Raw genomic sequence first — 115,343 nt, forward strand, 5'->3', positions numbered from 1 at the left:
ACATACTCTCTTAGAACGACTATTAGAAGACTTATCATTTGAAGCCCCCGATATTAATTTAGAAGAAATAGTAATAACACCAGAATACGTAGATGAAAAACTATCAACCATAGCCAAAAATCGCGACTTAAGCCAGTTTATATTATAGGCGGCACGGATGTGACGCCGGCAGCCGAACGTAGAGAGGCTCAAGGTTTAAAAAAGGCGGCACGGATGTGACGCCGGCAGCCGAACGTAGAGAGGCTCAAGGTTTAAAAAGGCGGCACGGATGTGATGCCGGCAGCCGAGCACAGGGAGGCTCATAATTGTATGCAGCAGCCTCCTATTACGCTTAAATGAGACTACATACAAAAGAGAATGATTTGAACATACGTACCATATTTATTAAGACTCAGGAGGAGACGAATGAAATGGATTTACTAACGAGATCAAGAAAAATTAATGAGATGCTTCAAAAGTCCGGAGGGCAACATGTTAGTTTTCGTGATATGGCGGAAACGTTAAGGGATGTAATAAGTGCAAATATTTTTGTTGTTAGTCGTAGAGGAAAATTATTAGGGTTTGCAATTAAGCAGGAAATTGAAAATGAACGAATGAAAAAAATGCTAGAAGATAGACAATTTCCTGAAGCATATACAGAGGGCCTTTTTAAAATTGAAGAAACTTCAGCAAATCTAGGAGTGGAAAGTGAGTTTACGGCGTTCCCAGTTGAGAACAAAGATTTATTTCCAAATGGGCTCACAACCATTGTTCCTATTATAGGAGGCGGACAACGCTTAGGGACATTAGTGTTAGCAAGATTAAATGATACATTTAATGACGATGATTTAATTTTGGCCGAATATGGTGCAACAGTTGTCGGAATGGAAATCCTCCATGAGAAAACGCAGGAAATTGAGGAAGAGGCTAGAAGTAAGGCAGTCGTACAAATGGCGATTAGTTCACTATCGTATAGTGAGCTCGAAGCTGTCGAACATATTTTTCAAGAACTCGATGGTAAAGAAGGTCTTCTAGTTGCGAGTAAAATAGCAGATAGAGTTGGTATTACTCGTTCGGTAATCGTAAATGCACTTAGAAAGTTAGAAAGTGCAGGTGTCATTGAATCTCGTTCTCTTGGTATGAAAGGAACGTACATAAAAGTATTAAATGATAAGTTCTTGCTTGAATTAGATAAACTTAAAGCGAAGTAGGAAAGAAAAAGGGTGCTGCTATTAAGTGGCGCTTTTTTTGTTGTTTTTAAATATGTCAAATAATATGCTTTTATGACAATCCATTATTTGGTAAAAAATTCGACAGTACCATGATTTACATAGCTTAATTTGTTAAAATGTGACGTAATGAATCGCGAAATGTATTATAATATGATTCAGGAACTGCAATGTTCGACATTACAAGGAAAAAAGTCTCGCATTAGACATAGTTCTTTTTGAGGGATTCTAGTTTTTTTAAAATAGATGTTAGACTTTTATAGGTATTTTGTTTAAAATTCTCATAGGTTCTTAGAGAATTATGTCGAAATATGGTCATTTATATAAAAGTATGTGAAGTGAATCAAGTAGGAAGGTGTGAGTTCTTTGGATTTATTCTCTAGCAATTCGTTTCGAGTCTTAGAGAGGGGTTTGGACGGTGCTCAAATAAAGCAGAAAGCAATTACTCAAAACATTGCGAACGTCGATACTCCGAATTATAAAGCAAAAACAGTAAGTTTTAGACATATGTTAAATGATGCAATGGGGGAGAATTCTTTTCGAGCACACCGAACAGATCAGCGTCATCTCGAATTTAGTACGCGTAAACAAGGTCCAATAATTGAATCATCGAACTCTACGATGTATAACCATAATCAAAATAATGTTGATATTGACCATGAAATGGCTGAACTTGCCAAAAATCAAATTTATTATAATGCGTTAATCGAGCGACTTAATGGACGCTTTTCGAGTATTAAAAATGTTATAGGAGGAAGGTAACGTGTCAATCTTTCATGGATTTAATACAAGTGCATCTGCCTTGACAGCTCAAAGGTTAAGGATGGATGTAGTAAGTTCAAATATGGCGAACGCTGATACGACGAGAGCTAGATTGGTAGATGGGGAATGGCAACCGTATCAGCGGAAAATGGTTGTTATGAAGCCAAATGAAAAACAACCATTTGCTAGTTTTCTCAATCAAGCAATGGGGAAGACGTCTAGTACAGTTGGCTCAGGTGTTAAAGTTTCTGGGATCATTGGCGACCAAACGCCATTTAAATTAGTTTATAATCCTGAACATCCGGATGCGAACGAAGAAGGGTATGTACAATTGCCGAATGTTGACCCGTTACGTGAAATGGTTGATTTAATGAGTGCTACTCGTTCATACGAAGCTAACGTTACGACGTTAAATGCTTCTAAGAATATGTTATTAAAAGCATTGGAAATTGGTCGATAAGGGGTGAATGCTAGATGGAAACAAATATGATTAAATCTCCATTTAATATAAATCAGCTAAAAGTTGCCACTGCTTCAAAGGTGACACCTGCAGAAGCGCAGCAAAGCTTTAAAACGGCTTTAAGCCAAGCTATTAAAGATGTTAATGAGCTTCAACAAGTTTCTGCCGAAAAAACGGAATTACTTGCTAAAGGTGAAATAGAGAATTTACATGATGTTATGATAACAGGCCAAAAAGCAAGCATTACTCTCCAAGCAACAGTAGAGGTTCGTAATAAGGTAATAGAAGCCTATCAGGAAATTATGAGAATGCAAGTTTAATAAATGAAAATGATAATTGTAGTTGTCGGACGTAGGAGGATATATGAACGAAAAACTATCACTATATAAACAGAGACTAAACGAATATTGGAGTGGTAGAACGTCAAAGCAGAAAGGGCTATTTGTCGGCTCGATTATTGCTGTGATTGCGTTATTTTCGCTCCTTGCATTTATGGGAACTAGAACAAACTATGTCCCTCTTTATCATAACCTAACGTTACAGGAAACAGGTCAAATAAAAGAAACACTTGATGCAAGAGGGATTGCTTCAACAATATCTGATAATGGAACAACAATACTGGTTCCTGAAACATTAGTAGATTCGCTAAAGGTTGAACTTGCGGCAGAAGGTATTCCGAATAGTGGTAGTATTGATTACGGTTTTTTCAAAGAACAAATGGGCTTTGGAATGACGGATAACGAGTTCTCTGTGATGGAACGTGCTGCGATGCAAACTGAACTTGGCAATTTAATTCGAAATATTAAAGGTGTTAATCAAGCTAACGTCATGATTACTCTACCGGAGGAAAGCGTTTGGATGTCTCAAACGCAAGAAGCTTCAACTGCTTCTGTTGTGGTTGATTTAGCGCCAGGATATCAGCTAGACGCAACTCAAGTAAAAGCTTTGTATCATTTAGTATCAAAGAGTGTGCCAAACCTTCCTATTGAAAATATCGTCATAATGAATCAAATGTTTGAGGATTATCGTTATGAAGATGAGAATCAATCAACATCTACACTCTCTGCTTTTGAGCAGCAGCGATCCATTCAACGTGAAATTGAGAGGGATTTAACGAGAAACATTCAACAAATGTTAGGGACAGTAGTAGGTAGAGACAAAGTCCTAGTGTCGGTTACTACTGACATTGATTTCACGCAAGAAAATCGGACAGAAGCATTAGTTGAACCGGTTGACCCGGATAAAATGGAAGGCGTTGCAGTCAGTATTGAACGGGTTTCTGAAGCGTACAGCGGTGAAGGAACCTTAAATGAAGGTGTTGTTGGTACTGGAGATGAAATAGCAAATTATCCAGGAATGGTAGGACAAGGACCTTCGGAGTGGGAGAAAACAGAAGAACGGATTAATAATGAAGTCAATCGTATTAACCGAGATATTGTTGAAAGTCCTTATAAAATCCGAGATTTAGGTATTCAAGTTATGGTAGAACCACCTGAGGGAATGGAAACACTTCCGCAAGAAAGAATGGATGATATTCAACAGATTTTAGGGACGATTGTTCGGACAAGCATTTCAGGAGTTTACGCAGAAGAATTAACCCAAGACGTAATTAATGAAAAGATTTATGTATCTTCTCAACCATTTGAAGGAAAGCTTGAATTTGAAAATACGCCTCAAACGGTTATTCCATTATGGATGTACATTGTTGGCGGTGTCTTAATTGCACTTATTCTTCTTTTATTATTCTTATTACTTCGTAAAAGAAAGCAGGAACCAGAAGAAGAGATGGTCGTTGAGAGTTTGCATGAAGAACTTCCGGATTTACCTGATGAATCAAATGGGGTATCTGGTACAAAGAAGAGACAGCTTGAAAAAATGGCAAAAGAGAAGCCAGAAGATTTCTCGAAATTATTACGTACTTGGCTAAGTGAAGACTAGGAGGGGAGACATTGGTGAAAATGACAAAAGAATTGACAGGAAAACAAAAAGCAGCAATTCTCCTTATCTCTCTTGGTCCAGATGTGTCGGCACAGGTTTATAAGCATTTATCTGAAGATGAGATTGAGCAATTGACGTTAGAGATTGCCAATGTTCGTAAAGTAGATAGTGGATTAAAAGAAGAAATTTTAGAGCAATTTCATTCTTTGGTACTAGCACAGGACTATATTGCTCAAGGCGGAATTGGTTATGCAAAAAGTGTTTTGGAAAAAGCATTAGGTGAAAATTCCGCTATGGACATTATTAATCGACTGACTTCAACTTTACAAGTTCGACCATTTGACTTTGCACGTAAGTCAGATCCGCATCAAATACTGAATTTTATACAAAACGAACATCCTCAGACAATTGCGTTGATTTTATCTTACTTGGAGTCCGTACAAGCTGGTCAAATCTTATCTGAACTGCCGCAAGAGGTCCAAGCAGATGTTGCAAAGAGAATTGCATTGATGGATAGTACCTCTCCAGAAATCGTTAATGAGGTCGAAGCAATCTTAGAGCAAAAGCTCTCCTCAACAGCGACGCAGGATTACACAGCAGCTGGTGGGATTGAGGCTGTGGTGGAAGTATTAAATAGTGTAGATAGAAGTACAGAACGTACGATACTTGATGCTCTTGAAATACAAGATCCTGAGCTTGCTGAAGAAATTAAAAAGCGGATGTTTGTATTTGAAGATATTGTTACTCTTGATAATCGTTCGATCCAACGCGTAATTCGCGATGTAGAAAATGAAGATTTACAGCTATCCTTAAAGGTGGCTAGTGAAGAAGTTAAAGAAATTGTCTTTAGTAATATGTCTCAACGCATGGCTGAAACGTTTAAAGACGAGATGGAATTTATGGGTCCTGTTAGATTACGAGATGTTGAAGAAGCACAATCTAGAATTGTTGCTGTTATCCGTCGATTAGAAGAAGCAGGAGAAATTGTCATCGCCCGTGGTGGAGGAGATGATATTATTGTCTAAACTCATTAAGTCTTTGTACACAGAATCAACGAATCTAAAGTCAAAAACAATTGCCATTCAAAAAGTATTTGACAGACAGTTGACTCCTGAAGTAGAAGATAGTAGCGATAATGTCAATATAGAAGAAATAATTTCTGAAACAGAAGAGAAAGCTCGATTGCTTTTACAAGAAGCAGAGGAAAAGGCAAGAGAAATAGTCGACAAAGCAGAAGCAAATGCCCAAGCGATACAAACTCAAATGAATGAACAACGAATGGACTTAGAGCTTGAGATTGAAAAAGCAGTTAATGAAGGTCGGCAGCATGGGTTTGATGAGGGTGTTTTACAAGGTAAGGAAGCTGGATATCAAGAGTACCTCTCTCTTATTAACGAAGCACAGGAAATGATCAAACGAGCGCAGGATGATTATAATCAAACAGTCGAACAAGCTGAGCCTGTTATTTTAGAACTAGCTGTAACTTTATGCCAAAGGGTCATTGGATCGAAATTAGAAACGGATGAGGAATTGTGGACATCCATGCTTCATCAAGTCATGTTGGAGGTTCGGGAACATGAGAATGTAAAAGTTTATGTCCATCCGATTTGGTATGAGCAAACCCTGCATCAAAAAGCTGAACTCCAACGCTTATTGAGTCATACTGAACATTTATATATCTACCCAGATGCAGGTTTAGAAGAGAACGGATGTATTATTGAAACAAAATTTGGTCGAATCGATGCTACGATTGATAATCAATTAAAGCATCTTAAAGCTCAGTTGATGGAGAAGATTAGGGAGGCTTAGCATGAAGGCAAAATCTCTCATCGAAAAAGTACCGATTATTTCTCCTTACAAATGGTACGGAAAAGTAGCGCGTGTTGTCGGATTAACAATTGAAGCAAAGGGGCCTCAAGCATCAATAGGTGAATTATGCCTTATCTATGTTGGAAAGGCTGACCAATCTCTTGTGAAAGCGGAAGTTGTTGGTTTCCGTGATGAACATATTCTACTTATGCCATTAGATGGTACATTAGACATTTCACCTGGGAGTTTAGTTGAAGCAACAGGAAAGCCACTTGAAGTAAAGGTAGGATTTGGATTAATTGGACAAATCATTGACGGTTGTGGTGAACCGCTAAATGGTAAGGAACTTCCGAAAGGCTTAACACCTTTCCCAACAGAAAATCGGCCGCCAAATCCTTTAGACCGTCCTAGAATAACTGATAAAATGAGCTTAGGTGTCCGCGCTATCGATAGTTTATTTACGGTCGGTAAGGGACAGAGGATTGGTATTTTTGCAGGAAGCGGTGTTGGAAAAAGTACACTTCTTGCGATGTTGGCTAAAAATTCAGCCGCTGATATAAATGTCATTGCTCTTATTGGGGAACGTGGTCGAGAAGTTAAGGATTTTATTGAGCGGGATTTAGGGGAAGATGGTTTAAAAAATACGGTTTTGGTCGTGGCAACATCGGATCAGCCAGCTTTAATGAGAATTAAAGGTGCCATGACAGCAACTGCTGTCGCTGAATATTTTCGAAAACAAGGATTAAATGTCAATTTAATGATGGATTCAGTTACTCGTTTTGCAATGGCCCAACGGGAAGTAGGCTTAGCTATTGGTGAACCACCTACAACTAAAGGTTATACACCGTCTGTTTTTGCCATGCTACCTAAGCTTCTTGAACGCTCTGGTACAGATGTACACGGCAGCATTACAGCCTTTTATACAGTATTAGTTGATGGTGATGATATGAATGAGCCGATTGCTGATGCAGTTAGAGGGATTTTAGATGGTCATTTAGTATTGGATCGGAAGCTTGCTAATAAGGGGCAATTTCCTGCGATAAACGTGTTAAGAAGTATTAGTCGTGTAATGACGGATATTACAAATGAAAGCCATAGGCAAGTAGCCGAAATAGTTAGAACCTTGTTATCAACATATTATGATTCTGAAGATTTAATTAATATTGGCGCCTATAAACGAGGGTCATCACGAGAAATAGATGAAGCTATTCAAGCTTACCCAAAAATAATTGCATTTTTAAAGCAATCAACCGATGAAAAAGTGACGTTAGAAGAGTCGGTAGAACAATTGATTCAAGAGTTTGGGAGAGGTGGGCAGTAAGGATGTCTTTTCAGTACACTCTTCAAAAGGTAATGGAAGTAAAAGAAAGAGAAAAGAATGATGCTCAAGCACAATATACTGAGTCTGTGGAGCAGTTCGAAAAAGTCGCGACACAGCTTTATGAGCTTCTTAAAAAAAAGGAAAACCTTGAACACGAGGCCCGGCAGCAAGTATCGAATGGGGTTTCAATTTTAAGACTTCAACAAACTGAGAATCAATTACTTCGTTTGCAGCAGGAAATAAACAGACAACAAAAAAATACACAATTTGCTCGCGAGAAAATGAACCGTAAGCAAAATGATCTAGTCAATGTTTCTGTCGAAGTGAAAAAATATCAAAAAATGAAAGAACGAAAATTCGATGACTATGTAAAAGAACAGGCTTTCATAGAAGTCCAACATATGGATGAAATTTCTGTCCAACTTTTTGCAAGACGCTGAAAATAGGTGAGTTTATGAGCGAAAATGAAAAAGCGTATAGTAAAATTCAATGGTTTTTCCTTGTTATTTTAATTCCTACAATTTTTGCTGTTATATTGTTTGCTGTCGTTTTATCTTTTATTGGTATTGACGTTGTAGAACGAGCGAAACAAGTAGGAAGCTCTCTCCCATTTGTATCAGAGTATTTTGTCGAAGAGGAAGAGGGAAAAGAGGATGTACAAGCAACAATTGCTAACTTAGAGGTAACGATAACGGAGCAAGAGGCTGAAATTGAACAATTGAAGCGTGAGTTAGAAGCAAGATTAGAAGAGAAAAGCACAATTGAAAATGAACGGAATCAACTAGAACAGCGATTAGCTGTGCAAACAGAATTAGCTAAAGAAACGCAACAAGAGTTGGATGAAATCGCTTTGACCTATGAATCTATGTCTGCTAAAAAAGCAGCAGCGATTATAACGGAGCTCGAACTGGAAGAAGCTTTATTGCATATTTCTCTTCTTTCGACTGAATCGAAGGCAGCTATATTGGAAAAGTTAGAAGGCGCAAAAGCTGCTGAAATTATGAGTCGACTAGCAAATCAATAAAGGTTGAAAGGAGGTGAAATTAGTGAACAGTATCGTACCACTAATTCAAGCAAATACGTTGTCAAATACAAAAAGCATTTCAAGTGGTACTAAAGCGAATCATTCAGCAGGTTCAGTACAAGGCGACAGTTCTTTTTTAAGCTTATTTAATGGATTAGTTGCTCAACAAGAAAGCTTGGTGGACGTAGAAAGTAGTTCGTCACAAAGCGAAGATCTTCTTTCGCTCCTTTTAGGCTTGGGTGATGAAAACCTGTTCTTTAATGAAAATCTCTTGTACTCCGAAGACGTTACAGCGTTGTTGGAATTATTACCACAGGATTGGGAGTCACTATTTACTCAATTCCTTTCTAACGAGCAGGGACTAAATGCTGAAGAATTAAATCAACTACCACTTGAGCAACAAGGAATTCTTGCTTTATTAACGCTTCGCCAACAAGATTCCATTGATTTACCTCCTAAACGCTTGGAGGCATTACAACAATTTGTGAATCGGATTTTCCCCTTTTTAAGTGAAGGGAAGTTCTTGCAAGATAATATAAAGCTTGAGAAGTTTGTTGAACATGTAAAGCTGAAACTCGAGAAGAATCCGAATGCTAATGGAAATAGCACTTCCTTTACCCAATTACTTCAGGAACGGGAAGAACCGCAAAAGCCACTCACGATTCAATTGGCAAATGAACCAACAAAGCTGCGTGGACTTCAACATCCAAATCAAGAATTCGGACAAGTGATGACAAAGGCTGAACAAGCAACGATTCACCTTGGAGAACAAGTATCACGTGAGGTTAGACAACAGCAATTTATCAAGCAATTCCAACAACTTCTGCAAAGAAGTATCTTTACACAGCAGCAAGATGGAACTAAAACATTATCTATTAAACTATATCCAGCTCACCTTGGTCGTTTAGATATTCAATTGACACAATTGAATGGGGCGATTGTTGCGAAAATATTGACTGGAACATCAACAACTAAGGAGTTAGTAGAGTCACAACTTACTCAATTGAGGCATGCCTTTGCACAACAACAGTTAAACGTTGATCGAATTGAGGTTGCAGAGCAACAATTACAAGACCAAAAAGAGGAGCATTCCCAAAAACGTGAGGACAGATATGAGGATAATAGCTCCGATAATAATGAGGAAATAGAAGAACGTGTTTCGTTCCAAGACGCTTTAGAAGACGCAACGTTTAATCAACAGGTGTAAGGAGGAAAGCATGACTACGATAAATGAAGGATTGTATTTGAATAGTAAACCAACAACAGATCAACAAAGCAGTAACAACATATTAGGGAAAGATGATTTTTTAAAAATCCTAATTACACAGTTGCAAAATCAAGACCCTTCTAACCCAATGGATGACCGTGAATTTATTGCTCAAATGGCAACATTTTCATCGTTAGAACAAATGACAAATATGAACCAATCGATTCAAAAATTTGTTAATTTCCAAATGAGTCAAAATCTTTTGCAACACAGTGAACTAATCGGTAAAAAAGTCCAATGGACGAGAGAGGTTCAAATTGATGAATTCCGTACTAAAACGGAAGAAGCTACAAACCATGTTACGTCAGTAAAACTTGAAAAAGACGGTACGTTACGTGTTTTACTTGATAATGGACGATGGATAACCAATAACCAAGTCGTCCAAATTAGCTTACCTGATAGTCCAAATAGTGAGGATACAGCTAATGGAGGGTCAGGAGCTACAGAATAGCGGGAGTGATTTCAATGGATCCAAGAATGAATATCACGCATTCTTTACAATCTCTTCCAAGACCTTTTAAAAAAGCAAATCACCAAACTGCTCTAAAAGCAGGGGAGTTTCAACGCTTGTTTACGAACGAGATCCAACAATTAAAGGTGAGTAAGCATGCCCAACAGCGAATGATAGCAAGAGGCATAGAGATTAGTGAAACGAAGTGGAGTCAGATTCACGAAAAAGTTGCTGAAGCAAAGCAAAAAGGTGTGAACGACTCATTAGTGTTAACAAAGAATGCGGCTTTAGTCGTAAGTGCTAAAAATGATACAGTCATTACTGTTCTTGACAGACAGGAAGCACAATCACAAATTTTTACGAATATTAATGGAACGATTTTAATTGATTAAATTTTATAAGCTGGACCTGACGGGAAGCTTAGGCTGCCGACCGATCGAAGCAGTCAAACTAAGGAGGAAATAGTTAATGTTACGTTCAATGTACTCTGGGATTTCTGGTATGAAAAACTTTCAAACAAAACTCGATGTTCTTGGTAACAATATAGCTAATGTAAACACGTTTGGATTTAAAAAAGGCCGTACGACGTTTAAGGATATGGTAAGTCAACAAATTGCAGGTGCTACTGGGCCAGGACAAGGCCAAGGTGGTGTGAACGCTCGTCAAGTAGGTTTAGGGATGCAGTTGTCATCGATCGATACGATTCATACTCAAGGAAGCCTTCAAAATACAAATCGAGAATTAGACTTAGGGATTTCAGGGGATGGCTATTTTGTTGTAGGACAAGCAACAGGAAATGAATGGAATGGAACTGATAAAAATATTGCCATCGATAACGTTAACTTAAACTATACTAGAGCAGGAAACTTTTACTTAGATAGTCAAGGCTTTATCGTTAATTCAGACGGCTTATACTTAATGGGGCAATCAACGAACAATGCAAATGGTGTTGATAGTGAGAATGATTTATTAGCAAACCAAATGGGACGTATTCAAATACCAACTTCTGCACAAAGTTTTAGTATTGGTGCAAACGGTGTGGTCAATTACATTGATACAAATGGTGAACTTCGAATTGGTGGAAGAGTAACCCTTGCGAAGTTTCCGAACCCAGAAGGATTACAAAAAGTAGGTGATAATCTTTATCAAACATCTGCGAACTCTGGTAATCCAAATGGGGAAGCTGTAGCGGCAAATGTTGGATGGGATGACTTTACTGCACCAGGAGCTAATGGAGCAGGATCTCTAGTTGCTGGTACGTTAGAAATGTCAAACGTAGACCTTTCTGAAGAGTTCACTGAAATGATTGTTGCACAACGTGGGTTCCAAGCGAATACTCGGATTATAACGACTTCAGATGAGATTCTTCAAGAACTTGTAAACTTAAAACGATAATTGATAGATTCATACACATGTGAAATATAGTTTAGATAAGGGGAGGTTTGGGCTAGGGTGCAAACACCTAGCCCTTCCATAATTATATGATTGAATTAATTCGTTTAAATGGTCAGCCGTTTTTATTAAATGTCCTCTTAATCGAACAAGTTGAGGCATTTCCTGATACGACAATCACGTTAGTTAGTGGGAAAAAAATCATCGTTCGTAATGATGTGAAAGAGGTCCTTAAATTGGTTAATCAACGATATCGCCAAATTGGACTAACTGCAATTCATAAAGATGTGGAGGGCTCATGATTGTTTAAAAATAAACTTGTTAATATTATGCTTATTATTATTGTCGCATTAACATTAGTAGGAGTGGTTACATTAGTCCTCGTCAATCATTTGACGAAGCAACCTGATGCAAATGCTGAACCGACTATTGATGAAATTATCGCACAGTCCATTGAAACGGAAGAGATTACAACAAATCTATTATCAAATGATTTTGTTCGAGCATCATTCCGTATTCATGTCGATAACAAAAAAGCTTTGGAAGAAATCCAAAAAAGAGATTTTCAAGTTGAAAATATCATTCTTCGGTCACTATCAGGAAAAGAATCCTCTGAACTTGCGGGGCCTGAAGGAATCGAAGCATTAGAAAAGCAATTAAAAGACCAAATAAATCATTTAATGCAGCAAGGCTCCGTTGTTCAAGTATATACAACGAGTTGGGTAATACAATAAGTCGGTTCTCATTTGACCCATTAGGAAAGCATTAAACTGAGAACAAGGCATTTAAAGAAGAGAAATGGCTCCTTGAACGTTTATGTACGAAAACATAATCGAAAGTACTGGACCCGTATATTGCTTCAAGAAAGACTGCTCTGCCGTTTTTCTTAAGAGAGATTGAGAGGTGAGGCTCATGGCTGATATTTTATCACAAGGGGAAATCGATGCGCTACTGTCGGCGCTTTCTACCGGGGAAATGAGCGCTGATGAACTCAAAAAAGAAGAGACAGAGAAAAAGGTAAAAGTATATGATTTTAAACGTGCATTACGTTTTTCAAAAGACCAAATTCGTAGTTTGTCACGTATTCATGAAAACTTTGCACGGTTAATTACTACTTTTTTCTCAGCACAACTCCGTACATTTGTTCAAATATCAGTAGCGTCAGTTGATCAATTACCCTATGAGGAGTTTATACGCTCCATTCCAAAAATGACAATTCTAAATGTTTTCGAACCGTACCCACTAGATGGTCGAATCATGATGGAAGTTAATCCGAATATTGCTTACGCTATGCTTGACCGATTGTTAGGGGGAAGAGGTACTAGCGTTAATAAAATCGATAATTTAACTGAAATTGAAACACGTATAATGTCTCAGTTGTTTCAAAGAACATTGGAAAGTTTTCAAGATGCATGGAGTTCCATTGTTGAACTAGATCCTGTTATGCAGGATATTGAGGTGAATCCACAGTTTGTGCAAATGGTTTCTCCTAATGAAACGGTTGTTGTTATTTCGCTGTCAACAACAATCGCAGAAACATCAGGTATGATAAATATTTGTTTACCGCATGTCGTCCTTGAAGAAGTATTGCCTAAGCTTTCCATCCATTATTGGATGCAAGAGAAGAAAAAGCAACGTCATCCAAAGGAACAAATTACGATAGAGAAGAGAGTGCATCAAGCACCTTTATTAATTCAAGCAGAGCTTGGTCGTTCAGAAATCACCATTCAAGAGTTTTTAATGTTAGGTAAAGGTGATGTAATTCAATTAAATCAAGCTATAAACAAACCACTGTTAATGAGTGTAGGCGGAGAACCAAAATACTACGCTCAACCAGGAAAAATGAAGAATCAAATCGCTGTCCAAGTGACAGATGTAATTGAGGAGGCAGCAGAAGATGATGAATGATGATATGCTTTCCCAAGATGAAATCAACGAATTGCTAAAAGGTGTAGGTTCATCTGATGATCAAGAAGAGCAAGTAGAAATGGAGAGTCATGAAGAAAAGGACAATTCATTACCAGTAAAAAATTATTTATCTGATATTGAGCAGGATGCTTTAGGGGAAATTGGGAATATTTCCTTTGGTAGCGCAGCTACGGCTCTGTCGACATTATTAAGTCAAAAGGTTGATATTACAACACCGACACTTTCGCTCATTAGCCGTGATAAGCTTGAGCAAGAATTTCCGCAGCCACATGTATCTGTTCTTGTCCAGTATACAGAAGGTTTTGAAGGAATGAACTTACTCGTTATTAAAACGACTGACGCAGCGATTATTGCCGATTTGATGCTTGGTGGGGATGGTACAAACCCATCAAATGATTTAAGTGAAATGCATATTAGTGCTGTACAAGAAGCAATGAATCAAATGATGGGGTCCGCTTCAACATCCATGTCCACTATTTTCAATAAAAAGGTTGATATTTCCCCGCCTGGTATAGATTTAATGGATGTGAAAAAAGAAGAGGGTATTAGTTATGTACCTGAGGATGATATACTTGTAAAGATCTCATTCCGCTTAAAAATTGGGGATTTGATTGATTCAAACATTATGCAACTAGTTACAGTTTCTTTTGCTAAACAGCTTGTCGAAGAGTTAATGAATCCAGGGGCATCTACGAGTGAGGAGCTTACAATGGACGAAACTCCTTCAGTACCAGCAGAAAGTCAACAACAGCAACATATTCAATACGAACAACCGCCAGTTCATTCTAATCAACAACAGGCTCAGCCACAGTATGAACAACGTGGTCAACAGCATTTAGGAACAACATTTCAACAACCAAATGTTGATGTACAACCAGCGGCTTTTTCAAACTTTGCTCCGCCTGAGTTATCACAAAATGAATCAAATAACTTGAATATGTTATTAGATATTCCTCTTCAAGTTACAGTTGAGCTTGGTCGAACAAAACGCTCTATCAAGGAAATTCTTGAATTTACACAGGGGTCGATTATCGAGCTTGATAAATTAGCAGGGGAACCAGTCGACATACTCGTTAATCAAAAGCTCATTGCAAAAGGTGAAGTTGTCGTCATTGACGAGAATTTCGGTGTGCGCGTAACGGACATTGTTAGTAAAGTTGAGCGTATAAACAATCTTAAATAATGGATAAGCACTTGAGAGGAAGGAAGGAATTTAATCATGTCACATAAAGTGTTAATTGTTGATGATGCGGCTTTTATGCGCATGATGATTAAGGATATTTTGTCGAAAAATGGCTTTGAAGTTGTTGGTGAAGCCAATGATGGAGCTCAAGCTGTTGAAAAATACCAGGAGCTTTCACCAGATTTAGTTACGATGGATATTACAATGCCTGAAAAAGACGGGATTACCGCTTTAAAAGAAATAAAATCGTTCGACCCAAATGCAAAAGTTATTATGTGTTCAGCAATGGGCCAACAAGCAATGGTTATCGATGCAATCCAAGCGGGGGCAAAAGATTTTATCGTTAAACCATTTCAAGCTGACCGTGTTCTTGAAGCAATTAAGAAAACGCTTGGGTAGGGAATGTACTTGCAGGAAAAGGAGTGTAGCTATCTATGCGTTTGATACAAACTATAACGTGCTTTGTCATCGTGTTTTCAGTTCTTTTTCAATCTCCTGTTGCGGCTAACCAACAAGGTGAAGATGCTTCAAAAACCGTTTTGGAGTCATTAAATCAGGAACAAGAAGCGAATCCAACTCAAGCGCCTAATGATAGTCAAGCTCCAGTTAATGATGAGAGCAAACCTGTGGAACAAGAAGAAATCGCAGAAGAACCTGGATTACCTGAACAAAGCACAGCTAAAATATTTGCACAGATGTTAGGTGCCTTGGCCTTTGTTATTTTTCTACTCTATGTGATTCTACGATTTATTAATAAACGAACGAGGGCTTTTCGTTCGACTCAATTGCTTCAAAATGTTGGAGGTGTCCCATTAGGAGCAAATCGTTCCGTTCAATTGGTCAAAGTGGGGAATCGAGTCCTTGTAGTTGGAGTCGGAGAGACGATTCAGTTACTAAAGGAAATTGAAGATGAGTCAGAGATAAAGCAACTAATGACGCAACAACAGGAACAATTTTCACAAATCGATATTCCAATTAATAAAATGACTTCTTGGATAAATCGTCGTTTGCGGGGCGAAGACTCAACTTATGTTGAAGCAAACTCATCTCCTAAAAATCAAGATGCGTTTAAAGCCCTGTTATCCAAGCAGCTTTCTGATGTTTCTAAGTCACAGAAACAAATTCATGACGCTGTGAGGGAGAGAGAAAAATAATGATATTAGAACATTTTATTATGCCAGCGATAACGACGATTCCAGGCTTCGATCCTGATTATTTGACGGACGAGCCTGCTAATGTAGCAACAACAATTCAATTATTATTAGTATTAACTGTATTGTCCCTTGCACCTAGTATTCTTATATTAATGACGAGTTTTACTAGAATAGTCATTGTACTATCTTTTGTAAGACAAGGACTAGCAACACAGTCGATGCCACCAAACCAAGTATTAATAGGACTTGCATTATTTCTTACCTTTTTCATTATGGCACCAATTTTGTCAGAAGTGAATGAACAAGCTTTGACGCCTTTTTTAGATGGGGAAATTGATCAAGATGAAGCGTTTGCTCGTGCTGCTGTACCGATGAAAGAGTTTATGGCAAAGCATACACGTGAGAAGGATTTAGCTTTGTTTATGGGCTATGCTGGATTAGAACGTCCAGAGTCTCTTGATGATATCCCCTTAACCGCTTTAGTACCTGCTTTTGCGATAAGTGAACTAAAAACGGCCTTTCAAATAGGTTTTTTAATATTTGTACCATTTCTTGTTATTGATATGATTGTGGCAAGTGTCCTGATGTCCATGGGGATGATGATGCTCCCTCCTGTCATGATTGCACTTCCATTTAAAATATTGCTATTCGTTTTAGTTGACGGTTGGTATTTAATCGTACAATCTTTGTTGTTAAGTTTTTCTTAAAAGGAAAGGGTGACTAGCGTGACGTCTGATTTTATTATAAACATCGCTGAAAATGGGATATGGACAGTTTTGTTAGTTGCCGGACCGTTACTAATTATTGCTCTTGGTTTAGGTTTGTTAGTAAGTATTTTCCAAGCGACAACGCAAATTCAAGAGCAGACTTTGGCGTTTATTCCGAAAATTGTTGGAGTATTTGTTGCACTTATTGTATTCGGACCATGGATGCTATCACATGTAACGAATTTTGCTTACCAAATATTTAGTAATGTTCACAGGTATATTGGCTAATGACAGATTATGTGAATATGTTACCTGCATTCATGCTTGTCTTTATTAGAGTGCTGGCCTTTTTTTCTGTCCTCCCAATTTATGGGCATCGTTCTATACCTGTATCACATAAGATTGGTTTGGCTGGGATACTAGCCTGGATTATGATTTTTACCCTAGACGCTCCTGAAATACAGGTAGATACAGGATTTCTATTGCTAATTATGAAGGAGATACTTGTTGGGTTAATGGTTGGATTAATTGCTATGATGTTACTTTATGCTATTCAAGTGGCAGGGGGATTCATCGATGCCATGATGGGATTTATGATCGCAAATGTCGTTGATCCTCAAACGGGAGCACAAAGCCCGCTTGTCGGGAGTTATTTATATACGTTTGCTCTGTTATTTCTTTTAGCCGTGAACGGACATCATATGCTGCTTGATGGTATTTATTATAGTTATCAATTTGTTCCGTTAGAACAACTCTTTTTGCCTTTTGGACAAGAAAATATTATTCAATTTGTAACGCAAACTTTCAATTCGATGTTTATTATTGCCTTTCAAATGGCTTTTCCGATTGTTGGTTCCTTATTTCTTGTTGATGTTGCACTCGGAATGGTGTCTCGTGCCGTACCACAGATGAATGTTTTTGTAGTCGGAATGCCACTTAAAATTATCGTTGGTCTTTTATTATTAACGGTTTTTCTCGGAGTGTTTTTTATGATTGTTCAGAAACTGTTCGATCAGATGCTACTTGCAATGAGGACATTACTCCAACTATTAGGAGGAGCGTAGCATGGCATATATACGTTTAAATTTACAATTCTTTGCGGAAGAAAAAACTGAAAAAGCAACACCGAAAAAGAGACAGGACAGTCGGAAAAAAGGACAAGTTCCTAAAAGTACGGATGTAAATACGGCAATTATACTTTTGTTAGTTTTTTTGTTTATGTGGCTTTTTGGTGGTGCCATACTCGGTACAACCATTATCGATCTTTTGAAGCATGTATATCAAACCTATTTACTAATGGACATTAATGAACAAAATATAAATTTTATTTTTTTTGAAATATTGGTGGAAGTTTCAAAGGTGTTACTACCTATCATGCTTGTAGCAATGGTTGCAGGAGCGTTTTCTAGCTATATGCAAGTAGGTGCACTTTTTACAACTGAACCGTTGAAATTTAAGCTTGATAAGCTAGATCCTATAAAAGGGGCGAAGCGGATTTTTTCGGCACGTGCCCTTGTTGAATTACTAAAATCGTTGTTGAAAATAGGTTTAGTAGGGACGGTAGTATATCTAATTATTTGGTTCAATTTGGAAAAAGTAATGTTACTTTCCCAAAAATCAGTGGAGACGGGGTTTCATGTTATTGCTCAATTAGCAGCTCTGATGGGAGTTGCTGTTGCAGTATTACTGTTATTTCTAGCAATCCCTGATTACCTATATCAGAAATATGACCATGAAAAACAAATCCGCATGTCAAAAAAAGACATTAAGGATGAACATAAAAATATGGATGGAGATCCAAAAATAAAAGCTAAGCGAAGACAGAAGCAAATGGAAATGGCGATGCAACGAATGATGGAGGAAGTTCCAAAAGCAGATGTTGTTATTACGAATCCAACTCACTTTGCTGTAGCTCTTCGCTATGACGAAGAAAAAGCTGATGCACCAATTGTTGTAGCAAAAGGTGTTGATTTTATCGCTCAGAAAATAAAAGGGATAGCAGCTGAACACGAGATCGTTACGGTTGAGAATAAGCCGTTGGCAAGGGCATTATATTCTCAAACAGACATCGGACAACAAGTTCCAGAAGAATTATTTAAAGCTGTTGCTGAAGTGTTAGCCTTTGTTTATCGTTTGAAAAACCAGCGAGTTAATTAATTAGTTCGAAGTTAGGGGAGAGAGTGCCTGTGAAAGTAAGAGAACTTTCGGTTTTACTCGGCGTGATTCTAATTGTTGTCATGCTTATTATTCCATTACCATCTTTTATGTTAGACTTTTTAATAATTATTAATATTTCTCTTGCTTTGATAATTATTCTTGTGGCAATGAACACACACGATCCTCTCCAATTTTCGATTTTTCCAACTCTATTACTCCTTGTTACACTTTTCCGTCTCGGGTTAAACGTGTCAACAACACGTTCAATTCTTGGAAAAGCCGAGGCAGGGAATGTCATTGATACTTTTGGGCAGTTTGTTGTTGGAGGGAATGCTTTAGTCGGTTTTGTTGTCTTTTTAATTTTAATCATTATTCAATTTGTTGTTATAACGAAAGGAGCGGAACGTGTATCTGAGGTTGGAGCGCGTTTTACCCTTGATGCAATGCCTGGGAAACAAATGAGTATTGATGCGGATTTAAATGCAGGGATGATTTCCGACGCTGAGGCTAAAGCTAGACGTGAGAAAATTGAAAAAGAAGCAGATTTTTATGGAGCTATGGATGGTGCGAGTAAATTCGTAAAAGGTGATGCAATTGCCGGGATCGTTATTGTCATTATTAATATGATCTTTGGTTTAGTCATCGGGATGATGCAAATGGGGATGGACCTATCAAATGCAGCATCAACCTATACGCTTTTAACAGTTGGGGATGGTCTAGTCAGTCAAATTCCAGCTCTATTAATTTCAACCGCAACAGGGATTATTGTTACTAGAGCAGCCTCTGATGGTAATTTGGGCGAGGACTTATCAAAGCAATTATTAGCTTATCCTAAAATGCTTTACGTTACAGCAGGGACGATATTTTTGTTAGGTGTCGTTACGCCAATTGATAAATTATTAACATTTTCGATCGCAGGTTTTCTCGTTTTTGGAGGCTTTCAATTGTCGAGGATGGAAAAACGGGTATTAGAAGAGGAAGAAGCTCAAGAAGAAGATGAACCTACTGATGATATGAAATCACCAGAAAGTGTCGTTAATCTTCTCCAAATCGATCCGATTGAATTTGAGTTTGGTTATGGGCTTATCCCTCTTGCAGATGCAAATCAGGGAGGAGATTTACTAGATCGGGTAGTTATGATTAGGCGTCAAATGGCACTCGAACTAGGGATGATTGTTCCTGTTATTCGGATTCGAGATAACATTCAGCTTCAACCAAATGAATACACTATCAAAATTAAAGGTAATGAAATAGCTAAAGGTGAGCTACTTCTTGACCACTATATGGCGATGAGTCCAGGGATTGAGGATGAAAGTATTGTCGGAGTAGACACAGTTGAACCTGCCTTTGGTTTACCTGCAATATGGATCGGGGAAGATATGAAAGAACAGGCTGAGTTATCCGGTTATACCGTTGTTGACCCACCATCTGTTGTATCGACCCATTTAACTGAAATTATAAAACGACATGCAAATGAGCTCCTAGGTCGCCAAGAAACGAAACAGCTAGTGGATCATTTAAAAGAAACTTATCCTGCTCTTGTAGAAGAGGTAACACCAAATGCATTATCAATCGGTGAGGTACAGAAGGTATTAACAAATTTATTGAAAGAAAATATCTCGATTCGTAATTTGCCTGTCATTTTTGAGACGTTAGCTGATTATGGACCGATGACAAAGGATATGGATTTGTTAACCGAGTATGTTCGTCAATCATTATCACGTCAAATTTCAAAACAAATGACAACTCCTGGAGAACCATTATATGTAATTACGTTAAGTGGTGGGGTTGAAAAGAAAATCGCTGAGTCTATTCAACAAACGGAGCATGGTAACTTTATTTCAATGGATCCAAATGATTCTCAAAGAATTATGGAGTCTGCTGCAGTAGAGACAGATCGACTTTCTCAAATGGGACAAGTACCGATTATCCTTTGTTCTCCAGCGGTAAGAATGTATGTTCGTCAAATGTTTGAGCGTTATTTGCCGCATGTGCCGATTCTTTCATATAACGAACTTGAAGCTGATGTTGAGGTGCAAAGTGTTGGGGTGGTGAATGTAGATTGAAGGTAAAAAAATATACGGCAAAATCAATGCACGAAGCAATGAAATTAATTCGAGCGGAACTAGGGGATGATGCGGTCATCCTGAACTCAAAGGAAGTAGATATTGGAGGCTTTCTTGGCTTTTTTACAAAAAAACAGTTAGAAGTTATTGCAGCAGTTGACCCATCAATTAATCGACCTTCAAGTCGAGGGATACAGCCACGACCAAGAGTTGAAACGAACTTACCAAACCGTAGAAAAATAAAGGATAATCCAGATACCGAGCAAACAAAAGAATTAATGAATGAACTCACGCAATTGAAGAAAATGATTCAAGGAATGAATGAAAAAGACGAAACAAATGTAAAGGATTATCCTGAGCCTTTTCAACAAATTGATGACCGCTTACGTCTTCAAGGTGTTTCAGAATCGATTCGTTTAGATATTATGAAACATTTGTTAAAAGCGTGGTACAATCAAGAGGGGCATGATAAAAATCTTGAAGAGATTGAAGAACAATTGCATGATTATTTGTTAAAACTATTGTCCCCGTATGAAATGGGCGGATTAACCTTTGACAAGAAAGTGGTTAATATTGTTGGTCCAACTGGTGTTGGAAAAACAACGACCATTGCCAAAATTGCGGCTCATTGTGTTTTAAAAAAGCATAAAAAAGTGGCGCTTATAACGACAGATACGTACCGAATCGCAGCAGTTGAACAGCTAAAAACGTATGCGAAAATCTTAAACATACCATTAGAAGTTGCTTATTCTATTGATGATTTTAAAAAAGCAGCAAAACAGTTTGAACATTATGATTTGATTCTTGTCGATTCGGCAGGAAGAAATTTTAGAAATCGTTTATATGTTGAAGAACTCTCTAAAGTGATTGATTTTGAAAATGAAGCAAACACTTATTTAGTTCTTTCGCTAACTTCGAAATATGAAGATATGAAAGAAATTCTCAATCAATTTTCTCTCATCCCGATAAGGAAAATCATTTTAACAAAAAAAGATGAGACTTCAACGTTTGGTGTTATGATTAATGTTCCGATTGAACTGGGGAAAGGGATTGCTTACGTAACAAATGGTCAAAATGTTCCAGATGATATCGTTGAAGCGACAGCGCCATATATTTTGAAGAGTGTATTAGAGGTGGACTAACATGAATGATCAAGCTGAAAGTTTACGCCGCCTCACTCAGCATGCTAATGAAAAACACGCAAAAGTGATTGCTGTTGTAAGTGGTAAGGGCGGTGTTGGTAAATCGAATGTCTGTTTAAATTTTGCGATTTCGTTGTCAAAACTAGGAAATAAGGTAGCGATTTTAGATTTAGACATTGGTATGGCCAATCTTGATATTTTAATGGGGCTTTCCGCTAAATATCATATTGTAGATATGCTCGAGAATCAATTGACGGTTTGGGATATCATTGAGCAAGGTCCTGCGAATATCTCATATCTTGCCGGTGGTTCTGGCTTTTCAACATTTATTCAGTTTAATGATGAACGAATGCAAAAATTCTTTCAACAGCTTGAGTTGATTGAACAGGCTTTCGATTATATCTTTCTAGATATGGGTGCAGGAGCTACAAGGGAGAGTATTCAATTTATCTTAGCTGCACACGAAGTCTTTGTTGTTACAACACCTGAGCCGACATCAATGACTGATGCCTATGCGATGGTTAAATATATTTATACGCATGATGCAGAAAAACCTTTGTATCTTATGGTAAATCGTGCTGAATCTGAGAAGGAAGGTAAGCGAACCATTGAAAGCTTTCAACGAGTAGCCAGCCAATTTCTTAAGAAAGATTTACTCGAATTAGGCTTTCTACCAAACGATAAACTTGTCATCAAGGCTGTGAAATCTCAAACACCTTTCGTGCTTTATGACCAGAAAGCGAAAGTGAGTTCTTCTTTGCAGTCAATTGTTAAGAGATATATAGGTGATGAGTTAAACCAAGAAGGTCCAGGTAGTTTTATAAAAAAAATGCGTTCGTTTTTCAAATAAGCTAGAAATAACATAGAAGGTTAGGGATTAACGTGGAAAAGAATATTCGTGTATTGGTCGTTGATGACTCTGCTTTTATGCGAAAGGTCATTAAAGATTTGCTTGAAAGAAATCCTCAACTCCACGTTGTTGGCACGGCTCGTAATGGGCAGGACGCTCTAATTAAGCAAAAGGAACTATGTCCTGATGTCATTACCCTTGATATAGAAATGCCTATAATGGATGGGTTGGAAACCTTGAAAAAAATCATGGATACCAACCCATGTCCGGTAATTATGGTTAGTAGTACAACAAAGAGCGGAGCTCACAATACTTTACTTGCAATGGAATATGGAGCGGTTGATTTTGTAACAAAGCCATCTGGACCGATTTCATTAGACCTTTACACTAAAGAGGAACTTATAGTTGAAAAAGTGTTACTTGCTGCGAAGGTAAAGGTGCCGAAAGAGCATAAAGTAGGGACAGAACGACGACCAATGTCGCAATTTATAAAACGGGATAGGAAGCAAAGTATGAAAAAAATTGTTGCTATCGGTACTTCAACAGGTGGACCTAAAGCCTTAAAGGAAGTATTGACCCAAATTCCAGCAACAATTGAAGCACCGATTGTCATTGTTCAGCATATGCCACCTGGGTTTACTCAATCTTTAGCGCTTCGGTTGGATTCGCTTTCAGCAATTTCAGTAAAAGAGGCGACGCATGGTGAAGTGTTAAAGAATGGTGTAGCTTATATTGCACCTGGTGGATATCATATGCAAATTCTAGAACAAGGAAACGTTTTAAAGATTGAAATAAATAAAAATGAGATTAGAAGAGGGCATCGTCCTTCAGTTGATGTTCTTTTTGAATCGTTGGCTAACATACCTAATACTCATAAAATCGCTGTAATTATGACGGGAATGGGTTCGGATGGTACAGAAGGTTTACTTCAATTAAAAAAAGGTTCTTGTTTTGCTATTGCAGAATCGCAGGAATCAGCAATTGTTTACGGGATGCCCAAAACAGCTATACAGACCGATTTAATTGATGAAATTTCTCACTTAAGTCGTATAGCGTCCCATATCATTCGCAATTGTTAAAGATGAAAAGGAGAGGATAGAATGGATTTTCTTCATAGGTTAAAACCTTACCATCTAGACGTTCTTAAGGAGATTGGAAATATTGGTGCAGGAAATGCCGCGACAGCGCTTTCAACATTGTTAAATCGAACAATTGATATGAGTGTTCCTGATGTCCGTCTTGTTTCGTTTCAAGAATTACCGAATCAAGTTGGGGGAGCTGATACAGAAGTTGCTGCTATTTTTTTAAGAATTGATGGGGAAGCACCAGGCAGTATGTTTTACATTTCCTCTCTTCATGAAACAGAGCAATTAATTAGGCAGTTAACCCATAATGAATCTTTTCAATTGGACACTCCTCCATTTGATGAATTAGGAATGTCAGCACTTCAAGAGGTTGGGAATATTTTAGCCGGATCCTATCTTTCTTCTTTTTCAGACTTTACAAAGTTAAACTTACAACCGACTGTACCAGGCTTAAGTATTGATATGGCAGGTGCGATTTTAAGTTATGGTTTATTGCCACTGTCTCAAGTTGGAGATTATGCGATTGTAATTGATACTCATATAAATGAAATTGGCGACTCTGCTACCCAAACGTCAGGGCATTTTTTCCTTTTACCAGATCCCGATTCATTTGATATTATCTTTTCAGCATTAGGGGTGGAAATGGATGAGTGAGGTCATAAAGGTGGGTATGGCCGATATTAATATTGTGACTCCACCTAATACCATTAGAACATCTGGATTAGGATCATGTGTTGGTGTAGTGATTTATGATGATATTACTTTTGTATCTGGAATGGCTCATGTCATGTTACCCGATTCTTCCCTAAGTAAACAAGATAATATGAATGTAGCAAAATATGCGGATACTGCAATAATCGAATTAATGAAACAGCTTGAAAGAAAAGGTGCAAAGGCTTATTCTTTAAAAGCAAAAATTGCAGGGGGGGCTCAAATGTTTGCTTTTTCAACAGGAAATGACATGATGCGTATTGGCCCACGAAACGTTGAAGCGGTTAGGTTAAAGTTAAAAGAGTTGAGGATTCCGATTTTAGCTGAGGATGTGGGAGGGAAAAGCGGTCGAACTATAGAGTTTAATCCCTCCACAAGGAAATTACATATTCGAACTGTCAATCAGGGAATGAAAGAAATATGAAGTTAATTGGAACAATGTTAGTAAATTTGCTGTTCGGTATTTTCTCAGCTTGTATCGTGTTTGTCTCTTCCCTGTCCGCCAATTTAGCCATGACCTCTTTCGTACGAAGTTTGATTGCGTTTGTTATTGGATGGTTAATTGCATATGTTTTTCGAGTAGTTTGGTCGTACGTTACAGTTGATTTAGAGACTGCAACTGAAACCAATACAATAACCAGCGATACACAAGAGGAAAATGAGCAACAAGTAAAAGAAATAGAAAATGAACTCAGTTTGGATAAAGAAATGTATAATCCGGAGCAGGTTTCCGATTACGTAAAGGACTTATTGAATTCGAAATCATGATAAGGAGGGAATAGAATGCCCCACTTAACGACGAGCGATGACAAAAAATTGTGGGATAGTTGGCTAGAAGAACGAGACAATGACGCGTGTGATGCACTGATTCGTTTGTATATGCCACTTGTTCATTATCATGTTCAACGAATATCAGTCGGTTTGCCAAAGAATGTAGTAAAGGATGACTTATTGAGTCATGGACTTTTAGGATTATTTGATGCTTTAGAAAAATTTGAGCCTGACCGTGATTTAAAATTTGATACGTATGCCTCGTTTCGTGTTAGAGGTGCCATTATCGATGGTCTTCGGAAAGAGGATTGGTTACCACGGTCCATGCGAGAAAAAATTAAAAAGGTTGAAGCTACTGTTGAGAGATTAGAACAAGTCATGGGAAGAAATGTGACCTGTGACGAGGTTGCAAAGGAGCTTAAAATGGATAGTAATGAAGTCGCTCAAGTCATGACTGAACATTTTGTTTCTAACATGCTTTCCATTGATGAACCGACGCAAGAGTCTGAACGAAATGAAACGTATGCTGCGACCATAGAGGACAAGCGTATGTTAAGTCCAGAGTCAAAACTTGTAGAAGATGCTACTAAAAAAGAACTTGCATCAATCATATCTCAGCTTTCTGAGAAGGAACAGCTAGTTATTAGTCTCTTTTATTATGAGGAAATGACTTTAACCGAAATAGGACAAATCCTTAACTTATCGACTTCTCGCATTTCTCAAATTCATTCAAAGGCTTTATTTCGTTTACAACAAGTAATGTTGAAAGTGAAGCAATAGACGGTATTTTTATACTCTGTTTTAACCTGTGCATAGGGAGAGGTGCGAATGATTGAGTTAGATCAATTTTTTTCGATTCAGGTTGCTACAAATAAAATGGAAGCCACGCTAGTCCAAAATGAGAAATGGAACGAAGAAGATGTGTTAACGAAAGCTGACCTCCTTCATTATATAAAGGAACAAGGTATTATTAACGGAATTGACGAAGGGGCTTTAGAACTGTTTTGTTCGGATGAGAATGATATAAAAGAACAACAAATTATTGCACGTGGAAAGCCACCTGTTAAAGGAAGGGACGCACGCTTACAGTCAATTCAATTTGAGGAAAAAGGAACGGACACGGATACGTTAGATAATATAAATTTAAAAGAATTTCTTGAGATTCCTTCTGTAAGGGAAGGGGATAAGGTTGGCGAAAAAGTCAAGGCTACAAATGGAACGGCTGGTATTAATATTTACGGCGAGGAAGTTCCGGCAAAGCCAGGGAAAGATTTTAAATTAAGACCAGGTAAAAATACTAGATTGGATGAGGAAGAACAAGCATTATATTCATTAATCAATGGCCAAATCAGTATTGAAAAGAAAGTGATTCATGTTTTTCCAATATATGAAGTAAAAGGTGATTTAGATTTAAAGACAGGAAATATCACCTTTGTTGGAAACGTCGTCATTCGAGGTAATGTCCCAACTGGTTATGAAGTGAAAGCAGACGGTGATATTCGAGTTACCGGGACAGTTGAAGGAGCTCACCTAGAATCTGGAGGATCCATTTTTGTAGGAGCTGGCATTGTTGGACAAAATAAAAGCCTTATAAAAGCGAAAGGCGATTTATTAACGACTTTTATAAATGAAGGTCATGTAGAAGCAGGCGGGGCTATTGAAGTTGTACAAGCCATTCTTCATAGTACTTGTTCAGCTGGAACCTCAATTATTTGTACACGTGGAAAAGGGAATATTGTCGGTGGAAGTCTTTCTGCAAATGAATGTATTCGCGCGAAGAATATTGGTAATGATATGCAAACAAAAACAAGCATTTTTGTCGGTTTATCTGAGCATATTGTCACAAGAGAAAGAACACTAAAGCAGGATTTACTGAAATCACAAGAAGAACTTACAAAACTAAGTCAGCTCCTAAAGGTATATGTAGCAAAAGAACAGCAACAAGGCCCTTTGCAAGGTAGAGAAAAAATTTTAAAGCTAAGAGTTCAGCATTCCTTTCAAACGACTAAAGAGGTAATCGATCTTACTGAGGAGCAATTAGCGGAACTAAAAGATATTCAAACAGATTCAAATAAAGGCTTTATCAAGGTCGAGCAGGCCGTTTTTCCAAATGTTGACGTTAATTTCGGGAAATATCGCCGTAAACTAGTGATGAGACACGACAAAGCTAGAATCTCAATCATTGATAGCGAAATCAATATTTCTACCGCTTAATTAGGGGAGGTGGATGAAAATGAGTTTACGTCCGATAGAGATGCAAGGCTCGTTTCCACTGTCACAAAAAGCAGGAAAAATTCAGGAACAAATGCAACAAAGGGGTCAAGTAGGACAAGAAATTATTTCGGAACAATTAAAGCTAGAGGAAGACAAAAAAAGAAAACAAGTAAATGAAGCTGATGAATCAGATAAGACGCGTTTTCATCATGAGGATAACGAGGGCAACCAACAGCAAGAAAAACAAGAACAAAAACGAGAGAAAAAAGCAAAATTAATAAAAGCTGAACATCCTTTTAAAGGGAAGTTTGTTGATTTTTCAGGATAAGAAAGGTATGACTATGACCACATATTTAGTAGTGATTAGTTTAATGCTTCATGGTGTTACATTCCTATGGATTCTAACATTAATGCAGCGAAACGCAAAAGTAGAAGATGAGCGCAGACATGTACTGAGGTTAAAAGACGAAATTGAAGATATGCTCTTTTCTTATACAAATGAAATAAAAGAAGAAAACAAAGAGCTACTAAAGGAATTAAAACTGAGTACAAAAGAAAGCCAAGCCCGCATACGACAACAAAAGGACGTTCCTTCTAGTAAGAACAATACCTCAGAAGGAAACGTTCAACCACTCCTTAAACAGACACCTAAGAATAATGAAGTAATAGATGAGGATTATCTACCTCCTATTCTTGACGAGGCTGATAATCAAGAATCAGTTGTCTACGAACAATCAGATACAGCAAAGGTACTTGCCCTTGCGAAACAAGGAATGAGTGCAGAAGCGATCGCGAAAAAACTTAGCCTAGGTAAAGGTGAAGTTGAATTAATGTTGAAATTTTATCGGTAAATGCTGTAAACGACTTGCATCAGGCTTTCCATTGTGGTATATTAATCCACGGTGTTAATCACACACGCCTCTAATTTAAGCAATGGTGCTGAACAGTCAGTCTTGCTTAAAGATGATGAGCGCGGAGGAACAAAAAACCATTTTATAAGGAGGTGTTGGATGTGGCAGTAATCTCCATGAAGCAATTACTAGAAGCAGGGGTACACTTCGGTCACCAAACTCGTCGTTGGAACCCAAAAATGGATCGCTACATCTTCACAGAGCGTAACGGAATTTACATCATTGACTTGCAAAAGACAGTCAAGAAAGTTGAGGAAGCGTATAACTTTGTACGTGACTTAGCAGCTGACGGAGGGAAAATTCTTTTCGTTGGTACAAAAAAACAAGCTCAAGATTCAGTTAAGGAAGAAGCTGAGCGTTGTGGCATGTATTTCATCAACCAACGTTGGTTAGGTGGTACGCTTACAAACTTTGAAACAATTCAAAAGCGTATTAGCCGTCTTAAGAACCTTGAAAAGATGCAAGAAGATGGAACATTTGATGTTCTACCTAAAAAAGAAGTTATCCTTCTTAAAAAGGAAATGGATCGTCTTGAAAAGTTCTTAGGTGGAATTAAAGACATGCAAGGTGTACCAGATGCACTATTCGTTATTGACCCACGTAAAGAACGCATTGCAATTGCGGAAGCTCACAAGCTTAATATCCCAATTGTTGCGATTGTAGATACGAACTGTGATCCAGATGAAATTGACTATGTAATTCCAGGTAACGATGATGCAATTCGTGCGGTAAAACTTCTTACTGCAAAAATGGCAGATGCAGTAATCGAATCAACTTCTGCTGAAGAGCAAGAAGCAGCTGAAGCTGAAGAAACAACAGTTTAATTTCATTTGTTCTCAGACAAAAGGGTGGTAAAGGGGGGTTGCCCTTTATCACCTTTTTTGCTAGAAAGACGATATCTTTTGTAAAAGTAGTTTGTAATTAATAAAAAAGTACATACTGATATTTTAAGGAGGCGTTTTACATGGCTGTAACAGCAAGCATGGTAAAAGAATTACGTGAAAAAACAGGCGCTGGAATGATGGATTGTAAAAAAGCATTAACAGAAACAAATGGTGATATGGAAAAAGCAGTTGATTTCCTACGTGAAAAAGGGATTGCAAGTGCTGCGAAGAAAGCTGACCGTGTAGCTGCAGAAGGACTTGCACTTGTTAAATCTGAAGGAAACAAAGCAGTTATTGTAGAAGTTAACTCTGAAACGGATTTTGTTGCTAAAAACGAAAACTTCCAAAACTTAGTTGGTGAGCTTGCTTCACATATTCTTGCGAATAGTCCTGCCTCTGTTGAAGAAGCACTGTCACAATCAATGAATGGACAAACGGTTCAAGAATATATTAATAGCTCAATTGCGAAAATTGGTGAAAAGATTTCTCTTCGTCGCTTTGAAGTTGTCGAAAAAGAAGACGGTGATGTCTTTGGAGAATACTTACATATGGGCGGAAGAATTGGTGTCTTAACAGTTGTAGGTGGATCATCTGATGAAGAACTAGCAAAAGATGTTGCAATGCACGTAGCAGCTATTAATCCGACGTACGTATCACGTGACGAAGTCTCTCCAGAAGAAGTAGAACGTGAGCGTGAGGTATTAACTCAACAAGCACTAAATGAAGGCAAGCCAGAAAATATTGTTGCAAAAATGGTTGAAGGACGTTTAAGTAAGTTCTTTGAGCAAGTTTGTCTTTTAGATCAGCCTTTCGTTAAAGATGGCGATCAAAAAGTTGGTAAGTATGTTCAAAACAAAGGCGCTTCTGTAAAATCATTCATTCGTTATGAAGTAGGCGAAGGAATAGAAAAGCGTGAAGATAATTTCGCTGAAGAAGTTATGTCTCAAGTGAAAAAGTAATCCATGTAGAGGGGCACAAAGTGTCCCTTTTTTCAAAGAATGTTCAAACTTCACGTGCTGATGGAGGTCATAATGAATAATAAATACAATCGAGTGGTGTTAAAATTAAGTGGTGAAGCTCTTGCTGGAGAACAAGGTTATGGCATTGACCCAATTGTTATCCAATCTGTTGCAACACAAATCAAAGAAATTGTTGAGCTTGATGTAGAGGTTGCAGTTGTTGTTGGTGGCGGTAATATTTGGCGAGGGATGGCTGGGAGTGCAAAAGGAATGGATCGCGCAACAGCTGATTATATGGGGATGCTAGCAACAGTTATGAACTCATTAGCGCTTCAAGACAGCTTAGAGGATAATGGGATTCAAACACGCGTTCAAACATCAATAGAGATGAGACAGGTAGCTGAACCTTATATTAGACGCAAAGCGATTCGACATTTAGAAAAGAAGCGTGTTGTTATTTTTGCAGCAGGAACAGGTAATCCGTATTTCTCTACTGATACGACCGCAGCATTACGCGCAGCAGAAATTGAAGCTGAAGTTATTTTAATGGCAAAAAATAAAGTGGACGGGGTTTATAGTGCCGATCCTTCAGTAGATGAAAATGCCACAAAGTATACGAGCATTACATATATGGATGTACTTAAGGAAGGTTTAGCTGTTATGGATTCAACCGCTTCGTCACTTTGTATGGATAACAACATACCACTTATTGTTTTCTCTATAATGGAAGAAGGAAATATTAAACGAGCTGTTCTAGGAGAAGATATTGGAACAGTTGTGAGGGGGAATTAATATGTCAGCAGCAGTTTTACAAGATGCAGAACAGCGAATGGCAAAAGCAATTGAGGCATTAAATCGTGAACTTGCCAAGTTAAGAGCAGGGAGAGCAAATCCAGCACTTCTTGACCGTGTAACAGTTGAATATTACGGTGCCGAAACACCTCTTAATCAGCTAGCAACGATTTCTGTTCCAGAAGCGCGACTCCTTGTTGTTCAGCCTTTTGACAAGACGTCAATTGGTGATATTGAGCGTGCGATTTTAAAGTCAGACTTAGGTCTTACTCCATCAAATGACGGTGCTATTATTCGTATCTCAATTCCTCCGTTAACAGAGGAACGTCGTAAAGATCTTGTTAAGATTGTCAAAAAATCTGCAGAAGAAGCAAAGGTAGCCATTCGTAATGTTCGTCGAGACGTAAATGACGACTTGAAAAAATTACAGAAAGATGGCGAGATGACGGAAGATGAGCTTCGTCGCGGAACAGATGAGGTTCAAAAGCTAACTGATAAATTTATTGTTAAAGTAGATGAAGCCGCTGATAATAAAGAGAAAGAAATAATGGAAGTGTAAACAATTTCAATGTAAAATGGATAATGTAAGAGACCCTCTTATTATAGGGGGTTTTTTACACTTTCATATCATCTTTCATGCAGAGCTTTGTTTGGAGATGGAAATTGCTGTAGTATGATGGAGGGCTTACGGATGCTTGAGAAATTTTCAAAATGGAAAGCTAGCTTTTCAACGAACGAACCTATTGATTCGAAATCAGTGACAGAAATACCAAAGCATGTAGCCATTATTATGGATGGTAATGGACGGTGGGCGAAGCAGAAAGGGTTACCTCGTATTGCTGGACACCGTGAGGGCATGAAAGTAATTAATAAAATTGTACGACAAGCTAATAATTTAGGGGTAGAGATCTTAACATTATACGCATTTTCAACGGAAAATTGGAAAAGACCAAAAACAGAAGTCGATTATTTAATGAAACTTCCAGAACGTTTTCTTGGAATAGAGCTTCCTAAGCTAATCGAACAAAATGTGAAAGTGCGTTTAATGGGTAGTCTTGAGAACCTACCTGAGCATACTCTTCTCGCAGTACAGAAAGCAGTACACGAAACGAGAAATAACACTGGCTTAGTTTTAAATTTTGCCTTGAATTATGGAAGTCGTTTTGAAATACTTGAAGCAATGAAAGCCATCGCACAACAAGTTCAATCTGGTCAACTAAAGGAACAGGATATCAATGAAGAGCTTCTTAATAAGTATTTAATGACATCTGATTTACGTGATCCAGATTTATTAATTCGAACGAGTGGAGAAATTAGATTAAGTAATTTTATGCTATGGCAGCTTGCATATAGTGAATTTTGGTTTACGGATGTACTTTGGCCTGACTTTAATGAAGAACACTTTGCAGATGCTATCGCCGTCTATCAAAAACGTGCACGAAGGTATGGAGGCATTTAAGAGAGGGGCGACATTAGTTTGAAACAGAGGATTATTACAGGAATCATAGGCGGGGCTGTTTTCGTTAGTATGGTTTTATTAGGAGGTTGGTTCTTTGCTCTCTTTATAACCATCGTTGCCTCAGTCGCGATGATCGAATTATTAAAGATGAAAAAAATTGCACCATTTTCAATAATGGGTGGAATAAGTCTTATTTCAATGTGGTTGTTGCTCGTACCAACAACTTGGTTTGAAAGAGTAGTCCCTTCTCATTTTACAAAGGTAGAAATTTTTATTTTTTTAATTCTTGTTTTATTAATGTTTACAGTGCTTACTAAGAATACGTTTACTTTCGATGAAGTTGGCTTTGTTATCCTTTCATCTGTTTATGTTGGGTTCGGTTTTCATTATTTAATCATGACTCGAGAAGTACCGGAAACAGGTCTTTTTCTAGTCTTCTTTGTAATGTTTTTAATTTGGACAACAGATTCGGGTGCTTATTTTGCAGGACGAGCATTTGGTAAACGTAAGTTATGGCCTGATATCAGCCCCAAAAAGACAGTTGAAGGCTCAATTGGTGGTATAATAGCAGCAGTTATTGTTGGCTCCATATTTTATCTGTTATTCCCTGGTTTTGTATCTTATATTACAGCGCTGTTTATTATCCTAGTGGCTTCAACGTTTGGACAGTTAGGTGATTTAGTTGAATCTGCATTAAAACGACATTATGCAGTCAAAGATTCTGGAAATGTTTTACCCGGACATGGTGGCATTCTTGATCGGTTTGACAGTCTCATTTACGTGATGCCGATTCTTCATCTTTTACAGCTAATTTAAAAAAAGAAATAGACAAGATACATATTAATTAGGTGATATTTCGAACAGTAGGTGAGTATGTTGAAACATATTAGTTTATTAGGGGCTACTGGTTCAATCGGGACACAGACATTAGATGTTATTCGACAGTTTCCCGAACAGTTTAAATTAGTAGCCATGTCAGTAGGGAAAAATATTGACCTAGCTATCAAGCAAATTTATGATTTTTCTCCTCAACTAGTTTCAGTCCAAAATAAAGAGGATTATGAAAAATTATTGCTTCAAATACCTGAGCGAACAAAAGTTGTTTATGGTTCTGAAGGTTTACTTGAAGTTGCTACTTACCCTTCTTCAGATGTATTAGTCAATGCGGTTCTTGGAAGTGTTGGGTTAGGCCCAACCATTGCAGCGATTAAGGAAGGAAAGACAATTGCAATTGCTAATAAAGAAACACTTGTCACAGCTGGTCATATTGTAACGAAGGAAGCAAAAAATTATCAAGTCCCGTTATTACCGGTAGATAGTGAGCACTCTGCTATCTATCAATGCCTCAATGGTGAGAGGCAGGATGATATTGACCGATTAATTTTAACAGCCTCAGGTGGAAGCTTCCGTGATCGTAAGCGAGAGCAGTTAGAAGGAGTAACGGTAGAAGAAGCATTAAATCATCCAAATTGGTCTATGGGAGCAAAGATTACCATTGATTCCGCTACGATGATGAATAAAGGATTAGAAGTTATCGAAGCACATTGGTTATTTGATATTCCTTATGAGAAAATCGATGTTGTGTTACATAAGGAGAGTATTATTCATTCAATGGTCGAGTTTATTGATCGTAGTGTAATTGCTCAATTAGGAACACCTGATATGCGTGTCCCGATTCAATACGCACTTACTTATCCGAATAGACTTGAACGTACGGCAAGTGAAAGGTTAAACTTATGGGAAATAGGCAAGCTCCATTTTTCGAAGCTCGATTTTGAACGCTTTCGTTGCATGGCATACGCATATGAGGCAGGGCGAGTTGGTGGAACGATGCCGACAGTTTTAAATGCTGCAAACGAAGAAGCGGTGGCTGCTTTTTTAGCTAGTAAAATTACCTTTTTAGAAATTGAATATTTAATTGAGGCTGCACTTGAACGACATCAAACTATTTCATTACCTACTTTAGAAACAATTATTGAGGTTGATCAAGAAACACGAACGTTTATCCACTCAAGAATCTAGCGAAAGGTGGAATTGGTACATTGGAAACTTTACTTTCTGTCGTCATTATTTTTGGTGTTCTTGTTTTTATTCATGAATGGGGGCACTTGTACTTTGCAAAAAGGGCAGGTATTCTTTGTCGTGAATTTGCGATTGGTTTTGGACCAAAGTTGTTTTCCTTTAAGAAGGATGAAACGGTCTATACGATTCGTCTCCTTCCTTTAGGAGGATTTGTCCGTATGGCTGGAGAAGATCCGGAAATAGTTGAAATCAAACCAGGATATGAAGTTGGGTTAGTTTTTAATCATCTTAATGAAGTGTCACGAATTATTATCAATAATAAGTCGAGGCATCCTGAGGCGAGAGTCGTACAAGTTGAGCGATTAGATCTAGAACGAGAATTATTTATTGAAGCTTATAATGATATGGATGAACTCGTCAGATATCGTGTAAATGAAAAGGCCGAATTAGTTCAGGATGAGCGAGCAACACAAATTGCTCCCTGGAATAGACAGTTTGGCTCAAAAACGGTTGGACAACGAGCAATGGCTATTTTTGCTGGGCCGCTCATGAATTTCATTTTAGCGTTTGGATTATTAACGCTTTTTGCATTAATACAAGGCATGCCTGTTGACGAAGCAAAAATCGGAGAGGTTACACCAAATAGTCCAGCAGCTGAAGCCGGTTTACAAAAAAACGACCGTGTTATCAGTATTGAAAATACCCCTTTAGATACTTGGAAAGACATGACGAGCATAATCCAAGCAAACCCTAAGCAACCGATTGTGTTTGAGGTTGAACGAAACGGTCAAATCTTTAATATAGAAGTGACTCCTGATGAACGTGAAGGACAGTTGGGAGAGCCTGAAGGTTTTGTCGGAATCGGGGCCCCGACAGAGTTTTCGATAGTAGGTTCAATATTGTTTGGTGCAGAAAGAACATACTTGTTTATGACAATGATATTTGAAGTATTAAGGACGATTGTAACAGGTGAATTTCAATTAGATCATGTTGCAGGCCCTGTTGGAATATATAATTACACTGGTGAAGCGGCTGCAATGGGAATATTCGTTTTACTTCAGTGGGCGGCAGCCTTAAGCGTAAACTTAGGAATCATTAACCTTTTACCAATTCCTGCGATGGATGGTGGGAGATTAATATTTATAGGTCTTGAAGCGGTTAGAGGTAAACCTATCGATCCGCAAAAAGAAGGAATTGTTCACTTTATTGGATTTGCTTTACTAATGTTACTCATGATTGTGGTAACTTGGAACGACATAAATAAATTTTTCATGTAGATCAGGAAATGGAAAGGGTTTTTTAGATGAGACAACGTACGTATTTATCCCCTACACTACGAGATGTACCAGCAGATGCTGAGATAAAAAGTCATCAGTTAATGCTCCGTGCCGGCCTTATTCGTCAGACGGCTTCAGGAATATACTCTTATTTACCTTTAGGAAAAAGAGTTCTTCGCAAAGTAGAAGAAATTGTTCGTGAGGAAATGGACGATGCTGGCGCGCAGGAAGTATTGATGCCGGCCATTCAGCCAGCTGAGCTTTGGGAAGAATCTGGACGCTTAGGCGATTACGGCCCTGAGTTAATGCGTTTGAAAGATCGGCATCAACGTGATTTTGTATTGGGGGCAACACACGAGGAAGTGATTACGACACTCGTTCGCGACGATGTACAGTCATACAAGAAATTACCAATGAATTTGTATCAAATTCAAACTAAATACCGTGATGAACGTAGACCTCGATTTGGGGTCCTACGTTCACGCGAATTTATTATGAAGGATGCCTATTCGTTTGATATATCGCAAGAAGGACTTGATGCTAGTTATGATTCTATGTATGATGCTTATCAACGAATTTTCTCTCGATTTAAGCTAGATTTTCGTGCAGTTGAAGCGGATTCCGGCGCAATTGGTGGTACAGATACGCATGAATTTATGGTATTAAGTGAGATTGGGGAAGATACAATTGCTTATTCTGACCGTTCAACATTTGCTGCTAATGTAGAAATTGCACCAGTCGTTGCTTCTTATGAAAAATCTGATGAAAGCGTTGAATCGTTAGAAAAGGTTGAAACACCGAATGTAAAAGCAATTGATGATATAGTTTCCTTTTTAAATGTAAGCAAGGAGCGGATAATTAAATCATTGCTTTTTATTGTAAATGAAGAACCTGTCCTTGTATTAGTTCGTGGTGACCACGAAGTCAATGAAATAAAAGTAAAGAATCTCTTTAATAAAGCAATCGTTGAATTAGCCACACCTGAGCAGACGAAAGAACACTTAAATTGTGAAATTGGTTTTATTGGTCCTATAGGTGTTCCGAACGGGATAAAGGTTGTTGCTGACCATGCAGTCGCAGCGATTGTAAATGGTGTTTGTGGTGCAAATGAAAAGGATGCTCATTATAAAAATGTTAATTTAGAGCGTGATTTTAGCATTTCAGACTTTAATGACCTTCGCATAATCCAAGAGGGTGATCCTTCTCCGGATGGGCAAGGTGTTATCAAGTTTGCAAAAGGAATTGAAGTTGGACACGTTTTTAAACTAGGTACAAAATATAGTGAAGCTCTTGGGGCAAATTATCTTGATGAAAATGGAAAATCACAAACAATGATTATGGGCTGTTATGGAATTGGTATTTCACGTACAGTCGCTGCAATTGTTGAGCAGCATCATGATGAAAATGGTCTAGTTTGGCCGGTATCTGTTGCTCCATTCGATCTACATCTTGTAACGATTAATGTAAAAGATGACGACCAAAGAAACCTTGGGGAGTCTCTATATACATCTTTAAAGCAAAATTTTGATGTATTATTCGACGATCGTCCTGAAAGAGCGGGCGTAAAGTTTAAAGATTCAGATTTAATTGGGGTACCGATTCGAGTGGCGGTAGGAAAGCGAGCGGCTGAAAAAATTGTAGAAGTTAAAATTCGTCAAACAGGGGAAATGCTTGAAGTCCATGTTGACGATTTAGAGAAAACTCTTCAAGAACAATTCAAAAAGCTAGTATAATCAATTATAGTATTATTAGGAGGGTGTTTTAATCGGTTATTCATAACCTGTTAAAACACCCTCAATTATCTGTATGTAAGTTAATGTGATGTCGGGAGGGTGAATAAAGTGACTCAAGATGAGAATTTACGCAAAGAGAGATTGACATTACTCCTCCAGCAATTACAAATACCCGAGGAAGTTGTAACTCGTCATTTTGCCGAGGGGAAAATTCGCAAGTTAGTGATATCAAAGGAACAAAAATCTTGGCAATTTCATATTGAATTGCCAACAGTAGTTCCGTCAACAGTTTATGAATTATTCGCGAATCGCTTAAAGGAATCGTTTAAGCATATTGCATCGGTTGACTTCACCTTTCATTACGAAGCTTGTCAACCAGCTGACGTTAACTGGTCAGATTATTGGCCGTTAATCGTGTCAAACTTAGAAACCATTTCATCGGGACTTCGTGACTTATTACAAAATCAAACACCAAGTTTTGACGGAAAACGTTTAATGATAAATGTAAGAAATGAGACTGAGGCAGTTGCTTTAAAACGAAAGTTAGTTGAACCTTTCCAAAACACCTTAGCGAACCTTTGTTTACCGAACATCCAAATTGATGCGAATATTAAGGAGTCTAAGAAAGAATTTGCTCGTTTTCTTGAACAGAGGGAGCAGGAAGATCATGCCAAGATTGTTGAGGCCATTCTCGAAAAGAAGAAGCAGCAACAGCAAAGTGATGATAGTGCTAGTAAACAAGAACTCGTTTTAGGTTATCCGATTAAAGACGATCCAATTCCGCTTGAGGCGATTGTTGATGAAGAACGACGTATAACCGTTCAAGGCTATGTATTTTTCTCAGAGACGCGTGAATTACGTAGTGGGAGAACGCTTCTGACTTTCAAAATAACCGATTACACTGATTCGATCATGGTAAAGATGTTTTCTAGAGATAAGGAAGATATTCCGCTACTTCAATCTGTCAAAAAGGGAATGTGGTTAAAAGTTCGCGGGGGAGTCCAAAACGATACCTTTGTTCGCGATTTAGTGATGATTGCTAATGATTTAAACCAAATAAAACCTAATGAGAGAGCCGACGATGCTGTCGAAGGCGAAAAACGAGTAGAGCTACATCTTCACACGACAATGAGTCAAATGGATGGTATGGTCTCTGCGGGGCGTTATGTTGAACAAGCTGCAAAATGGGGACATCCAGCTATTGCAATTACGGATCATGGTGTTGTTCAGTCGTTCCCTGAAGCTTATTCAGCCGGAAAAAAACATGGGATTAAGGTACTCTTTGGAATGGAGGCTTATTTAGTCGATGACGGTGTGCCAATTGCATATAACGAGGCACATCGGCAGCTATTAGAAGATGAATATGTTGTCTTTGACGTAGAAACGACAGGGTTGTCAGCTGTCTATAATACGATTATCGAGCTTGCAGCAGTAAAAGTGAAGGGTGGAGAAATCATCGATCGTTTTGAATCCTTTGCTGATCCACATGAACCGTTATCTAATACTATTATTGAATTGACCGGGATTACGGACGACATGCTTAAAGGCCAACCAGAAGTTGAAGAGGTGCTTAAAAAGTTTCGTGATTTTGTCGGAGATTCAATTTTAGTCGCACATAATGCTAGTTTTGATATGGGTTTTCTTAATGTCGGTTATCAAAAAATTGGGTTAGGAGAAGCGGAAAATCCAGTAATTGATACGTTAGAATTAGGTCGTTTCTTATATCCAGAATTAAAAAATCATCGACTTAATACCTTATGTAAAAAATTTGATATTGAGCTAGTCAGTCATCACCGAGCGATTTATGATGCTGAGGCAACAGGCTATTTACTTTGGAAAATGGTCAAGGATGCTAATGAGCGTGACATTGAATTTCATGATGAATTGAATGACCATATGGGGCAAGGGAATTTTCACCGTCAACGCCCTTCACATTGTACAATTCTTGCTCAAACACAAGAGGGGCTCAAAAATTTATATAAGCTTGTTTCTCAATCGCATGTTGAGTATTTTTTCAGAACACCACGCATCCCGCGTTCACTGCTTCAAAAGCATCGACAAGGTTTACTTGTCGGTACAGCTTGTGATCAAGGTGAAGTGTTTGAAGGGATGATGCAAAAATCACCTGATGAAGTAGAGTCAATTGCGGCATTCTATGATTACTTAGAAGTTCAACCATTGTCTAATTATCAACATTTAATTGAAAAAGAGCTTGTAAAAAATGAACAAGCCCTTATTGAAATTATTTCAAATATTGTAACATTAGGTGAAAAAATTGATAAACCGGTAGTTGCAACAGGTAATGTTCATTACTTACATGAAGAAGATCATATTTATCGAAAAATCCTTATTGCTTCTCAAGGTGGAGCAAATCCTTTAAATAAACAAACGTTGCCACAGGTTCATTTTAAAACGACAACTGAAATGCTAGAGGCGTTCTCATTTCTTGGTGAGGAACGTGCCAAGGAGCTCGTTGTAACGAATACACAAAAAATAGCGGATATGATTGAGGAGATTCATCCAATTCCTGATGAACTATATACACCTAAAATTGAAGGGGCAGATGAAGAAATTCGTGAAATGAGCTACAGTATGGCAAGAAGGATTTATGGGGATGAATTACCTGAGATTGTAGAAGCGAGATTGGAAAAAGAGCTAAAGAGCATTATCGGACACGGATTCGCGGTAATCTATTTAATATCTCATAAACTTGTAAAGAAATCGCTTATTGATGGTTATCTCGTCGGTTCTCGAGGTTCAGTAGGTTCTTCGTTTGTTGCAACGATGACCGAAATTACGGAGGTTAATCCACTGCCGCCACATTACGTTTGTCCAAGTTGTCATCATTCGTACTTCTTTGACGATGGCTCAGTTGGTTCAGGTTACGATTTACCTGATAAGGATTGTCCTGAGTGTGGGACTGCGTATGTAAAAGATGGACAAGACATTCCATTTGAAACGTTCTTAGGCTTTAAAGGTGATAAAGTTCCGGATATCGATTTAAATTTCTCTGGTGAATACCAGCCTCGTGCACACCATTATACGAAGGAGTTGTTTGGTGAAGAATACGTATACCGTGCTGGTACGATCGGTACAGTGGCGGAAAAAACCGCATATGGATACGTAAAAGGCTATCAAGGGGATCATGACCTTCATATTCGAGGGGCTGAAATTGACCGTTTAGTTTCAGGATGTACAGGAGTTAAACGGACTACGGGTCAGCATCCAGGTGGGATTATCGTTGTTCCTGATTACATGGATATACATGACTTCTGTCCAATCCAGTTCCCCGCAGATGATAAAAATGCTGAATGGAAAACGACTCACTTTGACTTCCATTCGATCCATGATAATCTACTAAAGCTCGATATTCTAGGACACGATGACCCAACTGTTATACGTATGCTTCAAGATTTAAGTGGTATCGACCCGAAAACCATTCCAACCGACGATTCGGAAGTTATGAAAATTTTCAGTGGACCGGATGTTCTTGGTGTTACTGAAGAGCAAATTATGTGTAAAACAGGAACGTTAGGTATCCCAGAGTTCGGAACAAGGTTTGTTCGACAAATGCTTGAGGAAACTAAGCCAAGTACGTTTTCAGAGCTTGTCCAAATTTCAGGGTTATCGCACGGTACCGATGTCTGGTTAAACAATGCGAACGAATTAATTTATAATGGAACGTGTGAGCTAAAGGATGTTATTGGCTGTCGTGATGATATTATGGTTTACCTCATATATAAAGGGCTTGAACCATCGTTAGCTTTTAAAATTATGGAATTTGTTCGTAAGGGGAAAGGCCTTCAGCCAGAATGGATTGAGGAAATGAAAAAGCATGACGTCCCTGACTGGTATATAGGGTCATGTATGAAAATTAAATATATGTTCCCGAAAGCCCATGCTGCTGCATATGTATTAATGGCTGTCCGAATAGCGTACTTTAAAGTCCATCATCCGATTCTATATTATGCAGCATACTTTACTGTACGTGCTGATGATTTTGATTTGGATACAATGATTAAAGGTTCGACAGCAATAAGAGCAAAAATTGAAGAAATTAATGCGAAGGGCCTCGATGCTGCACCTAAAGAGAAAGCTGTTGTCATTGTTCTCGAGTTAGCATTAGAAATGTGTGAGCGCGGCTATTCCTTTCAAAAAGTGGATCTGTACCGTTCAAGTGCAACCGAGTTTATCGTAGAAGGAAATAGTTTACTTCCTCCGTTTAATGCAATGACTGGAGTTGGGACAAATGCAGCCTTAAATATTGTGAAAGCACGAGCAGAAAGAGAATTTTTATCTAAAGAAGACTTACAGCAAAGAGCGAAGCTGACAAAGACGGTTGTCGAACATCTAGATGATCATGGCTGTCTCGAAGGCTTACCAGAATCAAATCAGTTATCCTTGTTTTAATCGTGTTTAACGAACGAACGTAGATGCTATCTGTTGCAATGGTTTAGAGAGTATGATATTGTGATTATGGTAATACTTAGAATACGTCGTGAAAAGAGTGGGGAAACCCACTCTTTCGTTGTTCGTTGACCAATGTAGGATTAACTAGCTCTTAAAATGATAAAAATAAAAGGAACTCTAACAGCAAGGAGGGTACAGATTGAGTCAAAAAGTAACAGATCTAACAGCAGAACTCGTTACACCGATATTAGACGAGCTTGATTTAGAACTTGTGGACGTGGAATTTAAAAAAGAAGGACCAAATTGGTTTCTCCGGATTTTTATCGATTCAGATTCTGGTGTTGATCTAGAAGATTGTGGCAAGGTTAGTGAACAATTAAGTGAAAAGCTTGATAAACTTGATCCAATTCAGCAAGCTTATTTCTTAGAAGTTTCCTCACCTGGAGCGGAGCGTCCTTTGAAAAAAGAAAGCGACTTCGAAAAATCTGTTGGAAAAAACATTCACGTAACGACATACGAGCCAATCGATGGCGAAAAAGCGTTTGAAGGTATGCTACAATCTTATGATGGTGAAACACTTGAAATAGAAGTGAAAATTAAAACACGTAAGAAAATATATTCAATCCCTGCTAATAAAGTAGCCAGTGCTAGATTAGCGATTATTTTTTAATAGATTGTCATGTGTTATTGAATGGTATTTTCTTTTAAATTGAAAGGGGGAAAGAAATCCATGAATAGTGAATTTATGGATGCACTAGCTACATTAGAAAGAGAAAAAGGGATAGGAAAAGAAGTTATTATTGAAGCAATTGAAGCAGCTCTTATCTCAGGCTATAAACGAAACTTTAATCAAGCTCAAAATGTTCGAGTTGATGTAAACCGGGAAAATGGAAGTATTCGTGTTTTTGCAAGAAAAACAGTAGTTGAAGAAGTGTTCGATGCAAGACTAGAAATTTCCTTAGAAGAAGCAAAGCATATTAATCCAAACTATGAAGTTGATGATATCATTGAAATCGAAGTAACACCAAAAGACTTTGGACGAATTGCTGCGCAAACTGCAAAACAAGTAGTTACACAACGTGTAAGAGAAGCAGAGCGTGGTATTATTTATTCTGACTTCATTGACCGTGAAGAAGATATTATGACGGGAATTGTCCAACGTCAGGATCATCGCTTTATCTACGTTGATCTTGGGAAGGTTGAAGCCTTGCTTCCGTTAAATGAGCAGATGCCAAACGAATCTTATAAACACAATGATCGTATTAAGGCTTATATTACCAAAGTTGAAAAAACGACAAAAGGCCCTCAAATATTAATTTCACGTTCGCATCCAGGGCTATTGAAACGATTATTTGAGTTAGAAGTTCCTGAAATTTATGATGGAACCGTAGAGATTAAGTCCGTATCCCGTGAAGCAGGGGATCGGTCTAAAATTGCCGTTCATGCGGAAAACCCGGAAGTTGATCCAGTTGGTGCGTGTGTAGGTCCTAGAGGGCAACGTGTTCAAACCATTGTAAATGAGCTTAAAGGTGAAAAGATCGACATTGTACGTTGGTCTGAGGACCCTGTTGAGTATGTAGCAAATGCGTTAAGTCCATCAAAGGTTATCAAGGTTAATGTCAATGAGGATGAAAAAATGACTCAAGTTATCGTTCCGGATTACCAATTGTCTCTTGCGATTGGAAAAAGAGGACAGAATGCTCGTTTGGCTGCAAAGTTAACAGGTTGGAAGATTGACATTAAGAGTGAATCAGAGGCTGAAGAACTTGGTCTGCTAAATGATGCTAATTATGTTGAACCTCGAGGTGAGGGTGCAAATGTAAATGTGGAAGAAGATACATTTGTTCCTGATTTGGTGGAAGAGCAAGAATAAAAAAGGGGATGGGGCAAATGAAACAAAGAAAAGTTCCTCTTCGAAAATGTGTTGTGACAAACGAAATGAAACCAAAGCATGAACTCATTCGTATCGTTCGTTCTCCGGAGGGAGAGGTAACGGTTGATCCTACGGGTAAAAAGAATGGTCGAGGTGCTTATATTAGCAATAATCAGGAATGTTTTGAAATGGCGAAGAAAAAAGATGTCCTTTCAAGGCATTTGCAAGTCAAAGTTAGCCCTGAGCTTTATGACGAGCTAGAACTTGCAAGACAACGAGGTCAGAAATAATGAGTGAAGTGACCCCGAAATGGATATCCTTACTCGGTCTAGCAGCAAGAGCAAGACAGCTAACTACTGGAGAGGAGCTGGTCATTAAAGAAGTACGAAGACGTTCTTTGTATCTCGTACTGCTTTCAGATGATGCAGCTGAACTAACAAAGAAAAAGATATTGGACAAATGCAGCCATTATAGTATCCCTGTTAGAATCCTATCTGATCGTTCAACATTAGGGCAAGCGATAGGAAAGGCTGAGCGGGTCGTAATTGGAGTAAAAGATGCGGGTTTTGCGAAAAAAATGACTGCATTAATTGACCAATGAAAGTGGAGGTAAGTGTATGAGGAAAATGCGAATATATGAATATGCAAAAGAAAAAAACGTACCGAGCAAAGATGTTATCGAGCAACTTAAGGATTTAGGGGAATCTGTATCAAATCATATGTCAATTATTGACGAGGATGTGATTCGTAAGTTAGAAGGAGGAGGGGAATCTTCTTCAGGGAAAACAGCTGATCCTAAACCGGATGTCAAAAACGAAAAGCCTGCAAAGCCAAAAAATAATCAGCAACAAAAGCCTACAAACAATAAGAAAAAAGGTCAAAAGCCCCAAAACCAACAAAATCAACAGCAGCAGCGTGGAAGACAACAAAAAAACCAAGGGCGTCCGGAGCAAGCTAAACCTAAAGCATTACCAGAAAAAATTACATATTCTGGTTCGTTGACGGTAGGTGAGTTAGCTGGAAAGTTAAATAAAGAGCCGTCGGAGATTATTAAAAAGCTGATGATGCTTGGAGTAATGGCCACGATTAACCAAGAGCTCGATAAAGATTCAATTGAACTCATTGCTAGTGATTTCGGAGTGGAAGTTGAGGAAGAAATTATTGTTGATGAGATGGATATTGAAAGCTATGTTGATGAAGATAAAGAAGAGGACCTACAGGAGCGTCCCCCTGTCGTAACGATTATGGGGCACGTTGACCATGGTAAAACGACACTTCTTGATTCAATTAGACATACGAAGGTTACGGCTGGAGAAGCTGGTGGGATTACGCAGCATATTGGTGCTTATCAAATCGAGGCAAGTGGAAAGAAAATCACCTTCCTCGATACTCCAGGACACGCGGCTTTTACAACAATGCGTGCTCGTGGGGCGAAAGTCACTGATATTACGATTCTGGTAGTAGCAGCAGATGATGGTGTAATGCCACAAACGAAGGAAGCAATCAGTCATGCTAAAGCAGCTGGTGTTCCAATTATCGTTGCAGTCAATAAGATTGATAAAGAAGCAGCGAATCCTGACCGTGTTATGCAAGAATTAACGGAGTTCCAACTTGTACCAGAGGCTTGGGGTGGAGACACGATTTTCGTTAATGTTTCTGCTTTAGACGGTACTGGAATTGATGAGCTTCTTGAAATGATCCTTCTTGTTTCCGAGGTAGAGGAATTAAAAGCGAATCCTAATAAACTCGCGAAAGGAACAGTTATCGAAGCTCAGCTTGATAAAGGTCGTGGAGCCGTTGCTACACTACTTGTGCAAAGTGGAACATTAAACGTCGGTGACCCGATTGTTGTCGGAAATACATTTGGTCGTGTTCGAGCAATGGTAAATGACCTAGGTAGACGTGTTAAGACAGTGGGGCCTTCTACACCTGTTGAAATTACAGGTTTAAATGAAGTACCACAAGCTGGAGACCAATTTCAAGCTTTCGAAGATGAGAAAAAAGCGCGCTCTATTGGTGAAGCACGTATGTCTCGTCAACGTGAAGAAAACCTTGCAGAAAACTCTAGAGTTAGTCTAGATGACTTATTTAACCAAATTCAGCAAGGTGAAGTAAAAGATATTAATATTATCATTAAGGCTGATGTTCAAGGCTCTGCAGAAGCAATGCGCGGTTCACTTGAGAAAATTGAAGTTGAAGGTGTTAAAGTTAATATTATTCATGCAGGTGTTGGAGCGATTGCTGAATCAGATGTCATTTTAGCGTCTGCATCAAATGCGATCATTATCGGTTTTAATGTTCGTCCAGATGTAAATGCTAAGCGTACGGCTGAAGCAGAAAAGGTGGATATTCGTCTTCACCGTGTTATTTATAACGCGATTGATGAAATCGAGGCAGCGATGAAAGGGATGTTAGATCCTGAGTTTGAGGAGAAAGTGATTGGTCAAGTAGAAGTTCGTACGACCTTTAAAGTATCAAAAATTGGTACGATCGCTGGTTCATATGTAACTGAAGGCAAAGTTTCTCGAGACTCCACTGTTCGACTTATCCGTGATGGCATTGTTGTATATGAAGGGGCCATAAATGCCCTTAAGCGCTTTAAGGATGATGCGAAAGAAGTTGCTGCAGGTTATGAGTGTGGAATTACACTTGAAAACTTTAATGATATTAAAGAAGGCGACATCATTGAAGCTTATGTCATGGAGGAAATTGAGCGTAAATGATCATTGGTTCCGTTCGGTGTGAGCTTCTAATCTATGATGCAAATTCATTAAAAGCAAAGCGCTCCGTCCTTAAAAGCTTACTAACCCGTCTTAAACAGCGCTTTAATATTTCAGTGGCTGAGACGGATCATCAAAATGTTTGGCAAAGAGCAGAAATCGTTCTTGTAACAGTTGCAAGTGAACGTGTAATTTGTGAAAGAGAATTGCAGCGTGCTTTGGCTCTTATTGACAGTGAGACAGAGGCAGAGCGGACAATTACGGAATTTGAATGGCTCTAAGTCAGTTTTGACACTTAGATAAAATAGAGGTGAACAGCTATGAGCAATGTGCGGGCACACCGTGTTGGTGAACAAATGAAAAAAGAATTAAGCGACATTATTATGCGTGAACTAAAAGATCCGCGTGTCTCGTTTGTAACAGTTACTGGAGTTGATGTTACTGGGGATCTTCAGCAAGCAAAAGTGTTTATTACTGTTCTTGGAAGTGATGAACAGAAAGAATCGACACTTCTAGGGCTTTCAAAAGCAAAAGGGTTTATACGCTCAGAAATCGGCAAACGAATTCGTTTGCGTAAAACACCTGAGATCACATTTGAATTTGATGAATCGATTGAGTACGGTAATCGAATTGAATCACTGCTAAGTGAGTTGAATAAAGAGCAAAGATAAATGGAGAGGATAGGGGGGCTTTGGCTCTTCTATCTTTTTCTGTTAAGAGGTGAAGTAATGCAACCTTCAGGAATTTTACCGTTACATAAACCAGTTGGAATGACATCACATGACTGCGTAATGAAAGTTCGGAAGCTGTTTCAAACCAAAAAGGTTGGACATACAGGAACATTAGATCCCGACGTTAATGGGGTGCTACCGATTTGTATAGGAAAAGCAACAAAAGTAGCGCAATATATGTCTGATTACCCGAAAACATACGAAGGTGAAGTAACAATTGGCTACTCCACTACAACGGAGGATAAGTCTGGGGAAGTTGTGGAGCGAAAAGCTGTTATTACAGGTTGGAAAGAAAATGAGATTGAGGAGTTAATGGAATCTTTTGTTGGGGAAATTGAACAAATTCCACCAATGTATTCTGCCGTTAAAGTGAATGGGAAGCGTTTGTATGAGTATGCACGTGCAGGGAAAGAAGTTGAACGACCAAAACGGCGGATTTCAATTTACTCATTAACACTTTTAGGACCTATTCAAAAGCATGAGAAGACTGTAAGTTTTCGCTTTCGTGTTCACTGTAGCAAGGGTACTTACGTCCGGACCTTAGCGGTAGATCTTGGTAAAAAATTAGGCTTCCCTGCTCATATGTCTGATTTAACGAGAGTGAAGTCCGGCCCTTTTAGTTTGGATGAGTGTATCCACCTTGAAGAACTAGCCGAGATGGAAATAGGACAAAGAGGAAATCAGCTTTTGCCTTTAGAATTAGCGATTGCCCATATACCTACCTGTATTGTTGACAAAGAGACAGAAGCACAAATTAAGAACGGCTCAGTATTACCGCAAGACAAAGGATTAGAAGAACAACGTTTTACGTTTTATAATGAAGATGGTGAATGTTTAGCTATATATCAGCAGCACCCTACAAAAAGCGGATTAATTAAACCAGAAAAAATGCTTTGGACTTCAGAAGCATAGAAATTGAGTATGGGTGTAAGAGGGGAGTCATGATGGATATTATTTATTTGCAACATCCAATAGAAGCATCTACCTTAAAAAAACGAAAATCTGTCATGGCGTTAGGATATTTTGACGGGGTACATAATGGACATAAGCAGGTGATACAAACAGCTAGTCAAAAAGCAAAGGATCTTGGAGTAGATTTAGCCGTCATGACATTTGATCCACACCCGAAAGAAGTCCTACGTCAACATACAGAGCCATTACGTTTTATTACTCCTTTGTCCGATAAGATTGAACGAATTAATAAACTAGACGTAGACACGTTATATGTTGTTCGTTTCACAGAGGAATTTGCCAAGCTTACACCTCAGGAATTTGTGGATGATTATTTAATTGGTCTTGATGTTAAACATGTTGTGGCTGGTTTTGATTTTACGTATGGTGCTCTTGGGAAGGGAACAATGGAAACATTGCCCTTCCATGCGAGAAATCAATTTTCCCAAACAACTGTAGCGAAATTTAAAGAAGGGGATAAGAAAGTAAGTTCAACGGAAATACGCTCCCTTCTTAATGAAGGAAGAGTTGAGGATGTATCTCTTTTTTTAGGAAATGATTACTCTGTTCGTGGAGTTGTTGTTCACGGTGAAAAAAGAGGAAGAACAATTGGATTTCCAACAGCTAATATCGAACTGTCGGAACGTTATATTATCCCGAAAATAGGTGTATATGCAGTCGAAATGAAAATACGTGGTAAGTTATATCAGGGAGTCTGTAATATTGGCTATAAGCCAACTTTTCACAACGAAAGAGCTGAGTTGCCAAATATTGAAGTTCATCTATTTTCATTTTACGAAACGATTTATGGGGAAGAAGTTGAAGTAATTTGGAAAAAAAGAATACGCGCGGAGCGAAAATTTTCTGGTATCGATGAATTGATTACACAAATTAAGTTAGATAGGGAAAAAGCAGTGGACTTCTTTTCAACCATAAAAAATGATAGATAAACTTGCAATCTTACACAAAGCAATGTATAGTAGTCCTTGTACTTCAAGTACGCATCCGTTTCTTGGCTATACGACTCACCGACGTTTGCTAGGGAATAGGAGATATTAAAAAAGGAGGTGGACAGGATGGCATTAACACAAGAGCGCAAGAATGAGCTTATTGCAGAATTCAAAACGCATGACACGGACACTGGTTCTCCAGAGGTTCAAGTCGCTATCCTTACTGAGCAAATCAACACATTAAATGAGCACTTACGTACTCATAAGAAGGATCACCACTCACGTCGTGGTCTTTTGAAAATGGTAGGTCAACGTCGTAACTTGTTAACATATCTTCGTAACAAGGATGTTACTCGTTACCGTAACCTTGTTGACAAGCTTGGCTTACGCCGATAATTGTGATGAAAGCGGGAGATGTCCCGCTTTTTTCTTAGGTTAAAATTTTCGGGAAATATTACCATATTCTTAGTGCAAAGCAAAAGAATACTTTGTCTGATTTTTTCTTTTATTTTTCACATAGGTAGGCAATAATAAACGATAGTGAATAATTTTGTGTACGAGAGGAGTACGCGCGATGGAGCAAGAAAAACAAGTATTTACAATTGACTGGGCAGGCCGTGAATTAACGGTTGAAACAGGTCAGTTAGCAAAACAAGCAAACGGTGCAGTCCTTGTCCGCTATGGTGATACGGCTGTATTATCAACCGTTACTGCATCAAAGGAACCAAAGGATTTAAATTTTTTCCCGCTAACAGTGAACTATGAAGAAAGACTGTATGCAGCAGGGAAAATTCCTGGAGGTTTTATTAAACGTGAGGGCCGCCCAAGCGAAAAAGCTATTTTAGCGAGTCGTCTCATTGATCGACCAATTCGTCCGCTTTTCCCTGATGGTTTCCGAAACGAAGTTCAAGTGATTAGTATTGTCATGAGTGTTGATCAAAATTGTTCTTCTGAAATGGCTGCTATGTTAGGATCATCTTTGGCACTTTGCATATCAGATATCCCGTTTGATGGACCGATTGCGGGTGTTACCGTTGGACGTAATGAAGAGGGACAATTTATTATTAATCCAACTACCGAGCAACTAGAGCAAAGTGATATTAACCTTGTAGTTGCCGGCACGAAGGATGCCATTAACATGGTTGAGGCTGGAGCGAATGAAGTACCAGAAGAAGTAATGCTTGAAGCGATAATGTTTGGTCATGAAGAAATTAAACGAATGATTGCGTTCCAAGAGGATGTTGCAAAAGCTGTTGGTAAAGAGAAGAAGGAAGTTAGTTTAAAGCAGGTTGATGCAGATCTTGAAGCTGAGATTCGCGGTTTAGCTGAAGCTGATTTAAAAGCAGCTGTTCAAGTTCAAGAAAAGCATGCTCGCCAAGAAGCAATTGATCAAATCAAGGAAAATATTGTTTCACAATATGAAGAGCGTGAGGATATTAGTCTTGGTGACGTAAAAGAAACGTTACAAAAGATTGTAAAAGAAGAGGTTCGTCGTTTAATTACGATTGAAAAGGTTCGTCCCGATGGTCGTGCCATTGATGAAATCCGTCAACTTTCTTCACAAGTGAAATTATTACCACGTACACATGGTTCTGGTTTATTTACTAGAGGTCAAACACAAGCATTAAGTATTTGTACATTGGGTGCACTTGGTGATGTCCAAATTTTAGACGGTCTAGGCATTGAAGAGTCTAAACGTTTTATGCATCATTATAATTTCCCACAATTTAGTGTAGGGGAGACAGGACCTATTCGTGGACCAGGCCGTCGTGAAATTGGACATGGAGCGTTAGGTGAACGTGCATTAGAACCGATTATCCCAAGTGAAAATGATTTCCCTTATACTATTCGTCTTGTTTCAGAGGTGTTAGAATCGAATGGCTCTACATCTCAAGCTAGTATTTGTGCTAGTACCTTAGCAATGATGGATGCCGGAGTTCCTATTAAAGCACCGGTAGCTGGAATTGCAATGGGGCTTGTTAAACAAGATGAACATGTTACTGTATTAACAGATATTCAGGGAATGGAAGATGCGCTAGGAGACATGGATTTTAAAGTAGCAGGTACTGAAGCTGGTATTACAGCTTTGCAAATGGATATCAAAATTTCTGGTATAAATCGCGAAATTTTAGAAGAAGCACTTGCACAAGCAAAACGCGGACGTATGGTTATTTTAGAAAACATGCTATCTTCAATTGGGGAATATCGTCAAGAATTATCGACCTATGCTCCTAAAATCATGACAATGAAAATTAACCCTGATAAAATTCGTGACGTTATTGGGCCGAGCGGTAAAGTAATTAACAAAATCATTGAAGAAACAGGGGTTAAAATTGATATTGAACAAGATGGAACAGTTTATATTTCATCTGTTGACATGAGCATGAACGAAAAAGCTCGAGGAATTATTGAAGATATTGTTCGCGAAGTAGAAGTCGGCCAAACCTACCTCGGAAAAGTTAAACGAATTGAAAAATTCGGTGCATTTGTTGAATTGTTTAAAGGGAAAGATGGACTTGTTCATATTTCTCAACTTGCTGAGGAACGAGTAAATAAAGTTGAGGATGTTGTCAAAATTGGTGATGAAATCGTTGTTCGCGTCACTGAAATTGATAATCAAGGAAGAGTTAATCTTTCACGCAAGGTCATTTTAAAAGAAGAAAAAGAAAGACAAGAACAAAAGTAAGGCGCCGAGACTGGGAACATTGACCAGTCTCTTTTTGATCCATTATGTAGTCTTCTGATAAGTCCTTTAAGTTCTAACCTGTCCATTAACTGCATAGATTGGACTAGATAGAGGAGGGACTCGTCATGAAGAAAGCTTTGATTCATATTTCTATGTTTTGTTGTATTGTGTTACTTACTCTTGGTGCTGTTCAAAATCCGTTCAGTATCCAATATATAGATAGTTTAAAACAAGACAGCGTCACTGTGATGAAAGGAAAAGACCCGCTTTATCAGGAAATTAGTGAACGTGCTACTGAATATGAGCAAAAACCAGTTGATGCTAGGATTGATAAGGTGTGGAAAGCTGTACCTGGTTACAATGGCATTTCAGTTGACGTAGATAAATCGTATGATAAGATGAAGAAGCTTGGAGCATTTGATGGAAATCGTTTAATTTTTAAGGAAACAAGTCCTAGTGTTCATTTAGAGGACTTACCATCATCCCCAATTTATCGTGGGAATGAACAAAAGCCGATGGTAAGTTTTCTTGTAAACGTGGCATGGGGAAATGAATACTTACCTGAAATGTTAAAGGTTATGAAACAATATGAGGTTAAAACAACCTTTTTTCTTGATGGTTCATGGGTTAAAAAGAATCCATCTTTGGCTACAATGATCTTAGAAGAAGGTCATGAAATTGGCAATCACGCTTATTCTCATCCAGATATGAAAACTTTAACACAAGCTAGAATCGATGAAGAATTACAAAAAACAAACGACGTCATTAAAGCTACACTGGATCTTACCCCAAAATGGTTTGCTCCTCCAAGTGGAAGTTATAGCCAAGGTGTTGTGGAGCGTGCCGCCGCTTTTGGCATGAACACTATTCTTTGGTCAGTAGATACCGTTGACTGGAGAAAGCCGCGTCCAGATGACATGGTTACACGTGTTCTTTCAAAGGTCCATAATGGGGCGCTGATTCTCATGCATCCAACTGAACCGACGGCAGCTGGTATGGAGAAGTTAATTAAAGGAATCCAAGAGAAGGGCCTAAAGATTGGTACAGTAAGTGAGGTAATGGATGAGTCACGAATAACCTCGAGTGTGAGTGAAGATGACAATAGGGGGATAGAACTTGATACAGAAAATTGAGTTAGCAAATGGAGTTCGAATCATGACTGAGTCGATCCCAACAGTCAGATCGGTTTCTATCGGTATTTGGGTAGGGACGGGTTCAAGATTTGAAGAGAAGCAGGAAAACGGGATTTCGCATTTTTTAGAACATATGTTTTTTAAAGGGACAGCATCTCGATCGGCAAGTGAGATTGCGGAGTCTTTTGATCGTATTGGCGGTCAAGTTAATGCCTTTACATCAAAGGAGTATACTTGCTATTACGCTAAAGTACTTGACCAGCATGCTTCATATGCAGTCGATGTATTACAAGATATGTTCTTCAATTCAGTATTTGATGAGGCTGAATTAATGAAAGAAAAAAATGTTGTCTTCGAAGAAATAAAAATGGTTGATGATACTCCCGATGACATTGTTCATGATTTATTAAGTGAAGCAACGTATGGTAAACATTCTTTAGGACTCCCGATTTTAGGTACGGTTGAAACGTTAACAGCATTTAATGGAGATTCATTACGGGGCTATATGGATCGGTATTATACTGGGGACTATGTCGTCATTTCGATTGCTGGTAATATCACTGAGGAATTAATTGAAACTGTAAAAGAGACGTTTGCAAAAATCAAGCCGACAACGTATTCACTTGACATGCAAAAGCCATTGTTTTTATCGGATACGGTTGTTAGAAAGAAAGAGACCGAACAAGCTCATGTTTGTTTAGGGTATCCAGGACTACCTGTTGGTGATGAAAATGTTTATGCTCTCGTTTTGTTAAATAATTTATTAGGGGGAAGTATGAGTAGTCGGCTATTTCAAGAAATTCGTGAAGAACGCGGCTTGTGCTACTCAGTCTTCTCTTACCACTCCTCCTATCAAGATAGTGGTATGTTAACGGTGTATGCAGGAACAGCACAGCAGCAACTAGATGAACTACTGAAAGCTGTTCATGAAACAACCCATCACCTTGCAGAAAAGGGGATGACCGAAAAAGAGTTATCTAATGGGAAAGAACAGTTAAAAGGGAACTTAATGCTTAGTCTTGAAAGTACGAACAGCCGAATGAGTCGAAATGGAAAAAATGAGTTACTGTTAAGACATCATCGAACATTAGACGATATGGTCGATGAAATCAATGCAGTATCTTTGGAAAATGTAAATAGTTTAGCAAAGAAAATTCTTGTTGAAAAGCCAGCAGTTTCACTAATTAATTCAACAGGTGAACTCCCTAACACATTACAATAGTTAATAGACTAGTCTCTATATAATAGGGGCTGGTCTATTTTAATTCAGGAGTTCATATACATAAGAAAAAAGGTCAAGGGGGGAAACCAGTGCGATTAAGTGAGATTAGTAATAAAGAAATTATTGATTTTCAAAAAGGGGAAAGACTCGGCATTTTAGGTCAAACGGATTTATTAATTAATGAAGAAACCGGTGAAATTGAAGCTTTTATGATCCCTACGATGAAATGGTTTGGTTTCGGCCGAAAAGAACGAGAGGATTTGGTATATTGGCAACAAATAAAAAAGATAGGTCAAGACATGATTATCATTGATATCGAAAATCAAAACTAAGGCACAGATTTTGAACTGCACCCAATTGTTAGAAACTAACGATTCGTGGTGTAGTTTTTTTTGTCGCAAGTTCGTTCCGGTCGAACAGAAAGAGGTTTAAAGTTAAAAATATAGTTCTATTTTCCTTGAAAAATATTTCGTGAGATTCACCTATTTGCTTACGTTAACATATGCTATCGTGAATCGTTGTTGTTCATCCTTCTGTTTAAATATAAATAGATGGAAAGCTCCTTAAAAGAAAGGGGAAGAACAAATGTTAACAGATAAACATGTCGTCATTATTGGAGGCGATGCGAGGCAACTTGAAATCATTCGCAAGCTCTCTACATTAGATGCAAAAATATCTTTAGTCGGTTTTGAACAATTAGATGATGGGTTTATCGGTGCATCAAAACAAATGATCGACGAGGTTGAATGGCACACGGCAGATGCGATATTGCTTCCGATAAGCGGGATGAACCTAGAAGGAGAAATTGACACGATTTTTTCAAATGAGACATTAAAGCTTACAACGGAACAACTTAAACAAACTCCTGAACATTGTGTTATCTACTCAGGCATTAGCAATAACTGTTTAGATGAAATCACTCAAACATCAAAAAGAAAGCTTGTTAAATTAATGGAGCGAGACGATGTAGCGATCTACAATTCAATACCAACAGCAGAAGGTGCCGTAATGATGGCGATTCAGCATACTGATATTACAATCCACGGAGCAAATGTTGCTATTCTTGGGTTAGGAAGAGTAGGAATGTCTGTGGCACGCACGTTTGATGCATTGGGAGCAAACGTAAAGGTTGGTGCACGTGAATCCCATAACTTGGCTCGAATTACCGAGATGGGCATGAAGCCATTTCATACGTCCGATATTATTGAAGAAATGCGTAATGTCGATTTATGTATTAATACTATTCCTGCCCCTATTGTCTCAGCAAATGTACTGTCAGAGATGCCAATGCATGCCCTCGTCATTGACCTTGCGTCTAAGCCGGGTGGTACTGATTTTCGTTATGCTGAAAAGCGTGGCATTAAAGCATTACTGGCCCCAGGCTTACCTGGAATTGTCGCGCCTAAAACAGCTGGTCAAATTTTAGCAAAGGTATTGGCGACATTATTAAAAGAACAACAGGGCCAAAGAGGAGGAGTATAGTATGTCTTTAAAAGGGAAACATATAGGATTTGGTATTTCGGCTTCTCATTGTACGTATGAAGAGGTCGTTCCTCAAATTGAAAAGTTAGTAGAGCTAGGTGCGAAAGTGACGCCTTTCGTTTCAAGTAATGTGAAGAATACAGATACAAAGTTTGGAACGAGTGCTTACTGGCTAAACCGAATTCAGGAAGTTACAAAAGAGCCAATTGTTGATTCAATCGTAAAAGCAGAGCCATTTGGTCCAAAAACGCCATTAGATTGTATGGTACTCGCGCCGATTACGGGGAATTCAACGAGTAAATTAGCAAATGCACAAACAGATTCGCCCGTTCTAATGGGTGCAAAAGCAACTTTACGAAGCGGAAATCCTGTCGTATTGGGTATATCCACAAATGACGCGTTAGGGTTAAATGGGGTAAACATTATGCGACTAATGGCAACAAAAAATATTTATTTTATCCCTTTTGGTCAAGATGATCCAGTTAAAAAGCCAAACTCTCTTGTGGCTAGAATGGAAGCATTAGTGGATACGGTAGAGTCTGCAATAGCTGGTAAGCAATATCAGCCTGTACTAGTTGAAAAATTCAGAGATTAGCCTTTAAGCCTAGTTGCATAAAAGAAACTTTTCCCTTAAAGTTTAATAGAGGAAAAAACCCGCAACGAGGATTCGACGCACGATGTAGCATAATTGTGCTATAATCGTGTAATCATCCTCGAGATGCGTCTATTAAACTTGTTTATGAACGAAGGGAGAAAACACAATGTCAACATCAACTTATCATGTAGCGGTAGTCGGAGCAACAGGAGCAGTAGGTCAACAAATGTTAAAAACACTTGAGGAACGTGATTTTCCAATTGCAAGTCTTAAACTTTTATCATCTAAACGTTCTGCAGGTAAGAAGATTACATTTAAAGGGAAAGAATATACAGTAGAAGAAGCAACACCGGAAGCATTTGAAGGCGTTCAAGTTGCGTTATTTAGTGCAGGTGGTTCGGTATCAAAGGCTTTAGCACCAGAAGCTGTAAAACGTGGGGCGATTTGCGTTGATAACACAAGTGCATTCCGTATGGACCCTAATGTACCACTCGTAGTACCGGAAGTGAACGAAGCTGACCTTCATAACCATAATGGAATCATTGCAAATCCAAATTGCTCTACTATTCAAATGGTTGCTGCATTAGAACCGATTCGTCAGCAATATGGACTTAAGAAGGTAGTTGTATCAACATACCAAGCAGTTTCGGGTGCAGGGCTTGAAGCTATAAATGAAATGAAGGAACAAACAAAGGCAATTTTAGCAGGTGACGAACCTAAAGCAGACATTCTACCTTGCGGTGCTGATAAAAAGCATTATCAAATCGCATTTAATGCAATTCCGCAAATTGATTTGTTCCAAGACAATGGTTATACATTTGAAGAAATGAAAATGATTAATGAAACAAAAAAAATCATGCACATGGAAGATTTAGAAGTTGCTGCGACATGCGTGCGTTTGCCAATTGAAACAGGGCATTCAGAATCTGTCTATATTGAAACAGAAAAAGGTGGGGCATCTGTTGCAGAAGTAAAAGAATTACTAGCATCAGCACCTGGAATTACACTTGAAGACGATCCAGCCAATCAAATTTATCCAATGGCAGCAAACTGCGTTGGTAAAAACGATGTATTTGTCGGTCGTATTCGTCATGATTTAAATCGTGATAATGGCTATCATATGTGGATCGTTTCAGATAATTTATTAAAGGGTGCAGCATGGAATTCAGTTCAAATTGCTGAGAGCCTAGTAAAGCTAAATCTTCTTAAGTAAGCAAAAGAAGGTGGCCTATGAAAATCGTTGTTCAGAAATTTGGTGGTACGTCGGTAAAAGATGCAAGTGTCCGAAAGAAGGCAGCTGAGCATGTTTTTAAAGCCGTTCAGGATGGTTATAAAGTCATTGTAGTTGTATCGGCTATGGGACGAAAAGGTGACCCTTATGCGACAGATACACTTCTTGGCTTAGTTAATCAAGAGCGTATTTCCAAACGCGAACAAGATCTCTTAATCTCTTGTGGCGAAGTGATTTCGTCTGTTGTGTTTTCAGAGCTTCTTAATGAACTAGGCGTTTCAACATCTGCAGTCACAGGAGCTCAGGCAGGGTTTCGAACGAACGATGACTTTACGAATGCTAAAATAACGGAGATGCGCTGTGAGCACCTAAAGAGACAACTAGAGAAGCAAGACGTAATAGTTGTTGCTGGTTTTCAAGGTCAGACAGAAACAGGTGAGATAACAACGCTCGGACGTGGTGGCAGTGATACTTCTGCTACTGCGCTAGGAGCGGCTGTTGATGCAGAGTGGGTTGATATTTTCACTGACGTGGAAGGAATTATGACTGCGGACCCAAGTATTGTATCGGATGCATCCCCCTTAGATACAATGACCTATACTGAGGTTTCGAATATGGCTTATCAGGGGGCTAAAGTCGTTCACCCTCGAGCTGTTGAAATAGCAATGCAAGCGAATATTCCCATTAGAATTCGGTCCACAAACTCCGATAAAAAAGGAACACTTGTAACCTCAATGTTAACAGAAAAAACAGAACGGCAGGTTCGTGACCGACTTGTTACAGGAATTGCCCATCTTGAGAACATTACACAAATTAAAGTGTACGCAAAGGATGGGCAATTTGATTTGCAAGAAAAGGTATTCAAATCGATGGCAACTGCGGGGATTAGTGTTGATTTCATTAATATGAATCCTCATGGAGTCGTTTACACGGTCGCTGACGAGGTAGCAGATAAGGCAATAAGCATTTTAACTAGTATGGGTTATTCTCCGGAGGTTCAACGGCATTGCGCAAAAGTATCAACTATTGGAGCAGGAATGGCTGGAGTACCAGGAGTAACAGCACAAATTGTTGGTGCCTTGGCTAAAAACAACATTCAGATTCTTCAATCAGCAGATTCTCATACAACGATATGGGTGTTAGTGAAAAGAGATGATATGAAAAAAGCTGTAAATGCTCTCCATCAATTGTTTCACCTTGAAGAGGTAGGTCAGCATCAGAGAAAGAACATCAAACCCTCGTAAGGAGTTGAGCAATCATGGATTTTGGCCATATTAGTACAGCGATGGTCACTCCGTTTGATACGAGAGGGAACATCGACCTTGAAAAGACAAAACAGCTTATTGATTATTTAATTGCAAATGGAACGGAGTCACTAATTATTGCTGGAACAACAGGGGAGTCCCCAACAATTTCTGTCCAAGAAAAATTAACTCTGTTCCGTCTTGCGGTAGAACATGTAAAGAAAAGAGTTCCTGTCATCGTAGGAACGGGAAGCAACAATACAGAAGCATCCATTGAGTTAACTAAGAAGGCAACGGAAATTGGAGTAGATGGGATTTTACTCGTTGCTCCATACTATAACAAGCCATCACAAAAAGGTATATATACTCATTTTAAAGAAATCGCAGCCGTTACTCATTTACCGATTATGCTCTACAACATTCCAGGTAGAACAGGTGTAAACATGACTGCAGAAACGACCATTGCCTTATCACAAATTCCTAACATTGTAGCAATGAAGGAAGCGAGTGGTGATTTAGAGCAAATGGCAACAATTATAGAGAGTACAGCTGAGCATTTTAAGGTATATAGTGGGGATGATTCACTTACATTACTAAGTCTTGCAATTGGTTCAGCTGGAGTTGTTTCCGTTGCTGCCCATGTCATTGGAAATGAGATGCAAACAATGATTCAATCCTTTCTTAAAGGCGATATATCAAAGGCGGCAGCATTACATCGCCAGCTATTACCGATTATGAAAGGGATGTTTATTGCACCAAACCCAACGAGTGTAAAATATGCTCTATCTTTAAAAGGCATGAATGTCGGTGATGTAAGATTACCATTGATTCCATTAACATCAGCTGAGAAAAAACAGGTAGAAGCGTTATTTAATAAATAAAAGCCAATCCAGCCAATCCAATCTGGATTGGCTTTTTTTATAGGCGGACGCAGTACGCCGACAGCCGAGCGAAGGGAAGGGAGTATTTAAATGTGAAATAGATAATAACGTAAATGTAAAAAAAATTCATTCTTAATATGACTAATAAATCCATGAGTTTCCTGAGTTACATCCGTTTGGAAAATATGTTCTAACAAGCTATGTAGGAAGTTGAGTCTTGTGTTTCATTTAAACAATAAGGTATACTTGATTCAAGTGATTGTTCGGGTTGTTGCATGAAATTATAAATTACGCTTAATTAAGTTTTTTGAAACCATCTAGCCAAGGGATGCGTTGAAAAAAAGTATACCAGCGTTTTCCAAGGAGAAAACGTTTAATTCGATATGGCTATTTAGCAGAGAAATAGGAGGAACGTCAATTGTCAAAGCAACAAACAGAAAAAGTACGTGTTTTTGCGTTAGGTGGAGTCGGAGAAATCGGTAAAAACATGTACGTAATAGAAGTGGATGAGGATATCTTAGTCGTCGATTCTGGATTAATGTTTCCTGATGATGACATGTTAGGTGTTGATATTGTCATTCCAGATGTATCATACCTTGTTGAACAGCAGGACCGGGTTAAAGGAATCATTCTTACTCATGGTCATGAAGACCATATTGGAGGTCTAGCTTACGTACTAAAAAAAATAAACGTACCAGTGTACGGTACAAAATTAACCCTTGGCTTAGTCGAAGAAAAATTAAAAGAGGCAGGTTTGTTTCGCTCAACGACGTTGAAACTGATTGATGCAAATTCACGTATCAAGATTGGTTCAACAGGAGTTTCATTCTTTCGAACTAATCATAGTATTCCTGATTCTGTTGGTGTATGTATTGACACGTCCCAAGGGGCGGTTGTTCACACTGGAGATTTTAAATTTGACCAAACACCAGTTGATGGTAAACAAGCTGATATCGGAAAAATGGCAGCAATCGGTCACCGTGGAGTGCTCTGTTTGTTATCAGATAGTACAAACGCTGAACGCCCTGGTACAACACTTTCGGAAACAAAAGTAGGACAAGGGATAATGGATGTTGTTGACCAAACGGAAGACCGAATTATTATTACAACCTTTGCTTCAAATGTTCACCGTATACAACAAGTGATTCATGCTGCTGAAAAAGCAAAAAGAAAGCTAGTTGTTGTAGGGAAAAGTATGGTTCGTGTTATTACGATTGCTACAAAATTAGGCTATTTAAAGGCACCAGACAACTTAATTATTGAAATGGATGAAATGAGTAAGTACAAAAATAATCAGCTGATTATATTAACGACGGGTAGTCAAGGTGAATCTATGTCTGCATTAACGCGGATGGCTAAAGGGGCCCATCGTCAAATTACGATTACCTCTGATGATACAGTTATTATTGCTGCAAGTGCGATTCCTGGAAACGAAAAGCCTGTTTCTGCTATTATTGATCGTTTGCACCGAATTGGAGCAAATGTTGTTTATGGACAAGCAAAGGTTCATGCATCTGGGCATGGTAGTGCTGAGGAGTTAATGCTCATGCTTAATCTTATGAAGCCGAAATTTTTTATACCGATTCATGGTGAGTTTAGAATGCAACATGCCCACCGTGACTTGGCAATTAAGGTTGGGATAAAAGAGGAGCGAATTTTTCTTGTTGATAAAGGAGAAGTCATTGAATTTACGAATGGCCAAGGCCGCCGAGGTGGAAAGGTTCCATCAGGTAATGTACTAATTGACGGTCTCGGTGTAGGTGATGTTGGAAACATTGTCTTACGTGATCGAAGACTTCTTTCTAAAGATGGAATATTGGTTGTTGTGGTAACCTTAAATAAAAAAGACGGCTCGATTATCTCAGGTCCAAATATTATTTCAAGGGGATTTGTTTACGTTCGAGAATCAGAAAAATTGCTAGAAGATGCCAATGAACTCGTGAGTGATATTTTAAAAAAATGTGTAACAGAGAATGTTAACGAGTGGTCTTCTTTAAAAAGTAATGTTAGGGAAGGTCTAAGCCGTTTTCTTTTCGAAAAAACAAAGCGTCGTCCAATGATTTTACCGATTATTATGGAAGTTTAGAAATAGTATGAAGTATGATAGCCGAGCAGATTAGCTCGGCTTTTTTTATATGAGGAACGTGGAACAGTTACAGGAGTTTAAGGAAAATTTTCTATTCGTAGAATGTTTAGGTTAGCTATCGTTCATACTAGTTTAAGACACAACTGAAGGAGGACGTGACGTATGTTCATGGACAACCCTAATACGGGGCAGCCTTCTGCTCCTGAACAGCCAAAAAAAGAACAAAAAGGTTCTGGTATTTTAGACAAGATTCAAGAACTGGGACAGACAAATGTACCGGATATGGACCAATCAAACATTCACTGTATGACAGTAGTAGGTCAAATTGAAGGGCATATGCAATTACCACCACAAAATAAAACAACAAAATATGAGCATCTAATTCCTCAATTAGTTGCCGCAGAGCAAAATCCAAAAATAGAGGGTCTGTTATTAATCCTTAATACTGTCGGGGGAGACGTCGAAGCAGGATTAGCTATTTCTGAAATGGTTTCCTCTATGTCAAAGCCGACGGTATCCTTAGTCTTAGGTGGGGGACATTCTATTGGTGTACCAATTGCTGTAGCCTCAAATTATTCTTTCATTGCTGAGACCGCTACAATGACCATTCATCCGGTTCGTTTAACCGGACTTGTTATTGGTGTACCTCAAACCTTTGAATACCTTGATAAAATGCAAGAACGAGTTATTAATTTCGTTACAAAGCATTCATCTATCTCCGAGGAGAAATTTAAGGAGTTAATGTTATCAAAAGGAAATTTAACAAGGGATATTGGTACAAACGTTGTTGGAACAGATGCAGTGGAATACGGTTTAATCAATGAGGTTGGTGGAATTGGTCAAGCACTCAAAAAGTTAAATGAGTTGATTGAAGAACATCGAAGAGCTCAAGGAGAGATCATGCAATGATTTTATATACGATGATGCCTCATGAAATGATATTCCCTCAGGAAGAACAAGCATATTCGACTTATCAAACAATCCCATGTGAGGATGGTCAGCTAATCGTTGAACAATTAAATGCTTCACAATATAAAGTTGTTCGTTTAATAAGTGGAAACCCAATGAATTATTTAAATAAAAATTACACACCGGGTACAATTATTCAAGCGAAACCTCAACTTTAACAATGAAGGAAGGCATTGTCTTATGCTATAATGGATTCCATCCAAGGGTGGTTAAAGCAGCCAATTTTGGCTGCTTCTTAAATTTGTAAAGTAGTAGAGGGTGAACCGAAATGGTAAGACGAAAGAAAAAAAAGAAAACAGAGTGGAAATCGCAACTCACCTATGAACTAATTGGTCTGTGTCTATTAGTTTTAGCAGTTGTGACACTTGCAAGGTTAGGGACAGTTGGTGAAACGTTTGTTAGGTTATTTCGTTTTTTCCTAGGTGAATGGTTTATCATGATGGCCCTCGGATTACTCTTTATATCCATTTACATTATGGTTAAAAGGCAAAAGCCGAAACTTTGGTCGAGAAAAATCTCTGGTTTTTATGTCATTCTTTTATCCTTAGTGCTGTTTAGTCATGTCGGGTTATTTCATAATTTAAATCGTCACGAAGGGTTTGAGGATCAGTCTGTTATTCGTAACACATGGAATCTTTATTGGATGGAAATGCGGGGGGAAGTTCCGCCAACCGATTTGGGTGGAGGGATGATTGGCTCTCTAGCCTTTGCAGTTAGTCACTTTCTTTTTGCAGAGCCAGGTACATACTTTTTAAGTTTTATCTTATTTATTATTGGTGGTATCTTAATTACAGGTCGCTCGATAACGGAGATAATTGGAAAGCTGATACGTAAATGCTATGTATTTATTGTAGATACCATTGTACTTTTAAAAGAGGAGCTTGCTCAGATAAAAGAACGGACAAAAGAGCGAATTAGAGAAGAGAAAGAAGCTCATAAACTTCGTAAAAAACAACAGCAGGAAAAACGGAGCGATGAAAAAATTCTTAAAGCGGAAGAGGAACAAGAACAAGCGTCTGTTGAGCCTGAGATTGTTGATTTTTCTCAAAAGGCTTATTCAACTCCACCACAGCAGTCTAATAAAGCTCCTAATAAAAATGAGCCCAAAACGGGTGAGACAAAAGAGGAGAGGGTTACGAAAGAAAACGAAGACTCTACGGATGTACAAGCTCCTCTTGTAACGGCTGAAACAAATGAAGCTTACAAATTGCCTAGTGTTCGATTATTGAAATTACCTAATAATTCTGGGCAGTATAATGAGAAGCAGCAGCTCACTTCAAATGCTCGGAAGCTTGAACAGACGCTTGAGAGCTTTGGAGTAAAAGCGAAAGTTTCAAAGGTTCATTTAGGGCCTGCGGTTACAAAATATGAAGTAAATCCGAATGTTGGTGTAAAGGTAAGTAAAATTGTTAACCTATCTGATGATTTAGCATTAGCACTTGCAGCAAAGGATATCCGGATAGAAGCTCCAATTCCAGGTAAATCTGCAATCGGAATTGAAGTGCCAAATCAAGAGGTGGCAATTGTTACGTTACGTGAGGTATTAGATTCGCCGGAGTCTGAGCAGGAAGCGAATGTCCTAGCCGTTGGATTGGGAAGAGATATTTCCGGAGAGCCGGTATTAGCGCATTTAAATAAAATGCCTCATTTACTCGTTGCGGGTGCAACCGGTAGCGGGAAAAGTGTATGTATTAATGGTATTATTACGAGCATTTTATTAAAAGCAAAGCCCCATGAAGTGAAATTAATGATGATTGATCCGAAAATGGTTGAATTAAATGTTTACAATGGTATTCCTCACCTTTTAACACCAGTTGTAACAGAGCCAAAGCGGGCGTCTCAAGCACTTAAAAAGGTTGTTGCTGAAATGGAGCGAAGGTATGATTTATTTTCACATACCGGTACTAGAAATATCGAAGGGTACAATGAACTAGTTAGAAGGGAAAACGCAAAAGCTGAAGCGAAGCAACCTGAGTTACCGTATATTATCGTAATTGTTGATGAGCTTGCGGATTTAATGATGGTCGCTTCTGGTGATGTTGAGGATTCCATTGCGCGCCTTGCTCAAATGGCACGTGCTGCTGGAATACATATGATTATTGCTACACAACGTCCTTCAGTTGATGTAATTACTGGAGTTATTAAAGCGAATATTCCATCTAGGATAGCGTTTGGCGTATCTTCGCAGACTGATTCAAGAACAATTTTAGACTCAGGGGGCGCCGAAAAGCTTCTAGGAAGAGGGGACATGCTCTATTTACCAATGGGGGCAACGAAACCAACCCGAATTCAAGGTGCATTCCTTTCCGATGACGAAGTAGAAGAAGTGGTGAATTATGTGATTTCTCAGCAGAAAGCAACTTATCAAGAAGAAATGACGCCTTCTTCAGAGCCGGAAATAAAAGAAGAAGTTAATGATGATTTGTATGATTCCGCCGTTGAGCTTGTAATGGAAATGAATACAGCATCAGTCTCTATGCTTCAACGCCGCTTTCGGATTGGTTATGCTCGAGCTGCAAGGCTTATTGATGAAATGGAGTTAAGAGGCATTGTCGGTCCATATGAGGGTAGTAAACCTAGAGAAGTGTTAGTACAAAAACCTGTTGATGATGAGGCATCCTCTTCGTAAAAGAAAAGGAATGGGGGTTGGTAAAGTGATGAGCACGGAGCAGCAACCTTTATACTTACAAATAATCGACAAATTAAAAAAGGACATTGAGGACGAAGTATATAAAGCAGGAGAAAAGCTTCCTTCTGAATACGAATTATCAAAACAATTTAATGTTAGTCGTGCGACGTTAAGAGAATCTCTCCGACAATTGGAGGAGGAAGGGGTTGTGATTCGCCGTCACGGTGTTGGTACGTTTGTTCACACAAAACCTCTTTTCACTTCAGGAATTGAAGAATTGTATAGTGTGACAGACATGATTAATAGTGCCAACATGAAACCTGGGACGATTTTTCTATCGTCTGTGTTCAGAGACGCTAGTGAAGAGGACGCTCGTCGGTTTCAAAGAAACAACCTTGAAAAAATTATGGAAATGGAAAGAGTGAGAACAGCGGATGGTATTCCTTTTGTTTACTGTCTTGACCGGATTCCGAGCAATCTTGTTGAACATTATTCAATCCATGAAGCAAAATCTTTATTTCGTTTTTTAGAGGAAAATGGACATTCGATTGCCTACGCGATTACGTATATTGAACCGATTGGTTTTCATGAGAAGATTTCTGAACTTCTAGAAAGCGAACCAGAAACAACGTTGCTATTACTTAGACAAACTCATTATGATGAAATGGACACGCCGCTTTTATACTCTTTAAATTACTTTCGTGCTGATAAATTTAAATTCCACGTAGTAAGACGGCGAATGAAAGCATAACCTAAGATGTCGCAAATAACCTAAATTAAAGAACGGTTGTCGAATGTTATGAAAAAGGAGATGATTGATGTGAAAGGTTTAGTAGAACAAAACCATCAGCTACCTGGTATGCATGTGCATACTATTCAAACAGATAAATTTAAAACAAATACACTTGTTTTAATGCTTAAAGCACCTTTGACAAAAGAAACTGTTGCAAAGCGTGCTCTACTTCCTCAAATACTACAAAGCAGTACGGCAAAGTCCCCGATTCGTAAAGAGTTTCGCGAGCGGTTAGATGCGCTTTATGGGGCTATGCTTTCGACCGATGTCCAAAAAAAAGGTGAACAGCATGTCATTTCAATTCGTCTTGATATTGCAAATGAGCGTTTTTTATCTGATACCACTCCTTTGTTCCATCAAGCGATTGAACTACTAGGTGAGGTATTTCTTGAACCTAAAGTAGAAGAAAAGGGGTTTTCTCCTTCTACTGTTGAAAATGAAAAACGTGCTTTAAAGCAGAGAATTCAATCTGTTTATGATGATAAAATGCGTTATGCAAATATGAGAATAACGGAAGAAATGTGTAAAAATGAACCTTTTGGCTTAACTGCTTTTGGCGACGAAGAACAAGTAGATACCATCTCTCCGGAATCATTATATGAATATTATCAAGAATTATTAAAGACAGACAGAATTGATTTATATATGGTTGGTGCGATTAACGAGGAAAATGCTATAAAGAAAGTGGAAGAAGTCTTTTCAAAGCTTGCTCCTCGAGGCAATGAGGTAGATTCATTAGCAAGTACTCCTAGTCCAGAGGTTCAACAAGAAAACATCGTTCATGAGGAGCAGGATGTAAAGCAAGGAAAACTTCATATAGGGTTCCGCACGTACACAACTTATGCAGACGATGATTACGTTGCAATGCAGGTTTGCAATGGGCTATTTGGTGGTTTTTCACACTCAAAATTATTTATAAATGTACGTGAAAAAGAGAGTCTTGCTTATTATGCGGCATCGAGGTATGAAAGTCATAAAGGGATTTTGATGGTAATGTCAGGGATTGAATTTTCAAAGTACGAACGCGCTGTTACGATTATTAAAGAACAGCTAGCTGCGATGCAATCAGGTGATTTTACTAAAAAAGAAGTAGAGCAAACGAAAGCAATGTTGAAAAATCAAATACTCGAAACTGTTGATGTAGCAAGAGGGCATGTGGAGATTTCATACCACCAGATTGTAAGTGGTCATACACGTTCTTTAAATGATTGGTTAGAGGAAATTGATGCCGTTACAAAGGAAGATATTGAGCGGGTAGCCCAAAAAATCAAACTTGATACTGTCTACTTTCTAAAAGGTAAGGAGGAGAGTAAATGAAGCCAGTAAATTTTCAGCAATTAGAGGAAACGTTATATCATGAACAATTAGAAAACGGCTTAGATGTGTATATCTTACCAAAAGAAGGGTTTAATAAAACCTTTGCAACATTTACAACAAAATATGGTTCAATAGATAATCGTTTCGTTCCGCTTGGGGAAAAAGACCCTATCCACGTTCCCGATGGGATTGCCCATTTTTTAGAGCATAAAATGTTTGAAGATGAGCATGGCGATGTCTTTCAGGATTTTAGTAAGCAGGGAGCATCAGCAAATGCATTTACAAGTTTTACTCGAACAGCTTATCTGTTTTCAAGTACATCAAATGTAGAGCAAAATTTAGAAACGTTAATGGATTTTGTTCAGCATCCTTATTTTACAGAAGAAAGTGTAGAAAAAGAAAAGGGAATTATCGGTCAAGAAATTACGATGTATGATGATAATCCGGATTGGCGGGCATATTTTGGGGTTATTGATAACATGTACGAAAAGCATCCTGTTAAAATTGACATAGCTGGTACAATTGATTCAATTGCTAATATTACGAAGGATTTGTTGTATACATGTTATGAAACGTTTTATCATCCAAATAATATGTTGCTTTTCGTTGTTGGACCGGTAGACCCAGAAAAAATTATGCAACAAATCAAAGAGAATCAAGGAAAAAAAACCTTTGCAGAACCTCAAAATATTGAGCGTTTTTTTGATGACGAACCCGAGCAAGTTGCTAAGAAACATCATGTTATCCATATGCCTGTGCAAACACCAAAATGCTTAGTGGGTTTTAAGGAAAAGAACACGACTCTACAAGGGCAAGAGTTATTAAAACATGAACTTGCTTTAAATGTATTGCTTGACTTAATGTTTGGGCAAAGCTCAGAAAATTATCAAACCTTATTTAATGAAGGGATTATCGACGATTCATTTTCATTTGATTATTCTGCCGAATATGGGTTTGGGTTTACTGTCATAGGTGGGGACACTAAACACCCAGATAAATTAGCTCAAAGAGTAGAAGAAATGGTAAAATCATTTACGCAGAAGCCGTTAGTACAAGAAGATATCGAACGTGCCATTAAAAAGAAAATTGGTTCATTCTTACGATCATTAAACTCACCAGAGTATATTGCGAATCAATTTACGAGGTATCAATTTAATAACATGAATTTATTTGATGTTGTACCTACGCTTGAAGCCTTGACACTCGACTACTTAGAAGAGGTAATGAAAGGGCATTTTGATTTTAACCGATTTACGGTTTGCCAAGTAAAAGCAGAGGGATATGAACAATAATATGAAAACATTTTTAATAACGGGCGCATCTGGTGGAATTGGTTCAGCTATTGCAGTGGAGCTTGCCGCATCAGGGCGCTCGCTTTTTTTACATTTTAATCAAGATAAAGAATCAATTCAAAAGGTACAACGTCAATGTGAAGAAAAAGGAGCAACTGTTAAATTAATTCAAGCAGATTTATCGGTTCAAAATGGTGATAGTGTTCTTTTGTCACAAATTTCCAGAAACATCGATGTTATCATTCATAATGCTGGAATGAGTCAATACGGCCTCTTTTCCGACATAACGAACGAGGAAATTGCTGCGGTGATGAATGCTCACCTTCTTAATCCAATAAAAATTACTCGTGACCTTCTTCCAGCAATGATTCAAAAGCAGAAAGGTAAAATTATTGTCATTTCATCCATTTGGGGTCTAACAGGTGCCTCATGTGAAGTTGTTTATTCAGCTGCAAAAGGTGGATTAAACAGTTTTGTAAAGGGCTTGGCGAAAGAAGTAGCTATTAGTAATGTTCAAGTAAATGGCATTGCTCCAGGTGCCATTATGACAGGAATGCTTGCTGATTATACAGAAGATGAATTAGAACAGTTAAAACAAGAAATCCCTGCTGGTACTTTTGGTAAGCCGGAGGAAGTAGCTCATGCTGTTTCCTTCTTATGCTCAGAAAAAGCAGCTTACATAAATGGTCAAATCATTTCGATTAATGGAGCTTGGTACTGTTAAAGCTTCAAATGTTTTTAGAAAACGTGCATATTCCGTCGCGCTATTTGAAAAAATATAGACGAAGTACATTATCAAGGAGGGGTTTAAAGAATGTCTGTACTTGACAATTGGAACCAATGGAAAGACTTTTTAGGTGATCGGCTTCAACAAGCGCAAAGTGAAGGTATGAACGAAAATGTTATTAACGATGTTGCTTATCAAGTTGGTGAATATTTGGCGCAACAAGTTGAACCTAAAAATGAACAAGAGCGTGTTTTAGCTGAGCTGTGGAAAGTTGCTGATGAGCAAGAGCAGCATGCTATTGCAAACATGATGGTTAAACTTGTTCAAAATGAAGGCTAACGCCCGAACGTAGAACGCCGCTTATGATGCGGCGTTTTTTCTTCTAAATATAAAAGTAAGTAAAAATATACAAAGAATACTGAATTGTAAACATAAAGTCCTTTCAATTATAATAAAGATCCATTATCATAAAAAAGAAGGGAAATTTACATGTTCTTGTCAAATTATCGTATTTTTTGAGAGGTGTTCATGTAGGGAAGGGTGACTATTATGGCTGAAAAGGAATGGTATTTAGAATATCAAATACATAATAATCGTCCAGGATTACTTGGGGATATTTCATCTTTGTTGGGGATGCTCTCGATAAATATTGTCACAATTAATGGTGTTGATGATAAAAATCGAGGAATGCTAATGCGAAGTAAAAATGACGACCAGATTGCTAGGTTTAGGGCTATTTTAGACACAGTCGATAGTATTGTCGTAACAAAGTTTCGCCAGCCACGTTTACGAGATCGACTAGCTATAAGACATGGACGTTATATTGAACGAGATGCCGATGATCGAAAGACGTTTCGATTTATTCGAAGTGAACTTGGATTGTTAGTTGATTTTATGGCAGAATTATTTAAGCAAGAAGGCCATTTTCTCGTTGGAATACGCGGAATGCCACGAGTAGGAAAAACGGAATCCGTGGTAGCGGCTAGTGTTTGTGCGAGTAAAAGATGGTCATTTATTTCTTCTACTTTATTAAGACAGACTGTACGTAGTCATCTTGCTGAAGATGAGTTAAGTGACGACCATATTTTTATTATCGACGGAATTGTATCAACAATGCGCGCGACGGAGAAGCACAGAATGTTAGTACGTGATATTATGAGGATGCCTGCTGTTAAAGTAGTCGAGCACCCTGATATCTTTGTAAGAGAAACTGAGTATGAGTTAGATGACTTTGATTGTATTATCGAGCTTAGAAATGACGAAGGAGAGAAGATTTCTTATGAAGTAGTTGAATCTGGATTCTCCTCTTTTGATATAAGTTAAAAGTTGTAGGCAGGTGTTAACATGTCAGAATTAGGTCAACATTTAAAAGAGGTACGCGAACAAAAACAAATTTCTCTTGAAGACCTTCAAAGAACGACAAAAATTCAAAAGCGTTATCTACTCGCAATTGAGGAAGGACGTTTTGATACTTTACCGGGTCTTTTTTACGCTCGAGCATTTGTCAAAACATATGCCGAGGCAATTGGGCTTGATCCCGAGCCCTTATTTGATCAATTTCGAGACGAGCTTCCAAACCCTAGAAAGGAAGCCGTAGAACTACCTTCTCGTTCGGAACGAGCTAAACCGACATCTGTTCCTAATAAAAGAAAAAAAGTTTCCTCTTTCATGCCTGCGTTAATTTCTGTGGTTTTTATCGGGGTTCTAGTTGTCGGAGTATGGTTAGGAGCACAATGGATGGCACAGGATGATAAAGGTGTGGTTACTCCGGAAGATTCAGGTGAAAATGTAGATGCCGATTTTGGGAACTCTCCAGCTTCAGAAGAAGAACCTGTAGAAGCTACTGATCCATTAGTAGAGGAAGACTCGGTAGAAGAACAACCTGAAGAGCCGGAAGAACAAGAGCCGGAAGAACCTGAATCTGTAGCGACCCTATCGTTTATTGAGACTAAAGGTATTACTTCCTACTTTGAAATAGTAGGAACAGATGAATTCGATGTACGAGTTCAATTAAGTGGTAACTCATGGGTTGACATTAAAAATGGAAAAGGAAACACTTTTTATGCAGGGCAACCATCTGATGGTGAAGAAATTGTTGAGGATTTTAGTGCTGAAGAAGAAATTTTGTTCAATTTTGGTGCCTCTCAAAATGTAACGTTGTTTATTAATGATAAAGAAGTTGAACTTCCAATCGAAAAAAACCAACAGAAAATAAATGTTCGGTTTTCATCTCAATAGTAAAAAAAGGAGTGAACAACGTTGATGTTCGCTCTTTTTTTGGGCAAATACTATGGCTTGCTATTATTTATCATATCCGTCCATATTATGGTACAATAAAGCATAGTTTAAATTTGAATGTATTTAGTGAAAGGGTGATTAATATGGCAAAGGAGCATTCCTTTGACATTGTTTCAGATGTAGATGGACAAGAAGTTGATAACGCAATCTCTCAGGCGGTAAAAGAAATTACAAACCGTTATGATTTCAAAGGTTCAAAAAGCTCCATTGAACGGACAAGTGATGAATTAATTACGATAATTTCAGATGACGAATATAAGCTTGAAAGTGTAATTGATATTTTAAAATCAAAATTTATTAAACGTGGCTTATCTCAAAAATCAATGGAATTTGGTAAAATTGAAAGAGCTTCTGGAGGGACGGTTAGACAAGTAATTACACTTGTTAGTGGTTTAAGCTCAGAACGGGCAAAAAAAATCACAAAATTAATTAGGGATTCAGGTTTGAAAGTAAAAGCACAGATTCAAAACGAGCAAGTACGTGTAACTGCAAAAAGTATCGATGATTTACAAACAGTCATTCAGGAAATTAAGCAAAAAGATTTTGATTTTCCTGTTCAGTTTGTTAATATGCGATAAGATGGAGGAAAGAAGGGGATAGTCTGTGAACTTGCCGAATAAAATTACACTTTCTAGAATGTGCTTAATCCCTCTTTTTATGGTGTTTTTAGTTGCTCCTTTACCTTTTAATAACCTCTTAATTTTCGGTGAAACGATACCAGTTGCGCACCTGATAGCTACGGGGATTTTTATTATAGCATCAGTTACTGATTGGCTAGATGGATATTACGCTAGAAAATTAGGGTTAGTTACAAATTTCGGGAAGTTTCTCGATCCATTAGCTGATAAATTACTCATTACGGCAGCATTAATTGCTTTAGTTGAATTACAATTAGTAGCAGCATGGATGGCCGTTGTTATTATCAGTCGTGAGTTTGCCGTTACAGGAATTCGTCTAGTTGCTGCAGCTGATGGAGAAGTAATTGCAGCAAGTCAGTTAGGTAAATTGAAGACCGTGTCACAGATCATTGCAATTTCAGCCTGTATGCTACATAATTTTCCGTTTGAAATCATCGGGTTTCCTTTTGCAACACTTTCGATTTGGATCGCAACTATCCTTACGTTAATCTCTGGGATTGATTACTTTCTAAAAAATCAACATATATTATTGAAGTCGAAGTAGTGGAGGAAAAGGATGAAAGCAGAAATTATTGCTGTTGGCTCTGAATTACTACTAGGTCAAATTTTAAATACTAATGCACAATTTCTATCAAAAGAATTAGCGGAACTTGGGATAGATGTTTATATCCAAACGGTTGTAGGCGATAATGAGGAACGATTGGCTGACAATTTAACTCGAGCTATTAATAGTTCCGATTTAGTTATTTTAACTGGCGGACTTGGTCCAACAAAAGATGATTTGACGAAAGAAACTGTCGCTAAAGTATGTGGGAAATCGTTAGAATTTAATCAAGAAGCATTAACGTATATTACGGATTATTTTGAACGTCGTAAGCGTCACATGACAGAAAATAATAAAAAGCAGGCTGTAGTCATTGAGGGCAGTCATGTTCTAGCTAACCACTTTGGGATGGCACCTGGAATGGTAGTTACCGTTAACGATGGTTTGGTTGCGTTGGTACCTGGCCCTCCTAAAGAAATGGAACCGATGTTCAAAAATGAATTAAAGCCATTTTTATTGTCTAAGCTTCAAATAAACACATCGATTACTTCTAGGGTGCTCAGATTTTTTAATATTGGCGAATCTCAGCTTGAGACAGAAATTGAAGATTTGATTGAGCAGCAATCCAACCCAACCATTGCCCCTTTAGCTGGTGACGGCGAAGTAACCTTGCGTTTAACGGTTAAATCCCCTGATTCAGAGGAGGCAAAACGTAAGCTGGATGAAACAGAAGCGTTAATTACTGCAAGAGTGGGACAATATTTATACGGGTATAATGACACTTCATTAGTTGAACAGCTTTTTCTTTATTTGAAAAAAACGAACTCAACGATTTCGGTTGCTGAAAGTTTAACGGGTGGGATGTTTGCAATGGAGCTTACATCATTATCCGGTGCATCGGAAGTTTTTCAAGGTGGTACGGTGGCCTATGCTACAGAAGTGAAGGAAAATGTTTTAGGTGTGTCAAAAAATGTAATCGAGCAGTATGGTGTAATTAGCAAGGAATGTGCAATTGAAATGGCCAAAGGGGCAAAGCATTTGTTTAAATCCGATATAGCGATCGGTTTAACAGGTGTAGCTGGTCCGGGTTTACAAGAAGAGAAAGAACCAGGCACTGTTTATATAGGTATCGTAGGACCAGAACATCAAGAGCAAGTTTTTGAACTTTCCCTTGGTGGAGGACGGCATGCTGTTCGTGAGCGTACAATTAAATATAGTTGTTTTTACTTGTTGAACGAAATGAAAAGGTGGAATTTATCAGAATGATGTATTTTAAAGATTTTCAGATTTCAGAACCAGTTCAAAAAGCAATTCAAGATATGGGCTTTGAAGCGCCGTCTCCAATTCAAGAAAAGGCAATCCCTGTCATCCTTGAAGGTGGAGATGTCATCGGACAAGCTCAAACAGGTACAGGGAAAACAGCCGCTTTTGGGATTCCTGTCGTTGATAAGGTATCTTCAAACCGGCATGTTCAGGCATTGATTTTAACACCGACACGTGAACTTGCGATTCAAGTTTCTGGTGAATTACAGAAATTATCCGTCCATAAAAAGATTCGAACATTACCTATTTACGGTGGACAATCAATTGGACACCAAATCCGCGCATTAAAGCAAGGGGTACAAGTAGTAATTGGTACGCCGGGGCGGATTCTTGATCATTTGCGTCGACAAACGTTACAGTTAAATAACGTGCATACGATCGTTCTTGACGAAGCGGATGAAATGCTTGATATGGGATTTGTCGATGATATTGAATCGATTTTACGACAAGTTAATACAGAGCGACAAACGTTACTATTTTCGGCTACAATGCCGCCTGTGATTAAAAAGCTTTCAAAAAAATATATGAATTCTCCAAAAACGGTTACGATTAATAAAGGAGAGGTTACTGCCCCTTCGATTGACCAGATGTACTTTAAAGTCCTTGAACGTAATAAAATTGATTCCCTTTGTCGAATCATTGACAGTGAAGATATTGAGTTAGGGATATTGTTCTGTCGGACGAAAAAAGGTGTAGCAGAGTTAACGGAGGCACTACAGGCAAGAGGCTATTTGGCAGATGGATTACATGGCGATTTAACTCAATCCCAACGTGATGCCGTAATGAAAAAGTTCCGTGACTCTTCAATTGAGTTTTTAATTGCAACTGATGTGGCAGCTAGAGGGATTGACGTTGACAATGTAACGCATGTTATTAATTATGATATACCTCAAGATCCTGAGAGCTACGTACATCGAATTGGTCGTACGGGTCGTGCTGGGCGAAAGGGATTAGCTTTAACACTTGTAACACCTAGAGAAATGAAGCATCTTCGCTCTATTGAAAATGAAATTAAGATGAGTATTCCTTCACAAGATGTACCAACGATTGAAGAGGTAGTTGAGAAGCAGCAGAGCTCTTGGAAGAAATTAATCAGTGATACAATTGCCGCTGGTGGAAAAGAAATAGAACTGTTTGGACCACTTGTTTCAGATATTTTAGCTGACCATAAACCTGAAGATGTTGTCGCTGCTTTATTAAAGATGAATTTTTCTACGGATTCACCGAGTGACGAGGCAGGTTATAATTTCGGCGAGACTGGTGGAGCGAAAGGAATGGTTCGTTTCTTTATTAATGTTGGTCGAAATGTTAACATGAGTCCTAAAGTGCTTATTGAAGAAATTTCCGAACTGGTTGGTATTCCGGGAAAAGCAGTAGGGCGTATTGATATTTTCGAAAACTTTACATTTGTAGAAGTTCCTGAAGAAGTTGCTCCTTTTGTTTATGAAGCGTTACGTTATTCGCGTATAAATGGTGCAAGAGTTAATCTTGAACCAGCAAAACCTCGTCCGAAACGAGAAAAACGGACACCATCCCGCTCGTAATAGAAATAGGATGTCTCAAAGGTCTAAAAAATGTATTGAGGATACTGAGACATCCGATATTACTCTCTCTTCCTTTCATTCCCTATTTTATTAATTCCCAAAATGCGAATAAATGTTCGTAAAAACTCTTGGCAAATGTGTTGAAAAGAGTTATGATGAAAAAGAAGAAAGTTAGCAGAAAAATACTGATAAAAATTAGTTTTAATATAGAGGAGAGATAATCAATGAGTGATCGTAAAGCAGCTCTTGATATGGCGCTACGCCAGATCGAAAAACAGTTCGGTAAAGGTTCAATAATGAAATTAGGTGAGCAAGCGGAGCAACGTGTTTCTACTGTTTCAAGTGGTGCCTTAGCTCTAGATATTGCTTTAGGCGTAGGTGGTTACCCAAGAGGAAGAATTATTGAAGTGTACGGCCCTGAATCATCAGGTAAAACAACAGTTGCTCTTCATGCAATTGCAGAGGTACAGCGTAATGGTGGACAGGCGGCTTTTATTGATGCTGAACATGCTCTTGATCCACAATATGCTCAAAAGCTAGGTGTTAATATTGATGAACTACTACTCTCTCAACCTGACACAGGGGAACAAGCTTTAGAGATTGCAGAGGCTCTAGTTCGAAGTGGTGCTGTTGATATTATTGTAATTGATAGTGTCGCAGCTCTTGTGCCAAAAGCAGAGATTGAGGGAGAAATGGGCGACAGCCATGTTGGGTTACAAGCCCGCCTCATGTCACAAGCACTTCGAAAGCTTTCTGGTGCAATTAATAAATCAAAAACGATTGCGATTTTCATTAACCAAATTCGTGAAAAAGTCGGTGTCATGTTTGGAAATCCAGAAACGACTCCTGGTGGACGTGCGTTAAAGTTCTATTCATCTGTTCGACTTGAGGTTCGCCGTGCGGAGACACTTAAGCAAGGAAACGATATGGTCGGAAATAAAACGAAAATTAAAGTTGTTAAAAACAAGGTAGCACCACCATTCAAAGTTGCTGAAGTTGATATTATGTACGGGGAAGGAATTTCGCGTGAAGGCTCTATTCTTGATATTGCTTCAGACTTAGATATTGTTCAAAAAAGTGGCGCATGGTATTCTTTTAATGAGGAACGTCTTGGACAAGGACGCGAAAACTCTAAGCAGTTTTTAAAGGAAAATGCATCGATTACTGAAGAAATTGAAAAGTTAATTCGTGATCATCACGGCTTAAATGGTGAAATTTTAGTAGATGCACCTAATGATAGTGAATTTGAGGATGTTCCTTTAGATTTAAAATAAATAATAGTTTTTAAGAAGAAGCGCCTTGTTTAGGTGCTTTTTCTATTAAAAGGGTTATAATAGATTGCACCCTTTTCTCGATTAAATAAGATGAGGTGAGAACGTGAAGTTTCTCTATTTTACTGATACACATATTAGGGGAACAACTCCTAAAAATCGCTTAGATGTGTTTTCGGACACGTTAAAAAATAAGCTAGAAGAAATCATCCAATTGGCAAATGATGAACAGGTGGACGTGTTATTACATGGTGGTGACGTTTTTGATAGACCTGATCTCTCACCAAATATAGTTGGACAATTCGCGAAAATATTTCGAGAAGCAAAGATGCCATTTTACGGTATATCAGGAAACCATGACACGTTTGGACATAATCCAAACACGATCTCAAGAACAATGTTAGGTTTACTAGATTCTTTTGGGATTATCACGATTATCCATCCAAATGAGCCGATATGTATTGAGGGAAACGGTGTCAAGGTACAAATATCGGGTCAACCATATCATTATGACATTGACCAGCGGGATCCGAAGCTTGATTACTATCCTACGAATGACCACCAAGCTGATTATATGATTCATATCGTTCATAGTATGTTAGTTGAAAAAGCATTACCAGAAGGAATCCCTCATACACTAATCGATCACATTTGGACTACACCGGCTGACATCTTACTTACAGGGCATTTCCACGGTGGGTTTGGTATAAAGGAAAAGGAAGGTAAGTACATTTGTAATCCGGGCGCAATCGCTCGAATAAATAATCATTGGTCTGAAATCATTAGAAAACCAAAGGTCATTATTGGGACAATTACAACTTCAGGAATTGAGCTTCAAGAAAGAGTTTTACTTTGTTCTCAGAAGGGTGAAGACGTCCTTGATCGGAGTTTTCTAGAAAAAGCTGTTCATCAAGAGGAAAAGCTTCATGCTTTTGTTCAGCAGGTAAAGGAGCAATCTGATTTTCGCTCTTTAAATATGGGTGATATTATTCAAGAAATTGCGACTCTTTCAAACGTGGAAGATAAAGTAAAGCAAGAGGCTTTACGGAGAATGACTGTTGTTGAGGAAGTGTGGAAGGGAGGGGAACATGAATAATATTAAAGCGGTTCGTTTAGAGAACTTCCAATCACATTTAGACACATTTCTAGAATTTCATGATGGATTAAATGTTCTTGTTGGGCAATCTGACAGTGGGAAAACTGCCATTATTAGAGGGATTCGCTGGGTATTATTTAATCAACCGCGTGGAACAGATTTTATTCGAGTAGGTGCTGATTTTGTTCGTGTTACTGTTGTGTTCCAAAATGGAGCGTCAATTGTTAGAGAACGTACAGCATCAAAGAATCGCTATATAATCCGAAAACCAAATGAAGACGATCTCGTTTTGGAAGGGTTTGGAATTCATGTTCCTGAAGAAGTAATTGAAGTACATGGAATGAATTCTTTACGAATTGATCGCGATCATGAATTGTTTCTTCATATTTCTCAACAATTAGATGGCCCTTTTTTACTTGAACAAACGGGGTCCCTTCGTGCAAAAACAATTGGGAGAATAAGTGGAGCCCATTATCTCGATATGGCCATTCGTGATACATCGAAAGATATTTCACAGCTACAGCAACGTACAAAGCAGGGGGAAATGGAAGTAACACAATTAACAGAGCAACTAGAACCCTATCAATTTCTAACGGAAGCAAAAAAGAAAATAAATCAAGCTGATAAATTAATAGAGAGTTTAGCGAAGAAGCAAAGGAAAATGCAGCTGTTGCAAGAATTAAAACGGAGCAACAGGACTATAAAGGAAGAGATAGCAAAAGCAAATGAAGTTCTTTTATATGTTCATACCCTTGAGCAATGGGAAAATAACCTTGAGCGACTCCAACTCTTAGCGGATCGTTTCCTAACATTACAGCGAAAAAAGGAGCATACGACAGAGCTCAACCATTCAATCCATATTTGCCAAATATGGATTGATAAAACAGCTCACGTTACAAAGGCTGATCAGCTGGAGATATCAGTACGCAACCGTTTTGAGAAATGGAAAGGTCTATCAAAAATAAGTCAACAGTGGTTACAAGTAATTCAGGGAGAAGAGCAGGCAAGACGGTATATGAGTTTAACAGATTTCGTAACGAGTCCACGGATTATGAAGCTTGATCAACTTACAGACCGAGAGCAGAAGAAAGAAAAGCTTCGAACCCTAGATAGACAACTAAAAATAAATCTAGAAGAAAATGAACGTGTAAAACGGGTGCATGATTCATTGGAACAGCTAGAGCAAACGAAAGACATCGAGGGGAAAGTCCAACAAAAACTTGAGACCTATTATCGAATAAATCAATTACACACACACTTAACAGATTTAGCTCAACGAATGGAAGAAGGTTCACAATTCGTAAAAAAGCAAATACAAGACCAGGAACAGCTAGAGCATGACTATCAGCATATTTTAACGAAAGCAGGGACATGTCCAACGTGTGGTAGAGATTTTACTGAAACAACACCGATAAATTAATAAGGAGTGTTATAGATGAATCATGTGGAACAAGATTTAGTAAAGATGCGAAAAGCGATTGATAAAGCACGTGACATGCGTTATAGAGCAGAAGCTAAGTTAGAAGAGCTAGAGAATCAAAAAAAGCGATTGCTACAAGAACTAAGTGACCTTGGAGTAAAACCTGAAGAACTAGATGACGAAATACTTAAGCTAGAGAAAGAAATAGAAGAATCATTAAAAGAAGCCTGGTCACTTATTCCAAAGGAACTGATAAAGGATGGAGAATAGTAACCAAATCCCTTCATTAGAACAAGTAAACCAATTGTTAAGACAAGCGCAAGATGAGTGGACAAGACTTGATGCAAAACGGCAATTGTTAGAAGAACAGCTTGCGAAAAAGAAAGAAGAATTAGAAGAATATGTTGATACCATAGATGTATATGAGAAAGCTCGTATTCTTTTACAGCAATCTGCTGAATACGCTAGGGAGCAAGCGAAACAGCAAATGGAAACACTTGTTACCAATGCATTACAGTACGTATTTGGTCCTTTGTTTTCCTTTCAAATTGAGTTAGAGGAACATGGAAATAAAGCTGTTGCTGAATTTTATGTTGTTTCAGATTATGAAGGGGTAAAGGTGAAAACAAAACCACAGGACTCACGAGGCGGGGGAGTCGTTGATATTGTCACGCTAGCTTTACGTGTTGCATTAATTGAGACTGTTCAACCAAAACAAAATGGTCCACTTTTGTTAGATGAACCGGGTAAGCACGTTTCTGGGGAATATATTTATTATTTATATGAATTTTTGAAATCACTTAGTACAATGTTCGCACGTCAAATTATTATGATTACGCATAATCATCATTTGGCTGAATCCGGAGATAAGGCATATGAAATTACGATTCGGGATGGAGTAAGTGAGGTTAGTGAAATTGACAACACTTGACAATATATGAAACGAGCTTTACAATTGAGTCGGATGCGGTGAATAGTTTGTCATATTTAACAACCCGCACTCATCTGTATTACCTTAATACACGTTAAAAATGTATGAAAAAAAGTATGACATTGGAACCAACAATTAGATAGCAAGAGGAGGTGAAAGAGTATGGATATTAATGCCTTGATCATCTCCATTTTGCTTGTTGTCTCTGCAGGTATTGGTGCAGTTGTTGGATATCTTGTTCGAAGATCCATTGCAGAAGCGAAAATTTCCAGTGCGGAACATGCGGCGAAACAGATTGTTGAGGATGCGAAGCGCGATGCAGAGGCGAGTAAAAAGGAAGCCATCCTGGAAGTAAAGGATGAAGTTCATAAAATTCGCATTGAAGCGGAACGTGAGATTCGTGAACGGAGAAATGAGATTCAAAAACAAGAGAATCGTTTGGTTCAAAAAGAAGAGATCCTTGACCGGAAGAGTGAAACCTTGGATAAAAAAGAGGAAACTTTGGATAAAAGGGAGGAATCTCTCACCAAAAAACAACGACAAGTAGAAGAGATGGATAGCAAAGTGGAGGAAATCTTGAACAAGCAACAAGCAGAGCTTGAACGTATTTCTGGATTTTCTCGTGAAGAAGCTCGTGAAGCAATCCGCTCGGAAGTAGAGCAAGAGCTGGCTCATGAAACAGCTGTAATGGTGAAGGAGCGTACGGCCCAGGCGAAGGAAGAGGCAGACAAGAAAGCGAAAGAGGTTCTTTCTCTTGCGATTCAACGTTGTTCTGCTGATCATGTTGCGGAAACAACGGTTTCGGTTGTGGCACTACCAAATGATGAGATGAAAGGTCGCATTATTGGACGTGAAGGTCGAAACATTCGAGCCCTTGAAACATTAACTGGTATCGATCTTATTATAGATGATACACCTGAGGCTGTAATTTTGTCGGGGTTTGACCCAATTAGACGAGAGATTGCTCGAACAGCGCTTGAAAAGCTTGTACAAGATGGCCGAATTCATCCTGCTCGTATTGAAGAAATGGTTGATAAATCGCGTCGCGAGGTCGATGAAGCGATTCGTGAATATGGAGAACAAGCAACTTTTGAAATGGGTATTCATGGCTTACATCCGGACTTAATTAAAATCTTAGGTCGCCTTAAATTTAGAACAAGCTATGGACAGAACGTATTAAAACATTCTATGGAAGTAGCTTATCTTACAGGTCTAATGGCCTCTGAACTAGGTGAGGATGTTAAGCTTGCGAGAAGAGCTGGTCTTCTTCATGATATTGGTAAAGCGATTGACCATGAAGTCGAAGGAAGTCATGTTGAAATTGGTGTGGAGCTTGCAACAAAATATAAAGAGCATCCAGTTGTCATTAATTCAATCGCGTCTCACCACGGTGATATGGAGGCAACATCAATTATTGCTAATCTTGTTGCGGCTGCTGATGCGTTATCGGCGGCAAGACCTGGGGCAAGACGAGAGACTCTTGAGACGTACATTCGTCGCTTAGAAAAACTCGAAGAAATTTCCGAGTCTTTCGAAGGTGTTGAAAAGACATATGCCATTCAAGCAGGTCGTGAAGTACGAATTATGGTTCGTCCTGATATTGTCGATGACAATCTTGCACATAAGCTTGCAAGAGACATCACGAAAAAAATCGAAGAAGAACTTGACTACCCTGGACATATTCGCGTAACCGTAATACGCGAGACGAGAGCAGTTGAGTATGCAAAATAAAGTGGTGAAAACCACTTTATTTTTTTGGCATTCAACCCACCTGTATCTGACGGGTTTTAATAGAGAAGATGCGATAAAATTAAAAACAAAGGGGTTAACATGAGAATCTTATTTATAGGTGATGTTTATGGCTCACCCGGAAGAAACGTTGTAAAACAATATGTACCGAAATTAAAACAAAAATGGAAACCAACTGTGACAATTATTAATGGAGAAAATGCTGCTTCGGGAAAGGGGATTACGGAGAAGATTTATAAAGGCTTTCTTGATGCCGGAGCGCAAGCAGTTACGCTAGGAAATCATGCATGGGATAACCGTGAAGTGTTTGAATTTATTAATGAGGCAAAAACCCTTGTCCGTCCTGCCAATTATCCTGAGGGTACACCTGGAAAAGGGTATACTTTTGTGAAAATCAATCAAATCGAGGTAGCCGTTATTAATGCAATGGGACGAACGTTTTTACCAGCCATTGATTGTCCTTTTCGAAAGATGGATGAAATTCTTGAGATAGTTAAAAAACGTACACCATATATTTTTGTTGATTTTCATGCAGAAGCAACAAGTGAAAAGCAAGCAATGGGCTGGTATTTAGATGGCCGTGTTACTGCTGTCGTTGGGACACATACTCATATTCAAACTTCGGATGAACGTATTTTGCCAAAGGGGACGGCATATTTAACAGATGCTGGAATGACAGGACCTTATGATGGAATTCTAGGAGTAGAAAAAGAAGCCGTGTTGAATAAATTTCTGACAACTTTACCAGTTAGGTTTGAAGTTGCCAAAGGAAGGGAACAATTAAATGGAGTGGTCATTGATGTTGAGCCGAAAACGGGCTTAGCAAAATCAATTCAGCGTATTCTTATTAACGATGATCATCCATTTTATGAATAGTATTGTTAGAATCGTCAGAAATTTAATTTGAAAAAGCAGGAATATGAATTGATTTTGCGAAATATTATTAGATAAAGCATCATCTTGTACAAAAGGCTAGATGCTGACTTTGACCACAGAACGCCGTCGTCTGTTAGCTAGAACCGATTTGACTCGTATATGGAGGAGGTACAAGAAAATGGAAGTCTTAAAAGTTTCAGCAAAGTCCACACCAAATTCTGTCGCAGGTGCTCTAGCTGGTGTTATTCGTGAACGGGGTGCTGCCGAGATTCAAGCAATTGGAGCCGGTGCTCTTAACCAATCGATTAAGGCCATCGCCATAGCTAGGGGATTTGTTGCTCCTAGTGGTATTGATCTTGTGTGTATTCCTGCTTTTACAGATATTGAAATTGATGGTGAGGAGCGTACAGCGATTAAACTTATCGTTGAACCTCGCTAGAAATCTTCAACAACTTGACTTCTATACTATAGGTAGACAGGATTTATAGTCGCAAGTGCGACAGTAGCCGAGCAGATAGGGCTCGGCTTTTTTTATGAACAAAAACGCTGAGTGGGGAGCTTGGCGTTTTTTATATTACTACCGAGGAGAAAGTTCATCCTTTGTTGGAATGATGAAAGTTCTTGCAATTTTCTTACAGAGAGTCTATCATTAAATCGCTTAATAGTAATAATAAGATATTCAAATCATTATAAACGCAGTAAAGTCTAGTGCGTTACTCGGATTTATGCTACAATGATTTTACTATAAAAAAGCAACAGGAATGCTGCTAACACATATAGATGGCTATAGGGCCAAAGGGGATGGATAGAATGAGAAATCAATTATCATGGAAAGTGGGAGGCCAGCAGGGTGAAGGGATTGAGAGTACGGGTGAAATATTCGCATCTGCTCTAAATCGACTTGGTTATTACTTGTATGGATATCGACACTTTTCATCACGTATAAAGGGTGGTCATACTAACAACAAAATTCGTGTCAGCACAAAACCATTGAATTCGATTTCTGATGATTTAGATATTCTCGTTGCGTTTGATCAGGAAACGATAGATGTTAATATTCATGAATTACGTGAAGAAGGTATTGTCATCGCTGATGCTAAATTTAAGCCAGAGTTACCAGAAGGAAGCGAAGCACGTTTATACGCTGTACCATTTACTGAAATTGCAACAGAATTAGGGACTTCTTTAATGAAAAACATGGTGGCTGTAGGAGCTTCTAGCGCAATTCTTGGCTTATCTCCAGACACGTATAAAGATGTTGTAGAGGATTTATTTTTAAGAAAAGGTGCAGCAGTCGTTGAAAAGAACATGGAAGCCATACGTGCGGGTGCCGATTACTTTAAAGCAGAGGCAGGAGAAATCTCTACTAATCTACAATTAGAAGAAGCAGATGGAAAAAAGCGTATGTTTATGATTGGAAATGACGCTATTGGAATGGGTGCAGTTGCTGCTGGGGCGCGTTTTATGCCAGCATACCCTATTACTCCAGCTTCAGAGATTATGGAATATTTAATTAAAAAGTTACCAGAGTTCGGTGGTACTGTTATTCAAACAGAGGATGAAATTGCTGCATGTACGATGGCCATTGGTGCTAATTATGCAGGTGTCCGTTCATTTACTGCGTCCGCTGGTCCTGGTCTATCACTTATGGCAGAAGCAATCGGTTTATCAGGAATGACAGAAACTCCATTAGTTGTAGTAGATACTCAACGTGGTGGCCCTAGTACAGGTCTACCGACAAAGCAAGAGCAGTCCGATTTAATGGCGATGCTTTATAGTACACATGGTGACATTCCGAAAATTGTAATGGCTCCAAGTACTGTAGAAGAAGCATTTTATGATACAGTTGAAGCTTTTAACTTAGCTGAAGAATTTCAATGTCCAGTTATTCTAGTAACCGATTTAGCTCTTTCACTAGGAAAACAAACGGTTGAACCTCTTGACTACAGTCGAGTGGAAATTCGTCGTGGGAAATTAGACGTGAAAGAAGAATTACCTGAGCGTGTAGATGGAGCTTATTTTAAACGTTATGAAGTAACAGAAGATGGAGTTTCTAATCGTGTGATTCCAGGAATGAAGAACGGGATTCACCATGTAACGGGTGTAGAACATGATGAAACCGGAAAGCCGTCTGAAAGTCCTGAAAATCGTAAGGCGCAAATGGATAAACGTTTACGCAAGTTAAATAATCTTCCGAAGACATTTAAGGATCCTATCTATGTTAATGCAACTCATGAAGAAGCTGATTTATTAGTCGTTGGTGTGAACTCAACTCGTGGAACAATCGAGGAAGCGATGCCTCGTTTAGAAGCTGATGGAGTAAAGGTTAATTTAGCACAAATTCGTTTACTTCACCCATTCCCGAAGGATGAACTACAGGCACTAATGAACAAAGCGAAAAAGGTTGTTGTTGTAGAAAACAATGCAACAGCTCAGTTAGCTAATATCATTAAAATGAATGTTGGTGGCGAGAAAATCGAAAACGTCCTGAAATATGACGGAAATCCATTCCTACCAGCAGAATTACATCAAGTTTGTAAGGAGTTGGTCTAATCATGGCGACGTTTAAAGATTTTCGTAATAAGGTAAAACCAAACTGGTGTCCAGGCTGTGGTGATTTCTCTGTACAAGCTGCTATCCAGCGTGCTGCAGCTAACGTTGGTCTTGAGCCAGATGATCTCGCTGTAATTTCAGGGATTGGCTGTTCGGGGCGTATTTCAGGATACATTAATTCTTATGGTTTCCACGGAGTCCATGGACGTGCACTTCCAATAGCTCAAGGGGTAAAAATGGCTAACAAAGATTTGACTGTTATCGCATCTGGTGGTGACGGTGATGGATTTGCGATTGGAATGGGTCATACAGTTCATTCGATCCGTCGTAACATCGATGTGACTTACATCGTCATGGATAACCAAATTTATGGTTTAACAAAAGGGCAGGCATCACCAAGAAGTGATGCAGGCTTTAAAACGAAAAGTACTCCAGGTGGAACAATTGAATCAGCATTGAACGTTATGGAAATGGCCCTAACTGCTGGTGGAACATTTGTTGCACAAAGCTTCTCTAGTGATCTTAAGGAATTAACATCTTTAATCGAACAAGGCATTAATCATAAAGGATTCTCATTAATAAACGTTTTTAGTCCTTGTGTTACATTCAACAAAGTGAACACATATGATTGGTTTAAAGAGAACATTACAAAGCTATCAGATATTGAAGGTTATGACCCTTCTAATCGTATGCAAGCTATGCAAACATTGATGGAGCATAATGGTCTAGTAACAGGACTTATCTATCAAAACACAGAACAACCATCATACCAAGAGTTAGTAAAAGGATACGACGAAAACCCACTAGCTCACCAAGATCTAAAACTAGACGAAGAAAAATTCAACAAACTAATGGCAGAATTTATGTAAGCAAAGAAGCGTAGGGCGTTTTTCCCCTACGCTTCTTTGCGAAAGCTTGAGGTGAACTTCCCTCAAGCTCATGTTTTAGCGTAGGGCGTTTTTCCCCTACGCTTCTTTGCGAAAGCTTGAGGTGAACTTCCCTCAAGCTCATGTTTTTTAGCGTAGGGCGTTTTTCCCCTACGCTTCTTTGCGAAAGCTTGAGGTGAATTTCCCTCAAGCTCATGTTTTTTAGCGTAGGGCGTTTTTTCCCTACGCTTCTTTGCGAAAGCTTGAGGTGAACTTCCCTCAAGCTCATGTTTTTTAGCGTAGGGCGTTTTTCCCCTACGCTTCTTTGCGAAAGCTTGAGGTGAACTTCCCTCAAGCTCATGTTTTTAAGCGTAGGGTAAACTGCCCTACGCTTCTTCAATGAAAATTCTCCATCTTCTTCAATCCCCATCTTAGTAATAGGCATGTAAAGATACACGCATCCTCAGCTTGAACAAAACCCATCCGAGCATACTTAAAACGGTGCTTCTAACCTGATCTTCAATGTTGATGATAAATTTAATCGACCACTAGTTTAGCTTTTAATGAAATGCTATTAAAACCAATGGCAAGTGCAGAAGTAACTAGTGCGATTTTGATTAGATTTTATTTCATTTTCTTAAATTCGAGAATGAAACGCATGGATACAGGAAAATGTTTCAAATAAAAAGATAAATTTTCTAATCCCATTACCCAATCTTTCTTACTTTGTCAAACAAGTTTCATTGTCTTTGGTTGAAAACACACGTATAATATACTATTGAACGTTTAATGGAAGGAGAATGACCTATGAATGAGGAACAACGTTTAGGACGTCAAGGTAATACAGGAGCATCCGAAGAGGACGTAAAATCCTTGAACGGAAATGCAAAAAAAGATTATAGTAAATACTTTGATTTTTCAAATGCAAAGGTAATATCCGAGGAAGACAATAAGAAGATTATTAAAATCGGTAGTCGAGAAATATCGATTCTTGATCAGCCGGATTATAAACAAGGGAAACGACGTGGTAAGGAAGAGGTACAAGTAATTAGGCCAGACGAACTGATTCCTGCAGAAATGAAAACAATCGGAAACGGTAAGAAGTTTCTAATTCGCACGTACGGCTGTCAAATGAATACACATGATTCAGAGAACATGGCAGGTCTTTTACTTGATATGGGATTTGAGTCGACAGAAGTAACCGAAGAAGCTGATATTATTTTACTAAATACGTGTGCCATTCGTGAAAATGCAGAAAATAAGGTATTTGGCGAAATCGGGCATTTAAAAACACTTAAAGTGGAAAAGCCTGAATTAATTGTTGGGGTTTGTGGCTGTATGTCACAAGAAGAAAATGTGGTCAATCGAATTATGCAAAAGCATCAGCACATTGACCTGATTTTTGGAACCCACAACATTCACCGTTTGCCTTATTTATTACGTGATGCGATTTATGGAAAAGAAATGGTCATTGAAGTATGGTCTAAAGAAGGCGATATTGTTGAAAATATGCCGCGTGCTCGTCAAGGAAAAACTCAAGCATGGGTAAACATTATGTATGGCTGTGATAAATTCTGTACGTACTGTATTGTCCCTTACACACGAGGAAAAGAACGTAGCCGTCGCCCAGAGGATATTATCGCTGAAGTCCGTGATTTAGCACGTCAAGGGTATAAAGAGATTACACTTCTCGGTCAAAACGTTAACGCATACGGGAAGGATTTAGAGGATATTGAATATGGTCTCGGTGATTTAATGGACGAGATTCATAAGATTGATATTCCACGTGTACGTTTTACAACAAGTCATCCACGTGATTTCGATGACCACCTCATTGAAGTATTAGCTAAAGGTGGGAATCTTGTTGAACACATTCATCTTCCTGTACAACACGGAAGCTCGGAAATTTTGAAGCTAATGGCAAGAAAGTATACACGTGAGCAGTATTTAGAGCTAGCAAAAAAGATCAAAAATACGATCCCGAATGCGTCATTTACAACAGATTTAATTGTCGGTTTCCCGAATGAGACAGAAGAACAATTTGAAGAAATGTTATCGCTTGTAAAGGAAGTAGAATTTGATAGTGCCTACACGTATATTTATTCACCACGTGAAGGAACACCGGCTGCAAAAATGGAAGACAATGTTCCCCATGAGGTTAAGCGTGAGCGCTTAGCTAGACTCAATGCTCTTGTAAATGAAATATCTGCAAAGAAAAATCTTGAATATCAAGATAAAATCGTTGAAGTATTGGTTGAAGGTGAAAGTAAGAAGAATCCAGAAATATTAGCAGGTCGTACTAGAACGAATCGTCTTGTTAATTTTAAAGCACCGAAATCAGTCATCGGAGAAATTGTTTATGTAAAAGTAACGGAAGCAAAAACATGGTCATTAGATGGAGAAATGGTTGAAGTAGCGGAGGTAAAAGCATAATGGGTACAACGTATACGAGAGAGGATATCCGATTAAAGGCACAAGAATTAGCAAAGATGCTTGCAGAGACAGAAGAGGTTGATTTTTTTAAGCGTGCTGAAAAGCAAATTAATGAACATTTGCGCGTACAAGAATTAATTGCGCAAATTAAAAAGCTTCAAAAGGAAGCTGTTAATCTTCAACATTACGGAAAAGCTGAGGCACTAAAGGAGATCGATGAAAAAATTAATCAGCTTCATGATGAAATTGATCAAATTCCTTTAGTTCAAGAGTTTAAACAAAGTCAAGTAGAAGTAAATGAACTTCTTCAAATGATTTCAAACACAATTTCAAGAACAGTTACAAATGAAATTATTACATCAATGGGCGGAGATACATTAAAGGGGACAACTACGAAAAACCCTTTAATTCAAGACCCATGCTAATAAAGGATTGTTAAAGCCCTGCGTGGACACGCAGGGCTTTGGCCTTTTCTAGATAAATGGTGTACTAATTCTCTCCTTACAAACATATCGTGTTATAGATAGCGCTTTGCTTTTATCTTTTTTTTCATTTTTTGCACATTGGTTATTCGCCCTGCATAGGATGACAGTGAAGAATTGGCGGAGCGATACAGGCATTGCCGAAAGAGCAACCGACACTTGGTTTGATATGAGAAAGAGGAGGGTATTGTAACATGTCTCACAAAGATGGATTTAACTATCGCGAAATAATTACGAAAGCGGTATGTGGAAAAGGTCGTAAGTTCTCAGAAACAACGCACCAAATTAACCCTTCCCACAGACCGTCAAGCATTCTTGGCTGTTGGATTATTAATCATAAGTACAGCGCAGAAAAGAAGGGTGATAATGTCGAAGTGCAAGGTAGCTATGACATTAATGTTTGGTATTCGTATAGTAAAAATACGAAAACCGATGTGGCAACACAAACCGTTACTTACACTGATGTAATTCCGTTAACAATGAAGGATGAAAATGTACTTTCAGACGAAATGGATGTTATTGCACGTGCGATTCAGCAACCAAACACTTTAGAAGCGGCCATTTCTAAATGTGGCGCAAATGTTGATGTTCAAGTGGAGCGCGAGTTTGTCGTCGAGTGCATTGGTGAAACGAAAGTAGCAGTAGCTGTCAATCCAGATGGCTGCATAGACGACATTCCAAGCCAAGATTATGATGATGAAGTAAGTGATGAAGAGTTTGAACGTTTAGACCCGAATTTTTTACACGGGGAATTAGGTAAATAAACACGCTCTAGCCAGGAAGAGTTACTTTCTGGCTTATTTTTGTTTAAATTTTACTGCTAACTCAATCATTTTCTTCTTTCTTTGATTGTGACAGAAAAATCCCCAAATCCTCCCTTAATGCGTCACGATTTTTACTATGTTATAATAAACGGTATGAAATTAGGACGTTGGAGGATTACCATGGCACAGCTAACACCAATGATGAAGCAGTATTTAGAGATTAAGGCACAATATCAAGATGCCTTTTTATTTTTTCGTCTCGGTGATTTCTATGAGATGTTTTTCGAGGATGCAGAGAAAGCAGCACGAGAGCTTGAAATTACATTAACGGGTCGAGGTCAAGGTGAAGAACGTATTCCGATGTGTGGGGTTCCCCATCATTCGGCGGGTCAATACATTACACGTTTGATTGAAAAAGGCTATAAAATAGCCATTTGTGAACAAGTAGAAGATCCTAAGCAAGCTAAGGGTGTTGTTAAACGTGAAGTCGTTAAACTGTTGACACCTGGAACGGTGATGGATGGAAAAATGCTACGTGAAAAGGAAAATAACTATCTTTGTTCTGTGTCCGCGTTTGAGGATGGATCATTTGGAATTGCACGATGTGATTTATCAACAGGTGAAAACGCTGTGACATTAGTAGCGCATGACATAAACGAAGTCATTCATGAAGTAGCGGCTACAGGTTCAAAGGAGCTTGTCGTAAGTGCTGACCTTGAATCTAGAATTCTCGAAAAAATCAAAGCTTCATTGCAGCTAACGATTTCGTTAGAGAGCGATACAACAGTACCGAATCCATACAGGCATATGTTTGAGCATTTAGAGCAGCAGAAGCTCATAATGACATATGCAAGATTATTAAACTATTTGATCCGTACACAAAAACGATCGCTTGATCATTTACAAGCCATACACTATTACTCAACAGACTCATATTTAAAGATGGATTTACATTCAAAACGAAATTTAGAGCTGACAGAAACGCTGCGTGAGAAAAAAAAGCAAGGGTCATTACTATCGGTTGTAGATGAAACCGTAACGGCTATGGGCGGAAGACTCGTAAAAAAATGGGTAGAACGGCCATTAGTATCAGAAAGTGAGATTGTAGAACGATTAACAACCGTTTCTACTTTTATCACACATTTCTTTGAGCGTGAAGAGCTAAGGGATGAACTAAAGCATGTGTACGATTTAGAAAGACTTGCAGGGCGCATAGCCTATGGAAGTGTTAATGCAAGAGAGCTTGTTCAACTTAAACGTTCACTTCAGCGAATCCCAGCGATTAAAGAACAACTGCTTATGATGGATAAAGGCTTTCAAAACAAATGGTTTTCTGAGGAATCGGTGTATGAGCAGTTAATTGATTTGCTTGAACGAAGTATTTTAGAGGATCCCCCTATTTCTGTAAAAGAAGGTGGAATGATTCGCGACGGGTTCCATTCTGAATTAGACACGTATCGAGATGCGAGTAAGAACGGGAAAAAGTGGATTGCTGAATTGGAACAAAAAGAGCGTGAAATAACCGGAATTAAATCACTTAAAATCGGTTACAACAAAGTGTTCGGATATTATATTGAAGTGACAAGAGCCAATATTCCTCACTTACCAGAAGGTCGCTATGAAAGAAAACAAACGCTAACAAATGCAGAACGTTATGTTACGCCAGAACTGAAAGAAAAAGAAGCGATGATCTTAGAAGCAGAAGAAAAGATGGAACAGCTTGAGTATGATTTATTTGTAGAGATTCGCGAAGAGGCAAAACAATATGTACCTGAATTACAAAACCTAGCCCATGCATTAAGTGAAATTGATGTATTAGCAGGATTTGCAACGGTAAGTGAACGCAACCGCTATGTAAAACCAACCTTTTCTAAAGCACGAAACATTGTCTTAGAAGCTGGACGTCATCCTGTAGTTGAAACCGTCATTGACAAAGGTGATTATGTTGCAAATGATGTGATCATGGCCGAAGGAAGAGAAATGCTACTCATTACAGGACCAAATATGGCCGGGAAAAGCACGTATATGCGACAGCTTGCCTTAATTGCCATTATGGCGCAAATTGGATGCTACGTTCCTGCATCGAAAGCAGAACTGCCGATTTTTGATCAAGTGTTCACTCGAATTGGAGCGGCTGATGATTTAGCGAGCGGTCAAAGCACATTTATGGTCGAAATGCTTGAAACAAAATATGCCTTAACGAAGGCTACACAAGATAGTCTGATCCTACTCGATGAAATTGGACGAGGCACATCAACCTACGATGGAATGGCGTTAGCACAAGCTATTATTGAATATATTCATGATGAAGTGAAGGCTAAAACATTGTTTTCAACCCATTATCATGAGTTAACGGCTCTAGAGCTCTCACTTCCCAATTTAAAAAATGTGCACGTTTCTGCAGTGGAGGAAAACGGAAAAGTCGTGTTCCTGCATAAAGTAATTGATGGACAAGCTGATCGAAGCTATGGTATTTACGTCGCAGAGCTTGCAGAATTACCAAAGCAGGTGACAGCACGTGCAGAGGAAATATTAAAAACATTAGAAGAAGGTTCTGCGAAAGAAGCTTTGCCATCACATAAGCTTAATTCTGCCCCTGTCAACCATTCAGAAATGCAGCTTTCTTTGTTTCCTGAAGAACCTGATTCCACAGAAAAGTCTAGGGAAGGACGTACGAAACAAGAAAATCAAGTGATGAGCAAACTGAAAAAAACCGATGTTCTTCATTTAACACCAATTGCAGCGATTCAACTCATCAACGAACTACAACAACTTCTTAAGAAAGAATAAAGGGGGAGGATAAGATGGCAAAAATTATTAAGCTCGATGATCTTTTATCAAATAAAATCGCAGCAGGTGAAGTTGTCGAGCGCCCTGCTTCGATTGTGAAGGAGCTAGTCGAGAATGCATTAGATGCAAATAGCTCACATGTTCTAATTGAAATCGAAGAAGGTGGTTTGTCATCAATCCGAATTGTCGATAATGGAGAAGGAATTGATGCAGAGGATGTTGAAACCGCCTTTTACCGACATGCGACAAGTAAAATAAAAACCGACCGTGACTTATTTAAAATTGCAACACTTGGGTTTCGTGGTGAGGCATTACCAAGTATTGCTTCTGTGTCTCACCTCACGCTAGAAACCGGAACCGGAGATGGTGCTGGGGTGAAAGTAACCCTTGAAGGGGGGCAAATCATTGATCGAACAGCCGCCAAAACTCGTCAAGGAACTGAAATCTTTGTTACAAACCTTTTTTATAATACACCAGCACGTCTGAAGTATTTAAAAACGGTTCACACAGAGGCAGGGAATGTAAGTGATATTATTAATCGTTTAGCGTTAGCTCATCCTAATGTGGCGTTTGATTTTTTTCATAATGGAAAAGAAGTATTAAAAACGAATGGTAATGGCGACAAACGCCAGGTTATTGCCGCCATTTACGGACGTAACATTGCAAAAAATATGATAGCCATTGATGAAACCTCGCTTGACTATCATCTAACAGGCTATTTGGTTAAACCTGAAATTACGAGAGCTTCAAGGCAATATATATCTATCATTGTAAATGGGCGTTATATTCGAAACTATGCTTTAGCCCGTGCGATTCAGGAGGGTTATCATACGTTACTTCCGATTGGCCGCTATCCTATTGTAGTTCTCTCTATTGACATGGATCCATCACTCATTGATGTCAATGTTCATCCCTCAAAATTGGAAGTGCGGCTTAGTAAAGAAGAAGAGCTGAGTGAATTAATTACGAATGCAATTAAAAAGGCTTTTCAAAAAGAGGTGCTTATTCCGGCAGCGCAGCTTCCTAAACGAGAGAAGCAACAAAGTGAACAAGTACCTCTTTCTTTTGAAGAAAATCGCCAGGACGTAGCGTCGCCAAAGTGGGAAGTACGTGAGCAAGTGGAAGAACAGCGCCACCCTTCAGCTCAATTAACTATTGAAGAAGATCTGAGAGTAGAACCTATTACTGTAGAAGAAAACGTGAATCAGGTAGAAGAAGCGAACAACGTATCTTCTGAGCCATTTCGTAAGGTAGGGGAACAGCAAAGTGTTGAACCTAAACCAATCCATTCACGTGTACCTGTACTTTACCCAATTGGCCAAATGCACGGGACATATATCGTTGCCCAAAATGATAATGGAATGTATTTAATTGATCAGCATGCAGCTCAGGAACGGATCAAGTATGAATATTTTCGTGAAAAAGTAGCAGAGGTAGAACCACAGCTTCAAGAGCTATTAGTACCTTTTACAATTGAATGTACAAACCAAGAAGTGACGATTATTGAGGAACATAAGGACAAGCTACAGGCGGTGGGGGTGTTTTTAGAAGCATTTGGCTCACAAACGTATATCGTTCGTTCTCACCCTACTTGGCTCCCGAAAGGTGAAGAGGAGGAGACGATTCGTGAAATCGTTGAACAACTAATTAAGCTTCGTCGTGTTGATTTAGCGAAATTTCGGGAGGATACTGCGATTTTAATGTCATGTAAAGCTTCGATTAAAGCAAATCGTCATTTGCGTCAGGAAGAAATGTTTGCTTTACTTGAAACATTAAGAAAAACAAGTGATCCATTTACATGCCCACATGGTCGTCCGATTATTATCCATTTTTCAACCTACGAACTAGAAAAAATGTTTAAACGGGTTATGTAAAGATTCGATACTAGGAGACATGAGGATGATTGTAACAACAGCACGTAAAGGTGCAGAACAACTATATGAAAAAGCTTTAATGTTTGCAGAAAAAATAGATGGCCGTTTTATCGTTAGAAAAGAACAGTCTGTCGAAGATTTGAAGGAGCTTTATAATAACCATGTGCTAGTTGTAGGAAAAGGAAAGGTGACATTGTATCATTTGGAACATAAAGAGCCCTTCTTTTATCATCCTAATTCAGCAATGTTTCGAGTAAAGCAATATTTACGAACTAATTATGATCCCCTCGTTGAAGCGGCACAGCTATCTGAGGGGAAGGATTTTTTAGATTGTACATTAGGGTTAGCATCGGATAGTCTAGTTGCTAAAGTAGCTGTCGGTAATTGCGGTCGAGTCGTCGGAGTTGAGGCAAACCCTTATTTAGCATGTCTCGTTGATTTTGGGCTCAAGAATTGGCAAGAAGGTAGTAAGGAAATGCTTGAAGCAATGAGAGGGATTGAAGTCATTCATACTAGTCATTTAGATTATCTTTCTAGCTTGCCAGATAATGCTTTTGATGTTGTTTATTTTGATCCGATGTTTGAGCAACATCTTGCTAATTCTACAGGAATTAAGGGATTAAAATGGTTTGCTTGTCATGATGACTTAAGTGAGCAAGTAATTGTTGAAGCAAAGCGAGTAGCTAAAAAGCGGATCGTGTTAAAGGATCATTGGCAAAGCACTCGATTCGATAAATATCAATTTGTAGTAATGAGAAGGCAGCATTCTTCTTTTCATTACGCTTACATAGAGGTTTAATTTTTTTCAGGAAGTTAGGTTTGAAAGCTAAGGTAAAGGGAGAAGATGATGAAGGAAAAATTAATCGTCATAGTTGGCCCAACAGCGGTAGGGAAGACTGCGCTAGGTGTTTACCTCGCGAAAGCGTTTAATGGTGAGGTCATTAGTGGTGACTCGATGCAAGTTTATAAAGGGATGGATATTGGTACAGCAAAGGTAACCGATGAAGAGCGGCAAGGGGTTCCCCATTATTTAATTGATATTAAAGAACCAGAAGAATCTTTTTCGGTAGCGGAGTTTCAGGAACGCTGTATCCCATTAATTCAGGAGCTTAATAAAGAAGGTAAATTACCGTTCCTAGTTGGTGGAACGGGACTGTATGTAAATGCGGTTATTCATCGTTTTGATTTTACGATTAAACCTGTTGATGACGTGAACTATCGGAAGGAGCTCGAAGCCTTTGCAACTAAGCATGGAAACGAGGCACTTTATCAACAATTACGAAATGTAGACCCAAAAGCTACAGAAGTTATTCATCCGAATAATGTTCGCCGTGTCATACGTGCACTAGAGGTCTATCATGTGACTGGAGTTCCCTTTTCAGAACAGCAAACGGAAGAAAACCAAGATTCACCATACGATGTTATTATGATCGGTCTAACGATGGACCGTGAAATGCTGTATCAGCGAATTAATGAACGGGTCGATTTAATGATAAAGTCTGGTTTAATTGAAGAAGTCAAATCGTTAAAAGAGCGTGGAATTAAGAATTGTCAATCTGTTCAAGCGATTGGATATAAGGAAATTTATGATTATCTTGATGGCAATTGTTCGAAGGAAGAAGCGATTGAAACATTAAAACAGAATTCAAGACGATATGCGAAGCGACAATTAACATGGTTTCGCAACAAAGCAGATGCCACCTGGTTTGATATGACATCAAGGGAAAAAGTTGAAATATTTAGCGAAATTCGTAATTTTGTTGAAGGAAAATTAACGCAACTATCGAAATAAAGAGATAGACAATTAGAGGAGGACAAACCGATGAAACAACCTATCAATATCCAAGACCAATTTCTGAACCAATTACGCAAGGACAACATTTCAGTAACTGTATTTTTACTTAATGGCTTTCAACTCCGTGGACTTGTAAAGGGGTTTGATAACTTTACAGTAATTCTTGAGACAGAAGGTAAGCAGCAGCTTGTTTATAAGCATGCCATTTCAACCTTTGCTCCTCAACGAAACGTTCAACTTAAATCTGAAACTGAAGCTTAATATCAAGGGGGAGATTTTTTCTCCTCAAACATAAGATGGGACGCAAGAAAAGAAAGTTCAACCCTTTTCTTGCGTCCTTTTTTATTTGATATAGTAGTTAAGGTCTTGAAATGTTCTTCAGACTCACATGTTAACAGGAGCAAAAATACTTTTCTAGTACGGCCAAGATTCGGTTTTTCCTACATTTTGTAGCTGTTTGATGGTAAGGAGGTAACGTTGAAGGGATAAGGGGGTGCTAAGCCCTAGTTTCTCTTGAATCCTTTGAACCGATTCCCCATTAAGTAAGCACCGTAAAATAAAGGTATTTCGAAGATGTTGGGCAGAGATCCCTTTGCGAAGCCCCGCACGCGCGACTTCGAGTCGGAGCATTTTCTGAATAGCGATGTCAGTTAAAGCTTTTGGTTGATCATTTTCATAAGACCAACGAAATGTCATTCGTTGAAAATCGAAGGCTACAAAAAAAGGATCCTGACTATAAAAGCGAGGTCTAACTGGTTCAGGAATCGTTTTAAAATATTTATACGCACAACGCTTATCTTCATCCTTCCACTCAATGCTAAATAATTGTTCCCCTTTTTCAGAACGGATTATTACCTCATTACGTTCAAAGTGAACATCATTCATAGTAAGTCGAGTAACTTCTTGGAGGGAAAGACCGTAATCTAAAAACAGCCGAATTATAGTTTCGTTTCTACCCGCAAAAAACGGTCGAGCTTCTTGCTGCTTTTCACTAAGACCTTGTACAGAATGAATAATGGAGAGTAAACGTCTTGCTTCTTTTTCAGTTACCCATTCGGATTGCTGTAAAGGTACTAGTTCAAGCTCTGGTGGTTCATATAAAAAGATGGCATGCTGTTTTGTTTTTAAATAGAAGGTAGCCAATTGACGCAGAACGGAATGAATCCTCCGAATTGTTCGTACTTTATATTGACGTTCCTCCATAAGATATAAAAAGAACTGTTCAATATCTTCTCGGCTAAGCTCGGTCCAGATAGTTAGTGAAACGGTGTTTTTATATACTGATAACCAATGAAAGAAATCCATTAGATCATACGTGTACCTTTTAATAGTTGAAGATTGTCTCCCTTTTTTCGTTAAGTGAACAAGATAATCTTTAACAAACTGTGGAAGTTGTTGTTCATTCAAGGTTTTACCTCCTTTTCTATATTTTTAGTATAACAGAATAGTCGAAATAGCTTCTATGAATGTATAGGCGTTTGTCACAATTTTCAAATGCTGGCGTATAGTGTAGTAGGCAGCGTGAACAACGAAGGGGTGAGCATCATGAGTAACCCATTGCAAACAAGGAAAAATGGACGAATTAACGTAGTGCTTAACCATAAACGGGACAATGAATTAGAGATAAATGAGCCAGTATTACTTTCAGATGAAGAAAGAGTAAAACATCAAATTCTTGAAAAATTTGAAGCAGAGTTAGCTGAGTATGTCGGTTTAGGTGAAGTAAAACGGTTAATAAAAGAAATTTACGCGTGGCTTTATATTAATCGCTGTCGGGAGACTCAAGGATTAAAAACATCCAAACAAGTGTTTCACATGATATTTAAGGGTAATCCAGGTACAGGAAAAACGACAGTAGCACGGATTATCGCTAAGTTTTTCCATGAGATGGAGGTTTTGTCTAAAGGGCAATTAATTGAATGTGAACGTGCAGACTTAGTCGGAGAATATATTGGTCATACAGCTCAGAAAACGAGGGAAGTACTTAAAAAGGCAAGCGGTGGCGTATTATTTATTGATGAAGCTTACTCTCTTTCTAGAGGAGGAGAGAAGGATTTTGGGAAAGAAGCGATAGATACGTTAGTGAAGGCAATGGAAGATCAGCAGCATGATTTTGTGTTAATATTAGCTGGCTACTCGAGAGAAATGGACTATTTTTTATCCTTGAATCCAGGCTTACCGTCTCGATTTCCAATCGCTATTGATTTTCCGAACTATTCAACGGATGAACTAATGGAAATGGTTCGACGAATGGTCAAAGAGCGGGAATATGAGTTAACGAAAGAAGCAGAACGACATGTTCGAGAACATTTACGTCAATTACGTCTTGATCAAGAGCGTACATTTAGTAATGGGCGTTATATTCGAAACATTGTCGAAGAGGCGATACGACTTCAAGCTGTTCGTTTATTGAAACAAGGTAGCTATGACCGAGATTCACTTATAACGATTGAAAAAGAAGATTTCAATTTTGATACATCTCATGTTAAGCTTAACTAAACAGCAATGTTGGTCTGTAGCCCACTATGTGAAAACATCGTTTCATAGTGGGCTTGATGTATGTAAGAATTTTTCCCATGAATTGAGATGAATCGATAGAAGATACTAAAAAAGAATGTTTATGTAAAGGATGTGATTGTCTTTGCAAGAAATACATCAGCATAATATAGAACGCGTAATCATTGTTGGTTGTAACATTCAAAAAACGGATGAGCAATTCCAACAATCGATGGAGGAGTTAAAAAGCTTAGCTGAGACGGCAAAAGGGAAAGTCGTGGGAGCCATTGAGCAAAAACGAGAACGGATAGAATCCTCAACCTATATTGGGAAAGGAAAAACGCAGGAATTAACAGCATTAATTGAGGAATTAGAGGCGGATGTTGTTATTTTTAACGATGAACTGACCTCAAGCCAAATGCGTAATCTGCACCAAATATGTAAAATTCCGATTATTGACCGGACTCAGCTAATTTTAGATATCTTTGCCTCGCGTGCTCAATCAAGAGAAGGGAAGCTTCAAGTTGAGCTTGCGCAGCTTAGCTATCTATTACCACGTCTTACAGGACAAGGACAGGCATTATCCCGTCTTGGTGGTGGAATTGGAACGAGAGGACCTGGGGAAACGCAGCTTGAAACGGATCGAAGACATATACGGCGGAGAATGAACGAAATTGAGAGACAATTAAAAACAGTCGTCGATCATCGTGAACGCTATCGAGAGCGCCGCAAAGAAAATGATGCTATTCAAGTCGCGATTGTTGGTTATACGAATGTTGGAAAATCAACGATCCTAAATCGTTTAACAGAAGCAGGTACACTTGAGGAAAACCAATTATTTGCTACGTTAGATCCAACAACGAGACGCTTAACATTACCGAGTGGACTTTCTGTTTTATTATCAGACACGGTAGGATTTATTCAGGATTTACCGACAACTTTAATTGCTGCATTTCGTTCTACGCTTGAAGAATTACAGCAAGCTGATTTTTTAATTCACGTTGTTGACTGTTCTAATCCGGATTTTGACCAACAGGAACGAACAGTTCGTAAGTTAATTCAGGAATTAAAAGCAGATGCGATTCCCCAATTAGTCGTATATAATAAAAACGATCAAAAGACTGCGAACTTTATTCCTAATCACCATGAGAAATCTGTTCAAATAAGCGCTTATAAAGAGGAAGACTTGTCTCTTTTATTATGTGAAATTGAAAATGAACTTAAATCACTAATGATCCCGTTCTCTGTGGATATTTTAGCTACAGAGGGAAAGCTTCTTTCTCAATGTCGACAAGAAGCAATCGTTGAGAAACAAGAATGGGATGAAGATGGACATTATTACGCTGTCGAAGGTTTTATGTTTGAAAAATCAGCCCTAGGGCATTTATTTTTTGAACGGATGAAAAAGAAGGAGTTACAACATGTTTGAACAGTTGAAACATCACAATACGATTGAAACACTCGTTCGAGAAGTCGAACAACAAATTATATCTCATCATCAAGAAATTGATCAGATTGCGCTCATCAACCAAGCAAAGGTGATGAGCGCCTTTAAAAGTCATCAAGTGTCTGACTTTCACTTTACCCCCTCTACAGGCTATGGCTATGATGACGCTGGTCGTGATACGCTTGAAGCCATTTATGCAACTGTTTTTGGAGGGGAATCAGCGCTTGTCCGTCCACAGATCATTTCCGGAACACATGCGATTGCAACAGTCTTATTCGGTATTCTTCGACCAGGGGACGAGCTTCTTTATATTACCGGAAAACCTTATGATACATTAGAAGAAATTGTAGGGATACGCGGTAACGGACAAGGCTCTTTAAAGGAATTTCAAATTGGTTATGATGCTGTCCCGTTAACGGAGGATGGATGGATTGATGAAGATTTCATCCGTAAATCAATAACGAAAAAAACAAAAATGATCGGAATTCAACGTTCAAAAGGATATGGGGATAGACCATCGTTTACAGTGAAGCAAATCAAGGAAATGGTCGAGTTTGTTCGAACGATTAAAAAGGATGTCGTTATTTTTGTAGATAATTGCTATGGTGAGTTTGTCGAAACGAGTGAACCGTGCCAAGTAGGTGTTGATATTATGGCAGGATCGCTAATAAAAAATCCAGGCGGGGGCATCGTAAAGACGGGCGGCTACATAGTAGGAAAGCAAGAACTAGTTGAATTAGCCTCGTACCGCCTAGCTGCTCCTGGAATTGGCGCTGAGGGCGGAGCAAGTTTATATAGCTTGCTGGAAATGTATCAAGGCTTTTTCTTAGCTCCACACGTAGTTGCTCAGGCGTTAAAAGGAGCCATTTTTACCGCAGCTTGTTTAGAAAAGGTCGGAATGAATACTTCACCGAAATGGCAAGAAAGAAGAACTGATTTAATTCAATCTGTTCGATTTACTGATTCCAAACAAATGATTGCTTTTTGCCAAGCTATTCAAGCAGCTTCACCAATTAATGCTCATGTTACTCCGCATCCAAGTGCTATGCCGGGCTATGAAGATGATGTTATTATGGCAGCAGGAACCTTTATTCAAGGTGCGAGTATTGAATTAACAGCTGATGGGCCAATCCGTCCTCCATATACAGCATATGTTCAAGGTGGACTAACATATGAACATGTTAAAATTGCAGTTATACAGGCCCTTGACAAATTACTTGAAACGGTGAATGAGGATTAAAGCTTCTAATACTATGTTAAGTTTTATGACCTTCGATTGACAATAAAACAACCATTTAGTAACATAAAAAGTGGAAGCAAAGGAGGGTAAAGGTATGAATGATTACATTCGTCGTAACATGCCACTGTTTCCGATAGGTATCGTCATGCAACTGACAGAATTATCCGCTAGACAGATTCGATACTATGAACAACACGAACTGATCAAACCAGCTCGTACGAAGGGGAACCAACGCTTATTCTCCTTTCAAGACGTTGATAGGTTACTAGAAATAAAAAACCTTCTTGACCAAGGGGTAAATATTTCTGGTATAAAGCAGATTATGCAAATGAAGCAGCAAGTTAAAGTACATTCATCCGAAGAAAAAGAGATACCTCGTCCTAAAAAACAAATGTCCGATAGTGAACTGCGAAAGCATTTAAAACATGATTTATTCATGGCTGGAAGGCATGGTAGAGCTTCTATCATCCAAGGACAATTATCACGTTTTTTTCATTAAGTTAGAATAAAATTCCCAGACAAAGGGAATTTTTCTAAATATAGTTATTGAAGGGAGATTACATAATGGCTTATACGAAAGATGATATTTTACGTATCGCACAAGAAGATAATGTTCGATTTATTCGCCTTCAATTTTCAGATCTTCTAGGTACAATTAAAAATGTTGAAATTCCAGTTGATCAGCTATCAAAGGCACTAGATAACAAAATGATGTTTGATGGTTCTTCTATTGAAGGGTTTGTACGGATTGAAGAATCAGATATGTATTTATATCCTGATTTAAGTACATGGGTTATTTTTCCGTGGACTCCTGAAAAGGGGAAAGTGGCGCGTTTAATCTGTGATGTTTACCTACCTGGCAAGCCTGGTGAAGAGCCTACACCATTTGCAGGTGACCCACGTGGTATTCTAAAGCGTGTTCTTAAGGAAGCAAATGATCTTGGATTTACAGCATTCAACATTGGTCCTGAGCCTGAATTTTTCCTTTTTAAAAATGATGAAAAAGGCGAGCCAACGTTAGAATTAAATGATAAAGGTGGATATTTTGACCTTGCTCCTACTGATTTAGGTGAAAACTGCCGTCGTGATATCGTACTTGAATTAGAAGATATGGGCTTTGAAATTGAAGCATCTCACCATGAGGTTGCACCTGGTCAGCATGAAATTGACTTTAAGTATGCAGATGCGGTTGCTACTTGTGATAACATTCAAACGTTCAAACTTGTTGTTAAGACAATTGCTCGTAAGCATGGTCTTCATGCGACATTTATGCCTAAGCCGTTATTCGGTGTAAATGGTTCAGGTATGCACTGCAATATGTCATTATTCACAAAAGATGGAAATGCGTTTTATGATGAGAATACAGAGTCACAACTAAGTACTACAGCAATGCAGTTCTTAGGGGGGATTCTCGCTCATGCTGAGGCATTTACAGCGATTACGAATCCAATTGTTAACTCTTACAAGCGTTTAGTACCTGGCTATGAGGCACCTGTGTATGTAGCTTGGTCAATGCGTAACCGTAGTCCGCTTGTTCGTATCCCGTCTTCACGTGGAGTAAGTACACGTATTGAAGTACGTAGTCCAGATCCAGCAGCTAACCCTTATTTAGCAATGGCAGCAATGCTGGCAGCTGGTTTAGATGGAATTAAGAAGAAAATGACACCACCTCCTGCAACTGACCGTAACATTTACGTGATGAGCAAGGAAGAGCGTATCGAAGAAGGTATTAATGATTTACCTGCAACGTTAAAAGGTGCAATTGATAACCTAGTTAAAGACGAAGTGCTTATTAACGCATTAGGTGAGCATGCGATTGAACACTTTATCGAAGCAAAAGAAATTGAATGGGATATGTTCCGTACTCAAGTTCACCCTTGGGAACGTGACCAATATTTCGAGAACTATTAAGAAGTTCAAACCCTTGACACTGCTGGTGTTGAGGGTTTTTCTTTTGGGGACTATCGGAGGGGAGAAAGTGGCTTATTTGATTTCCGTCCCATTATGCTTCTTTAAATCGCGTGACTCTTTAGCTTCATTATTAACCTTTTCGTGAGAGGATATTTCTCGTTCAAATATACGTCTTTGTGTCACGGTTCATGATCCATTTTTACAATCGAATGCTTTTAGAAACACGGCCATCATTAAATTAACTTTATCCCATTGCAGAGAAATCGCCTCACCTTTACACACACCATTCCCAATTCAAAAACTCTATGTTCTTGTAAGTTAACAACAATAATTAAATTTAAAAAGTATGTATTATACTTAATGGTACTCTTTATAATTGAGAATATTTATTAAAGTTTTTCCTCACTTTGGATTATTTTAGGGTTAATTGGTACATTTATTTCTAATAAGTGAAACGAAACAGCTCATAAAGCAATGTTTCCAAAAATGGATGGGTTAGGCAAAAAAGTGCTATCCCAATTCGTAAAACTTTGAAATATAAGCCTTTTTAATGGTTAAGTAACGAATGTAAGCGCGTTCAAAAAAGTGCAATAGACGGAATCTTCAGTCAGATGCTAGTATTTTAATTGGATTTGCTGATCATTCTGAATTGTCAATATGGAATAAGCTGTTGATGAAACGTACAGCTATGGGACAGAAAGGTATATATAGTCATTTATATTACCGTTTCTAATGGGCTGTACGGATTTATTAGCCTTATACTTTATGTGAAAGAGCTTATATTGTTCATCGAAGTTTGTACTGAAAAAAATTTTTTGAAATTAGTCATTCATTGATCATGCAGTCCAGTAAGGGGGGATATAACGACATAGGAGCTTATCACTTAATTGAAGTAAAGGATGTAACTTAAGGAGGGAAGAAAAGAAGCAAGACGTTTCCCAAACTAAAAAGCGGAAACAAAGAACTTTTCCCAGGGAGATCTCCAGCATGAAAACGACCATTCCTTGGAATAAACTAAAGGAGTGAAAATGAATAATGGAAATTAGTAAAAAAACAAGAAAAACTTTTTCTATACTGATTACAATCATTCTCTTATTTTCATGTCTGTCACCTGCATTAGGTGAAAGTGCTGATGAATCAAAATATCATTTGATTGCAAGCGCTGATTTTGAAGATGGTAGCATATGGGGATTTTCTACATTTGCTTCTACACTTTCTAACACTTCAGATGATGTTGGCGGCAATATCTCTCATAAGCTGCAATATAGCATAGTTGACCAGTCTGGTGGTCGTGTAGCAACAAAAAAGTTTGATTCACCTGTAAAAGGAGCACAGGTTCTTTTTGAATTTGATTGGTACCCTGGTGATGTTAATGATAAAGGGGATAAACTCGAGGAGAATGGTGGAGAACTTAGGTTCTATGATAAAACAGGTAACACTGTTTATACATTGAATAATACAAATAATGCTAATCTAACTTATTTTGCAGGCAATCAGGCTTCTGCTGAAACAAAAATTTCCAATCCGGAAGCGTGGTATCATGTAAAGGTTAACTTTGATCTTCTTGAAAACAAGGTTGATTTAAACCTTACAGATCAGGATGGTAATTCTGAAGCTTATACGTCTACATTAGAAGGTGTCGCTTTCGACGGTTCTTTTGACGCAGTAAAGCTAGTCGGTTTGCGTACTTCCGGTAATAATCTCACATGGACGACCTTCCTAGATAACTTTACTGTTTCTAATGTCCCCGTTTCTGATAACACGATAGTTCGAGTGGATAAATTGCCATATCATAGAGTGTATGTAGGTGAAACAACTGAAGAAGTTGATTCAATTGGTTTACCAGAAAAAGTAACCGTAACCCTTGCAGACAATAGTAAAGTAGATTTAGCTGTAAGCGAGTGGGCTGCAGTAGGGGCCTGGAACCCGGATGAATCAGGCGTTTACGAGTTTAAGGGTACTCTTGCTGTGACAGAAGGTGTAAAGAACGACTTTAACAGAGATGTAACAATGTATGTATATAACCGCCTTACTCCAGTTGATAACCCACAACAAGTGGAATGGCTTGACAGAGGAGTAATCGCGCTTAAATCTGAGGATGGTATATTCATCAGCTGGCGTTTGCTTGCAGATGAGTATGATCAAGATGTGAAATTTAATGTATATCGGAATGGTGAGAAATTGAACGACGCGCCATTAGCTGTTACAAATTTTGTTGATACGGATGGTACTCCGTCAGACACATTTACAGTAGAAACTCTCGTTAATGGTAAGTCAACTGAGAAAAACGATCGTTCAGTAGCAGAAAAAGATTATCTTTCCATACCATTACAAAAGCCTAAGGGTGGAACAACGGCTACAGGTGATTACACATATAGTTCAAATGATGCAAGTGTAGGGGATTTAGACGGTGATGGTGAGTATGAAGTCATTGTATTATGGCGTCCATCTAACTCAATGATGGCCTTAGAAGATGTAATAACAGGTCCAACAATTTTTGACGCATATAAATTAGATGGTACACTTCTATGGCGTATGGATATGGGAATGAACTTAACATCTGGCCCCCAATATCATCAATTTGTTGTAGGTGATATGGATGGGAACGGTAAATCTGAATTCCTTATTAAATCTGCAGATGGAACAACAGTATATGGAGCAACAAATGGTGTGTATGATAGTAGCAAGGTAATTAGTGTAATTGGTGACCCAAATGCAGATTGGGTCAATGATGGTGGTCATGTTGTCGATGGACCTGAATACATCTCCGTATTCAATGGTGAGACAGGCAAAGTGATTGATACAATTGATTTTGCGTTCCCAGTTGAAAAAGTAAAAGGAGATGGAGGTACTTCATGGGGGGATGCATTCTATAATCGTTCTGACCGATTCCTATCTGGATTAGCTTATTTAAATGGAAGTACTCCAAGTGCAATCTATGGTAGAGGCTATTATGAAAGAACAGCCTTTGCGGCATACAGTTTAGTGGATGGCGAGCTTATCGAGGAGTGGACGTTTGATTCGGACGAAGCAGGCAGAGGTGAAAGCTTGGGCAATCACAATCTTGCAGTTGGTGATCTCGATAATGATGGTTTTGATGAAATTGTAGCCGGTTCATTGACACTTGATCATGATGGCACGATTCTCTATGCTATGGATGGGGAAATGGGACGTGTACAAGGATCTCATGGTGATGCCCTACATGTAGGTGCATTTGACCCTGAGCGAGAAGGTCTACATGTCTTTGGTGTACGTGAAGAGCCAGAGGTTGCATCTTTAGAATATCATGATGGTGCGACAGGTGAAACATTACAAGCGTTCTATGCGTACAAGGACGCAGGACGAGGAGTAGCTGCAAACATCACTTCTAGCCCAGGTTATGAATTCTGGGGAACTGGTGGTAGTACTGTTGAAACAGGTGGCGGTGTTTACAATGTACAAGGACATGTAGAAGCTGATAGCTTTAGAGATATTGGCCTTCCAGTTAACTTTGTAACATACTGGGATGGAGATTTATTACATGAACTACTAGATGGCACAACCATTACTAAATATGACGAGACAACAGGTGAAGCTAATCTTATAAGAAATTTCGAAGGCGTTGTAAGTAATAACGGAACAAAAGCCAATCCAACGTTACAAGCGGATATTCTTGGTGACTGGCGTGAAGAAGTTATTTACCGTACACCTGACGATTCAGAGCTAAGAATATTTAGTACAACGATTCCAACTGAATATAGATTATATACTTTCATGCATGACCCGGTTTATAGAATGGGTATTGCATGGCAAAATACAACCTATAATCAGCCGCCGCATATTAGTTTCTACCTAGGTGAAGATATTAGAGAAACTGTTCTTGGTGGAAAGTTAGATGCAGAAAAAATCGATTATACAGCAACAGTGGGAGCTTTAAGACATACAATTAATCTTGAATTGAATAATGGGCCGTTACTTGATATATTAACGGATAAACTGAATCAGGTTCAGCATCAGTTAGATATTGAAAGACCTGACCAAGCAGCAAAGCATATGCAAGATTTTATTAAGTTTCTTAATAAAAAGAGCTTTAGTGATGAGGTTGAAGATCAAGTTAAAACCAACTTGGAGTCCGATGCTCAACAATTAATCGAGGGTTGGAAAAGTTCAGATTCAAAATAATTGGATGGGTAGGCAGGATGGCTAACGACGTAATTTAGTGGAAATAAATAAAATTATGATCTCAAAGCTTTTTATTTCCACTTGACTTTGCATTAACCATTATTTAGAATTTGATTAATATTTCAATAGCGATGAAGAAAAAGAGTAGGCTTTAAGAACGTTGCAGAGAGCGGATGGTTGCTGAGAATCCGTACGGGATTATTGTTGAATGGGTTTCTGAGCTTCTAGACTGAATTAATAGTAGGTCTAGCGGATGTCTTACCGTTAAAAAAGACTATGTATCGAAATGTTCTATTGTTTCTGTACAAACTAAGAGCGTTTATTAGCAGTAAACGAATAAAGGTGGCACCACGGGTTACTCGTCCTTTTTAGGGATGAGTGACCCTTTTTGTGTTCCTATTTAATCGGAGGTTATTATGAAAAAAACTATTTTAACTGGAATTAAACCAACAGGACAAATTCATATAGGGAATTACATTGGAGCAATAAAACCAGCTTTAGAATTAGCGAAAAATGAAGAGTATCGAGCTGCCTATTTTATAGCTGACTATCATGGATTGACAAAAATTCATAATGCTGAAAAGTTTCGACAGCTATCTTACGGAATCGCTGCGGCGTGGTTAGCGTTCGGACTTGACCCTAGCAAAGTAATTTTTTATAGGCAAAGCGATGTTCCAGAGATATTCGAGTTGAACTGGATACTTTCATGTTTTGCTTCAAAAGGTTTAATGAATCGAGCTCATGCTTACAAAGGGATTGTTGATAGTAATATACAACTGGATAGAGATTTAGACTATGGTGTAAATATGGGGATTTTTTCTTACCCAATCCTTATGGCAGCTGATATTTTAATGTTTAAGACAGAAATTGTTCCAGTTGGAAAAGACCAAATACAACATGTAGAAATTGCTAGAGATATTGCTGAAAATTTTAACAAAAATTATGGAGAAATTTTTGTGTTGCCTCAGTATGAAGTTCAAGAAGATACAGCTATATTACCTGGATTAGATGGTAGGAAAATGAGCAAAAGTTATAATAATACAATTCCATTATTTGAAGAGTCAAAAAAATTGCAAAAGCTCATTAACAAAATTAAAACAGATTCCCTGCCTCCGGAAACGCCCAAAAACCCAGATTCATCTATCTTATTTACACTATATAAAGAATTCGCCCCTCCTTTTGAAGTAGAAAAAATGAGAGAGCAATATTTGAGTGGTATTGGTTGGGGAAAGGCGAAAAAAGAATTATTTAATGTTATGGATAAATATTTAGAAGAACCACGTGCAAAATACAATGAGCTAATGGCATCGCCTAAAAGATTAGATGAAATCTTATTAAATGGTGCTGAAAGAGCAAGAGCAGTAAGTGCACCGTTTTTAAAAGAAATTAAGAGGAAAATTGGTTTTGGTGTTTAGTCGTTATTAGGTGTGTTTCGGTATGACAAGTCTGATTTTTAATACAGATTATAGCTCATAGGTTATTATGTGCGAAGTGTATTATTATGTTTGGCTAGGAGGGCATAAAAAAAGAATCATTGAACAAGTGACAAAAATCGATCCTGGATCTATAATTGTTCATTGTAACTAATACTACTAGAAAAGGGGAAAACAGATTGAACAAAAAGCTCTTATTTGGAATGATTCCGTTATTAATTGTTGGTTATTACTTATTCCAGAATTTATCGGGTAATACTGATGCAATGCTTTCTTATTTAGAAGAAAGTGGAGAAATTACTATTGAGTATAACCTTTTAACTCAGCAGGAGTCAGAAATTGAGGATGAGGAAGAATTAGTTTCATTTACGAATGAAGTATTAATCCCGACTTTAGAAGAGATTATAGCTAAATCTAAAGCTTATGGAGAAACGATTGAAAAGGAAGAACTTAAAGAAGTACACAACATTTATGATGAATCTCTAAAAAAACACTTAGACGCAGAATTCGCATGGCTTGAAGGAAAAGAAGATGAAGCAAGTATGTTTTACGAAGAATCAAGTGAAATCTACTCCAATTATGAGGTTTCTTTGGAAAAGCTCGCTAAAAAGTGGGGAGTAGAGATTGAATGGGAAGAAGCACAATAATTGATTATTCATAAGGAGTACTAAAGAGAGAAACCCTAATATTTTGTGTTAAGGGTTTTTCTCTTTGGCAAGTAGGCGTATGCCTCTAAAGATCGTCTGGCCAAAACCTACCTTCATATAATGCATCAACAAACATTATTTGATCTAAATTAATATGTACAACGGATGTTTGGACGACAAAGGATTTTTTTTGAGGTACATATAAAATAGGTGTATTGTCATGAGTATTATAAAAATAAATCTCTTTATTATCTTCTTTGGAATAGTTGATTAGTTCTTTTGTGATAATAAAAAGCTCACCCCAATAAGGAAGATATGGTTTCTTGTTCAAAGAGATGAGTGTCGTTTTAAACGTATTGTAAATTTCTGTAGGTGCTTTATTCATCGGCTCAGTCCTTAAGGTGTAATTGACCATAAAAATTTAGCATTAACGACGGACTAAATCAATGTAAAAATGATGGAAGGGGAAAAATTAGCGAATAAATAAGATAACTAGCAAGCAGATGATAAAACAAAAAAGTCCACTTCTGAAAGCGGACTTAGATTGTAGAGATTTAAACTCACCATGGCTAGTTACTAACTATTATAAAGGAACTCTATAAGGAGCTCATTCCAATCGTCTTTTTGATTTCAAACAATGGTGTATATGCAATATTTCTACTGTTTAATTCTTCCTTCAAAAGTAAAATAAGATCATGGTCTAAATTTAACTCTATTGCTTTGTAGTATGCTGTAACTAGTATTTCATCATTAATATAAGACAACATAAAACCATCCTTTAATTAAAATAAGCAAAAAATTACTTAATCTGTTTCTATTTTAACTTAATTCTACATAAATTTCATTAAGTATTAAAAATTTTTTAACTTGACAAAAATTAGTCTAAAATATTCGAAGTTAAAAAAACAAAAAAAGACGACAATTCATACAATTTTTTCAAAAGTAGGATTAAGGGAAAACTCAAACAAAAAAATCCTCACTGATGAGGATTTTAGTATCTTTTTGTAACTCCTAAGAGCCTTTTTAATTCATTAAGTCTTTTGTAGGCTGTATAATATTCGATATTAATATCGGTTACGATCGTAAACAGAATATTATGCTTATATTCACTTTTTATTTCGGAAAAGATGAACGGTTTTTTCTGTTTTAAAACGGCCATCACATCCTCAATAGGGAGATGAACGGTTGTTGTTCTTGTCCTTAAAAATGAAGATATAAAGTGAATAAACTCCGGAATAAAAGGTTTCTTATCAGGCAGTTCAACAATTAGAAAATCAAACTTTTCCAAAGCGGCTTTTAGCTCATCCTCTTTTAATGTCATTAAAATTATCACTCCTTAAAAGCTCGAAAAAAATGTATTTTTAAAGGAGTAATGCTTTTAGCAGCTGGCTGACATAGGAAATATCCTTTAGTCCCTGTAGCTTTGCGTCCTTACCTTTAGATAAGTTTGCCCCTTTATAAACACTTATAAAAATTATATCGAATCCATTAAAAACAGTAAAGGATTCTTCCAATATTATTTAAATTATGTAAGCAAGTAAAAAGCTGGTATATAGAATCTATACCAGCCATTTGACTTTTTAATAAGGAGAATCTTTGTATGGTTCCTCTCGGTCTTTGTTATCCTCATCATGAGTAGGATGGGCACCAGGAAATTGCCTTGGAAGGTCTTGGTGCATATTTCGGAACTCATAAGCAAAATTACTGTAATATTGTTGCCCATGTTTCCATGGAGTGTTCTTATTTTCAACAGGTTCATTTTTTCGAATGGGTGAACCATAAGGTCCATCAGGATACTCCTCTGCAGTTAAGAACGTTCTTTGCGTTTCAACATTTGAAAAATCCGTGTATTGTTCATCTTCTTTACCCATTAGAAACACCTCCATTACTTTTAGTGTGTCTAGATGAGCGGAAATTATGAGTTGGATATAGAAAACGGTATGGACTACAAGTCCATACCGTTTAAGCCATGTTTATTTAATTAGCGTTGCATTTGTTGTTGAGCCATTTGTACTAAACGCTTTGTGATTTCTCCACCAACAGAACCGTTTGAACGGGAAGTTGCATCAGCACCAAGTTGTACGCCAAACTCTTGTGCAATTTCAACTTTCATTTGATCTAATGCTTGTTGTACTCCAGGTACTAATAATTGGTTTGAGTTGTTATTGTTTGCCATTTTAATCCACTCCTTAGTTTTGATTTAAACTTTTTGTTTTCATATTGTGAAAAACCGAGTTAAACCTTGAAACCTATACGCCAGCATATATAGATCTATATACAATTAGGAGGATGTTTACTTCTTTACTTTATTACTGGCTACGACCACCAAGCTGTTGTTCAGCCATCTGAACTAGACGCTTCGTGATTTCGCCACCAACTGAACCATTTGAGCGAGAGGTTGCATCTGCGCCAAGTTGGACACCAAACTCTTGTGCAATTTCAACTTTCATTTGATCTAGTGCTTGTTGAACACCAGGTACAAGTAATTGATTTGAGTTGTTGCTTGCCATTCCTGCTCACCTCGCTTTCTTTGTTGTAATCCTATTGTGTGAGGCATTCAATTTTTTATACAAAAAAAACTTGGTAATATTTACTTATTAGTTTTACGGGGATTTTAAAGGCGCCCAATCAAAGCTAAGGATCTTTGCATAGCGTATTAGCGTGAAGGATATTCACAACCATAAAAAAGGAGTTGTTGTAAAATGTCAGGAGCAGTTGCAGGAACAGGTGCAGGTTACGGCGGAGGTTTCGCATTATTAGTCGTTCTCTTTATCCTTTTAATTATCGTTGGTGCTAGCTGGTATGGCTATGGAGCAGGACCGACGGCTGGCTATGGCTATGGTTACTAAGCCAACTCTATAATGAAATGCCGAATGATGCTAAATCATTCGGCAGATACATTCTCGTTATCATCGCGAATGTCAATATAGACATTTCCAAGCATGTCAATTTGAGCAACAAAAACATCCTCAAGATGTTTAACATTGTGTAAGGTTAGGATTTCGTCCACCCATTTCATATCTTTTCTAAGCACCTTTAAGCTTTTTTTGAGAATTTTCCCGTCTATAATAAATGCCTGGGGGATTCCACGGCTTGGTTCAACAGTGGCTATATCTTTTTTCATTAAATCAATGTATGGTGTTTTCTTTAAAACAGAGACTGAGCCGTCCGTTTCTAATAGCGCAGTATCTACTTGATCAAGGTAAAAAACACTCTTCTTTCGTAAATTCGCAATTAAGGAATCCATTGTCATGCGTGATTTTTTTAATCCTTCTTCTAATATTTTCCCATTTTTTACTAAGTACGTTGGTTCGTCCTCAAGTATTTTCCTACCTCTCAGACTTTTTATTGCAATAATGTTTGTGGAAAGCGTATAGAGACAAAAGATGAATAAACCTAACATCCCTATATAGATAGGGACGTCTTTCGTTAACATTGAACTAGCAGCAACGGAACCAATTGTGATACCTGCTACAAAATCAAAAAAGGTCATTTGTGAAATTAACTTCTTATTTAATAAGCGACAAAGAAAATATAGAACAATAAATGCGACGGTTGCTCGTATAAACATTTCACCAACTGTCATAAAAAAACACCTCCTTAGACTGCTAAGGTAGTATCTGCATTTTTGTACATATCATTAAAAAGTAAAAAAAAAATAACATTTAGGCATAACTAATCACTAAAGATAATACAGTAGACCAAAGAAGAGAAATATAAAAAAACGAGCAAATAACATTTGCCCGTTCTAATGAATGGTACGAAAAACGCCAATTACTTTTCCAAGTATTGTACAGTTCTTTAAAATGATTGGCTCCATTGTTGCATTTTCAGGTTGAAGGCGAATGTAGTCTTTTTCTTTAAAAAATCGTTTAACTGTCGCTTCGTCTTCATCCGTCATGGCTACAATGATATCGCCATTGTTAGCTGTTTGTTGTTGGCGGACGATCACCATATCACCGTCAAATATTCCGGCTTCAATCATTGAGTCTCCTTGAATAACTAATACATAAACTTGTTCATTACTAACAAGATGTTCAGGTAAGGGGAGGTAATCCTCAATGTTTTCAACAGCTGTAATTGGGAGACCAGCTGTTACTTTCCCGACAATAGGTGCATACAACGTTCGTTTTTCTTCTTGTAAGGATGGTAAATCATCACTGTTCATTACTTCAATTGCACGTGGTTTAGTAGGATCTCTTCGTATAAAGCCTTTCTTTTCAAGACGAGAAAGATGTCCATGAACCGTTGAACTAGAAGCTAATCCAACAGCTTCACCGATTTCCCGAACGGAAGGCGGGTAGCCTTTTTTCTTTACTTCAATCTTTATGTAATCTAGTATTTCTTGTTGGCGTTTTGATAGTTTTGTCATTTTTGACACCTCACTTGTCAATCCTATTAGTTAAATTGTACCATGCGAACGTATGTAATGCAAACATAGGTTCTAAAAAAATATTGACACAAACAGTTGTTCTCATTTATTATATATGAGAACACACATTCTCATAGGAGTGATATCAATGTTGAAAAAATTAACGAGTCAAGAAATTTTTATTGTCATTTCAGCGATTTTTACGCTTTTATTTATGTATAGTACAATTATTCTTTCAGCCGATAATGAGAAATATGAGCAAAAGGAACAAATGTTTTCATATGAAGAAAATGAGGACAAGCTCGTTAAAGATAGTTATGCTATGGTTCATTATCAGGATGATGTGGATGAATAAAGCGATTATTTATTGCCGAGTGAGTACAAACAAAGAGGTGCAACAAACTTCTTTAGATAGACAGTTGAATGAACTGGAAATGTTAGCAAAGCAAAAAAAGATTGAAGTCATTCAAGCGATTGAAGAAGTAGCAAGTGGGTATGAGATTGAACGTGAAGGAATTCTTGAAATGTTGTCTCTATTTAAGGAGAGAGCAGCATCTATCTTGCTTGTTCAAGATGACACGAGAATAGGTAGAGGCCATGCTAAAATGGCATTTATTCATCAGTTGCGAAAGCTCGGCGTTTCGATTTATACAATTCACGACCAAGGGGAACTTCAGTTATCTGAGGCTGATACAATGATATTGGATATTGTTTCTATAGTAGAGGAGTATCAAAGAAGGCTACATAATGTGAAAATTAAAAGAGGGATGGCTGCAGCTATTGAAAGAGGCTATCGTCCAGAGAAAAACCTCAAGGCAAACAGCAGTGG

117 protein-coding genes, 2 pseudogenes, 1 riboswitch and 1 other annotated feature (1 of these 121 only partly in view) are annotated in these 115,343 nt (G+C 38.2%); of the genes and pseudogenes, 109 read left to right on the forward strand and 10 right to left on the reverse strand.

The window, feature by feature from the left end:
• From B1R93_RS22760 to B1R93_RS17110, 90 genes and pseudogenes are all read left to right on the forward strand, one after another.
• A pseudogene (locus tag B1R93_RS22760) lies at positions 1-148 on the forward strand (HslU--HslV peptidase ATPase subunit); the annotation flags it as partial.
• A 262-nt stretch (positions 149-410) separates the two neighbouring features.
• The gene (gene codY, locus B1R93_RS16670) at positions 411-1,190 is read left to right on the forward strand and encodes a GTP-sensing pleiotropic transcriptional regulator CodY (protein ID WP_088105087.1); all 780 of its coding nucleotides are present in this window, start codon (positions 411-413) and stop codon (positions 1,188-1,190) included.
• A gap of 384 nt (positions 1,191-1,574) precedes the next feature.
• Positions 1,575-1,970, forward strand: a complete 396-nt coding sequence (gene flgB / locus B1R93_RS16675) for a flagellar basal body rod protein FlgB (protein WP_088105088.1) — start codon at positions 1,575-1,577, stop codon at positions 1,968-1,970.
• Between the two features lies 1 nt (position 1,971).
• Positions 1,972-2,430 (forward strand): flagellar basal body rod protein FlgC, encoded by a 459-nt coding sequence (gene flgC, locus B1R93_RS16680; protein ID WP_280949491.1) that lies wholly within the window; start codon positions 1,972-1,974, stop codon positions 2,428-2,430.
• Between the two features lie 14 nt (positions 2,431-2,444).
• Positions 2,445-2,750: a flagellar hook-basal body complex protein FliE gene (gene fliE, locus B1R93_RS16685; RefSeq protein ID WP_088105089.1), complete on the forward strand. Its 306-nt coding sequence runs from the start codon at positions 2,445-2,447 to the stop codon at positions 2,748-2,750.
• A gap of 43 nt (positions 2,751-2,793) precedes the next feature.
• Positions 2,794-4,368 carry a flagellar basal-body MS-ring/collar protein FliF gene (gene fliF / locus B1R93_RS16690; protein WP_088105090.1) on the forward strand — a complete coding sequence of 525 codons (1,575 nt, stop codon included), beginning with the start codon at positions 2,794-2,796 and terminating at the stop codon, positions 4,366-4,368.
• A gap of 20 nt (positions 4,369-4,388) precedes the next feature.
• A complete protein-coding gene (gene fliG, locus B1R93_RS16695; RefSeq protein ID WP_088105667.1) occupies positions 4,389-5,393 on the forward strand; it encodes a flagellar motor switch protein FliG in 1,005 nt (334 codons plus the stop codon).
• A complete protein-coding gene (gene fliH / locus B1R93_RS16700; RefSeq protein ID WP_165763858.1) occupies positions 5,386-6,177 on the forward strand; it encodes a flagellar assembly protein FliH in 792 nt (263 codons plus the stop codon). The genes fliG and fliH overlap by 8 nt, the downstream gene beginning before the upstream one ends.
• A 1-nt stretch (position 6,178) precedes the next feature.
• Complete coding sequence (gene fliI, locus B1R93_RS16705; RefSeq protein ID WP_088105092.1) at positions 6,179-7,498, forward strand: flagellar protein export ATPase FliI; 1,320 nt, start codon at positions 6,179-6,181, stop codon at positions 7,496-7,498.
• Between the two features lie 2 nt (positions 7,499-7,500).
• Positions 7,501-7,938: a flagellar export protein FliJ gene (fliJ, locus tag B1R93_RS16710; protein WP_088105093.1), complete on the forward strand. Its 438-nt coding sequence runs from the start codon at positions 7,501-7,503 to the stop codon at positions 7,936-7,938.
• Between the two features lie 14 nt (positions 7,939-7,952).
• Positions 7,953-8,522 carry a MotE family protein gene (locus B1R93_RS16715; protein WP_088105094.1) on the forward strand — a complete coding sequence of 190 codons (570 nt, stop codon included), beginning with the start codon at positions 7,953-7,955 and terminating at the stop codon, positions 8,520-8,522.
• A 22-nt stretch (positions 8,523-8,544) separates the two neighbouring features.
• On the forward strand, positions 8,545-9,729 hold the full coding sequence (locus B1R93_RS16720) for a flagellar hook-length control protein FliK (RefSeq protein ID WP_088105095.1): 1,185 nt from the start codon (positions 8,545-8,547) through the stop codon (positions 9,727-9,729).
• Between the two features lie 10 nt (positions 9,730-9,739).
• Complete coding sequence (flgD, locus tag B1R93_RS16725) at positions 9,740-10,240, forward strand: flagellar hook assembly protein FlgD (RefSeq protein ID WP_088105096.1); 501 nt, start codon at positions 9,740-9,742, stop codon at positions 10,238-10,240.
• A gap of 14 nt (positions 10,241-10,254) precedes the next feature.
• The gene (locus B1R93_RS16730; protein ID WP_088105097.1) at positions 10,255-10,632 is read left to right on the forward strand and encodes a TIGR02530 family flagellar biosynthesis protein; all 378 of its coding nucleotides are present in this window, start codon (positions 10,255-10,257) and stop codon (positions 10,630-10,632) included.
• 76 nt (positions 10,633-10,708) lie between these two features.
• Complete coding sequence (gene flgG / locus B1R93_RS16735; RefSeq protein ID WP_088105098.1) at positions 10,709-11,635, forward strand: flagellar basal body rod protein FlgG; 927 nt, start codon at positions 10,709-10,711, stop codon at positions 11,633-11,635.
• Positions 11,636-11,721: 86 nt separating this feature from the next.
• Positions 11,722-11,934, forward strand: a complete 213-nt coding sequence (locus tag B1R93_RS16740) for a flagellar FlbD family protein (protein WP_088105099.1) — start codon at positions 11,722-11,724, stop codon at positions 11,932-11,934.
• Positions 11,935-12,366, forward strand: a complete 432-nt coding sequence (fliL, locus tag B1R93_RS16745; RefSeq protein ID WP_088105100.1) for a flagellar basal body-associated protein FliL — start codon at positions 11,935-11,937, stop codon at positions 12,364-12,366.
• A 178-nt stretch (positions 12,367-12,544) separates the two neighbouring features.
• Complete coding sequence (gene fliM, locus B1R93_RS16750) at positions 12,545-13,540, forward strand: flagellar motor switch protein FliM (protein ID WP_088105101.1); 996 nt, start codon at positions 12,545-12,547, stop codon at positions 13,538-13,540.
• Complete coding sequence (gene fliY, locus B1R93_RS16755; protein WP_088105668.1) at positions 13,533-14,744, forward strand: flagellar motor switch phosphatase FliY; 1,212 nt, start codon at positions 13,533-13,535, stop codon at positions 14,742-14,744. Before fliM ends, fliY begins: the two co-directional genes overlap by 8 nt.
• 36 nt (positions 14,745-14,780) lie before the next feature.
• Positions 14,781-15,143, forward strand: a complete 363-nt coding sequence (locus B1R93_RS16760; protein ID WP_088105102.1) for a response regulator — start codon at positions 14,781-14,783, stop codon at positions 15,141-15,143.
• A 35-nt stretch (positions 15,144-15,178) separates the two neighbouring features.
• Positions 15,179-15,898 carry a flagellar biosynthetic protein FliO gene (gene fliO / locus B1R93_RS16765; protein WP_088105103.1) on the forward strand — a complete coding sequence of 240 codons (720 nt, stop codon included), beginning with the start codon at positions 15,179-15,181 and terminating at the stop codon, positions 15,896-15,898.
• A gap of 20 nt (positions 15,899-15,918) precedes the next feature.
• Positions 15,919-16,605 (forward strand): flagellar type III secretion system pore protein FliP, encoded by a 687-nt coding sequence (fliP, locus tag B1R93_RS16770; protein ID WP_165763895.1) that lies wholly within the window; start codon positions 15,919-15,921, stop codon positions 16,603-16,605.
• 18 nt (positions 16,606-16,623) lie between these two features.
• Entirely contained in the window at positions 16,624-16,893 is a 270-nt protein-coding gene (gene fliQ, locus B1R93_RS16775) for a flagellar biosynthesis protein FliQ (RefSeq protein ID WP_088105105.1), read from the forward strand.
• Complete coding sequence (gene fliR, locus B1R93_RS16780) at positions 16,893-17,669, forward strand: flagellar biosynthetic protein FliR (RefSeq protein WP_088105106.1); 777 nt, start codon at positions 16,893-16,895, stop codon at positions 17,667-17,669. Before fliQ ends, fliR begins: the two co-directional genes overlap by 1 nt.
• 1 nt (position 17,670) lies before the next feature.
• Entirely contained in the window at positions 17,671-18,762 is a 1,092-nt protein-coding gene (flhB, locus tag B1R93_RS16785) for a flagellar biosynthesis protein FlhB (protein WP_088105107.1), read from the forward strand.
• A 29-nt stretch (positions 18,763-18,791) separates the two neighbouring features.
• Complete coding sequence (flhA, locus tag B1R93_RS16790; RefSeq protein WP_088105669.1) at positions 18,792-20,828, forward strand: flagellar biosynthesis protein FlhA; 2,037 nt, start codon at positions 18,792-18,794, stop codon at positions 20,826-20,828.
• Positions 20,825-21,970, forward strand: a complete 1,146-nt coding sequence (gene flhF / locus B1R93_RS16795) for a flagellar biosynthesis GTPase FlhF (protein WP_088105108.1) — start codon at positions 20,825-20,827, stop codon at positions 21,968-21,970. The genes flhA and flhF overlap by 4 nt, the downstream gene beginning before the upstream one ends.
• A 1-nt stretch (position 21,971) precedes the next feature.
• Positions 21,972-22,820 (forward strand): MinD/ParA family protein, encoded by an 849-nt coding sequence (locus B1R93_RS16800; RefSeq protein ID WP_088105109.1) that lies wholly within the window; start codon positions 21,972-21,974, stop codon positions 22,818-22,820.
• A gap of 32 nt (positions 22,821-22,852) precedes the next feature.
• Positions 22,853-23,899: a protein-glutamate methylesterase/protein-glutamine glutaminase gene (locus B1R93_RS16805; RefSeq protein ID WP_088105110.1), complete on the forward strand. Its 1,047-nt coding sequence runs from the start codon at positions 22,853-22,855 to the stop codon at positions 23,897-23,899.
• Between the two features lie 21 nt (positions 23,900-23,920).
• On the forward strand, positions 23,921-24,559 hold the full coding sequence (locus B1R93_RS16810; RefSeq protein ID WP_088105111.1) for a chemotaxis protein CheC: 639 nt from the start codon (positions 23,921-23,923) through the stop codon (positions 24,557-24,559).
• Entirely contained in the window at positions 24,552-25,040 is a 489-nt protein-coding gene (locus tag B1R93_RS16815) for a chemotaxis protein CheD (protein ID WP_088105112.1), read from the forward strand. The genes B1R93_RS16810 and B1R93_RS16815 overlap by 8 nt, the downstream gene beginning before the upstream one ends.
• Positions 25,037-25,384 (forward strand): hypothetical protein, encoded by a 348-nt coding sequence (locus B1R93_RS16820; protein ID WP_088105113.1) that lies wholly within the window; start codon positions 25,037-25,039, stop codon positions 25,382-25,384. The genes B1R93_RS16815 and B1R93_RS16820 overlap by 4 nt, the downstream gene beginning before the upstream one ends.
• Positions 25,385-25,399: 15 nt before the next feature.
• The gene (locus B1R93_RS16825; RefSeq protein ID WP_088105114.1) at positions 25,400-26,167 is read left to right on the forward strand and encodes a FliA/WhiG family RNA polymerase sigma factor; all 768 of its coding nucleotides are present in this window, start codon (positions 25,400-25,402) and stop codon (positions 26,165-26,167) included.
• A 48-nt stretch (positions 26,168-26,215) separates the two neighbouring features.
• A complete protein-coding gene (locus B1R93_RS16830) occupies positions 26,216-27,601 on the forward strand; it encodes a flagellar assembly protein A (RefSeq protein ID WP_088105115.1) in 1,386 nt (461 codons plus the stop codon).
• A 19-nt stretch (positions 27,602-27,620) separates the two neighbouring features.
• Complete coding sequence (locus tag B1R93_RS16835) at positions 27,621-27,929, forward strand: hypothetical protein (protein ID WP_088105116.1); 309 nt, start codon at positions 27,621-27,623, stop codon at positions 27,927-27,929.
• 7 nt (positions 27,930-27,936) lie between these two features.
• Positions 27,937-28,452, forward strand: a complete 516-nt coding sequence (locus tag B1R93_RS16840) for a DUF6115 domain-containing protein (RefSeq protein ID WP_133058670.1) — start codon at positions 27,937-27,939, stop codon at positions 28,450-28,452.
• Positions 28,453-28,613: 161 nt separating this feature from the next.
• Entirely contained in the window at positions 28,614-29,336 is a 723-nt protein-coding gene (rpsB, locus tag B1R93_RS16845; RefSeq protein WP_088105118.1) for a 30S ribosomal protein S2, read from the forward strand.
• Between the two features lie 140 nt (positions 29,337-29,476).
• The gene (gene tsf / locus B1R93_RS16850; protein ID WP_088105119.1) at positions 29,477-30,355 is read left to right on the forward strand and encodes a translation elongation factor Ts; all 879 of its coding nucleotides are present in this window, start codon (positions 29,477-29,479) and stop codon (positions 30,353-30,355) included.
• A 72-nt stretch (positions 30,356-30,427) separates the two neighbouring features.
• Positions 30,428-31,147, forward strand: a complete 720-nt coding sequence (gene pyrH, locus B1R93_RS16855; protein WP_088105120.1) for a UMP kinase — start codon at positions 30,428-30,430, stop codon at positions 31,145-31,147.
• A gap of 1 nt (position 31,148) precedes the next feature.
• Positions 31,149-31,706 (forward strand): ribosome recycling factor, encoded by a 558-nt coding sequence (gene frr / locus B1R93_RS16860; RefSeq protein WP_088105121.1) that lies wholly within the window; start codon positions 31,149-31,151, stop codon positions 31,704-31,706.
• Between the two features lie 132 nt (positions 31,707-31,838).
• Positions 31,839-32,606 carry an undecaprenyl pyrophosphate synthase gene (locus tag B1R93_RS16865; protein ID WP_088105122.1) on the forward strand — a complete coding sequence of 256 codons (768 nt, stop codon included), beginning with the start codon at positions 31,839-31,841 and terminating at the stop codon, positions 32,604-32,606.
• Positions 32,607-32,624: 18 nt separating this feature from the next.
• Positions 32,625-33,422: a phosphatidate cytidylyltransferase gene (locus tag B1R93_RS16870; RefSeq protein WP_088105123.1), complete on the forward strand. Its 798-nt coding sequence runs from the start codon at positions 32,625-32,627 to the stop codon at positions 33,420-33,422.
• A gap of 60 nt (positions 33,423-33,482) precedes the next feature.
• The gene (locus tag B1R93_RS16875) at positions 33,483-34,628 is read left to right on the forward strand and encodes a 1-deoxy-D-xylulose-5-phosphate reductoisomerase (protein WP_088105124.1); all 1,146 of its coding nucleotides are present in this window, start codon (positions 33,483-33,485) and stop codon (positions 34,626-34,628) included.
• Between the two features lie 20 nt (positions 34,629-34,648).
• Positions 34,649-35,905, forward strand: a complete 1,257-nt coding sequence (rseP, locus tag B1R93_RS16880; protein ID WP_088105125.1) for an RIP metalloprotease RseP — start codon at positions 34,649-34,651, stop codon at positions 35,903-35,905.
• Between the two features lie 26 nt (positions 35,906-35,931).
• Positions 35,932-37,638: a proline--tRNA ligase gene (locus B1R93_RS16885; RefSeq protein WP_088105126.1), complete on the forward strand. Its 1,707-nt coding sequence runs from the start codon at positions 35,932-35,934 to the stop codon at positions 37,636-37,638.
• A gap of 108 nt (positions 37,639-37,746) precedes the next feature.
• Positions 37,747-42,048: a PolC-type DNA polymerase III gene (locus B1R93_RS16890; RefSeq protein WP_088105127.1), complete on the forward strand. Its 4,302-nt coding sequence runs from the start codon at positions 37,747-37,749 to the stop codon at positions 42,046-42,048.
• Between the two features lie 199 nt (positions 42,049-42,247).
• Entirely contained in the window at positions 42,248-42,718 is a 471-nt protein-coding gene (rimP, locus tag B1R93_RS16895) for a ribosome maturation factor RimP (RefSeq protein ID WP_088105128.1), read from the forward strand.
• Positions 42,719-42,778: 60 nt separating this feature from the next.
• A complete protein-coding gene (nusA, locus tag B1R93_RS16900) occupies positions 42,779-43,921 on the forward strand; it encodes a transcription termination factor NusA (RefSeq protein WP_088105129.1) in 1,143 nt (380 codons plus the stop codon).
• A 17-nt stretch (positions 43,922-43,938) separates the two neighbouring features.
• A complete protein-coding gene (gene rnpM / locus B1R93_RS16905) occupies positions 43,939-44,211 on the forward strand; it encodes an RNase P modulator RnpM (RefSeq protein ID WP_088105130.1) in 273 nt (90 codons plus the stop codon).
• Positions 44,211-44,522, forward strand: a complete 312-nt coding sequence (locus B1R93_RS16910) for a YlxQ family RNA-binding protein (protein WP_088105131.1) — start codon at positions 44,211-44,213, stop codon at positions 44,520-44,522. Before rnpM ends, B1R93_RS16910 begins: the two co-directional genes overlap by 1 nt.
• A 16-nt stretch (positions 44,523-44,538) precedes the next feature.
• The gene (gene infB, locus B1R93_RS16915) at positions 44,539-46,644 is read left to right on the forward strand and encodes a translation initiation factor IF-2 (protein ID WP_088105132.1); all 2,106 of its coding nucleotides are present in this window, start codon (positions 44,539-44,541) and stop codon (positions 46,642-46,644) included.
• Positions 46,641-46,922, forward strand: a complete 282-nt coding sequence (locus tag B1R93_RS16920; RefSeq protein WP_207634173.1) for a DUF503 domain-containing protein — start codon at positions 46,641-46,643, stop codon at positions 46,920-46,922. The genes infB and B1R93_RS16920 overlap by 4 nt, the downstream gene beginning before the upstream one ends.
• A 39-nt stretch (positions 46,923-46,961) precedes the next feature.
• Positions 46,962-47,312, forward strand: coding sequence for a 30S ribosome-binding factor RbfA (gene rbfA, locus B1R93_RS16925; RefSeq protein WP_088105133.1), 351 nt, complete (start codon positions 46,962-46,964; stop codon positions 47,310-47,312).
• Between the two features lie 57 nt (positions 47,313-47,369).
• Entirely contained in the window at positions 47,370-48,284 is a 915-nt protein-coding gene (truB, locus tag B1R93_RS16930) for a tRNA pseudouridine(55) synthase TruB (protein WP_088105134.1), read from the forward strand.
• 32 nt (positions 48,285-48,316) lie between these two features.
• Positions 48,317-49,273: a bifunctional riboflavin kinase/FAD synthetase gene (ribF, locus tag B1R93_RS16935; protein ID WP_088105135.1), complete on the forward strand. Its 957-nt coding sequence runs from the start codon at positions 48,317-48,319 to the stop codon at positions 49,271-49,273.
• A 126-nt stretch (positions 49,274-49,399) separates the two neighbouring features.
• Entirely contained in the window at positions 49,400-49,669 is a 270-nt protein-coding gene (gene rpsO / locus B1R93_RS16940) for a 30S ribosomal protein S15 (RefSeq protein WP_012959342.1), read from the forward strand.
• A 178-nt stretch (positions 49,670-49,847) separates the two neighbouring features.
• On the forward strand, positions 49,848-51,959 hold the full coding sequence (gene pnp, locus B1R93_RS16945; protein ID WP_088105136.1) for a polyribonucleotide nucleotidyltransferase: 2,112 nt from the start codon (positions 49,848-49,850) through the stop codon (positions 51,957-51,959).
• A gap of 125 nt (positions 51,960-52,084) precedes the next feature.
• Positions 52,085-53,092, forward strand: a complete 1,008-nt coding sequence (locus B1R93_RS16950; RefSeq protein ID WP_088105137.1) for a polysaccharide deacetylase family protein — start codon at positions 52,085-52,087, stop codon at positions 53,090-53,092.
• Complete coding sequence (locus tag B1R93_RS16955; RefSeq protein WP_088105138.1) at positions 53,076-54,314, forward strand: M16 family metallopeptidase; 1,239 nt, start codon at positions 53,076-53,078, stop codon at positions 54,312-54,314. Before B1R93_RS16950 ends, B1R93_RS16955 begins: the two co-directional genes overlap by 17 nt.
• 89 nt (positions 54,315-54,403) lie before the next feature.
• Entirely contained in the window at positions 54,404-54,646 is a 243-nt protein-coding gene (locus B1R93_RS16960) for a YlmC/YmxH family sporulation protein (protein WP_088105139.1), read from the forward strand.
• Positions 54,647-54,899: 253 nt separating this feature from the next.
• A complete protein-coding gene (gene dpaA / locus B1R93_RS16965; RefSeq protein ID WP_088105140.1) occupies positions 54,900-55,796 on the forward strand; it encodes a dipicolinic acid synthetase subunit A in 897 nt (298 codons plus the stop codon).
• 1 nt (position 55,797) lies between these two features.
• Positions 55,798-56,391, forward strand: a complete 594-nt coding sequence (locus tag B1R93_RS16970) for a dipicolinate synthase subunit B (protein WP_088105141.1) — start codon at positions 55,798-55,800, stop codon at positions 56,389-56,391.
• A 166-nt stretch (positions 56,392-56,557) separates the two neighbouring features.
• A complete protein-coding gene (asd, locus tag B1R93_RS16975) occupies positions 56,558-57,604 on the forward strand; it encodes an aspartate-semialdehyde dehydrogenase (protein ID WP_088105142.1) in 1,047 nt (348 codons plus the stop codon).
• Between the two features lie 17 nt (positions 57,605-57,621).
• A complete protein-coding gene (gene dapG, locus B1R93_RS16980) occupies positions 57,622-58,866 on the forward strand; it encodes an aspartate kinase (RefSeq protein ID WP_088105143.1) in 1,245 nt (414 codons plus the stop codon).
• Positions 58,867-58,877: 11 nt separating this feature from the next.
• Positions 58,878-59,747: a 4-hydroxy-tetrahydrodipicolinate synthase gene (gene dapA / locus B1R93_RS16985; protein WP_088105144.1), complete on the forward strand. Its 870-nt coding sequence runs from the start codon at positions 58,878-58,880 to the stop codon at positions 59,745-59,747.
• A 418-nt stretch (positions 59,748-60,165) separates the two neighbouring features.
• Entirely contained in the window at positions 60,166-61,833 is a 1,668-nt protein-coding gene (locus B1R93_RS16990) for a ribonuclease J (RefSeq protein WP_088105145.1), read from the forward strand.
• Positions 61,834-61,995: 162 nt separating this feature from the next.
• The gene (locus B1R93_RS16995) at positions 61,996-62,742 is read left to right on the forward strand and encodes a ClpP family protease (RefSeq protein ID WP_088105146.1); all 747 of its coding nucleotides are present in this window, start codon (positions 61,996-61,998) and stop codon (positions 62,740-62,742) included.
• Positions 62,739-62,960 carry a YlzJ-like family protein gene (locus tag B1R93_RS17000; protein ID WP_088105147.1) on the forward strand — a complete coding sequence of 74 codons (222 nt, stop codon included), beginning with the start codon at positions 62,739-62,741 and terminating at the stop codon, positions 62,958-62,960. Before B1R93_RS16995 ends, B1R93_RS17000 begins: the two co-directional genes overlap by 4 nt.
• Before the next feature lie 110 nt (positions 62,961-63,070).
• Positions 63,071-65,431: a DNA translocase FtsK gene (locus B1R93_RS17005; protein ID WP_088105148.1), complete on the forward strand. Its 2,361-nt coding sequence runs from the start codon at positions 63,071-63,073 to the stop codon at positions 65,429-65,431.
• A gap of 28 nt (positions 65,432-65,459) precedes the next feature.
• Positions 65,460-66,182 carry a GntR family transcriptional regulator gene (locus B1R93_RS17010; RefSeq protein WP_088105671.1) on the forward strand — a complete coding sequence of 241 codons (723 nt, stop codon included), beginning with the start codon at positions 65,460-65,462 and terminating at the stop codon, positions 66,180-66,182.
• Between the two features lie 69 nt (positions 66,183-66,251).
• Complete coding sequence (yfmF, locus tag B1R93_RS17015) at positions 66,252-67,541, forward strand: EF-P 5-aminopentanol modification-associated protein YfmF (protein WP_425348970.1); 1,290 nt, start codon at positions 66,252-66,254, stop codon at positions 67,539-67,541.
• Positions 67,538-68,833: an EF-P 5-aminopentanol modification-associated protein YfmH gene (yfmH, locus tag B1R93_RS17020; protein ID WP_088105149.1), complete on the forward strand. Its 1,296-nt coding sequence runs from the start codon at positions 67,538-67,540 to the stop codon at positions 68,831-68,833. Before yfmF ends, yfmH begins: the two co-directional genes overlap by 4 nt.
• Before the next feature lies 1 nt (position 68,834).
• Entirely contained in the window at positions 68,835-69,557 is a 723-nt protein-coding gene (gene ymfI / locus B1R93_RS17025) for an elongation factor P 5-aminopentanone reductase (protein WP_088105673.1), read from the forward strand.
• Between the two features lie 90 nt (positions 69,558-69,647).
• Complete coding sequence (locus tag B1R93_RS17030) at positions 69,648-69,899, forward strand: DUF3243 domain-containing protein (protein WP_088105150.1); 252 nt, start codon at positions 69,648-69,650, stop codon at positions 69,897-69,899.
• 210 nt (positions 69,900-70,109) lie between these two features.
• Complete coding sequence (locus B1R93_RS17035; protein ID WP_088105151.1) at positions 70,110-70,883, forward strand: DUF3388 domain-containing protein; 774 nt, start codon at positions 70,110-70,112, stop codon at positions 70,881-70,883.
• 21 nt (positions 70,884-70,904) lie between these two features.
• Positions 70,905-71,798, forward strand: a complete 894-nt coding sequence (locus B1R93_RS17040) for a helix-turn-helix domain-containing protein (protein WP_088105152.1) — start codon at positions 70,905-70,907, stop codon at positions 71,796-71,798.
• 143 nt (positions 71,799-71,941) lie between these two features.
• Positions 71,942-72,436 carry a YajQ family cyclic di-GMP-binding protein gene (locus B1R93_RS17045; protein ID WP_088105153.1) on the forward strand — a complete coding sequence of 165 codons (495 nt, stop codon included), beginning with the start codon at positions 71,942-71,944 and terminating at the stop codon, positions 72,434-72,436.
• A 25-nt stretch (positions 72,437-72,461) separates the two neighbouring features.
• Entirely contained in the window at positions 72,462-73,040 is a 579-nt protein-coding gene (pgsA, locus tag B1R93_RS17050) for a CDP-diacylglycerol--glycerol-3-phosphate 3-phosphatidyltransferase (protein WP_088105154.1), read from the forward strand.
• Between the two features lie 12 nt (positions 73,041-73,052).
• Positions 73,053-74,306 (forward strand): competence/damage-inducible protein A, encoded by a 1,254-nt coding sequence (locus B1R93_RS17055; RefSeq protein ID WP_088105155.1) that lies wholly within the window; start codon positions 73,053-73,055, stop codon positions 74,304-74,306.
• Positions 74,303-75,907: a DEAD/DEAH box helicase gene (locus B1R93_RS17060; RefSeq protein WP_088105156.1), complete on the forward strand. Its 1,605-nt coding sequence runs from the start codon at positions 74,303-74,305 to the stop codon at positions 75,905-75,907. The genes B1R93_RS17055 and B1R93_RS17060 overlap by 4 nt, the downstream gene beginning before the upstream one ends.
• Before the next feature lie 224 nt (positions 75,908-76,131).
• Positions 76,132-77,181: a recombinase RecA gene (gene recA / locus B1R93_RS17065; RefSeq protein ID WP_088105157.1), complete on the forward strand. Its 1,050-nt coding sequence runs from the start codon at positions 76,132-76,134 to the stop codon at positions 77,179-77,181.
• Between the two features lie 103 nt (positions 77,182-77,284).
• Positions 77,285-78,274: a metallophosphoesterase family protein gene (locus tag B1R93_RS17070; RefSeq protein WP_088105158.1), complete on the forward strand. Its 990-nt coding sequence runs from the start codon at positions 77,285-77,287 to the stop codon at positions 78,272-78,274.
• A complete protein-coding gene (locus B1R93_RS17075) occupies positions 78,267-79,694 on the forward strand; it encodes an AAA family ATPase (protein ID WP_088105159.1) in 1,428 nt (475 codons plus the stop codon). The genes B1R93_RS17070 and B1R93_RS17075 overlap by 8 nt, the downstream gene beginning before the upstream one ends.
• Before the next feature lie 15 nt (positions 79,695-79,709).
• Positions 79,710-79,964 carry a hypothetical protein gene (locus tag B1R93_RS17080; RefSeq protein ID WP_088105160.1) on the forward strand — a complete coding sequence of 85 codons (255 nt, stop codon included), beginning with the start codon at positions 79,710-79,712 and terminating at the stop codon, positions 79,962-79,964.
• Complete coding sequence (locus tag B1R93_RS17085) at positions 79,954-80,625, forward strand: ATPase (RefSeq protein ID WP_088105161.1); 672 nt, start codon at positions 79,954-79,956, stop codon at positions 80,623-80,625. Before B1R93_RS17080 ends, B1R93_RS17085 begins: the two co-directional genes overlap by 11 nt.
• A gap of 162 nt (positions 80,626-80,787) precedes the next feature.
• A complete protein-coding gene (gene rny / locus B1R93_RS17090; protein WP_088105162.1) occupies positions 80,788-82,356 on the forward strand; it encodes a ribonuclease Y in 1,569 nt (522 codons plus the stop codon).
• A 99-nt stretch (positions 82,357-82,455) separates the two neighbouring features.
• The gene (locus B1R93_RS17095; protein WP_088105163.1) at positions 82,456-83,250 is read left to right on the forward strand and encodes a TIGR00282 family metallophosphoesterase; all 795 of its coding nucleotides are present in this window, start codon (positions 82,456-82,458) and stop codon (positions 83,248-83,250) included.
• A gap of 178 nt (positions 83,251-83,428) precedes the next feature.
• Positions 83,429-83,689 carry a stage V sporulation protein S gene (locus B1R93_RS17100; protein WP_010898529.1) on the forward strand — a complete coding sequence of 87 codons (261 nt, stop codon included), beginning with the start codon at positions 83,429-83,431 and terminating at the stop codon, positions 83,687-83,689.
• A gap of 371 nt (positions 83,690-84,060) precedes the next feature.
• The gene (locus tag B1R93_RS17105) at positions 84,061-85,803 is read left to right on the forward strand and encodes a 2-oxoacid:acceptor oxidoreductase subunit alpha (RefSeq protein ID WP_088105164.1); all 1,743 of its coding nucleotides are present in this window, start codon (positions 84,061-84,063) and stop codon (positions 85,801-85,803) included.
• 2 nt (positions 85,804-85,805) lie between these two features.
• On the forward strand, positions 85,806-86,672 hold the full coding sequence (locus B1R93_RS17110; RefSeq protein WP_088105165.1) for a 2-oxoacid:ferredoxin oxidoreductase subunit beta: 867 nt from the start codon (positions 85,806-85,808) through the stop codon (positions 86,670-86,672).
• Here B1R93_RS17110 and B1R93_RS17115 read toward each other — a convergent pair.
• Entirely contained in the window at positions 86,665-87,114 is a 450-nt protein-coding gene (locus B1R93_RS17115) for a hypothetical protein (protein ID WP_133058671.1), read from the reverse strand. The two genes, B1R93_RS17110 and B1R93_RS17115, sit on opposite strands and share 8 nt — an antisense overlap.
• Before the next feature lie 362 nt (positions 87,115-87,476).
• On the opposite strand from B1R93_RS17115, the gene miaB reads away from it, so the two are divergent.
• From miaB to hfq, 8 genes are all read left to right on the forward strand, one after another.
• The gene (gene miaB / locus B1R93_RS17120) at positions 87,477-89,102 is read left to right on the forward strand and encodes a tRNA (N6-isopentenyl adenosine(37)-C2)-methylthiotransferase MiaB (protein WP_088105167.1); all 1,626 of its coding nucleotides are present in this window, start codon (positions 87,477-87,479) and stop codon (positions 89,100-89,102) included.
• Complete coding sequence (locus B1R93_RS17125; protein ID WP_088105168.1) at positions 89,102-89,527, forward strand: YlbF/YmcA family competence regulator; 426 nt, start codon at positions 89,102-89,104, stop codon at positions 89,525-89,527. The genes miaB and B1R93_RS17125 overlap by 1 nt, the downstream gene beginning before the upstream one ends.
• Positions 89,528-89,778: 251 nt before the next feature.
• The gene (locus B1R93_RS17130; protein WP_088105169.1) at positions 89,779-90,348 is read left to right on the forward strand and encodes an outer spore coat protein CotE; all 570 of its coding nucleotides are present in this window, start codon (positions 89,779-89,781) and stop codon (positions 90,346-90,348) included.
• Between the two features lie 180 nt (positions 90,349-90,528).
• A complete protein-coding gene (gene mutS / locus B1R93_RS17135; protein WP_088105170.1) occupies positions 90,529-93,138 on the forward strand; it encodes a DNA mismatch repair protein MutS in 2,610 nt (869 codons plus the stop codon).
• 14 nt (positions 93,139-93,152) lie between these two features.
• A complete protein-coding gene (gene mutL / locus B1R93_RS17140; RefSeq protein WP_088105171.1) occupies positions 93,153-95,012 on the forward strand; it encodes a DNA mismatch repair endonuclease MutL in 1,860 nt (619 codons plus the stop codon).
• Between the two features lie 25 nt (positions 95,013-95,037).
• Positions 95,038-95,811, forward strand: coding sequence for a class I SAM-dependent methyltransferase (locus B1R93_RS17145; protein WP_207634175.1), 774 nt, complete (start codon positions 95,038-95,040; stop codon positions 95,809-95,811).
• Positions 95,812-95,859: 48 nt separating this feature from the next.
• Complete coding sequence (gene miaA / locus B1R93_RS17150; protein ID WP_088105173.1) at positions 95,860-96,804, forward strand: tRNA (adenosine(37)-N6)-dimethylallyltransferase MiaA; 945 nt, start codon at positions 95,860-95,862, stop codon at positions 96,802-96,804.
• Between the two features lie 30 nt (positions 96,805-96,834).
• Positions 96,835-97,068, forward strand: a complete 234-nt coding sequence (gene hfq, locus B1R93_RS17155; protein ID WP_088105174.1) for an RNA chaperone Hfq — start codon at positions 96,835-96,837, stop codon at positions 97,066-97,068.
• A gap of 153 nt (positions 97,069-97,221) precedes the next feature.
• On the opposite strand, the gene B1R93_RS17160 is transcribed toward hfq, so the two are convergent.
• Positions 97,222-98,214 carry a tyrosine-type recombinase/integrase gene (locus tag B1R93_RS17160; protein WP_088105175.1) on the reverse strand — a complete coding sequence of 331 codons (993 nt, stop codon included), beginning with the start codon at positions 98,212-98,214 and terminating at the stop codon, positions 97,222-97,224.
• Between the two features lie 138 nt (positions 98,215-98,352).
• On the opposite strand from B1R93_RS17160, the gene spoVK reads away from it, so the two are divergent.
• From spoVK to B1R93_RS17200, 8 genes are all read left to right on the forward strand, one after another.
• The gene (gene spoVK / locus B1R93_RS17165; RefSeq protein ID WP_088105176.1) at positions 98,353-99,306 is read left to right on the forward strand and encodes a stage V sporulation protein K; all 954 of its coding nucleotides are present in this window, start codon (positions 98,353-98,355) and stop codon (positions 99,304-99,306) included.
• Between the two features lie 142 nt (positions 99,307-99,448).
• A complete protein-coding gene (hflX, locus tag B1R93_RS17170; RefSeq protein WP_088105177.1) occupies positions 99,449-100,732 on the forward strand; it encodes a GTPase HflX in 1,284 nt (427 codons plus the stop codon).
• On the forward strand, positions 100,725-101,990 hold the full coding sequence (locus B1R93_RS17175; protein WP_088105178.1) for a methionine gamma-lyase family protein: 1,266 nt from the start codon (positions 100,725-100,727) through the stop codon (positions 101,988-101,990). Before hflX ends, B1R93_RS17175 begins: the two co-directional genes overlap by 8 nt.
• A gap of 94 nt (positions 101,991-102,084) precedes the next feature.
• Complete coding sequence (locus tag B1R93_RS17180; RefSeq protein ID WP_088105179.1) at positions 102,085-102,489, forward strand: MerR family transcriptional regulator; 405 nt, start codon at positions 102,085-102,087, stop codon at positions 102,487-102,489.
• A 62-nt stretch (positions 102,490-102,551) separates the two neighbouring features.
• On the forward strand, positions 102,552-103,901 hold the full coding sequence (gene glnA / locus B1R93_RS17185) for a type I glutamate--ammonia ligase (RefSeq protein WP_088105674.1): 1,350 nt from the start codon (positions 102,552-102,554) through the stop codon (positions 103,899-103,901).
• Between the two features lie 1,035 nt (positions 103,902-104,936).
• Entirely contained in the window at positions 104,937-108,062 is a 3,126-nt protein-coding gene (locus B1R93_RS17190; RefSeq protein WP_088105180.1) for a rhamnogalacturonan lyase family protein, read from the forward strand.
• A 122-nt stretch (positions 108,063-108,184) separates the two neighbouring features.
• Positions 108,185-108,432, forward strand: a binding site (T-box leader).
• A gap of 46 nt (positions 108,433-108,478) precedes the next feature.
• A complete protein-coding gene (locus B1R93_RS17195) occupies positions 108,479-109,477 on the forward strand; it encodes a tryptophan--tRNA ligase (RefSeq protein ID WP_088105181.1) in 999 nt (332 codons plus the stop codon).
• Positions 109,478-109,674: 197 nt separating this feature from the next.
• Positions 109,675-110,142 carry a hypothetical protein gene (locus B1R93_RS17200; protein ID WP_088105182.1) on the forward strand — a complete coding sequence of 156 codons (468 nt, stop codon included), beginning with the start codon at positions 109,675-109,677 and terminating at the stop codon, positions 110,140-110,142.
• An 85-nt stretch (positions 110,143-110,227) separates the two neighbouring features.
• On the opposite strand, the gene B1R93_RS17205 is transcribed toward B1R93_RS17200, so the two are convergent.
• The 6 genes from B1R93_RS17205 to B1R93_RS17230 form a co-directional block, all read right to left on the reverse strand.
• Positions 110,228-110,527, reverse strand: coding sequence for a hypothetical protein (locus B1R93_RS17205; RefSeq protein ID WP_088105183.1), 300 nt, complete (start codon positions 110,525-110,527; stop codon positions 110,228-110,230).
• 211 nt (positions 110,528-110,738) lie between these two features.
• On the reverse strand, positions 110,739-110,909 hold the full coding sequence (sda, locus tag B1R93_RS17210) for a sporulation histidine kinase inhibitor Sda (RefSeq protein ID WP_088105184.1): 171 nt from the start codon (positions 110,907-110,909) through the stop codon (positions 110,739-110,741).
• 224 nt (positions 110,910-111,133) lie between these two features.
• Positions 111,134-111,463 carry a hypothetical protein gene (locus B1R93_RS17215; protein ID WP_088105185.1) on the reverse strand — a complete coding sequence of 110 codons (330 nt, stop codon included), beginning with the start codon at positions 111,461-111,463 and terminating at the stop codon, positions 111,134-111,136.
• 56 nt (positions 111,464-111,519) lie between these two features.
• A riboswitch (cyclic di-GMP riboswitch) is annotated at positions 111,520-111,604 on the reverse strand.
• 118 nt (positions 111,605-111,722) lie between these two features.
• Positions 111,723-112,013: a hypothetical protein gene (locus B1R93_RS17220; RefSeq protein WP_088105186.1), complete on the reverse strand. Its 291-nt coding sequence runs from the start codon at positions 112,011-112,013 to the stop codon at positions 111,723-111,725.
• 110 nt (positions 112,014-112,123) lie between these two features.
• The gene (locus B1R93_RS17225; RefSeq protein WP_088105187.1) at positions 112,124-112,318 is read right to left on the reverse strand and encodes an alpha/beta-type small acid-soluble spore protein; all 195 of its coding nucleotides are present in this window, start codon (positions 112,316-112,318) and stop codon (positions 112,124-112,126) included.
• Between the two features lie 133 nt (positions 112,319-112,451).
• Positions 112,452-112,652, reverse strand: a complete 201-nt coding sequence (locus B1R93_RS17230) for an alpha/beta-type small acid-soluble spore protein (RefSeq protein WP_088105188.1) — start codon at positions 112,650-112,652, stop codon at positions 112,452-112,454.
• 192 nt (positions 112,653-112,844) lie between these two features.
• Here B1R93_RS17230 and B1R93_RS17235 point away from each other — a divergent pair.
• A pseudogene (locus B1R93_RS17235) lies at positions 112,845-112,943 on the forward strand (YjcZ family sporulation protein); the annotation flags it as partial.
• Between the two features lie 83 nt (positions 112,944-113,026).
• Here the strand turns inward: B1R93_RS17235 and B1R93_RS17240 are convergent.
• Positions 113,027-113,728 (reverse strand): DUF421 domain-containing protein, encoded by a 702-nt coding sequence (locus B1R93_RS17240; protein ID WP_088105190.1) that lies wholly within the window; start codon positions 113,726-113,728, stop codon positions 113,027-113,029.
• 162 nt (positions 113,729-113,890) lie between these two features.
• Positions 113,891-114,514 carry a transcriptional repressor LexA gene (gene lexA, locus B1R93_RS17245; RefSeq protein WP_088105191.1) on the reverse strand — a complete coding sequence of 208 codons (624 nt, stop codon included), beginning with the start codon at positions 114,512-114,514 and terminating at the stop codon, positions 113,891-113,893.
• Between the two features lie 148 nt (positions 114,515-114,662).
• On the opposite strand from lexA, the gene B1R93_RS17250 reads away from it, so the two are divergent.
• Entirely contained in the window at positions 114,663-114,869 is a 207-nt protein-coding gene (locus tag B1R93_RS17250; protein WP_088105192.1) for a hypothetical protein, read from the forward strand.
• Positions 114,856-115,343, forward strand: the 5' portion of a protein-coding gene (locus B1R93_RS17255; RefSeq protein ID WP_425348972.1) for a YneB family resolvase-like protein. It continues 172 nt past the right edge of the window; 488 of the gene's 660 nt are visible here — the first part of the coding sequence; it begins with the start codon at positions 114,856-114,858; its stop codon lies off the right edge, out of view. The genes B1R93_RS17250 and B1R93_RS17255 overlap by 14 nt, the downstream gene beginning before the upstream one ends.

The sequence above is a fragment of the Halalkalibacter urbisdiaboli genome, assembly GCF_002156385.1.
In the GTDB taxonomy this organism is placed as follows: domain Bacteria; phylum Bacillota; class Bacilli; order Bacillales; family Bacillaceae_D; genus Halalkalibacter_A; species Halalkalibacter_A urbisdiaboli.

Coding starts and splice junctions, on each gene's coding strand:
- B1R93_RS16995 (WP_088105146.1), top strand. CDS start 61,996: ATGTTCATGGACAACCCTAATACGGGGCAGCCTTCTGCTCCTGAACAG.
- fliY (WP_088105668.1), top strand. CDS start 13,533: ATGAATGATGATATGCTTTCCCAAGATGAAATCAACGAATTGCTAAAA.
- infB (WP_088105132.1), top strand. CDS start 44,539: ATGAGGAAAATGCGAATATATGAATATGCAAAAGAAAAAAACGTACCG.
- rny (WP_088105162.1), top strand. CDS start 80,788: ATGGATATTAATGCCTTGATCATCTCCATTTTGCTTGTTGTCTCTGCA.
- B1R93_RS16760 (WP_088105102.1), top strand. CDS start 14,781: ATGTCACATAAAGTGTTAATTGTTGATGATGCGGCTTTTATGCGCATG.
- B1R93_RS16825 (WP_088105114.1), top strand. CDS start 25,400: ATGCCCCACTTAACGACGAGCGATGACAAAAAATTGTGGGATAGTTGG.
- codY (WP_088105087.1), top strand. CDS start 411: ATGGATTTACTAACGAGATCAAGAAAAATTAATGAGATGCTTCAAAAG.
- nusA (WP_088105129.1), top strand. CDS start 42,779: ATGAATAGTGAATTTATGGATGCACTAGCTACATTAGAAAGAGAAAAA.
- B1R93_RS16810 (WP_088105111.1), top strand. CDS start 23,921: ATGGATTTTCTTCATAGGTTAAAACCTTACCATCTAGACGTTCTTAAG.
- B1R93_RS17225 (WP_088105187.1), bottom strand. CDS start 112,318: ATGGCAAACAATAACAACTCAAACCAATTATTAGTACCTGGAGTACAA.
- B1R93_RS17175 (WP_088105178.1), top strand. CDS start 100,725: ATGTTTGAACAGTTGAAACATCACAATACGATTGAAACACTCGTTCGA.
- B1R93_RS16920 (WP_207634173.1), top strand. CDS start 46,641: ATGATCATTGGTTCCGTTCGGTGTGAGCTTCTAATCTATGATGCAAAT.
- flgG (WP_088105098.1), top strand. CDS start 10,709: ATGTTACGTTCAATGTACTCTGGGATTTCTGGTATGAAAAACTTTCAA.
- B1R93_RS17035 (WP_088105151.1), top strand. CDS start 70,110: ATGGCTGAAAAGGAATGGTATTTAGAATATCAAATACATAATAATCGT.
- pnp (WP_088105136.1), top strand. CDS start 49,848: ATGGAGCAAGAAAAACAAGTATTTACAATTGACTGGGCAGGCCGTGAA.
- fliO (WP_088105103.1), top strand. CDS start 15,179: ATGCGTTTGATACAAACTATAACGTGCTTTGTCATCGTGTTTTCAGTT.
- B1R93_RS17115 (WP_133058671.1), bottom strand. CDS start 87,114: ATGCCTATTACTAAGATGGGGATTGAAGAAGATGGAGAATTTTCATTG.
- B1R93_RS17220 (WP_088105186.1), bottom strand. CDS start 112,013: ATGGGTAAAGAAGATGAACAATACACGGATTTTTCAAATGTTGAAACG.
- B1R93_RS17230 (WP_088105188.1), bottom strand. CDS start 112,652: ATGGCAAGCAACAACTCAAATCAATTACTTGTACCTGGTGTTCAACAA.
- flhB (WP_088105107.1), top strand. CDS start 17,671: ATGGCATATATACGTTTAAATTTACAATTCTTTGCGGAAGAAAAAACT.
- B1R93_RS17030 (WP_088105150.1), top strand. CDS start 69,648: ATGTCTGTACTTGACAATTGGAACCAATGGAAAGACTTTTTAGGTGAT.
- fliF (WP_088105090.1), top strand. CDS start 2,794: ATGAACGAAAAACTATCACTATATAAACAGAGACTAAACGAATATTGG.
- B1R93_RS17180 (WP_088105179.1), top strand. CDS start 102,085: ATGAATGATTACATTCGTCGTAACATGCCACTGTTTCCGATAGGTATC.
- B1R93_RS16910 (WP_088105131.1), top strand. CDS start 44,211: ATGAGTGAAGTGACCCCGAAATGGATATCCTTACTCGGTCTAGCAGCA.
- truB (WP_088105134.1), top strand. CDS start 47,370: ATGCAACCTTCAGGAATTTTACCGTTACATAAACCAGTTGGAATGACA.
- fliP (WP_165763895.1), top strand. CDS start 15,919: ATGCCAGCGATAACGACGATTCCAGGCTTCGATCCTGATTATTTGACG.
- B1R93_RS17105 (WP_088105164.1), top strand. CDS start 84,061: ATGAGAAATCAATTATCATGGAAAGTGGGAGGCCAGCAGGGTGAAGGG.
- miaB (WP_088105167.1), top strand. CDS start 87,477: ATGAATGAGGAACAACGTTTAGGACGTCAAGGTAATACAGGAGCATCC.
- fliR (WP_088105106.1), top strand. CDS start 16,893: ATGACAGATTATGTGAATATGTTACCTGCATTCATGCTTGTCTTTATT.
- B1R93_RS16800 (WP_088105109.1), top strand. CDS start 21,972: ATGAATGATCAAGCTGAAAGTTTACGCCGCCTCACTCAGCATGCTAAT.
- dpaA (WP_088105140.1), top strand. CDS start 54,900: ATGTTAACAGATAAACATGTCGTCATTATTGGAGGCGATGCGAGGCAA.
- B1R93_RS17000 (WP_088105147.1), top strand. CDS start 62,739: ATGATTTTATATACGATGATGCCTCATGAAATGATATTCCCTCAGGAA.
- B1R93_RS17195 (WP_088105181.1), top strand. CDS start 108,479: ATGAAAAAAACTATTTTAACTGGAATTAAACCAACAGGACAAATTCAT.
- B1R93_RS17075 (WP_088105159.1), top strand. CDS start 78,267: ATGAATAATATTAAAGCGGTTCGTTTAGAGAACTTCCAATCACATTTA.
- B1R93_RS17130 (WP_088105169.1), top strand. CDS start 89,779: ATGTCTCACAAAGATGGATTTAACTATCGCGAAATAATTACGAAAGCG.
- B1R93_RS17100 (WP_010898529.1), top strand. CDS start 83,429: ATGGAAGTCTTAAAAGTTTCAGCAAAGTCCACACCAAATTCTGTCGCA.
- B1R93_RS16950 (WP_088105137.1), top strand. CDS start 52,085: ATGAAGAAAGCTTTGATTCATATTTCTATGTTTTGTTGTATTGTGTTA.
- B1R93_RS17205 (WP_088105183.1), bottom strand. CDS start 110,527: ATGAATAAAGCACCTACAGAAATTTACAATACGTTTAAAACGACACTC.
- B1R93_RS17080 (WP_088105160.1), top strand. CDS start 79,710: ATGAATCATGTGGAACAAGATTTAGTAAAGATGCGAAAAGCGATTGAT.
- B1R93_RS16740 (WP_088105099.1), top strand. CDS start 11,722: ATGATTGAATTAATTCGTTTAAATGGTCAGCCGTTTTTATTAAATGTC.
- mutL (WP_088105171.1), top strand. CDS start 93,153: ATGGCAAAAATTATTAAGCTCGATGATCTTTTATCAAATAAAATCGCA.
- B1R93_RS17060 (WP_088105156.1), top strand. CDS start 74,303: ATGATGTATTTTAAAGATTTTCAGATTTCAGAACCAGTTCAAAAAGCA.
- B1R93_RS17215 (WP_088105185.1), bottom strand. CDS start 111,463: ATGACATTAAAAGAGGATGAGCTAAAAGCCGCTTTGGAAAAGTTTGAT.
- frr (WP_088105121.1), top strand. CDS start 31,149: ATGTCAGCAGCAGTTTTACAAGATGCAGAACAGCGAATGGCAAAAGCA.
- B1R93_RS17085 (WP_088105161.1), top strand. CDS start 79,954: ATGGAGAATAGTAACCAAATCCCTTCATTAGAACAAGTAAACCAATTG.
- B1R93_RS17095 (WP_088105163.1), top strand. CDS start 82,456: ATGAGAATCTTATTTATAGGTGATGTTTATGGCTCACCCGGAAGAAAC.
- ymfI (WP_088105673.1), top strand. CDS start 68,835: ATGAAAACATTTTTAATAACGGGCGCATCTGGTGGAATTGGTTCAGCT.
- B1R93_RS17055 (WP_088105155.1), top strand. CDS start 73,053: ATGAAAGCAGAAATTATTGCTGTTGGCTCTGAATTACTACTAGGTCAA.
- B1R93_RS17125 (WP_088105168.1), top strand. CDS start 89,102: ATGGGTACAACGTATACGAGAGAGGATATCCGATTAAAGGCACAAGAA.
- B1R93_RS16835 (WP_088105116.1), top strand. CDS start 27,621: ATGAGTTTACGTCCGATAGAGATGCAAGGCTCGTTTCCACTGTCACAA.
- B1R93_RS17040 (WP_088105152.1), top strand. CDS start 70,905: ATGTCAGAATTAGGTCAACATTTAAAAGAGGTACGCGAACAAAAACAA.
- B1R93_RS17190 (WP_088105180.1), top strand. CDS start 104,937: ATGGAAATTAGTAAAAAAACAAGAAAAACTTTTTCTATACTGATTACA.
- rpsO (WP_012959342.1), top strand. CDS start 49,400: ATGGCATTAACACAAGAGCGCAAGAATGAGCTTATTGCAGAATTCAAA.
- B1R93_RS16970 (WP_088105141.1), top strand. CDS start 55,798: ATGTCTTTAAAAGGGAAACATATAGGATTTGGTATTTCGGCTTCTCAT.
- fliM (WP_088105101.1), top strand. CDS start 12,545: ATGGCTGATATTTTATCACAAGGGGAAATCGATGCGCTACTGTCGGCG.
- dapG (WP_088105143.1), top strand. CDS start 57,622: ATGAAAATCGTTGTTCAGAAATTTGGTGGTACGTCGGTAAAAGATGCA.
- spoVK (WP_088105176.1), top strand. CDS start 98,353: ATGAGTAACCCATTGCAAACAAGGAAAAATGGACGAATTAACGTAGTG.
- tsf (WP_088105119.1), top strand. CDS start 29,477: ATGGCTGTAACAGCAAGCATGGTAAAAGAATTACGTGAAAAAACAGGC.
- B1R93_RS16830 (WP_088105115.1), top strand. CDS start 26,216: ATGATTGAGTTAGATCAATTTTTTTCGATTCAGGTTGCTACAAATAAA.
- B1R93_RS17010 (WP_088105671.1), top strand. CDS start 65,460: ATGAGCACGGAGCAGCAACCTTTATACTTACAAATAATCGACAAATTA.
- B1R93_RS17250 (WP_088105192.1), top strand. CDS start 114,663: ATGTTGAAAAAATTAACGAGTCAAGAAATTTTTATTGTCATTTCAGCG.
- B1R93_RS17145 (WP_207634175.1), top strand. CDS start 95,038: ATGATTGTAACAACAGCACGTAAAGGTGCAGAACAACTATATGAAAAA.
- B1R93_RS17005 (WP_088105148.1), top strand. CDS start 63,071: ATGGTAAGACGAAAGAAAAAAAAGAAAACAGAGTGGAAATCGCAACTC.
- pyrH (WP_088105120.1), top strand. CDS start 30,428: ATGAATAATAAATACAATCGAGTGGTGTTAAAATTAAGTGGTGAAGCT.
- rnpM (WP_088105130.1), top strand. CDS start 43,939: ATGAAACAAAGAAAAGTTCCTCTTCGAAAATGTGTTGTGACAAACGAA.
- sda (WP_088105184.1), bottom strand. CDS start 110,909: ATGTTGTCTTATATTAATGATGAAATACTAGTTACAGCATACTACAAA.
- fliE (WP_088105089.1), top strand. CDS start 2,445: ATGGAAACAAATATGATTAAATCTCCATTTAATATAAATCAGCTAAAA.
- rbfA (WP_088105133.1), top strand. CDS start 46,962: ATGAGCAATGTGCGGGCACACCGTGTTGGTGAACAAATGAAAAAAGAA.
- B1R93_RS16865 (WP_088105122.1), top strand. CDS start 31,839: ATGCTTGAGAAATTTTCAAAATGGAAAGCTAGCTTTTCAACGAACGAA.
- miaA (WP_088105173.1), top strand. CDS start 95,860: ATGAAGGAAAAATTAATCGTCATAGTTGGCCCAACAGCGGTAGGGAAG.
- B1R93_RS17240 (WP_088105190.1), bottom strand. CDS start 113,728: ATGACAGTTGGTGAAATGTTTATACGAGCAACCGTCGCATTTATTGTT.
- yfmH (WP_088105149.1), top strand. CDS start 67,538: ATGAAGCCAGTAAATTTTCAGCAATTAGAGGAAACGTTATATCATGAA.
- fliJ (WP_088105093.1), top strand. CDS start 7,501: ATGTCTTTTCAGTACACTCTTCAAAAGGTAATGGAAGTAAAAGAAAGA.
- B1R93_RS16715 (WP_088105094.1), top strand. CDS start 7,953: ATGAGCGAAAATGAAAAAGCGTATAGTAAAATTCAATGGTTTTTCCTT.
- hfq (WP_088105174.1), top strand. CDS start 96,835: ATGAAACAACCTATCAATATCCAAGACCAATTTCTGAACCAATTACGC.
- B1R93_RS16820 (WP_088105113.1), top strand. CDS start 25,037: ATGAAGTTAATTGGAACAATGTTAGTAAATTTGCTGTTCGGTATTTTC.
- fliG (WP_088105667.1), top strand. CDS start 4,389: ATGACAAAAGAATTGACAGGAAAACAAAAAGCAGCAATTCTCCTTATC.
- fliI (WP_088105092.1), top strand. CDS start 6,179: ATGAAGGCAAAATCTCTCATCGAAAAAGTACCGATTATTTCTCCTTAC.
- ribF (WP_088105135.1), top strand. CDS start 48,317: ATGGATATTATTTATTTGCAACATCCAATAGAAGCATCTACCTTAAAA.
- asd (WP_088105142.1), top strand. CDS start 56,558: ATGTCAACATCAACTTATCATGTAGCGGTAGTCGGAGCAACAGGAGCA.
- B1R93_RS16815 (WP_088105112.1), top strand. CDS start 24,552: ATGAGTGAGGTCATAAAGGTGGGTATGGCCGATATTAATATTGTGACT.
- B1R93_RS16885 (WP_088105126.1), top strand. CDS start 35,932: ATGAGACAACGTACGTATTTATCCCCTACACTACGAGATGTACCAGCA.
- B1R93_RS17110 (WP_088105165.1), top strand. CDS start 85,806: ATGGCGACGTTTAAAGATTTTCGTAATAAGGTAAAACCAAACTGGTGT.
- lexA (WP_088105191.1), bottom strand. CDS start 114,514: ATGACAAAACTATCAAAACGCCAACAAGAAATACTAGATTACATAAAG.
- B1R93_RS16840 (WP_133058670.1), top strand. CDS start 27,937: ATGACTATGACCACATATTTAGTAGTGATTAGTTTAATGCTTCATGGT.
- flgD (WP_088105096.1), top strand. CDS start 9,740: ATGACTACGATAAATGAAGGATTGTATTTGAATAGTAAACCAACAACA.
- recA (WP_088105157.1), top strand. CDS start 76,132: ATGAGTGATCGTAAAGCAGCTCTTGATATGGCGCTACGCCAGATCGAA.
- mutS (WP_088105170.1), top strand. CDS start 90,529: ATGGCACAGCTAACACCAATGATGAAGCAGTATTTAGAGATTAAGGCA.
- B1R93_RS17045 (WP_088105153.1), top strand. CDS start 71,942: ATGGCAAAGGAGCATTCCTTTGACATTGTTTCAGATGTAGATGGACAA.
- B1R93_RS16730 (WP_088105097.1), top strand. CDS start 10,255: ATGGATCCAAGAATGAATATCACGCATTCTTTACAATCTCTTCCAAGA.